The 115,343-nt window shown below is 37.8% G+C and carries 110 protein-coding genes, 1 other RNA gene, 1 riboswitch and 1 other annotated feature (2 of these 113 running past the window's edge); of the genes, 26 read left to right on the top strand and 85 right to left on the bottom strand.

Annotated elements, in window-relative coordinates:
• Together JP39_RS02570 and JP39_RS02565 are read left to right on the top strand one after the other, a co-directional pair.
• On the top strand, positions 1-260 hold the final stretch of the coding sequence (locus tag JP39_RS02570) for an ABC-F family ATP-binding cassette domain-containing protein (protein ID WP_041498761.1). The gene continues 1,651 nt to the left of window position 1, outside the view; 260 of the gene's 1,911 nt are visible here — the last part of the coding sequence; the start codon falls outside the window, past its left edge; the stop codon is at positions 258-260.
• A 612-nt stretch (positions 261-872) separates the two neighbouring features.
• Positions 873-1,724, top strand: a complete 852-nt coding sequence (locus tag JP39_RS02565) for a DUF368 domain-containing protein (protein WP_041498762.1) — start codon at positions 873-875, stop codon at positions 1,722-1,724.
• Positions 1,725-1,751: 27 nt separating this feature from the next.
• Here JP39_RS02565 and JP39_RS02560 read toward each other — a convergent pair whose 3' ends face one another.
• The 36 genes from JP39_RS02560 to JP39_RS02395 form a co-directional block, all read right to left on the bottom strand.
• A complete protein-coding gene (locus tag JP39_RS02560) occupies positions 1,752-2,462 on the bottom strand; it encodes a hypothetical protein (protein ID WP_041498764.1) in 711 nt (236 codons plus the stop codon).
• A 105-nt stretch (positions 2,463-2,567) separates the two neighbouring features.
• On the bottom strand, positions 2,568-3,911 hold the full coding sequence (locus tag JP39_RS02555; RefSeq protein WP_041498766.1) for a PFL family protein: 1,344 nt from the start codon (positions 3,909-3,911) through the stop codon (positions 2,568-2,570).
• 9 nt (positions 3,912-3,920) lie between these two features.
• On the bottom strand, positions 3,921-4,187 hold the full coding sequence (locus tag JP39_RS02550) for an ACT domain-containing protein (protein WP_041498767.1): 267 nt from the start codon (positions 4,185-4,187) through the stop codon (positions 3,921-3,923).
• Positions 4,188-4,645: 458 nt separating this feature from the next.
• Entirely contained in the window at positions 4,646-5,647 is a 1,002-nt protein-coding gene (gene tsaD / locus JP39_RS02545) for a tRNA (adenosine(37)-N6)-threonylcarbamoyltransferase complex transferase subunit TsaD (protein WP_174795706.1), read from the bottom strand.
• Positions 5,648-5,678: 31 nt separating this feature from the next.
• Entirely contained in the window at positions 5,679-6,209 is a 531-nt protein-coding gene (rimI, locus tag JP39_RS02540) for a ribosomal protein S18-alanine N-acetyltransferase (protein WP_245626346.1), read from the bottom strand.
• Positions 6,193-6,915, bottom strand: a complete 723-nt coding sequence (tsaB, locus tag JP39_RS02535; RefSeq protein ID WP_041498772.1) for a tRNA (adenosine(37)-N6)-threonylcarbamoyltransferase complex dimerization subunit type 1 TsaB — start codon at positions 6,913-6,915, stop codon at positions 6,193-6,195. Before tsaB ends, rimI begins: the two co-directional genes overlap by 17 nt.
• A 67-nt stretch (positions 6,916-6,982) precedes the next feature.
• Positions 6,983-7,504: a folate family ECF transporter S component gene (locus tag JP39_RS02530; protein ID WP_041498773.1), complete on the bottom strand. Its 522-nt coding sequence runs from the start codon at positions 7,502-7,504 to the stop codon at positions 6,983-6,985.
• Between the two features lie 57 nt (positions 7,505-7,561).
• Positions 7,562-7,656: riboswitch (THF riboswitch) on the bottom strand.
• A 61-nt stretch (positions 7,657-7,717) separates the two neighbouring features.
• Complete coding sequence (locus JP39_RS02525) at positions 7,718-8,461, bottom strand: acyl-[acyl-carrier-protein] thioesterase (protein ID WP_041498774.1); 744 nt, start codon at positions 8,459-8,461, stop codon at positions 7,718-7,720.
• On the bottom strand, positions 8,461-9,336 hold the full coding sequence (rsmI, locus tag JP39_RS02520; RefSeq protein ID WP_041498776.1) for a 16S rRNA (cytidine(1402)-2'-O)-methyltransferase: 876 nt from the start codon (positions 9,334-9,336) through the stop codon (positions 8,461-8,463). Before rsmI ends, JP39_RS02525 begins: the two co-directional genes overlap by 1 nt.
• Positions 9,337-9,350: 14 nt before the next feature.
• Positions 9,351-9,716: an initiation control protein YabA gene (locus tag JP39_RS02515; protein ID WP_041498778.1), complete on the bottom strand. Its 366-nt coding sequence runs from the start codon at positions 9,714-9,716 to the stop codon at positions 9,351-9,353.
• A gap of 11 nt (positions 9,717-9,727) precedes the next feature.
• Positions 9,728-10,681: a DNA polymerase III subunit delta' gene (locus JP39_RS02510; protein ID WP_041498779.1), complete on the bottom strand. Its 954-nt coding sequence runs from the start codon at positions 10,679-10,681 to the stop codon at positions 9,728-9,730.
• A 2-nt stretch (positions 10,682-10,683) separates the two neighbouring features.
• Positions 10,684-11,010, bottom strand: a complete 327-nt coding sequence (locus JP39_RS02505; RefSeq protein ID WP_041498780.1) for a cyclic-di-AMP receptor — start codon at positions 11,008-11,010, stop codon at positions 10,684-10,686.
• Positions 11,011-11,013: 3 nt separating this feature from the next.
• Positions 11,014-11,664 carry a dTMP kinase gene (gene tmk, locus JP39_RS02500; RefSeq protein WP_041498782.1) on the bottom strand — a complete coding sequence of 217 codons (651 nt, stop codon included), beginning with the start codon at positions 11,662-11,664 and terminating at the stop codon, positions 11,014-11,016.
• A gap of 684 nt (positions 11,665-12,348) precedes the next feature.
• Positions 12,349-12,636, bottom strand: coding sequence for a YaaL family protein (locus JP39_RS02495; protein ID WP_041498783.1), 288 nt, complete (start codon positions 12,634-12,636; stop codon positions 12,349-12,351).
• A gap of 1 nt (position 12,637) precedes the next feature.
• Positions 12,638-13,237: a recombination mediator RecR gene (gene recR / locus JP39_RS02490; RefSeq protein ID WP_041498785.1), complete on the bottom strand. Its 600-nt coding sequence runs from the start codon at positions 13,235-13,237 to the stop codon at positions 12,638-12,640.
• Positions 13,237-13,545 (bottom strand): YbaB/EbfC family nucleoid-associated protein, encoded by a 309-nt coding sequence (locus JP39_RS02485; RefSeq protein ID WP_218022579.1) that lies wholly within the window; start codon positions 13,543-13,545, stop codon positions 13,237-13,239. The genes recR and JP39_RS02485 overlap by 1 nt, the downstream gene beginning before the upstream one ends.
• Before the next feature lie 32 nt (positions 13,546-13,577).
• Entirely contained in the window at positions 13,578-15,287 is a 1,710-nt protein-coding gene (dnaX, locus tag JP39_RS02480; RefSeq protein ID WP_041498788.1) for a DNA polymerase III subunit gamma/tau, read from the bottom strand.
• Positions 15,288-15,373: 86 nt separating this feature from the next.
• Positions 15,374-15,456, bottom strand: an RNA gene (gene ffs, locus JP39_RS12445) — signal recognition particle sRNA small type.
• A 43-nt stretch (positions 15,457-15,499) separates the two neighbouring features.
• On the bottom strand, positions 15,500-15,976 hold the full coding sequence (locus JP39_RS02475) for a nucleoside deaminase (RefSeq protein WP_041498789.1): 477 nt from the start codon (positions 15,974-15,976) through the stop codon (positions 15,500-15,502).
• A gap of 1 nt (position 15,977) precedes the next feature.
• Positions 15,978-16,292, bottom strand: a complete 315-nt coding sequence (locus JP39_RS02470; RefSeq protein ID WP_041498790.1) for a hypothetical protein — start codon at positions 16,290-16,292, stop codon at positions 15,978-15,980.
• Positions 16,293-16,853: 561 nt separating this feature from the next.
• Complete coding sequence (locus JP39_RS02465) at positions 16,854-17,456, bottom strand: class I SAM-dependent methyltransferase (protein ID WP_041498793.1); 603 nt, start codon at positions 17,454-17,456, stop codon at positions 16,854-16,856.
• Between the two features lie 70 nt (positions 17,457-17,526).
• Positions 17,527-17,895, bottom strand: a complete 369-nt coding sequence (gene rplL / locus JP39_RS02460) for a 50S ribosomal protein L7/L12 (protein ID WP_041498794.1) — start codon at positions 17,893-17,895, stop codon at positions 17,527-17,529.
• 41 nt (positions 17,896-17,936) lie between these two features.
• Positions 17,937-18,440 carry a 50S ribosomal protein L10 gene (gene rplJ / locus JP39_RS02455; RefSeq protein WP_041498795.1) on the bottom strand — a complete coding sequence of 168 codons (504 nt, stop codon included), beginning with the start codon at positions 18,438-18,440 and terminating at the stop codon, positions 17,937-17,939.
• 50 nt (positions 18,441-18,490) lie between these two features.
• Positions 18,491-18,610: a sequence feature (ribosomal protein L10 leader region), on the bottom strand.
• A gap of 34 nt (positions 18,611-18,644) precedes the next feature.
• Positions 18,645-19,325, bottom strand: coding sequence for a 50S ribosomal protein L1 (gene rplA, locus JP39_RS02450; protein ID WP_041498797.1), 681 nt, complete (start codon positions 19,323-19,325; stop codon positions 18,645-18,647).
• A gap of 103 nt (positions 19,326-19,428) precedes the next feature.
• Complete coding sequence (gene rplK, locus JP39_RS02445; RefSeq protein WP_041498799.1) at positions 19,429-19,851, bottom strand: 50S ribosomal protein L11; 423 nt, start codon at positions 19,849-19,851, stop codon at positions 19,429-19,431.
• A gap of 671 nt (positions 19,852-20,522) precedes the next feature.
• A complete protein-coding gene (nusG, locus tag JP39_RS02440; RefSeq protein WP_041498801.1) occupies positions 20,523-21,068 on the bottom strand; it encodes a transcription termination/antitermination protein NusG in 546 nt (181 codons plus the stop codon).
• A 95-nt stretch (positions 21,069-21,163) separates the two neighbouring features.
• Positions 21,164-21,349 carry a preprotein translocase subunit SecE gene (gene secE, locus JP39_RS02435; RefSeq protein WP_041498802.1) on the bottom strand — a complete coding sequence of 62 codons (186 nt, stop codon included), beginning with the start codon at positions 21,347-21,349 and terminating at the stop codon, positions 21,164-21,166.
• A gap of 14 nt (positions 21,350-21,363) precedes the next feature.
• Positions 21,364-21,513 (bottom strand): 50S ribosomal protein L33, encoded by a 150-nt coding sequence (gene rpmG, locus JP39_RS12440; RefSeq protein WP_082330626.1) that lies wholly within the window; start codon positions 21,511-21,513, stop codon positions 21,364-21,366.
• A gap of 70 nt (positions 21,514-21,583) precedes the next feature.
• Positions 21,584-22,144 carry a sigma-70 family RNA polymerase sigma factor gene (locus tag JP39_RS02430; RefSeq protein ID WP_082330625.1) on the bottom strand — a complete coding sequence of 187 codons (561 nt, stop codon included), beginning with the start codon at positions 22,142-22,144 and terminating at the stop codon, positions 21,584-21,586.
• 387 nt (positions 22,145-22,531) lie between these two features.
• Positions 22,532-23,305, bottom strand: a complete 774-nt coding sequence (gene rlmB / locus JP39_RS02425) for a 23S rRNA (guanosine(2251)-2'-O)-methyltransferase RlmB (RefSeq protein ID WP_041498804.1) — start codon at positions 23,303-23,305, stop codon at positions 22,532-22,534.
• The gene (locus JP39_RS02420) at positions 23,286-23,699 is read right to left on the bottom strand and encodes a Mini-ribonuclease 3 (RefSeq protein ID WP_041498806.1); all 414 of its coding nucleotides are present in this window, start codon (positions 23,697-23,699) and stop codon (positions 23,286-23,288) included. Before JP39_RS02420 ends, rlmB begins: the two co-directional genes overlap by 20 nt.
• Positions 23,692-25,104 (bottom strand): cysteine--tRNA ligase, encoded by a 1,413-nt coding sequence (cysS, locus tag JP39_RS02415; protein WP_041498807.1) that lies wholly within the window; start codon positions 25,102-25,104, stop codon positions 23,692-23,694. The genes JP39_RS02420 and cysS overlap by 8 nt, the downstream gene beginning before the upstream one ends.
• Positions 25,105-25,190: 86 nt before the next feature.
• Positions 25,191-26,687 (bottom strand): glutamate--tRNA ligase, encoded by a 1,497-nt coding sequence (gene gltX / locus JP39_RS02410; RefSeq protein ID WP_041498808.1) that lies wholly within the window; start codon positions 26,685-26,687, stop codon positions 25,191-25,193.
• Positions 26,668-27,942: a PIN/TRAM domain-containing protein gene (locus JP39_RS02405; protein ID WP_041498809.1), complete on the bottom strand. Its 1,275-nt coding sequence runs from the start codon at positions 27,940-27,942 to the stop codon at positions 26,668-26,670. Before JP39_RS02405 ends, gltX begins: the two co-directional genes overlap by 20 nt.
• A gap of 13 nt (positions 27,943-27,955) precedes the next feature.
• Positions 27,956-29,338, bottom strand: coding sequence for a DNA repair protein RadA (gene radA, locus JP39_RS02400; protein ID WP_041498876.1), 1,383 nt, complete (start codon positions 29,336-29,338; stop codon positions 27,956-27,958).
• A 19-nt stretch (positions 29,339-29,357) separates the two neighbouring features.
• Positions 29,358-29,900: a dCTP deaminase/dUTPase family protein gene (locus JP39_RS02395; protein WP_041498810.1), complete on the bottom strand. Its 543-nt coding sequence runs from the start codon at positions 29,898-29,900 to the stop codon at positions 29,358-29,360.
• A 440-nt stretch (positions 29,901-30,340) separates the two neighbouring features.
• Here JP39_RS02395 and JP39_RS02390 point away from each other — a divergent pair, with 440 nt between their 5' ends.
• The 5 genes from JP39_RS02390 to JP39_RS02370 all read left to right on the top strand — a co-directional run bounded on the left by JP39_RS02390 (position 30,341) and on the right by JP39_RS02370 (position 38,298).
• Positions 30,341-30,643, top strand: a complete 303-nt coding sequence (locus JP39_RS02390) for a GNAT family N-acetyltransferase (RefSeq protein WP_041498811.1) — start codon at positions 30,341-30,343, stop codon at positions 30,641-30,643.
• Entirely contained in the window at positions 30,644-31,333 is a 690-nt protein-coding gene (gene rpiA / locus JP39_RS02385; protein ID WP_041498813.1) for a ribose-5-phosphate isomerase RpiA, read from the top strand.
• 13 nt (positions 31,334-31,346) lie between these two features.
• Positions 31,347-32,690 (top strand): C1 family peptidase, encoded by a 1,344-nt coding sequence (locus JP39_RS02380; protein ID WP_041498815.1) that lies wholly within the window; start codon positions 31,347-31,349, stop codon positions 32,688-32,690.
• Positions 32,691-33,369: 679 nt separating this feature from the next.
• The gene (locus JP39_RS02375) at positions 33,370-35,793 is read left to right on the top strand and encodes a Xaa-Pro dipeptidyl-peptidase (protein ID WP_041498816.1); all 2,424 of its coding nucleotides are present in this window, start codon (positions 33,370-33,372) and stop codon (positions 35,791-35,793) included.
• 420 nt (positions 35,794-36,213) lie between these two features.
• The gene (locus JP39_RS02370; RefSeq protein ID WP_041498817.1) at positions 36,214-38,298 is read left to right on the top strand and encodes a KUP/HAK/KT family potassium transporter; all 2,085 of its coding nucleotides are present in this window, start codon (positions 36,214-36,216) and stop codon (positions 38,296-38,298) included.
• Positions 38,299-38,609: 311 nt separating this feature from the next.
• Here JP39_RS02370 and JP39_RS02365 read toward each other — a convergent pair whose 3' ends face one another.
• The gene (locus JP39_RS02365; RefSeq protein WP_041498819.1) at positions 38,610-39,128 is read right to left on the bottom strand and encodes a hypothetical protein; all 519 of its coding nucleotides are present in this window, start codon (positions 39,126-39,128) and stop codon (positions 38,610-38,612) included.
• A 233-nt stretch (positions 39,129-39,361) separates the two neighbouring features.
• On the opposite strand from JP39_RS02365, the gene JP39_RS02360 reads away from it, so the two are divergent.
• A complete protein-coding gene (locus tag JP39_RS02360; RefSeq protein ID WP_041498821.1) occupies positions 39,362-39,649 on the top strand; it encodes a hypothetical protein in 288 nt (95 codons plus the stop codon).
• A 302-nt stretch (positions 39,650-39,951) separates the two neighbouring features.
• Here JP39_RS02360 and JP39_RS02355 read toward each other — a convergent pair whose 3' ends face one another.
• Positions 39,952-40,770, bottom strand: a complete 819-nt coding sequence (locus JP39_RS02355) for an HAD family hydrolase (RefSeq protein ID WP_048699317.1) — start codon at positions 40,768-40,770, stop codon at positions 39,952-39,954.
• 143 nt (positions 40,771-40,913) lie between these two features.
• Between JP39_RS02355 and JP39_RS02350 the strand changes: the two genes are divergently transcribed.
• Positions 40,914-41,201, top strand: a complete 288-nt coding sequence (locus JP39_RS02350; protein ID WP_048699315.1) for a hypothetical protein — start codon at positions 40,914-40,916, stop codon at positions 41,199-41,201.
• 436 nt (positions 41,202-41,637) lie between these two features.
• Here the strand turns inward: JP39_RS02350 and JP39_RS02345 are convergent, their stop codons facing one another.
• The 4 genes from JP39_RS02345 to JP39_RS02330 all read right to left on the bottom strand — a co-directional run bounded on the left by JP39_RS02345 (position 41,638) and on the right by JP39_RS02330 (position 45,591).
• Positions 41,638-42,495: a GRP family sugar transporter gene (locus JP39_RS02345; protein WP_041498823.1), complete on the bottom strand. Its 858-nt coding sequence runs from the start codon at positions 42,493-42,495 to the stop codon at positions 41,638-41,640.
• A gap of 320 nt (positions 42,496-42,815) precedes the next feature.
• Positions 42,816-43,490 (bottom strand): 2,3-bisphosphoglycerate-dependent phosphoglycerate mutase, encoded by a 675-nt coding sequence (locus tag JP39_RS02340; RefSeq protein ID WP_041498825.1) that lies wholly within the window; start codon positions 43,488-43,490, stop codon positions 42,816-42,818.
• Positions 43,491-43,832: 342 nt separating this feature from the next.
• Complete coding sequence (locus JP39_RS02335) at positions 43,833-44,711, bottom strand: cation diffusion facilitator family transporter (protein ID WP_041498827.1); 879 nt, start codon at positions 44,709-44,711, stop codon at positions 43,833-43,835.
• Positions 44,712-45,378: 667 nt separating this feature from the next.
• Positions 45,379-45,591, bottom strand: coding sequence for a hypothetical protein (locus tag JP39_RS02330; protein WP_223876480.1), 213 nt, complete (start codon positions 45,589-45,591; stop codon positions 45,379-45,381).
• Positions 45,592-45,787: 196 nt separating this feature from the next.
• Between JP39_RS02330 and JP39_RS02325 the strand changes: the two genes are divergently transcribed.
• Positions 45,788-46,525 (top strand): DUF5067 domain-containing protein, encoded by a 738-nt coding sequence (locus JP39_RS02325; protein WP_041498829.1) that lies wholly within the window; start codon positions 45,788-45,790, stop codon positions 46,523-46,525.
• Between the two features lie 34 nt (positions 46,526-46,559).
• Here the strand turns inward: JP39_RS02325 and JP39_RS02320 are convergent, their stop codons facing one another.
• From JP39_RS02320 to nagE, 9 genes are all read right to left on the bottom strand, one after another.
• Positions 46,560-47,303, bottom strand: a complete 744-nt coding sequence (locus JP39_RS02320; protein ID WP_041498831.1) for a CPBP family intramembrane glutamic endopeptidase — start codon at positions 47,301-47,303, stop codon at positions 46,560-46,562.
• Positions 47,304-47,355: 52 nt separating this feature from the next.
• On the bottom strand, positions 47,356-49,278 hold the full coding sequence (locus JP39_RS02315) for a hypothetical protein (RefSeq protein WP_041498832.1): 1,923 nt from the start codon (positions 49,276-49,278) through the stop codon (positions 47,356-47,358).
• A gap of 345 nt (positions 49,279-49,623) precedes the next feature.
• Positions 49,624-50,157, bottom strand: a complete 534-nt coding sequence (locus tag JP39_RS02310) for a hypothetical protein (RefSeq protein ID WP_041498833.1) — start codon at positions 50,155-50,157, stop codon at positions 49,624-49,626.
• 682 nt (positions 50,158-50,839) lie between these two features.
• Entirely contained in the window at positions 50,840-51,232 is a 393-nt protein-coding gene (locus tag JP39_RS02300) for a DUF956 family protein (RefSeq protein WP_041498837.1), read from the bottom strand.
• Between the two features lie 108 nt (positions 51,233-51,340).
• The gene (locus JP39_RS02295; protein ID WP_041498838.1) at positions 51,341-52,252 is read right to left on the bottom strand and encodes a PTS system mannose/fructose/sorbose family transporter subunit IID; all 912 of its coding nucleotides are present in this window, start codon (positions 52,250-52,252) and stop codon (positions 51,341-51,343) included.
• A 19-nt stretch (positions 52,253-52,271) separates the two neighbouring features.
• Positions 52,272-53,087, bottom strand: a complete 816-nt coding sequence (locus JP39_RS02290) for a PTS mannose/fructose/sorbose transporter subunit IIC (RefSeq protein WP_041498840.1) — start codon at positions 53,085-53,087, stop codon at positions 52,272-52,274.
• A 46-nt stretch (positions 53,088-53,133) separates the two neighbouring features.
• Complete coding sequence (locus JP39_RS02285; protein WP_041498841.1) at positions 53,134-54,108, bottom strand: PTS sugar transporter subunit IIB; 975 nt, start codon at positions 54,106-54,108, stop codon at positions 53,134-53,136.
• Between the two features lie 802 nt (positions 54,109-54,910).
• A complete protein-coding gene (locus tag JP39_RS02280; protein WP_041498842.1) occupies positions 54,911-55,591 on the bottom strand; it encodes a DUF4867 family protein in 681 nt (226 codons plus the stop codon).
• Between the two features lie 619 nt (positions 55,592-56,210).
• Positions 56,211-58,190, bottom strand: coding sequence for an N-acetylglucosamine-specific PTS transporter subunit IIBC (nagE, locus tag JP39_RS02275; RefSeq protein ID WP_041498844.1), 1,980 nt, complete (start codon positions 58,188-58,190; stop codon positions 56,211-56,213).
• 651 nt (positions 58,191-58,841) lie between these two features.
• Here nagE and JP39_RS02270 point away from each other — a divergent pair.
• Positions 58,842-61,493, top strand: a complete 2,652-nt coding sequence (locus tag JP39_RS02270) for an HAD-IC family P-type ATPase (RefSeq protein ID WP_041498846.1) — start codon at positions 58,842-58,844, stop codon at positions 61,491-61,493.
• Positions 61,494-61,595: 102 nt separating this feature from the next.
• Here the strand turns inward: JP39_RS02270 and JP39_RS02265 are convergent, their stop codons facing one another.
• The gene (locus JP39_RS02265) at positions 61,596-62,336 is read right to left on the bottom strand and encodes a response regulator transcription factor (protein WP_041498847.1); all 741 of its coding nucleotides are present in this window, start codon (positions 62,334-62,336) and stop codon (positions 61,596-61,598) included.
• Positions 62,337-62,722: 386 nt separating this feature from the next.
• On the opposite strand from JP39_RS02265, the gene JP39_RS02260 reads away from it, so the two are divergent.
• The 4 genes from JP39_RS02260 (at position 62,723) to pstB (ending at position 66,314) form a co-directional block, all read left to right on the top strand.
• A complete protein-coding gene (locus JP39_RS02260) occupies positions 62,723-63,625 on the top strand; it encodes a phosphate ABC transporter substrate-binding protein PstS family protein (protein ID WP_041498848.1) in 903 nt (300 codons plus the stop codon).
• Positions 63,626-63,702: 77 nt separating this feature from the next.
• On the top strand, positions 63,703-64,620 hold the full coding sequence (pstC, locus tag JP39_RS02255) for a phosphate ABC transporter permease subunit PstC (protein WP_041498849.1): 918 nt from the start codon (positions 63,703-63,705) through the stop codon (positions 64,618-64,620).
• Entirely contained in the window at positions 64,621-65,508 is an 888-nt protein-coding gene (pstA, locus tag JP39_RS02250; RefSeq protein WP_041498851.1) for a phosphate ABC transporter permease PstA, read from the top strand.
• Between the two features lie 11 nt (positions 65,509-65,519).
• Positions 65,520-66,314 carry a phosphate ABC transporter ATP-binding protein PstB gene (gene pstB, locus JP39_RS02245; protein ID WP_041498852.1) on the top strand — a complete coding sequence of 265 codons (795 nt, stop codon included), beginning with the start codon at positions 65,520-65,522 and terminating at the stop codon, positions 66,312-66,314.
• 90 nt (positions 66,315-66,404) lie between these two features.
• On the opposite strand, the gene JP39_RS02240 is transcribed toward pstB, so the two are convergent.
• From JP39_RS02240 to JP39_RS02230, 3 genes are all read right to left on the bottom strand, one after another.
• Positions 66,405-66,728 (bottom strand): hypothetical protein, encoded by a 324-nt coding sequence (locus tag JP39_RS02240; protein ID WP_041498853.1) that lies wholly within the window; start codon positions 66,726-66,728, stop codon positions 66,405-66,407.
• Between the two features lie 101 nt (positions 66,729-66,829).
• On the bottom strand, positions 66,830-68,590 hold the full coding sequence (locus JP39_RS02235) for a thiamine pyrophosphate-binding protein (RefSeq protein WP_041498855.1): 1,761 nt from the start codon (positions 68,588-68,590) through the stop codon (positions 66,830-66,832).
• A 236-nt stretch (positions 68,591-68,826) separates the two neighbouring features.
• Entirely contained in the window at positions 68,827-69,072 is a 246-nt protein-coding gene (locus JP39_RS02230; RefSeq protein ID WP_041498856.1) for a hypothetical protein, read from the bottom strand.
• Between the two features lie 191 nt (positions 69,073-69,263).
• On the opposite strand from JP39_RS02230, the gene JP39_RS02225 reads away from it, so the two are divergent.
• A complete protein-coding gene (locus JP39_RS02225) occupies positions 69,264-69,929 on the top strand; it encodes a phosphatase PAP2 family protein (RefSeq protein ID WP_048699311.1) in 666 nt (221 codons plus the stop codon).
• Between the two features lie 43 nt (positions 69,930-69,972).
• Here the strand turns inward: JP39_RS02225 and phnW are convergent, their stop codons facing one another.
• The 6 genes from phnW to JP39_RS02195 are packed head-to-tail and all read right to left on the bottom strand — an operon-like array spanning position 69,973 to position 75,318.
• Positions 69,973-71,064, bottom strand: coding sequence for a 2-aminoethylphosphonate--pyruvate transaminase (phnW, locus tag JP39_RS02220; protein WP_041498857.1), 1,092 nt, complete (start codon positions 71,062-71,064; stop codon positions 69,973-69,975).
• Positions 71,058-71,852, bottom strand: a complete 795-nt coding sequence (phnX, locus tag JP39_RS02215; RefSeq protein ID WP_041498859.1) for a phosphonoacetaldehyde hydrolase — start codon at positions 71,850-71,852, stop codon at positions 71,058-71,060. Before phnX ends, phnW begins: the two co-directional genes overlap by 7 nt.
• An 18-nt stretch (positions 71,853-71,870) precedes the next feature.
• Positions 71,871-72,722 (bottom strand): PhnE/PtxC family ABC transporter permease, encoded by an 852-nt coding sequence (locus JP39_RS02210; protein WP_041498861.1) that lies wholly within the window; start codon positions 72,720-72,722, stop codon positions 71,871-71,873.
• On the bottom strand, positions 72,719-73,510 hold the full coding sequence (locus JP39_RS02205; RefSeq protein ID WP_041498881.1) for a phosphate/phosphonate ABC transporter permease: 792 nt from the start codon (positions 73,508-73,510) through the stop codon (positions 72,719-72,721). Before JP39_RS02205 ends, JP39_RS02210 begins: the two co-directional genes overlap by 4 nt.
• Positions 73,510-74,265, bottom strand: coding sequence for a phosphonate ABC transporter ATP-binding protein (gene phnC / locus JP39_RS02200; protein WP_041498862.1), 756 nt, complete (start codon positions 74,263-74,265; stop codon positions 73,510-73,512). Before phnC ends, JP39_RS02205 begins: the two co-directional genes overlap by 1 nt.
• Before the next feature lie 9 nt (positions 74,266-74,274).
• Complete coding sequence (locus JP39_RS02195) at positions 74,275-75,318, bottom strand: phosphate/phosphite/phosphonate ABC transporter substrate-binding protein (protein WP_041498863.1); 1,044 nt, start codon at positions 75,316-75,318, stop codon at positions 74,275-74,277.
• Between the two features lie 177 nt (positions 75,319-75,495).
• Here JP39_RS02195 and JP39_RS02190 point away from each other — a divergent pair, with 177 nt between their 5' ends.
• Positions 75,496-76,371: an aldo/keto reductase gene (locus JP39_RS02190; RefSeq protein ID WP_041498864.1), complete on the top strand. Its 876-nt coding sequence runs from the start codon at positions 75,496-75,498 to the stop codon at positions 76,369-76,371.
• 343 nt (positions 76,372-76,714) lie between these two features.
• Here JP39_RS02190 and JP39_RS02185 read toward each other — a convergent pair whose 3' ends face one another.
• Both JP39_RS02185 and JP39_RS02180 read right to left on the bottom strand, forming a co-directional pair.
• Entirely contained in the window at positions 76,715-78,043 is a 1,329-nt protein-coding gene (locus JP39_RS02185) for an aspartate kinase (protein WP_041498866.1), read from the bottom strand.
• A complete protein-coding gene (locus tag JP39_RS02180; protein WP_041498868.1) occupies positions 78,043-79,218 on the bottom strand; it encodes a homoserine dehydrogenase in 1,176 nt (391 codons plus the stop codon). The genes JP39_RS02185 and JP39_RS02180 overlap by 1 nt, the downstream gene beginning before the upstream one ends.
• 112 nt (positions 79,219-79,330) lie before the next feature.
• On the opposite strand from JP39_RS02180, the gene thrC reads away from it, so the two are divergent.
• Together thrC and thrB are read left to right on the top strand one after the other, a co-directional pair.
• Positions 79,331-80,821, top strand: a complete 1,491-nt coding sequence (gene thrC, locus JP39_RS02175; RefSeq protein ID WP_041498869.1) for a threonine synthase — start codon at positions 79,331-79,333, stop codon at positions 80,819-80,821.
• Complete coding sequence (gene thrB / locus JP39_RS02170) at positions 80,808-81,680, top strand: homoserine kinase (RefSeq protein WP_041498870.1); 873 nt, start codon at positions 80,808-80,810, stop codon at positions 81,678-81,680. The genes thrC and thrB overlap by 14 nt, the downstream gene beginning before the upstream one ends.
• 381 nt (positions 81,681-82,061) lie before the next feature.
• On the opposite strand, the gene JP39_RS02165 is transcribed toward thrB, so the two are convergent.
• Positions 82,062-82,916, bottom strand: a complete 855-nt coding sequence (locus tag JP39_RS02165; protein ID WP_041498872.1) for an AraC family transcriptional regulator — start codon at positions 82,914-82,916, stop codon at positions 82,062-82,064.
• Positions 82,917-83,065: 149 nt separating this feature from the next.
• Between JP39_RS02165 and JP39_RS02160 the strand changes: the two genes are divergently transcribed.
• The 4 genes from JP39_RS02160 to JP39_RS02145 all read left to right on the top strand — a co-directional run bounded on the left by JP39_RS02160 (position 83,066) and on the right by JP39_RS02145 (position 87,047).
• Positions 83,066-83,869, top strand: coding sequence for an alpha/beta hydrolase (locus JP39_RS02160; protein ID WP_041498874.1), 804 nt, complete (start codon positions 83,066-83,068; stop codon positions 83,867-83,869).
• Between the two features lie 246 nt (positions 83,870-84,115).
• Entirely contained in the window at positions 84,116-85,543 is a 1,428-nt protein-coding gene (locus JP39_RS02155) for a PTS transporter subunit EIIC (RefSeq protein ID WP_041501378.1), read from the top strand.
• 111 nt (positions 85,544-85,654) lie between these two features.
• A complete protein-coding gene (locus tag JP39_RS02150; protein WP_041501377.1) occupies positions 85,655-86,407 on the top strand; it encodes a DeoR/GlpR family DNA-binding transcription regulator in 753 nt (250 codons plus the stop codon).
• Between the two features lie 13 nt (positions 86,408-86,420).
• Entirely contained in the window at positions 86,421-87,047 is a 627-nt protein-coding gene (locus JP39_RS02145) for an HAD family hydrolase (RefSeq protein WP_041501376.1), read from the top strand.
• 315 nt (positions 87,048-87,362) lie between these two features.
• Here the strand turns inward: JP39_RS02145 and JP39_RS02140 are convergent, their stop codons facing one another.
• The 9 genes from JP39_RS02140 to rpsN form a co-directional block, all read right to left on the bottom strand.
• Positions 87,363-88,748 carry a flavocytochrome c gene (locus JP39_RS02140; protein ID WP_041501375.1) on the bottom strand — a complete coding sequence of 462 codons (1,386 nt, stop codon included), beginning with the start codon at positions 88,746-88,748 and terminating at the stop codon, positions 87,363-87,365.
• Position 88,749: 1 nt separating this feature from the next.
• Positions 88,750-90,135 carry a class II fumarate hydratase gene (locus tag JP39_RS02135; RefSeq protein WP_041501374.1) on the bottom strand — a complete coding sequence of 462 codons (1,386 nt, stop codon included), beginning with the start codon at positions 90,133-90,135 and terminating at the stop codon, positions 88,750-88,752.
• Between the two features lie 95 nt (positions 90,136-90,230).
• Entirely contained in the window at positions 90,231-91,088 is an 858-nt protein-coding gene (locus JP39_RS02130; protein WP_041501373.1) for an AraC family transcriptional regulator, read from the bottom strand.
• A gap of 41 nt (positions 91,089-91,129) precedes the next feature.
• On the bottom strand, positions 91,130-93,247 hold the full coding sequence (locus JP39_RS02125; RefSeq protein ID WP_041501372.1) for a glycoside hydrolase family 65 protein: 2,118 nt from the start codon (positions 93,245-93,247) through the stop codon (positions 91,130-91,132).
• Positions 93,248-93,299: 52 nt separating this feature from the next.
• A complete protein-coding gene (locus JP39_RS02120; RefSeq protein WP_048699303.1) occupies positions 93,300-94,736 on the bottom strand; it encodes a PTS transporter subunit EIIC in 1,437 nt (478 codons plus the stop codon).
• Positions 94,729-96,165, bottom strand: a complete 1,437-nt coding sequence (locus tag JP39_RS02115) for a family 1 glycosylhydrolase (RefSeq protein ID WP_041501371.1) — start codon at positions 96,163-96,165, stop codon at positions 94,729-94,731. Before JP39_RS02115 ends, JP39_RS02120 begins: the two co-directional genes overlap by 8 nt.
• A gap of 220 nt (positions 96,166-96,385) precedes the next feature.
• Positions 96,386-97,915 carry a YfcC family protein gene (locus JP39_RS02110; RefSeq protein ID WP_041501370.1) on the bottom strand — a complete coding sequence of 510 codons (1,530 nt, stop codon included), beginning with the start codon at positions 97,913-97,915 and terminating at the stop codon, positions 96,386-96,388.
• 93 nt (positions 97,916-98,008) lie between these two features.
• Entirely contained in the window at positions 98,009-98,113 is a 105-nt protein-coding gene (locus tag JP39_RS12650) for a putative metal homeostasis protein (RefSeq protein WP_169751859.1), read from the bottom strand.
• Between the two features lie 13 nt (positions 98,114-98,126).
• The gene (gene rpsN / locus JP39_RS02105) at positions 98,127-98,396 is read right to left on the bottom strand and encodes a 30S ribosomal protein S14 (protein WP_041501369.1); all 270 of its coding nucleotides are present in this window, start codon (positions 98,394-98,396) and stop codon (positions 98,127-98,129) included.
• A 787-nt stretch (positions 98,397-99,183) separates the two neighbouring features.
• Between rpsN and JP39_RS02100 the strand changes: the two genes are divergently transcribed.
• Positions 99,184-99,861, top strand: a complete 678-nt coding sequence (locus JP39_RS02100) for a MarR family winged helix-turn-helix transcriptional regulator (protein WP_041501368.1) — start codon at positions 99,184-99,186, stop codon at positions 99,859-99,861.
• Between the two features lie 18 nt (positions 99,862-99,879).
• The gene (locus JP39_RS02095) at positions 99,880-101,646 is read left to right on the top strand and encodes an ABC transporter ATP-binding protein (protein ID WP_048699298.1); all 1,767 of its coding nucleotides are present in this window, start codon (positions 99,880-99,882) and stop codon (positions 101,644-101,646) included.
• A 66-nt stretch (positions 101,647-101,712) separates the two neighbouring features.
• Here JP39_RS02095 and JP39_RS02090 read toward each other — a convergent pair whose 3' ends face one another.
• The 7 genes from JP39_RS02090 to JP39_RS02060 form a co-directional block, all read right to left on the bottom strand.
• Entirely contained in the window at positions 101,713-102,507 is a 795-nt protein-coding gene (locus tag JP39_RS02090) for an SDR family NAD(P)-dependent oxidoreductase (RefSeq protein WP_041501367.1), read from the bottom strand.
• A gap of 16 nt (positions 102,508-102,523) precedes the next feature.
• Positions 102,524-103,363 (bottom strand): aldo/keto reductase, encoded by an 840-nt coding sequence (locus JP39_RS02085; RefSeq protein ID WP_041501366.1) that lies wholly within the window; start codon positions 103,361-103,363, stop codon positions 102,524-102,526.
• A 451-nt stretch (positions 103,364-103,814) separates the two neighbouring features.
• Entirely contained in the window at positions 103,815-104,579 is a 765-nt protein-coding gene (trpA, locus tag JP39_RS02080) for a tryptophan synthase subunit alpha (RefSeq protein WP_041501365.1), read from the bottom strand.
• Positions 104,572-105,780, bottom strand: coding sequence for a tryptophan synthase subunit beta (trpB, locus tag JP39_RS02075; RefSeq protein WP_048699295.1), 1,209 nt, complete (start codon positions 105,778-105,780; stop codon positions 104,572-104,574). Before trpB ends, trpA begins: the two co-directional genes overlap by 8 nt.
• Before the next feature lie 584 nt (positions 105,781-106,364).
• A complete protein-coding gene (locus JP39_RS02070; RefSeq protein ID WP_245626344.1) occupies positions 106,365-106,889 on the bottom strand; it encodes a macro domain-containing protein in 525 nt (174 codons plus the stop codon).
• Positions 106,889-107,713 (bottom strand): Cof-type HAD-IIB family hydrolase, encoded by an 825-nt coding sequence (locus tag JP39_RS02065; protein WP_041501363.1) that lies wholly within the window; start codon positions 107,711-107,713, stop codon positions 106,889-106,891. The genes JP39_RS02070 and JP39_RS02065 overlap by 1 nt, the downstream gene beginning before the upstream one ends.
• Before the next feature lie 9 nt (positions 107,714-107,722).
• Positions 107,723-108,457 carry a DeoR/GlpR family DNA-binding transcription regulator gene (locus JP39_RS02060; protein WP_041501362.1) on the bottom strand — a complete coding sequence of 245 codons (735 nt, stop codon included), beginning with the start codon at positions 108,455-108,457 and terminating at the stop codon, positions 107,723-107,725.
• Between the two features lie 176 nt (positions 108,458-108,633).
• On the opposite strand from JP39_RS02060, the gene JP39_RS02055 reads away from it, so the two are divergent.
• Positions 108,634-109,737, top strand: coding sequence for a YdcF family protein (locus tag JP39_RS02055; protein ID WP_041501361.1), 1,104 nt, complete (start codon positions 108,634-108,636; stop codon positions 109,735-109,737).
• 32 nt (positions 109,738-109,769) lie between these two features.
• Here the strand turns inward: JP39_RS02055 and JP39_RS02050 are convergent, their stop codons facing one another.
• The 5 genes from JP39_RS02050 to truA form a co-directional block, all read right to left on the bottom strand.
• Positions 109,770-110,288: a GNAT family N-acetyltransferase gene (locus tag JP39_RS02050; protein WP_041501360.1), complete on the bottom strand. Its 519-nt coding sequence runs from the start codon at positions 110,286-110,288 to the stop codon at positions 109,770-109,772.
• 355 nt (positions 110,289-110,643) lie between these two features.
• Positions 110,644-113,202, bottom strand: coding sequence for a DEAD/DEAH box helicase (locus JP39_RS02045; protein WP_041501359.1), 2,559 nt, complete (start codon positions 113,200-113,202; stop codon positions 110,644-110,646).
• Between the two features lie 938 nt (positions 113,203-114,140).
• Positions 114,141-114,533, bottom strand: a complete 393-nt coding sequence (gene rpsI, locus JP39_RS02040; RefSeq protein ID WP_010018559.1) for a 30S ribosomal protein S9 — start codon at positions 114,531-114,533, stop codon at positions 114,141-114,143.
• A 13-nt stretch (positions 114,534-114,546) separates the two neighbouring features.
• Positions 114,547-114,990, bottom strand: a complete 444-nt coding sequence (rplM, locus tag JP39_RS02035; RefSeq protein ID WP_041501358.1) for a 50S ribosomal protein L13 — start codon at positions 114,988-114,990, stop codon at positions 114,547-114,549.
• A 125-nt stretch (positions 114,991-115,115) separates the two neighbouring features.
• Positions 115,116-115,343, bottom strand: the end of a protein-coding gene (gene truA / locus JP39_RS02030; RefSeq protein ID WP_041501357.1) for a tRNA pseudouridine(38-40) synthase TruA. 519 nt of this gene lie beyond the right edge of the window; the window shows 228 of its 747 coding nt (coding positions 520-747); the start codon falls outside the window, past its right edge; its stop codon occupies positions 115,116-115,118.

The following is a 115,343-nucleotide window of genomic DNA, read 5'->3' as shown; positions in this document are numbered from 1 at the left end:
AGATGGAATATCAACAATCTAAGGAACAACAAAAGCAAGAACGTAAGTTGCGCCGTCAAGTTGAAGAATTAGAAGATCAATTGGCCGAATTGGAAGACAAGAATACTGCCATTCAAAAAGAAATGACTAAGGAAGAAAACCTGACATCATATAGCAAACTGGCTGATATGCAAAAAGAATTGGATGAAAATAAAGCTAAGCAAGATAAAATCGAAGAACAATGGACTGAAAAGTCGATTGAACTGGAAGACTTTAAATAGTACCGCCTCCAGGTGACAGAGGAAAAGATAGTTCTGCTATGAGGACCGGTTCGAAGCCTTGCAAAATCAGCAAGTCTCCAAAGTCGCCCTGTGGTGTAAATGCTAAAGCATTAACGCCACCTCCATTGCAGACTATCTTTTACTCTGTCACCCTCCGGCTATGTATAAATTTGTTTTTGTACTCAAGTAATTAAAATAACAAATCTAGAGACTATATGATCCTCATTACTTTGTGGATTGTACGTTCTCTTTTTATATACAACCACATAATCAAAACTACCAACATCACCCTGATATTCATACGTAATTACGTCCAAAATATTTATACATAGTGAACAAATAATTTCATCACAACAAATACACTAGCCGGAGGTTGTCAGTAATGTAGTTCAGCAGTGCAGGTGGCGTTAGAAAGGTGATTTTCCTTTCTTACCCCACCGACGTATTTTGAAATTCGCGGTTCTTGCGAAGTTCAAAATCGAGGTTCGAGACCGCTCTGTGGCTCGGACCGGTCGCACAGCAGAACTACATTACTGACAACCGGAGGCGACAACTTGCCATAGTATATATTTTCTGATAATGTGAACGAAATAACTTTTACGAAGAGGACCTATGAAAACAAAACGAGATACTATTTATGTGCGTTTCTTCAAAGGCGTAATCATCGCTTTAGGATTCATTCTCCCCGGAGTTTCGGGCGGTGTTTTGGCGGCTATTCTTGGTATTTATGAACGATTACTGAGTTTCATGGCACACGTCAGACAAAATTTTAAGCGTGATTTCGTTTACTTTTTACCAATTGGTATTGGTGGAATTGTTGGTATCGGTGTCCTGTCACAACCTTTGGAATACTTGCTGGCTCACTACCAGATGATTGTTCTCTGGGGATTTGCAGGAACTATTATCGGTACTCTTCCCACTCTGATTCGAGAATCAACTTCACGAACCAAGCGGGACAAATACGACGTCATCTGGTTTTTCACGATGTTGATTGGTGGCGGACTTTTTCTATTCTTCATGAATGAAATTTTGGGAACTATTCCAGCTAACTCTTTCGGATTTTTCATTGCTGGAGTTTTAATTGCCCTGGGTGTCTTAGTTCCTGGACTCAGCCCATCAAATCTACTGATTATTTTGGGACTGTACGCACCGATGTTACAAGGCTTCAAATCGTTTGCCCCCTTGGTTTTCATTCCGATTGCTTTGGGTGGAATAGTTTCCATTCTGACTTTTTCAAAGGCTATGGAAAGTTTAATCAAGCACCATCATTCACGAGTTTATCATTTCATTTTGGGAATCGTTTTAGCCAGTACTATTCTGATTTTGATTCCTAATCCTTACTCAAGCGAGAGCATTTCTTATCAAAATGTCACTGGTTGGGACTGGATTCTAAGTATCGGTTTCTTCCTTCTTGGTTGTATCCTAGCCTTGTGGATGAGCCGATTAGAAGATAAATACAAATAAAAAAACGTTGAGATTAATTTCTCAGCGTTATTTTTTTAGATAATCATTTTTAATTTTATAAGATGTCGTTAGGTTGTCATCGTCAATCGTTTGAATCGAATCCGCATATTGATTTTCAAAAGTTCGGTTATCGCCGGCTTTCAATGTTTCCAATCCTAATAAATCTTGATAGTGGAAAACTTGTTTCATCGTGAACTTGTTGCCTGACAACAAACCTAAGATTGGAAAGTCGTTTGTCTGCTCAGCCACAAAATGCATCACATTATTGAAGGTCAATTTATCGTCACCTTTAGGATTAGCCACATATCCAGTCAACGCACTATTGGTAAATTTGAAATCAACTGGATCAGTTAAGCCACTTTCCCAGGCTAAATTCCAAACTTTGGTATCACTATCATATTTGACCCGATGCCATGACTCGTAATTCATTGATGAGAAGGTATCTTTCATTGATTCAAAAATAACCGCAACGTAATCATAAACACGGATTCCATTTTCAAAAGTTACATTGATGAACGGAATAAAGATATGATTTTCATCCACAAAAGTTTGAAAGTCGATCACTTTTTCTAGAATATAAGTTTTAGCATCGTTAAAGTTAGCGTCCCGTTTTTGAACGTAGTCAAAGGCAGGAATCTCGTAGACATGATTTTCATTATTTGATGTCTTCGTATAAATATTATCGGTTTGATCATCATACTTTAAAATTACGTATGAAATCTTTGTTCTGGTTTTCATGAATACACCTCCCATACTTTGTACCACAATTTGGTCGAATAATTAAGTGATTTTTTCAAAAAAACAGCAAAAAAAATACCGATACGAATATCAGTATTTGTGAAGTTAATTTTTAAAGGAATGGATAGGTGCAGGAATTCTACCGCCACGATGGATAAAGTCCGCGGGACTGTTGGTATTGACCGCCATTACTGGTGCTCGTCCAAAGAGTCCGCCAAACTCAACTTCATCGCCAACTTTTTTACCAGTAGCAGGAATAATTCTGACCGCAGTCGTCTTATTATTGATAACGCCAATTGCAGCTTCGTCCGCAATCATTCCACTGATAGTTTCAGCCGTTGTATCGCCAGGAATCGCAATCATATCAAGGCCAACAGAACAAACAGCTGTCATTGCCTCGAGTTTTTCAATATTCAAATTGCCAGCATTAACAGCACGAATCATTTCAGCATCTTCAGAAACTGGGATAAAGGCACCTGACAAGCCACCAACGTGTTCACAGGCCATGACACCACCCTTTTTAACTGCATCGTTCAACAATGCCAAAGCAGCGGTAGTTCCGGGAGCGCCGACACTTTCCAAACCGATTTCTTCTAAAATTTCAGCCACAGAATCTCCCTCGTTAGGTGTGGGAGCCAATGACAAGTCTACGATACCAAAAGGTACGCCCAAGGCCTTAGAAGCTAAATCTCCAACGAATTGACCCATTCTAGTAACTTTAAACGTCGTCTTCTTAATAGTCTCAGAAACAACATCGATTGGTCGCCCTTTAACATGTTCTAGGGCACTCTTGACCACTCCAGGACCACTGATACCAACGTTGATGACACAATCAGCTTCACCGACACCGTGGAAAGCTCCAGCCATGAATGGATTATCTTCGACCGCATTGGCAAAAATAACTAAACTCATACAATTGACAGGATCAAATTTTGCCAAATCTTTGACCACTTGACCCATTTGACCGACCGCATCCAAGTTGATACCTGAACGAGTTGAACCAACATTGACCGAGCCACAGACACGACTAGTTTCCGTCAAAGCTTGTGGAATCGATTGAATCAATTTGACGTCACCAGATTGATAACCTTTTTGAACTAAAGCCGAAAAACCACCAATCAAATCAACACCTAAATCTTTGGCCGCCTGATCCATTGTTTTAGCATAAGCTACATAATCCTTGTCGCCAGAAGCCGCAGCAATCAAGGAAATCGGTGTAACCGAAATACGCTTATTGACGATAGGAATCCCATATTCTGATTCAATTTGGTCAGCTACTTTAACAAGATTCTTAGCTTTCGTCATCAATTTATTGTAAATTTTTTGACGAGCCTTTTCACCATCACTATCGATACAATCAAACAACGAAATACCCATTGTAATCGTCCGAATGTCGAGTTTTTCTTCCGAAATCATCTGAATCGTTTCTAAAATCGAATTAGTTTCCATGGCAGCCTCCTAAAGTTTCTGAATCGCATCAAAGATTTCTTCACGTTGAATGCGAATGTCCAAACCAGTGGCTTGACCAAGTTCACTCAAGTTATCTTTGATCGTGTCAAATTTAGTGGCATCATCCCATGTCACCATCATCATCATCGTAAAGTTGTCATGCATCAAAGTCTGCGAAATATCAATAATATTGACGTCAAGTTCAGCCAACTTAGTTGAAACCTTAGCCACAATACCAACCTGGTCGTGACCCAAAACTGTCAGAATAGCTTTCATAGTGATTCCTCTTCTTTCATCTTTCGATTGTGTTGAGGCTATCTTATATTATTTGGTTTGTGGGGGCAATAGGAAATATTAAAGGAAAAATATAATTGATATTTCATCTTTAAATTTCAGCCAAAAGAAAACTTATGCACAGCAAAAAAAGACACCACCGATTAAAACTTCGATGGCATCCCTATAAATTTATTCACATTTAAGTATTACAAAGCATTAATAATTTTGAAGACTAATTAAACTGCAATATATCAATAACCTAGAGCCCTCAAACAACTTAGCCGGAGGCTGGCAGTAATATAGCCCGCAGTGCAAGTGGTGTTAGGGCTTTAGCCCTTACTCCACTGACGTATTTTGAGATTTGCGGTTTTTGCAAAGCTCAAAATCGAGGTGAGAGACCTTGGCTCGAACCGGTCACACCGCAGGCTATATTACTGCCAGCCTCCGGCGGCAAAACCCTATTCCATATCAAAATCCAAACTAGGATCAGCATTCAAATCCAATTCTGCAAAGTCACCCTTGTCATATTGAATCTGAGCCATAGCACCAATCATAGCTGCATTATCGCCACACAAACGCAATGGAGGGAATACCAATTCCATATCCATATCACGTTTTTCAATCTCTTCAGCCAAGCGTTTACGCAAACCTTGGTTAGCTGAAACTCCACCACCAACAATCAATTGCTTAACTGGATGCAATTTCAAAGCTTTGAATGTCTTATTTGTCAAAATATCTAACACGGCGCCTTGGAAACTGGCAGCCAAATCATCCTTGTTCAACTCTTCATGAACTTGATCAGCGTGATGAACAGTATTGATAAACGCACTCTTCAAGCCACTGAAACTGAAGTCCAAGTTATCTTCTTGAACCATGGCTCTAGGGAAATTGAAAGTATCTTTTCCAACAGCAGCCATCTCATCGACTTTTTTACCAGCTGGATAGTTGATACCCAGCACACGACCAATTTTGTCATAAGCTTCCCCAACGGCATCATCACGGGTATCGCCCAAGGTGTGGAAAACTCCGGGAGCTGTGACCAAAACTAGTTCAGTGTGTCCACCAGAAACTAACAATGACATGAATGGATATTGTAATTCAGTCACAAAGTTAGCTGAATAAATGTGTCCGGCCAAGTGATTAACTTTAATCAATGGTAAATTGTGGGCAAATGCTACTGTCTTCGCTGCCATGATTCCAATCAACAATGAACCAACTAGGCCTGGTCCATAAGTAACAGCAACGGCATCGAGATCTTCGTAGCCAACTTTAGCTTTATCCAGCGCCAAATCGATACACTTAGTAACCTCTTCAACGTGGTGTCTACTGGCAACTTCGGGCACAACTCCACCGAAACGTTGGTGGCTCTTTATTTGTGTTGCAATAATATTCGATAAAATTTCCTTACCATTCTTAATAATAGCAACTGATGTCTCATCACAGCTACTTTCAAACGACATTATTAATGTATCTTTTTCCACAGTAATCTCCTCATAGATCAACGATCATTTCCCATGCATCGTGATGATTTCTAAAATAATACTTCTTATGCACAGTTCGAACTTTAAACCCAAACGCATCGTACAAAGCTAACGCTGAATCATTAGTTACGTCCACTTCTAATGACATCTTCTGATACTCACGTGCGCGACAGTAATTAAAAACTTCATTCAATAGTAAATGACCAATCCCCATATTCTGGTAATCAGCATCCACAGCTAAATTAGTAATATGCGACTCAGCTTTATCTCCCAACGAAACTCCGATAAAGGCAATCACTCGCTCATTTTCAACTAACGACAAATAAAGTGCATTCCTATTATCAATTTCCATCCGCACGATATCAATTGGCCATGGAACTGGAATTGGATAAATTGTTTCCTGAATCTTCATAAATTGAATAGCATCTTTGGGACTAGCTTTTCTTAAAGTAAACTTTCGATCTTCAATTGAAACTATTTGTTCTTCAAAATCAAATTTCATGGTTTTATTAGAAAATAACTTTTTAAACTTCTTCAACATAAGAAACATTGCCGTCATCCTTATGTCCTTTGGCATACCAGTCATGCTCAGCTTGTGTCAAACGTAAATATGTTGGCACAAAATCATCAATATCAGTAACTGGTTTCTTTGACTCAGCTAATTTGGCAAGCTTAGCTGCATCTGGCAATGAATCTTCAGCGGCAATAATTTTGGCATTTGGAAATTGATTTTGAATTAATTCTTGTAATCTTGGTGTAGCGTTGATAAATTCCAGTTGATCTTCATCATATTCCTTCAAAGCAGCGAATAATTTCTCCATTGAAGTGTGATGATCCCCAATGATACTGACAAACTTATCACGTGAGTTTTGATAAACTCCAGCAAATGCATTGTCATTTCTAGCATCCATTAATGGCACTAGAATATGAGCTTTGTCCCCGTTAGCAGCTAATAATTCTAGGCTAGAAACTCCGACTAAATTCTTGTGCAAAGTATCTGCTAAAGTCTTAGCAACTGTAACCGCGATTCTGACTCCAGTGTAAGAACCGGGTCCTTTAGCAACCGCAATTAAGTCGATATCGTCAATAGTTAAGTTAGATTCGGCTAAAGCTTTTTTAATATCTGGCAAAATAGTAATACTGTGAGTCTTCTTTTCAGTCGACTCCAAATGAGCTAAAACTTTGCCATCAACTACAACGGCAACGGATAGCGGCTTATTAGATGAATCAAATGCTAAAATTTTCATATTTATCCCTCATTCTTAATAAAACTATTTTAACACAGAATTTTTGTACAAAAAAAAATCGGCCCTATTAGCCGATTTTATTGAATTTCGAATTATCAATCCATTTAAGGACGATATATAAAAGACCCGTCTGATAAACCAGACTGAACGCCTCTTTCACAAGTCTTGGAACCAATAAAGTTACATAAGGCACGTTAGTCATCATGTGAATCCACAAAGTATTCAAACCTATATTTACGATTACTGTAATCAGCAATACAGTGAGAAAACTTCTCCAAATTGTTACTTTGTGGTTATAAAGCATGAAACCATAAATTGCACCTGCTACCAACGCTGAAAAAGTGAATCCAAGGAAGAATGCACTTCCTGCTGATAAGACTGAATGACCAATCACATCAGCTAACACATTAGCTATTGCAGCTTTAAAAGGTCCGAAATAATAACCTAATAACCCAATTGCAATAAAACTGAATCCAACTTTCAAGGTATTGCTACCGAATGATAATTTTGATAGCACCATTTGTAATGCTATCAATAACGCCATCCAAGTAACTTCTTGAACGCTTATTACTGAACTTCTACTGTTCATAATCGACATCTCCCGAAAGGAGCTGCCACCAGATATAGGCAAAAGAGACGTATATAAAGTGGCGAATGCGGATCCAAGATCGCGAGAAAACTCTTTGTTCGATGTTCACATTCCGTTCCATCGACACTTGACGCCTTGAACCCTACCCCAAATTTTTAAGTACTCGTCAATAATAACACTATATTTTCTGTAAGCAAGTATTTTGTTTGTAAATTACTTATCTTTCCATTCAAATTGAGCAATAACGTTCAGTACGTCACCATTCTTTATCCAATGAATTGATTTATTATTCGTATTATCGAGTTTCGCATATGAAACTGGTTCACTCTCAATATTCAACTCTTTGTCATATTTAATATCCATACTCTTGAGTGTGTGACTGCCGATAAAGTCCATATCTAATGTATCGACCATCCAGTCGAAATAATATGAATTATTAACATGTTTATTAACATCGATATTATAGTAACCAATATGTTGTGGTTGCTTGAAGTCGTAATCATCCGGCACTTTTAAACGATTAAAACGCTTGAGCTTAGTAGTTTCTTCAGCCCCAAACTTATCATCTAAACGATCATTGGCTCCGACAATCTTACGTTCTTTAATATCAATCAAAACAAAGGCACTTTCAGCTTTAACGATTGTGTCGCCATTTTCATCTTCAATCCAGAAATTACGATAGAAGAAATACTTATTATAACTAGTTGCTTGGGTGATAACTTTCAACTTTTGACCGAGTTTAGGCATCTGCTTAATATCCATATGATATTGAACAACGACCCAACCGAGTCCTTCGTTCTGAACCATTTCCGCACTATCTAAGTCTGACTGATGGAGCTGCTTTTCTGAAGTTAATAGCATTATATCAATCAAAGCTGACAGGCGCATTTCTCCTGAAAAGTTGACGAAATAATACGGTACTTCCATTTCAATTGCAAAAGTTCTTTTCTCTGTCACTATTGTTCCTCTCCGATTCCGTGATAAAGATTGTAAACATCCTGTTTCTTCAATCCATTACGAGCCGCAACCTCTTTGATTGCTTTGTTTGGCTTTTCACCTTGTTTAATTAAACTATCCACTGCTACGACCAAGTCATCATCAGATTCCTCTTGAGTAGCGGCCTCAACTGGCTTTCCAGCAATAATCAAAACATATTCACCCTTAGGATCATTGTCTTGATAATACTCAGCAACTTGTTCCAAACTGCCACGTAAGAAAGCTTCGTGAATCTTCGTTAATTCCCGTGCTAAAGTAATTTGACGGTCAGCTCCAAAGTTATCGATCAAATCTTGAATCGTCTTCTTAACACGATATGGAGATTCATAAACAATCGTTGTTTCCTCACGTTGAGACAGATTGTTCAAAGCTTCAGTTCTTTCCTTACCTTTACGAGGTAAAAATCCATAGAAATAAAACGGCTGTGGTGCAATCCCTGAAGCAATCAAGGCTGTAACTGAAGCAGTAGCTCCGGGTAGTGGAACCACTGGAATATCAGCCTTAATGGCAGCTTTAACTAGTTCTTTACCAGGATCACTGATTGATGGTGCACCAGCATCACTGACTTGAGCAATTTTGACACCGGCATTCATTTTTTCTATTAATTCTGGAATACGTTGAGCAGTATTATGATCATGAAAACTTATTAATTCTGTTGGTATTTCAAAATGATTTAATAAATTTTTAGTATTACGTGTATCCTCAGCTGCAACTAAATCGACGTCTTTTAACGTGTTGACAGCTCGAAAAGTCATATCTTCTAAATTACCAATTGGTGTTGGCACTAAAAAAAGGCAGCCCTTCGAATTATCAACAAAACTCCTTTGTTCTTTCATTCAAATAGCTCCCCTTATCTAATATTAACTTTCTTTTTCTTACCTTTGTCGTTACTGCCATAAAGGACGTTGGTACAGAAGATACATTCTTCCTTGTCCTTACGGTGAGTTCCGTAGAATTGTTGGCAAACATGAAATCCTTTACGATATAAACTCTCAAGATTCAATCGTGAGTAAGATAATTCATTGCCTTTAATATCCTTGTCCTCATAACCCATTTTTTCCAAATGTTTACGAAGATTTTGATTCTCTATCTTTAACTCTTCTTTTTCTTCAAGAGCCTTGGATAGTTCCTCTTTCAGCAAAGAAACCTTTTTAGTTATATCATTCAATTGATTTGTGATTGTCTCAAATTCATCATATAAATCTTTCTCTGCCATGATTTCACCTACTAATCCACAAATTTTAATGATAAATCTTCTAAAATAGCCTGAAACGATACATTACTTTTCCACATTTGTTCAGCTGTAAATAAATCATCCGACATACTAACAATTTTCTTGATACCCTTTTGATCCAAGATATCCACCGACGTTAATGTTGATTTTTCTAAATTGTACCTAATTGATAATATATCACTAAAAATTTGATTCAACATGTCGAAAACCAAATGTTGTTGATCTTTATTCTCAACTAAAGGCATGATATCAGTCTGTATGTCGACAAAACTATTTATTTTTTGTTTGTTAACTTCTTTTAACCAACTCGCGAGTGCTGTACTCAAAGCTTGGTATTTATCGCCCGTAATACTTTCCAAATATTTAATATCGGTAACTTTTAAAGCTCGTTCTGCTTGGTCACTCTTAAATCCCACTGCAACCAAACTAGCAATTTCATCATCGTTACTCTGGTTCGACAGATGAAAAATCTGCACACGTGATTGGATAGTCGGTAAAAGTTGCTTAGCCGAATCGGCCAACAAGATAATCATCAGATTACCTTCTGGTTCTTCAATAGTTTTCAACAGATTATTCGCAGCTTGAACGGTCATCTTCTCAGCTTCGTCGATAATCAAAATTCTTCGTTTACCTTGCGTAGCAGCCATATTGGCTTCCTTTTTGAAAAATTTGATGTCGTCAACACCGATACTTTGCTTTTCGGTCTGAATCTCTAACACATCAGGATTATCGCCCAAAGCAATTGTCTGACACTTTTGACACGTTTGGTCAGGAGCACCATCTTGTAAATTTTCACAAAACTGACTCTGTGCTAACCAAATAGCCATCTGCTGCCTAATTTTGGATGAAGCATTGTCGATCAAATATGCGTGTGACAACATATTGGTCGAAATAATTTTTTTAAATTCATTAACAACTCGCGGTTGTTCTGTTAGTAAACTTTCCATTATTAGAATCTCACGAATTTATCAACTGGCAAAATAAAGCATGTTGCACCGCCAACTTGGACTTCAACTGGTTCGCTCAAACTGGAAGCAGCTTCGGGCATGAGAAATGTTGGAGTCACATATTGAACTCTGGTATGACAAGTTTTCTTGATTACAGCTAAAGCATCGTCGATTTTTTCCTCTTCGACACCAATCAAGAATGTACAGTTACCGGCTTTTAAGAAACCACCAGTCGATGACAACTGTGTAGCTCTAAAACCACCTTTAACAAGACTAGCTTGCAATTGTTGACTATCTTTTGATTGAATTATGGCTACAATGAGTTTCATGATTTATTCTCCTTTGTTAAAAATATTCGGAAATCTCTTAATTATGGCATCCAAAGCATCGGCAACAACTTTTTCCGGTGCTTGTTCAGCGTTAATTGTTTTTATTCTATCAGGATTAGCTTTAACAATCTTCATATATGAATCGTAAACCCGATTGTGGAAGTCGATAGCTTCACGTTCTAAGCGATCCATCGCACCCTCATGGTCTTTTCTAATACGTGACAAACCAACTTCAGGCGATACGTCAAAGTAAATTGTTAAGTCTGGCAAATGTCCATCAATGGCAAAATCGTTAATATCAGCGACTTCTTTCATCCCAATTTCACGGCCACCGCCTTGATAAGCAATGGAACTGTCGACAAAACGGTCGCTCAACATGATTTTGTTAGCTTGCAACGTTGGCAAAATAACATCAATCAAATGTTGACGTCTTGCAGCAGCGTACAATAAAGCTTCAGTTCTGGGGTCCATTTCTTCATCATGAATGTCTAAAATAATTTTTCTGATTTTTTCAGAAATGGAACTGCCACCGGGCTCACGAGAAAGCACAATCTCTTGGTCGGTCTTAGCCTGCAAAAGTGGCATTAGTGTTTTAAGAGCGGTCGTTTTACCTGCTCCATCTGGTCCTTCAAACGATATAAATATTCCTGACATAGATTAATCTCTCCTAGATGATTACTACTATTTTACTTGAAATTGGCTTGAAATGAAACTTTAGCTCTTGTTTTAGAAAAAACATATCTTGGGAATGCCGCCTTCGGGTGCGAGTGATGGAGTCCGCTGTGGGACCGGCTCGAGCCGAAGTGCGGTCTCGACCCTCGATTTTGAGCCGAAGTTCGCGTCTCAAAATCGTCCTGTGGCGTAAGGGCTGAAGCCCTAACGCCACTGTCACTGCTTGACTCCATCACTCGCACCCGAAGGCTAAGATATTCGTTGTTCTAAAATAATCCTGAGTTTAATTTATGCAATTTTATAAAATAATATAAATCATTTGTCTTCCTATCAAATAGGATAACGAATTTTTCCCTGATTCGAAAGTAAATAAAAAACCAAGCAATTCCCAAAATATCAGGAATAACTTGATTTCATTTATAATCATCTAAATTTTTAAATAACCGAACAACCAAAAGTTACACTAGCTTCCGGACACGAGAAGATTGTGCCCGCAGTGAAAGTGGTGTTAGGTCGGTGATTTTCCAGCCTTACGGCACAGGACGTATTTTGAAATTCGCGTACTTTGCGAAGTTCAAAATCGAGGGTCGAGACCGCACTTCGGCTCGAGCCGGTCCCACAGCAGGCACAAATCTTCTCGTGTCCGGAGGCGGCAGCCCTAACATTTTACCAGTGCTTTTCAGCGCGACTTGGTTGCTTCAAAAATGTATCTTCATCACCAAAGATAATGTTGGTTGTGGCTTTCGCAGTAGCTTTTCGTCTTCTTGCTTCTAAATACAAGAATTGATATTTCAACTGATCCAGTTTCAAATGAACTCTGGTCTCGTCGTCGACATCCACTGAATTATTGATCATTCGTTGGGTATTACCGATTCGTTGTTGAATCTGGTGAATATTGTCTAAAAGGCGATCATCTTCCATTTTTTGGACAGTTGCTTTTCTTCTACCAAACATGTTAAATCTCCCTGCGTCCTAAAACGGCACTCTTCAAGGTCATCTCATCTGCATATTCAATATCAGATCCGACTGCTAGTCCGTGTGCTAGTCTAGTTACTTTTATTCCTGCTGGCTTAACTAATTTGGCTAAATATTGAGCAGTTGCTTCTCCTTCTGGAGTTGCGTTTGTTGCGATAATCAATTCTCTGACGTTTTGATTTTCCTTCAAACGGTTTAACAACAACTTAATATTTAAATCTTCGGGGCCAACGCCATCAATTGGTGAAAGAACCCCTCCTAGCACGTGATACAAACCATTATAACCATTCATATCATCTAGCGACATGATATCTTTGGCCTGCTCAACTACCAAGATTGTCGATTGATCACGGTTCTTATCACTACAGATTGAACAAATTTCTTCAGTCGTAATGTTTCCACAAATTCGACATGATTTTAAATCAGTCTTAGCAGAAATCAGATTTTCGGCAAACTCATTAACTTGGTCTTTGTCCATTCCAAGGGTAAAGAATGCCATTCTAGTAGCAGTCTTGCGACCGATACCTGGTAACATCATATAACTATCAATTAATTTAGATATTGGTTCTGGATATTTCATTACATCAACCCGTTCGTATATTTACCTAATTTAGCTTGTTTATCATCGTCAACAGCTTTAAAAGCATTGTTTAAAGCGTCAATTAACATATCTTGTAATGTATCGGGATCATCTGGATCAATAATCTTTTCACTGATTGTTAGATCAGCAATCTTCTTTTCGCCAGTAACTTTAACTTTTACAAAATCGTCAACTGAACTACCGCTATACTCTGTCTTGTTCAATTCTTCTGTGGCTGATTGAACTTCTTTTTGCATCTTTTGAGCTTGGCGCATAATGTTGGCCATGTTGCCGCCCATTCCGCCCATATTTGGCATTCCTTTACTCATTGTAATTCCTCCTAGTCATCTTTTACATCAACTATATCGTCACCAAACAATTTTACAGCTTCGTCAACGGTGGGATTAGTTTTTTTAGTTTCTTCTTTAGATTTTACATTCTTTGGCTTATTAGAATCAATATTATTATCAATATATTCTTTACGAATATTAGGCCAATCTTTCTTCGGTACTAAGACGATCTGGCAGTCCTTTTTCAACAAACGACCAGCGTTATCAGTCAATTGTTGTAAGAACTCGCTATCCTCTTGAACTTGCTCGAACCATAACGCATAGTCAAAGGCAACGACAATGCCTTCTGGTGAAGCTGCGACTGGATCTGAGACTTTCATCATAGCACGTTGTGAGATAGAAAGCATACTCATTAAATCGGGCCAGATCTCCTTAGCCGAGTTCAAATCATCCTTAGTTGCGCTACCCAAGACTTTGTAAATCGCCGTCTTATTTAAACGTGTATTATTGTTAGCTCGACGATGTGTCTTTGGCTTAGCAGGCTCAGTCTTAACAACACCATTTGATAAATCTTTCATCTCATTTTGTAAGTGTGAAATCTCATCACGTAGTTTATCAATTTGTGTATTGTCAACTGGCTCTTCAGTCACTTCCGGTTGAGCAACTTCTTGGGCAACCTTAGGCTCACTGATTTTAACCGTTAAAATTTCCATATAAATATCAGTCTGGTTTGAATTCTTGATATTCTTTTGTGTGGCACTGACTTGGTCAACGATATAAAATAAGCGACTATTGTCAAACTTATCCGCAATTGCCAACAGTTCATCGGTCATAACGGACTTGTCCATTTGACTTGATAAATCAGAATTAGAATTGTAAAGAATCAAATTACGACAAACTCGAATAATCATTTCGGTAAATCTCAAGGCTGAACGACCACTGGCTAAAATTTGATACAAGCTAGTCAAGGCCTCAGCTGGTTTTCCATCCGCAATGGCAGTCATATATGAAACAATCTGCTCATTACTCAAAGCACCGGTAACTTCTTGGGCATTCTTAAGCGTCAATTCCTCGTCGCCATATGACAAAGCTTGATCCAAGATACTCAAGGCATCACGCATTCCACCTTCAGCAGAGGCAGCGATAATATTCAAAGCTTCTTCGTCATAATTAATTTTCTTATCATCCAAGATAAAAGTCATACGTTTCAAAATATCTTGACGTGAAATCCGACGGAAATTGAAACTTTGAGTTCTAGAAATAATAGTTGCAGGAATCTTTTGTGGTTCTGTAGTAGCCAAAATAAACATCACATTGGCTGGTGGTTCTTCCAACGTCTTCAATAAAGCATTGAAAGCACCTTGAGAAAGCATATGAACTTCATCAATGATATAGACTTTAAACTTAGCTTCAGTTGGTGCGTATTTAACTTTGTCACGAATATCACGAATCTCCTCGACACCATTGTTAGAAGCAGCATCGATTTCGATCACGTCGTTAAGACGATTTTCATTAGCAGCTTTACAAATCTCACATTCATTGCAAGGTTCACCGTCATGTGGATTCAAACAGTTAACTGCTTTGGCTAAAATTTTGGCACAAGATGTCTTACCAGTACCTCTGGGACCACTGAACAAATACGCATGACTGGTCATCTTACTAGCCACGGCATTGCGCAAGGTTTGAGTGATAACATCTTGACCGATTACATCAGAAAAAGTTTGGGGACGCCAAACTCGATAAAGTGCTTGATATGCCATTTTGACTCCTTCTAAGAAAAAACTGATACATAAATTTTAACACAAAAAAACTCCTAATCCTGAACAGATTAGGAGGCTAATATACATAACAAAAGGCACATGGCACACCTTACTTAGTGCTGCTTTCTTCCGAACCTGACACGATTCACAAGAGCACCATTGCCCTAAGGCCTTACGGCAATAACTATAATACTATAAATTACCGAAATATGCTACTTTTTGCGTCTAATTTCTCGAAAGAAATTCCGTAACAATGCTGCTGATTCGTCCGCTTTGACCTCGCTCAACACTGCTGGTTGGTGATTGTAGCGCGTCTCAGCCAAGAGATTATTAATAGAACCAACTGACCCAGCTTTAGGATCTTTGGCACCATAAATAACTTCTTCAATACGACTGTTAATAATCGCACCAGCACACATTGGACATGGTTCCAACGTCACAAATAAACTTGTATGCTCTAAACGCCAACTACCAACTTTGGCACAAGCAGCTTCAATTGCAATAATTTCCGCATGTTTGATGGCATTTTGAGTCTCTTCACGTTCATTTGAACCGCTAGCAATCACGTCCCCCGTTTGGTTGTCGACAATTACACAGCCAATCGGAACTTCACGTCTAGTTTCAGCTTTTTTAGCCTCTTCTAGGGCTAGATCCATATATTCATTTATTTTATCTTCTGTAAATATCATTTTAACCGATTAAATTAGTAACTTTCTTTTCTAAGTATTTTGGAAAAATTGGTGATTTGAGTTTGAGTTGGTCTTGTTCCTTTTGAATTTTCATAAGAATATCAAGCAATTCTTTCACTTGATCATCTGATAAAGTTCCAATAAATTGCATTATTTTTTCATTGCCGTGAAGATACTTCTCGACATAATCTTCCAACTTTTTGCGTTCATCATTGATTTTTTTATTCTTCAAGAACTTAACTAATGAATAAAATACCAAGAATAATCCTGCTGAAACAAAAGATAAAATAGCTACAATTAACATTTTCTTTTTCATTTGCAAACGCCTCCAACATGAATATAACACAATCAAGTGTGCCGTTTCCAGAGATGAGCGTATTCATCTGCTGCGCGGTACGGTCCGAGCCAAAGAACGGTCTCGAACCTCGGTTGAAGCCTTTTCAAAGAACGAAAAGTCTCCAACACGCCCGGTGGTGTAATGGCTAAAACCATAACGCCACTTTCGCGGCATATGAATACGCTCATCTCTTCCAACTAATTTATTTCTAAATTGAATTAGCAATTGAACGAAAATTTCAGATCATTCTAAAACAGGCTTGAAAATTAAATCAATTCAATTATATTTAAAATTTATTCTCAAGGCTCCGACTACTATTTATTGAATTCTCAAGAAATAACAAAAAATCAACCAAAGAGTCGGAAGGACTGAGAATATTTACCCGCTGTGGGTGTGGCGTTAGAGCTTTAGCTCTTACACCACCGGGCGAGTTTGGAGACTTACCGCACTTTGGTAAGGCTTCAAACCGAGGGCTGAGACCTTGGCTCAGGCCGGTCCGCATAGCGGGTAAATATTCTCAGTCCTGGAGACGGAAACCCACTAAACCATCTTGCTTCTTAAAATATAATATCCCTTATCCCGAGTCACAACTTCAACGTTGCCAAATGTTTTATCCATCAACTTCTTAGCTGAAGGAGCACCCTGTTTCTTTTGTAAGACAATCCAGAGTTCTCCATTAGCAGCCAAATAGTCCTTAGAATCGGCCAAAATTGACGTTACAACACTCTTACCTGCACGTACTGGTGGATTAGAGACGATCAACGCATACTTGCCTTCAACGCTCTTATAAGTATCTGATTCAAAAATCTCAACGTTTTTAACTTGGTTGCCACTGGCATTTTTCTTAGCCAAATCTAAAGCACGCAAGTTGACGTCAACCATTGTAACTTGGCGACTTGGTTGATCTTTAGCCAAAGCTAAACCGATTGGGCCATAGCCACAACCAACATCCAAAATATTACCACTCGGAATGTTTTGAAAATCGATTGCATCAATCAACACACGTGAGCCATAATCGACTGTCTGACGAGAGAATACTCCGCTATCAGACATAAAGTCGAAATTATGATTGCGCAAGGTAAAATTAAAATTCTTGATTTCATGTTCCAGACTTGGATCATTTTCAAAATATTGATTAGCCATACGTTTCACCTTTCCTTTTAAGGGTAAAAAAAAATCCTCTTACGAGGATTAATTTTATCATTAAAGTGTATTACTTCAATGTAACTGTAGCACCAACGGCTTCAAGTTTTGACTTCATTTCGTCAGCGTCAGCTTTAGCAACGCCTTCCTTGATAACCTTAGGAGCGCCATCAACTAGGTCTTTTGAGTCTTTCAAGCCAAGTCCTGTGATACCACGAACTTCCTTGATAACCTTAACCTTTTCTTGTCCAGCTTCTGTAAGTTCAACATCGAATGAATCCTTTTCAGCAGCAGCGTCTGCACCAGCAGCACCAGCAGCTGCAACAGGAGCAGCAGCCTTAACGTCAAATTCTTCTTCAATAGCCTTAACAAGGTCGTTAAGTTCTAGGATTGATGCATCTTTTAAATCATCGATAATCTTTTGTGTATCTAAAGCCATTATAGTATCCTCCAAATATTATGAGTTATAGTTTAATTTAATTAAGCGGCAGGTTCGTCGTCTTTGTCTGCAATGGCCTTAACAACCATAGCAAAGTCGCGAACTGGAGCTTGTAATACAGATACCAACATAGATAGCAAGCCATCTCTGTCTGGTAATGTTGCAAGTTCTTGAATTTGTTCAAGAGTTGCTGCTTTACCTTCGATGATTCCACCCTTAATTTCAACGGCGTCAACATCTTTGGCAAACTTAGCTGCTACTTTAGCAGGTCCAACAGGATCTGTTTCTGAGTAAGCAATGGCTGTTGGTCCAACGAAGTATTCTTCGAGACCTTCAACGCCGGCTTGTTCAGCTGCACGTCTTAAGATTGTATTCTTAATAACTTGCATTGTAGCGCCTTGTTCACGTAATTCTGCACGCATTTCTGTAGCTTGTTCAACTGTTAGACCTAAGTAATCAACAACGATTACTGATTTTGCGCCTGTTAGTTGTTTAGCAATTTCATCAACTTGTGCTTGTTTTGCTGCTAATACATCTTGCTTCATTATTACGTTTCACCTCCACAATTTTTTAGTTAATTATCTACAAATTTCGGCTTAAAAAAATAAAATCTCTGTGCCCAAGGGACACAGAGATTAAGTGAAATAATCTTCTGGCCTCGGCAGGATATTAAGACTTTCATCACCTGAGTCTTCGGTAGAAATCAACTATATTAATCTATCATTATTTTGGTAGTTAGTCAACACTAATTAAGCGTTGATCTTTAGACCAGGTCCAAATGTAGATGTCATGTTAACACTAACTACATAGCTACCCTTCAATGATGCAGGGCGTGCCTTCAAGATAGCATTATAGAAAGTATTGAAGTTTTCTGTAATTTTATCTGTATCAAATGAAATCTTACCGATTGGTGCGTGGATAAGACCGTTTGAATCAACACGGTATGTAACTTGTCCGGCTTTAATATCATTAACAGCCTTTGTAACATTCATTGTAACAGTACCTGTCTTAGGGTTAGGCATCAAACCTTTAGGTCCAAGAACACGACCTAAACGACCTACTTTAGCCATCATTGGTGGTGTTGCAACAGCAACGTCAAAGTCTAGCCAGCCGTCTTGGATTTTTTCAACAAGGTCATCAGAACCAACAATATCTGCTCCGGCTGCTTCAGCATCCTTAGCTTGTTGTCCTTCAGCGAAGACGATAACCTTTTGTGTCTTACCAGTACCATTAGGTAGTACGATAGCTCCACGAATTTGTTGATCAGCTTGTTTTGGATCTACATCCAAGTTAACAGCAACTTCAACAGTTGCGTCGAATTTAGCGAAGTCAACCTTCTTTAATAATTCAACAGCCTCTTCAGCAGTATAGCTTTTGTTTTTATCTACTTGTTTTAATGCTTCTGTATATTTCTTTCCATGCTTAGCCATGCTAAGTTCCTCCTTGCTTTGTGGTCTTTCGGAGAATTATATTTTCCCCTCCCACTTGTTAAGAATGCTTTCACATTCCTGTAAACTGCTTAAATCTAGTCTTTTACTTTACTTCAAAGCCCATACTTCTTGCAGTACCAGCAACCATACGCATTGCAGCTTCAACACTAGCAGCGTTTAGGTCTTTCATCTTGGTTTCAGCAATTTCGCGAACTTGGTCTTCAGTAACTGTGGCAACCTTATTTGTGTTAGGTTCGCCAGAGCCCTTTTCAACGCCAGCAGCTTTCTTCAATAGAACTGCAGCTGGTGGTGTCTTAGTAACGAAATCGAATGAACGGTCTTCATATACTGAGATAACAACAGGGATAATCATACCCTTTTGATCTTGTGTACGTGCATTGAAGTCCTTTGTAAAGGCAACAATGTTAATACCAGCTTGTCCTAAAGCAGGACCAACTGGAGGAGCTGGAGTAGCCTGTCCAGCAGGGATTTGTAATTTTACTACGTTAGCAACTTTTTTAGCCACGGTGCATACCTCCTTGTTCCGTGATGTGGTCATGATGAGAATCAAAATTTTCTCTCCCACATGTATGTCTCAAAAACATACGGTTTATATGGTAGCACGGTCTACCGTTGTTTACAATATTTATTTTTGGTTCCGTCTCCGGGGGCAAATAAATTTAACCTGCAGTGGGGACCGGTCCGAGCCATAGTGCGGTCTCGAACCTCGATTTTGAACCTTGCACAGTTCGCAAGTTTCAAAACTCGTCCCGTGGTGTAAGGGCTAAAGCCCTAACGCCACCTTCACTGCTGGTTAATTTACTTGCCCCCTCCGACTCTTGGGTTGCTTGATGTTTACTGTTTAATTCCTTACATACAATCAAACGACATATGAATTAATATTTATAACTAACTACTCAAGGTATTAATCCCAAAATATCGGTAACTCATCATCTATCATATTGCTTAATTATATATATGAACAAACTTCGTCACAGACCAACTAGCTGGAGGTTTGAGTGATGAAGACTGCTGTGGTAGTGGCGTTAGAAATGCGATTTTCCTTTCTTACACCACTGACGTATTTTGAGATTCGCGTACTTTGCGAAGCTCAAAATCGAGGCGCGAGACCGTACTTTGGCTCGCACCGGTCACATAGCAGACTTCGTCACTCAAAACCGGAAGCGGCAAACTTAATTAGCCTTGTTTCTCAACTGATGTAAAGTCAACTTCGGCTGATGTCATACGTCCAAACATATCAACATCAACTTTAAGTTTTCTGTGTTCGTCATCAATTTCAGTAATCTTACCTGTTGTGTCTGTGAAGGCACCGTCAGTGATCTTAACTGTTTCGCCAACTTCAAAGTCAGATGGTTTTTGTGAATCCATACCAAATTGGCTAAGAATGTTATCAATTTCTTCAGGTAATAGAGGTGCAGGTTTACTACCAGAACCGTGACTGCCGACAAATCCGGTAACACCTGGAGTATTACGAACGATAAACCATGATTCATCGGACATAACCATTTCTACTAGAACATATCCAGGGAAAGTCTTTTCCATTTCTTTCTTTTCTTTACCGTTTTTAACTTTTGTTTCTTCTTCTTCAGGAACAACTGCACGGAAAATGAAATCTTCCATACCCATTGATTGGGCACGTGATTCTAGATTTTCCTTAACTTTGTTTTCATATCCTGAATAGGTATGTAGTACATACCATTGTTTTTCGCCAGCTTCAGCCATAATTTCCTCCAAAAATTCAAAATAAAAAAACTCCGAACCATGTCGAAGTTTTTCTCGTTACAAACATAATAGCAAATTTTTGACACTCTTACAATCTATTTACCCATTACGAAGTGTTGTAACAATGCAATCAAGCCCCAGTCAACTAGAGCAAAGAAGACTGCGTACATTAGTGATGTAGCGATAACAGTCCAAGTATCACGCTTGTTTTCTTTAAATGTAGGCCAAACAACTAATTTCATTTCTTTGTTGACACTACCAAAAAATTTAAATAGTTTCATTTGTTCCTCCAGAGTTATCTTGTTTCTTTATGCAATGTATGTTTGCCACAGTGCTTGCAAAACTTTTTAACTTCTAGTCTTTCAGTACGACTAGGGTTTTCAGTGATTGTGTAATTTCTTGATCCACAAACTGTACAAGCTAAGGCAACTTTTCTTAATCCCATGTTTTTCTCCAAAATCTAAACTTAATCTTATTAATTGTAAACTCTGGAACTGGGTTTGTCCATTGCAATATCATGACAAATGATTATCTTGTTGTTCTTTAATTTTTCTTTTACATCTTTGAGCTGCCGCTTTAAGAGCTTTAACATCACAGTCAGCTTGGAGACATGCATCATCTAATCGTGTGCGACCATAGACATATCTTAGGGCAATTAACTCTCTAAGATTCATCGCTGTTGTCGCAATTCGAATATTATCAAAATCCTCGACCGCATTCTTATGACTTGGGGTAGTCATTTTAGATTGGTCGATTTCATCAAGTGATTCTGTTAAACCATTGACCTTCCTTTTATTTGCATTTTCATATCTGATCAAATCAATAATACAATGTGTAAATTTCATTTTGAAAAAACTACCAAATTTGGATCCAGTAGAACCATCAAACAATTGACATGATTGAAAGCAACTAAAATAGGCTTCTTGATACCAGTCATCACGTTCGTAACTAGTTATGAAATACTGCTTTGCCAAGTTATCAATCATCGGACGGTACTTATTAACCAATAAAACTAGAGCGGGTGAATTACGGTCATTTCTTACTTGTTCGATCAATAATGATTCTTCACTAAGCATTAGATAAATTTATTACGGACAATAATTTTACACTTATAAGATTACAGGAGTTATTTTTGTTATTCTAGCGAACGTTTGTTTACAAAAAAAACGAATGATATTTAATTATTTAGGTTATATAGTGCCTGCCGCCACGGGTTGTCAGTAATGCAGTCTGCTATGGGGACCGGTCCGAGCCAAAGTGCGGTCTCGAACCTCGATTTTGAACCTTGCACAGTTCGCAAGTTTCAAAACTCGCCCCGTGGTGTAATGGCTGAAGCCATAACGCCACCTCCATTGCAGCTGTATTACTGACAACCCGTGGCTAATTTATTTTGAGGAACAAAAAAAGATATATCCGTCTACTTTGGATATATCTAATATTAAAAATTTAAATACTTAAAACTGTTAAGCGTTTCTTGATGCAAAAGCTTGATACAACAAGATACCTGTAGCAACACTTGCGTTCAAACTTTGTACATGTCCTACCATTGGAATGTTCAATGTTTGGTCTGCTTGCTTCAATACTAATGGAGAGATTCCCTTACCTTCGTTTCCGATGATTAGAGCTACTGCTCCTTTGGCATTCCAGTTACGGTAGTTGTCGCCTTCCATAGCTGTTCCAAAGACCCAGACGTTTCTCTCTTTTAGTTCTTTAATTGTATTAACTAAGTTTGTTACACGGACTACTGGTACGTGTTCGATGGCACCTGTTGATGTCTTCGCTACGGTTGATGTTAAACCAGTCGATCTGTGCTTTGGAACGATAATTCCATGAACGCCAACGGCATCGGCTGTACGCATGATTGAGCCTAAGTTATGGGGATCTTCAATTTTATCTAGGATCAGGATGAATGGATCTTCGTTCTTCTCTTCGGCTCTCTTGAAAATATCTTCTAACTCGGCGTATTGATATGGGGCGATATATGCGGCCATACCTTGGTGATTTCCACCGTCACTGATGTCATCTAGTTTGTTCTTAGGTACTTCTTGAACAATTAAACGGTCTCTCTTAGCTAACTTGATAGCTTCGGCGATATGTTCACTTGAAAGTCCTTTTTGAACTAAAACTTTGTTAACTCGTTGATTTGCGGTTGCTGACTTCAATAATTCGATTACTGAATGGACACCGTAAATTAATTCTTTTGCTTCACTGTTACTATTATTTGAACTGTCTGTCATCTGCTTCACCTGTCTCTACTTCATTTATGCACCATTGTGCTAGTTCTTTCACACGTTCTTTGTTGCCAGTAATATCTAAATAGCCAAAAACTGCTTCAAAACCAGTGGACATATGATATGTGACGACACTTGTATTCTTTGCTTTGGTTTGCTTTTTCGCATTACGACCGTTCTTGTAAATACGAATCTCTTGTTCAGATAAAACGTCATTATCAAGCATCAATGTGATTAAAGATGCTTGTGCTTTTGCGGAAACGTAATGTTTCGCTTGGTGCTGTAATTCGTTAACTTTAACAATATTTTTGGAAAGCAAGTGTTCACGAATAAATACTTCATAAACTGCATCCCCTAAATATGCCAAAGTTACGCCATTAAATTTCTTAACATCAGTCATTAATATGCCACCGTGTTCCTTGTGGTGTATCCTCTAAGATCACACCCATATCCTTTAGTTGGTCACGTAATTTATCGCTGGTAGCAAAATCTTTATTTGCTCTAGCTTCATCACGTGCATCGACCATTTGTTGAATTTCTTCGGATAAATCTTGTTGGTCTTCATCCAAGTTGACACCCAAAATACTAGTCAATTTAACCATAGCTTCTAGGATAACATTTGCAGCATTTTTAGCAACCGTCTCTTGAGCAGCAGTGTTGTTAGCGAGGCTGACCAAATTAAAGATTTCTGTCAAGCCATTTTGAACGTTAAAATCATCATTCATAGCAGCTGTAAAGTCAGCAACAATCTTGTCAACTTGTGCTTGTGTATCCTTGATATCAGTGGCATCTTCAGCTCCATCAAGACGGAACTTCAAGTTGTTGTAAGCAGTCTTAATCTTATCCAAATTATCGGCAGCTTTTTGCAAATTAGCTTGAGAATATTCAAGTGGACGACGGTAATGTGTTGACGACAAGAAGAATCTCAAAACTTGCGGATTCGTTGATTTAACTAAATCGTGAACAGTTACAAAGTTTCCCAGTGACTTGCTCATCTTTTCGTTATTTTCAACTGTAACAAATCCGTTGTGCATCCAATAATTGACAAATTTCTTACCAGTCTTAGCTTCACTCTGGGCAATTTCATTTTCGTGGTGAGGGAATTCCAAATCTTGACCACCACCATGGATATCAAAAGTATCGCCTAAGTATTTAGTTGACATCACTGAACATTCAATATGCCAGCCCGGACGGCCTTCACCCCAAGGAGAATCCCATTTGATTTCATTTGGCTTAGCTTTCTTCCAAAGTGCAAAGTCGATTGGATCTTGCTTCTTGTCGAATTCAGAATCGCCAACATGTTCACTGGCGCCTTCAACTAATTGGTCGATATTTTGATCAGACAATTCGCCATAGTGTTCAAACTTACGAGCACGATAGAAAACATCCCCTTGCGATTCATAGGCATAACCCTTATCAATTAAATCTTTAATAAAATCAATGATTTCTTGAATGTTATCCGTTGCGCGAGGGTTGATAGTTGCACGTTGGACGTTAATTGCATCAATATCTTCATAGAAAGCTTTGATAAAACGGTCAGCTACTTCGGGAACAGTAATGCCCTCGCGGTTAGCTTCTTTAATCATCTTATCGTCAACATCGGTGAAGTTAGAAACAAATTTAACGTTGTAACCTAGAAACTCTAAATAACGACGAACAGTATCGAAAGCAACGATTGAACGCGCATTACCAATATGAATGTAGTTATACACAGTTGGTCCACAGACATACATATTAACTTGTTTAGGTGTTATCGATTTAAATTCTTCTTTTTCACGCGTTAAGGTATTAAAAATTTTCAACATAATCTTCACCTATATATAAAAAAGGGGTTGAGGCAAACTAAGTTTTCCTTCAACCTCTTTTTCTGTTTTATTTTATTTGAAACGAATTATTTCATTTCATTCAAAGTCTTGTCGATATTAGCAAGAGCTTTTTCTTTACCAAACAATTCGATAGTTTCAGCAATAGCTGGACCATGCATTGTTCTTGTTGCAGCAATTCTAGCTGGCATGTAAAGTTTTCTACCTTTGACACCAGTATCAGCTCTAACTGATTGAATAGCAGCCATGATTTGTGTTGCTGTGAAGCGGTCAAGTTTTTCTAACTTACCCTTCAAATCTTCAATAGCTGTCTTTGAATCGTCGTCAACAAGTTCTTTTTGTTCGTCATCTGTTAGGTGTTCTGGTTGGTTGAAGAAGACATCTGACAATTCAACGATTTGTTGTGTGTAACTCATTTGTGGCATGTAAAGTTCTGTTAAATGTCTAACCCATTGAATTTCATCTGTGCTTGGATCAGCAGGAATACGTTTTGCTTCAATCAAGTTTGAAAGTACTAAGTCAGTAATTTCAGAAACGTCAGCACCCTTAACGTATTGGTTGTTTACCCATTCAAGTTTCTTTTGATCAAACTTAGCAGGTGATCTGCTCAAACGGTGTTCATCAAAAATCTTGATAAATTGCTTTCTTGTGAATAACTCATCTTCACCAACTGGTGACCAGCCAAGCAAAGTAATGAAGTTAAACATAGCTTCTGGTAAGTATCCTAAATCACGATATTGTTCGATGAATTGGAGAATTGATTCATCACGTTTACTCAATTTCTTACCAGTTTCAGTATTGATGATAAGTGTCATGTGACCGAACTTAGGAGCTTCCCAGCCAAGTGCATCGTAAATCATCAATTGTTTAGGTGTGTTAGCAACGTGATCATCACCACGAAGAACATGAGAGATTTCCATCAAGTGGTCATCAACAACAACGGCAAAGTTGTATGTAGGCATACCGTCACGCTTTTGGATAACCCAATCGCCACCGATAGTATCTGATCCGATTGAAACTTTACCTTTAACGATATCGTCCCATTCGTAGTTCTTAGCATGTGGTACGTGGAATCTGACAACTGGTTGTAATCCAGCATCTTCAGCTTCTTTGATCTTAGCAGCCTTTTCGTCTTCAGTCATACCTTCGAATTCGTATTCGTAGTGTGGCATTTGACCATTAGCTTCTTGCTCTTCACGCATCTTTGTTAGTTGTTCTTCAGTCAGATATGATTTGTAAGCCAAGCCCTTTTCAAGTAATTCATCGATATACTTTTGATAAATTGCTTTTCTTTCTGATTGACGGTAAGGACCATAATCTCCACCGACATCTGGACCCTCATCCCAATCAACACCAAGCCATTTAAGGTTTTCTAGTTGACTCTTAGTACCGCCTTCAACGTTACGCTTTGTATCTGTATCTTCAATACGGATTACGAAAGTTCCCTTGTGACTACGTGCGAATAAGTAGTTAAAGATAGCTGTTCTAGCGTTCCCAATGTGCAAGTGACCTGTTGGACTTGGTGCATATCTTACACGAATTTTGTTATCTGACTTTTTTGCCATTTCTGTGTTCTCCCCTTTTATTTCTCGAGTTGTTTCGATTTGAATTCCGGTTGCCATTACTGTTGTTATTGGAGCTATTGGAACTGCTGTTACGGTTATTGGAATTCTCCTTGGCGCTACTCTTTTCTTGGATACCATGCATTGAATGTTTAGGCTTTGCAAAAATCATTTTACCAGCATCAGTTTGCAATGCACTAGTTACAACGACATCGACGTCCTTGTTAATGAAGTATTTACCTTCTTCAACAACGACCATCGTACCATCTTCTAGGTATGCAACACCTTGCTCTCTTTCAGTACCCTCTTTAATAACTTTAACAGTCATTGTTTCTCCTGGCAAAACCATAGGTTTCAAAACTTTGGCTAATTCGTTAATGTTAAGTACTTGAACATTTTGAAATTCACTTACCTTACTTAAATTATAATCATTTGTGATGACAGCACCACCGATTTCTTTAGCTAATTTAAGCAATTTCATATCCACTTCTGGAATATTATCATAATCTCGTGTTGTTGTTTCATAATTAATCGTTTGATCCATCTTGATTTCGTTCAAAATATCCAAACCACGACGACCACGTTCACGTTTTTGATTATCGCTGGAATCAGAAATCAATTGTAATTCATGGACAACGAAGTCCGGAATCATCAACTTACCTTCCAAAAATCCAGTTTGTGCTAATTGATGAATACGACCATCAATAACGACAGAAGTATCCAAAATCTTATATGGATAATAGTCCTTTTTAGCTGAACGACGAGTTACCTCACCCTCAGAAGCAATCCCATTATTCTTTTCTGCTGTTTTATTATTGTTAGTATTACGTTTTGAAATCGAGAAATTACTCCAGTCATTACGACGACTAGTTCCCATTCTAAAACCAATCCATCCAAAGACAATCATTAAAATGACTGGGATGACGTTTGAGAACATATTGTGCATCATATAGAACGGAATCGAAATGATGTTGGCCAAAATTAAGCCACCGATTAAGAATCCTGATCCGTAAATGATCCAACCAGGGGATCTCGAATTGAGATATTTCTCAATCTGTTGGTTTAAATCTAAAATTGGTTTAACAAACAAGAACGACAAAAAATAAAATATAATACATCCAATAAGTCCATCAAAATAGCCGTTGTTGATAAAAGCAATTCCTGCTAAACCTGATACTTCCCACAAACTAGGTAAAACAGTTATCCCGACTGCGATACCTAATAGTGCAAAAATTATATTTACTACAATCTTTCGCATAGAAACCTCCTCATTAAAAAATTTTCTTCATTGCATCTGATACTGTACTGACACCGATTATTTGAATTTTACTGTCTTTTGACCAGTCACCTTGGTTATTCTTGGGAACAAAAATTCGTTTGAAGCCTAATTTTTCAGCTTCACTGACACGTTGATCAATTCGATTGACACGACGTACTTCACCGGTCAAACCAACTTCACCAACAAAACAATCTGTTCCAGAAATCCCGATATTCTTGTAACTTGATGCAATCGACATTGCTAAAGCCAAATCAATCGCAGGTTCATCTAATTTTACGCCACCGGTTGACTTCAAGTAAGCATCCTGATTTTGAAGCATCAAGTTGCCACGTTTTTCCAACACGGCCATGATCACTGAAACGCGGTTGTGATCTAAGCCAGTGGCGGTTCTCTTAGCATTTCCAAAGACTGTTGGCGTTATTAGCGACTGAATTTCAACTAAAATTGGTCTCGTACCTTCCATTGAAACAACAACCGCAGAACCATTGGCATCGGCTAAACGTTCTTCCAAGAAAATCTCTGATGGATTAGCCACTTCGACCAATCCTTTAGTACGCATTTCAAAAATACCGATTTCATTCGTTGAACCAAAACGGTTCTTAACCGAACGCAAAATACGGTAACTATGATGGGTGTCCCCTTCAAAGTATAAAACAGTATCAACCATATGTTCCAAAATTTTTGGACCAGCAATGGCACCACCTTTAGTCACATGTCCAACGACAAAAACGGTGATATTTTGTTGCTTAGCAATGTTCATCAATTCCGCTGTAACTTCACGAATTTGTGAAACACTACCAACAGCTGACGTTATCTCCGGTTCATCCATTGTTTGAACAGAATCAATAATCAAATAGTCAGGGTGCATTTCATCGATATTTTCACGGATATAACTCATATCTGTCTGTGGATAAAGATACAAATTATCGCCCGTAACGCCGATTCGGTCAGCACGCATCTTAATTTGAGAAGCACTCTCTTCACCAGAAACGTACAAAACTTTACTGCCATCCCTAGCTAATTGACCTGATACCTGCGTCAAAAGCGTTGATTTACCAATACCAGGGTCACCACCAATTAAGATTAATGATCCCGGCACGATACCACCACCAAGCACACGATTCAACTCGCCAAGTTCAGTCTTAACACGAGGTTCCTTTTCAAACGAAACTTCACCTAACTTAACCGGCTTAGATTCGACATCACTGACACGACGACTAGGTGATGCATTAGCTTTACTTATCTTAGCAATATCTGGTTGGTCAATTTCTTCAACCATTTGATTCCAAACGCCACAGTTAGGGCAGCGTCCGAGATACTTTGGGGAAACATACCCACAATTTTGACATACGAATTTTGTTTTAGCTTTTGCCAATAAAATAGTTCCTTTCTTATTATATTCCTGAAGAACCAAATCCTCCATGACGTTTTGTTAATCCACCCTCGTCGTCATCGGTTGTAAGGTATTTGATGAATATTCCTTGGGCTAAACGTTCACCTTTTTTAACAGTGTAATCAACTGGGAAAAAGTTGATCAATTGAACAAACAACTCACCCTCGTTACTGTCATTATTATAATAATCTGCATCGACAACGCCAATACCATTAGGAATTGATAAACCACGTTTCAATGGATTGCTGGAACGACTAGCAATAATCAAAACTTCATCATCTTGCATATAAGCTTTGACACCGGTTGGTACCAATACTGGCTTGATTGATTTTTGAACTTCAGCAATTTTGTCGTCATCCATTTTGCCCTTATTTAGCAAAAATTTCAAAACATTCAAAACACCAAATTTCCAAATTGAGGGAACAACAAAATCTTCGGAACTCTCAATATCGTAACCTGCAGCATTTTTAGTTTGACGAACTGGTAAATTGATTCCTTTACCTTCGTATTTTTTAACAATTTCAAATCCACGTTTTTTTGTCAAATTGAAAACTCCTTAAGTATTGTATGAAGCCGTCTCCAGAGATGAGAAATATTCACGGGCTGTGCGGACTGGTCTCAAAATACGTCCGGTACTAAGCACGATACCACAGCATCCCCAACGATTTAGAATATATCAAATCAAAAAAATCGGAAGAGCTGAGAGTATTAACCAGCTGTGAAAGTGGCGTTATGGCTTTAGCCATTACACCACCGGGCGAGTTTGGATACTTGCGGTCTGTGCAAGTATTCAAACCGAGGGTCGAGACCGCACTTTGGCTCGGGCCGTTCCGCATAGCAGGTTAATACTCTCAGCTCTGGAGAAACAAACCTTCAGTAACTAAAATAATAGCATTTTAACCACTATAAAACTATTCATTACACTGACTTTCTTCTTATAATAGAGTAGTATAATATTAAATTAATCTAGCAGGAGGTAATTTTATGGAATTTAAACATGAGGATGGTCGTTTCTTTTTACAGGACGGCGATAAAATGGCCGGTGAAATCACATATTCAACTGTTAAAGACGGAGTGATTTCAATCGATCATACTTTTGTCGATGATGACTATCGTGGTCAAGGATTGGCTGGAAAACTTCTCAATGCAGTTTTGGATTACGCAGATTTGAAGAGTCTTAAGATCGTTCCCGTTTGCGAATATGCTAAAGCTTCTTTCAAGAAGAAACCAGAGATCAGATTTTTGTTAGCAGAAAATTACCAAGAGCTTTTAAAGGGGGAAAAATAGTTGGATCAAAATGAATTAAAGCAGGCCGTTGGTATTAAGTCCGTTGACTTTATCCAAAGTAATAGTGTTGTAGGACTTGGTACTGGCTCCACGGTTTATTACATGATTGAGGAACTCGGCAAGAGATATCAAGCTGGCGATATCAAAAATATCGTTGCTGTAACCACTTCTTCTCGCTCTGAAAAACAAGCTAAGTCGCTTGGCATCCCAACCAAAGATTTAAATGATGTCGACCACATCGATTTAACCATTGATGGTGCCGATCAAATCGACAAGAATTACCAAGGTATCAAAGGTGGCGGTGCTGCCCACTTGCTTGAAAAGATGGTCGCAACTAATTCCACCAAAAATATTTGGATCGTTGACCAATCAAAATTGGCTAACACCCTAGGCAGTTTCCCATTGCCACTAGAAGTAATTCCTTTCGGTTGTGAAAAGACCTTTGCAGACCTTCAAAAAGAAGACCTACATCCCGAATTTCGTTTAAATGACGATGGCAAACGCGTTTTGACACATAATAAAAATTACGTAATTGATTTAAAAATGGGCGAAATTACTCACCCTCACCTATTAGCCGAATGGTTAGATCATCAAGTTGGAATAGTTGCACATGGACTATTTCTTGATATAGTTAATACCATTATCGTCGGTTATGCCGATGGACCAAAAGTAATCGATAATATCAGATAGAGGAGAGAATTGTATGACTAAAGAAATCACATCATCAGAATTAGATAATTTTAAAAACGCTTTTGAAAACACACCAGGTTCTTCAGCAATTAAAAACGCTGTTGCTAACAATGGTTTGTTCAAATCAAGTGAAACAATTGCATCTAAAGTTGCTATGGACCCTACTTTCTCAGTTGAAATTGATACTGGTAAAGTTGCCGACCAAAAACAATCTGGATTATGCTGGGTTTTCGCAGCATTGAATACTATGAGACACCCTCTTCAAGATAACTTTAAGATCAAGGGCTTTGAACTTTCACAAGGTTACATGCTTTTCTGGGACAAACTAGAAAAATCTAACTACTTCTTCGAAAATGTTATCAACACAGCTGCTTTACCAACTGGCGACCGTAAAGTCGACTTCCTAATGGCAACACCTCAACAAGATGGTGGTCAATGGGATATGGTTATGGCACTTGTTCAAAAATATGGTGTCGTTCCTAAGGCCGTAATGCCAGATACATTCAGTCGTACAAACTCATCTGAACTAAATAACGTTCTTAACAAGAAATTACGTAAAGACGCTATCATCTTGCGTAACCTTGTTAACGACAACAAGTCTGAAGAAGACATCGAACGTAAGAAGAACGAATTACTAAGTGAAATCTACAAGATTTTGGTTTACACAGTCGGCGTTCCTCCTACAAAATTTGACTGGGCTTACCGTGATGACGATAAGAACTATCACAAAGAAACAGGCATCACACCTCAAGAATTCTTCAAGAAGTATGTTGGCTGGGACTTAGACAGTTACATTTCAACAATCAACGCTCCAACAGCTGACAAGCCATACAACCACGTTTACACAGTTGAAATGCTTGGTAACGTAATCGGCGGACGTCAAGTACGTCACTTGAACCTTGAAATCAATGACTTCAAGAAACTAGCCGTTAAACAACTCCAAGCTGGCGAAACAGTTTGGTTTGGTAGTGATGTTGGCCAAAGTTCAGATCGTAAGATTGGTATCATGGATACAAACATCTATGACCTTGAGGGCCTACTAAACACTGACTTGAAGATGACAAAGGCAGAACGCCTTGACTACATCGAAAGCATGATGACACATGCCATGGTTATCACCGGCGTTGATTTAGACGAAAACGGCAACCCATTGAAGTGGAAAGTTGAAAACTCATGGGGTGAAAAAGTCGGAACAAAAGGTTACTTCGTAATGAGCGACTCATGGTTCGACGAATTCGTTTACCAACTAGTTATCAACAAGAAGTACTTACCAGAAGACCTCAAGAATACCTTTGAAACAGAATCAAAAGAACCAAAAGTATTAGCACCATGGGATCCAATGGGAGCATTAGCATAGAGAGCGGAGACAGGGCGGTCAGCTCCCGAGCATTTTCGTAATTAAGTGAATTGCACGCCGAACTTAGCGGGCGATTTGCTTAATTATGAAAAGCGGAAGGAGTTGCCCTGTCGTAGCTCGTTTCAATTAGAGAGCGGAGCAGGCCTGGGAATTTCCGAGCATTTGCTTAACTTCACGAATTGTCCACGTACTTTGCGGATGATTTGGGAAGTTAGGCAAAGCGGAAGAAATTGGCCTGCGCAGCTCGTTTCAGAGCCACCGCCTATTTAAAAATACAATTATCAAAAGTCACAAATTACATCGTCTTTCATTGACCAATGTAATTTGTGGCTTTTTCTATAATCTATATGAATATCTGCGAATACCTGCAACAAGTTATCAACTAGCACTACATGTTAAAGAATGTTTTCCCCTTTTCAACCAACTAGCCTCCGGTCACCAGAAATTTCACCCGCAATGAAGGTGGTGTTAGGAGTTTACTCCTTACTCCACGGACGTCTTTTGAGACCGCACTTTGGCTCAAAAGCGAGGGGCGAGACCTTGGCTCGACCCGGTCCCATTGCAGGCGAAAATTTCTGGTGGCCGGAGGCGGCATTATATCTAATAAACTAGAGTATTAAGGCAAAATAATCCCCACTGCTCTATAATGAGAATAATATCTAAAAAAGGAGTTGTTCATATGAAAAATAACCAATTTGCAATCCGTCCAACAGACTTTAAAGATCAATTAACAGAGCTCACCGAAATCGGTTTTCTAGATAAAGATAACGAGTCAGAAACCAATCCCCTGCAACTTTGGATCAGTTTTTTAAGCAAGAGTTTTTTAGAAGATAAAACTTCTTCTACTTTTGAAGAAACGCTCAAAACATATATGGCAACTGACGACCAAAATTTGAGTGAATATATCGATTCAGCCACTCACGTCTCAGTCGTAGCTTTCTATAACGTTGCCCTACAACTTCTCAAATTCAATCCTGACGTGGACTTCTCATTTACCGATCCACTAGCTGCCATGGAAAAAATTCAATTGATGGTTGCTGACCATAACGGCGCTTCGTTCACCATTGACGAGTTAAAGTCCGCTTGGTATTGGTTATTAGCAACTCACAACAAGATGGGACAAACATATATTGACTCCCTCGCATCCAAAGGTTACTTCACTAAGTTCTATGGGCAAATCACTAAGCCAATGCTATTCAATGGTAAGACTTTGCCTGTATTCAACCCACATAAGTTAATTCGTGAAGTCGTTTACGTAGAATCACCTCAAGACAGTGACCATGACGGCAAACGTGATTTACTAAAAGCTGAAATTTTACGTCCTAGTGAAACTGAAAACGGCTTGAAAGTACCTGTTCTCTACACTGCTAGTCCGTACAACCAAGGTACTAACGATGAGACCGGTGAAAAGCTAACTCACAACGTCAACGTACCTTTAACACACAAACAACCAAATAATTTAAAATATTCAGATATCGAATATAAAAATGACAATCAAGAAATACCTGCCCCTAGAAAAATCGATGGCGAAACTAAAAAAGCCGAACAGGATTTTTCTAGAGAAAGTTCTTACACTTTAAATGACTACTTCCTAGCTCGTGGTTTTGCGGTCGTTTATATGGCCGGTATCGGTACAAAAGACTCCGACGGTTTCAGAACTACTGGTGATCCTGACGAAACTATTTCAACCGTTGCAATCATCAAGTGGTTGACTGGTCAATTGCCTGCTTTCACCAACCGAACTGACAACATTAAAATTAAGGCATGGTGGTCAAATCAAAAAGTTGCCATGACTGGTCGTTCATACTTAGGAACATTAGCTACTGCCGCTGCAACTACTGGTGTTTCAGGATTAAAGACTGTTATTAGTGAAGCTGCCATTTCTAATTGGTACGACTACTACCGTGACGGCGGACTAGTTATCGCTCCCGGTGGCTTCCCTGGCGAAGACGCTGACGTTTTGGCAGAAGAAACATTCAGTCGTCGTTTACAGCCTGGTGATTTTCACAATATAAAATCACAATGGGACGACCAAATTAAAGCAATCCAAGCTGGCGAAGATCGAACAACTGGCGATTACAATACTTTCTGGGATGCTCGTAATTACCACAAGAATTTCAAGAATATCAAAGCTGACGTCTTCATGGTCCACGGCTTAAATGACTGGAATGTTAAACCTAGAAACGTTGAACGACTTTGGAATGGTATCAAGCATAACGGCGTTACACAAAAGATCATTTTGCACCAAGGACAACACATTTACATTAATGCCTTTCGTTCTATCGACTATAACGATATCATCAACCTTTGGCTGACTCATGAATTACTCGGAATTGACAATCAAGCCAAGGAAATCATCCCTAATGTTATCATCCAAGATAATACGAAGACTGAGAACTGGACAGCTTACAAAGACTGGGATAACGCCGAAAATCAACAAGTTAAATATAATTTATCAAGTGATAAATTGTCAACTGATACAGTTACTCCATCAACTCAATCATTCCAAGACAACTTGGATCAACCAACCTTCGATAATTATGCTAAGCATAACGATACTTGGGAACATGATTTGATTGCTGCCGATAAGAAATTGACTGACAATCAACTAATTTACAAGACTGATGCTTTATCTGACAACTTAACAATTGACGGTAAAGTTCATGTTCAACTAAAAGTTAGTTCCAGTGAAGATATCGGACTCTTGAGTTTCCAATTAATTGATTACGGTGAGGCCAAACGTTTGACCGTTTCACCAACGTTATTATCGAAAAATAGTTTAGCTGAAACATACGATTGGCGTGAAGATGATTTACGTGAATTTACCTATGCACAACCAACACCGTTCAAGATGATCACTAAGGGTCACATTAATTTACAGAATCGTGAAAACAACTATAAAGTTGATGAACTAAAACCAAATGTTTTCTATAATATTGATGTTGAGCTTCAACCAACATTTTACAAATTACTCAAAGGCCATCAATTAGGTTTGATCGTCTATGCAACAGATTTTGGTATGACAGTTCGTGGTAATCAAAATATCAAATATACAGTTCAGGCCAATGATTCTTCATTAGTCGTTCCAATACATAAAAACTAAAGGTTGAAAGTTTAGTTAAGTATGCCGTTTCCAGAGCTGAGAGTATTCATCTGCTGCGTGGTACGGTCCGAGCCAAAGAGCGGTCTCGAACCTCGGTTGAAGCCTTGCAGAACCGGCAAGTCTCCAACACGCCCGGTGCTGTAATGGCTAAAGCCATAACACCACTTTCGCTGCAGGTAAATACTCTCAGCTCTTCCAACTAATCTATTTTTTGTGATATGAATGAGCAGATAAATTACAACTTAGATGGTTGCGACAACGGTTATCTGAAACTTCAACTTTCAGATATGAATTAATACCAACTACGATTGATTGCTGTGATATATAGCGAAACCCACTAGACCAAAATTAAGTGGTTTCATACTAGCAATTCTAATGTTATAATCGCCGTTGAACTGTTTATTTTTGGAGATTATTTATATGGAAAAAACACAACTAAATTCATTGAAGAATAACCCCCATTCAAAAAAGAGTGTTGCAGGGTTCCTAATTGCTTTAGGAATCGTTTATGGAGATATTGGTACCTCACCTCTATATGTTATGCACTCTTTAATGGTTGGGAATGGTGGACTTGATAAGATGTCCACTAATTTTATTCTAGGCAGTGTTTCATTAATATTTTGGACACTGACTTTAGTCACGACAATTAAGTATGTTTTAATTGCTTTGCGTGCTGATAACCGTGGTGAAGGTGGTATTTTCGCCCTCTACACTTTGGTTAGAAAGCGTGCTAAGTGGCTAATTATTCCGGCTATGGTTGGTGGGGCAACCTTCCTAGCCGACGGTATGATGACACCTGCTGTTACTGTCACTGCCGCAATCGAAGGTCTGAAAGGCATTGCCATTCACAATACCGTTTTGATTAGTACTCAAAACCAAGTAATTATTGTCACGCTGATTATTTTGTCGACCCTCTTCTTTATACAAAGATTTGGGACACAATTGATTGGTCGAGCTTTCGGTCCTATCATGCTAGTTTGGTTTGCTTTCCTTGGTCTTATGGGAATCCTAAATCTTTCATCCGACTGGACTATGTTACGAGCTTTGAACCCATACTACGCGATTGAACTATTAAGAAGTCCAATCAATATCCGCGGTGTCTTCATCCTTGGTAGTATTTTCCTTGCTACTACTGGTGCTGAAGCCCTCTATTCAGATATGGGACACGTTGGTCGACCTAACATTTACACTAGTTGGCCATTCGTCAAGATTTGCTTGTTACTAAGTTACTTAGGTCAAGCAACATGGATTTTAAGTGTTAAAGATAATCACACGCTTCAAAACATGGGTTCCGCAATGAATCCGTTCTATCAATCTATTCCAGCTGATTTCAGACTCTTCGGAATCTTCCTTTCAGCTATGGCCGCAATCATTGCTTCTCAAGCCTTGATTTCAGGCTCATACACACTAGTATCTGAAGCTACCAAATTGAAGATTTTCCCAAGATTGAAAACTTATTACCCTACTAATTTCAAAGGTCAACTTTATATTCCAACAGTTAACTCAATTATCTGGGTCGTTTGTTTGTTCATCGTCTTCTATTTCAAAACTTCCGAAAACATGTCAAATGCCTACGGTCTAGAAATTACAATCACAATGTTAATGACAACAATCTTGCTCCATCAATGGTTGTTAATGAAACGTGCTAATCGCTTCTTTACAACGATTATTATCAGTTTCTTCTTTATTATTGAAAGTATTTTCTTCGTAACTAACAGTAGCAAGTTCATTCACGGTGCTTACATTACTATGTTTATCGCCGCCCTACTTATCGCTGTTATGTTCATCTGGAGATACGGTGAAAGACTTAAAGATGACAACACATATCGGAGTCACTTCGTTTCACTATTAGCTTTCAAGCATCAATTGAATGATTTGAGAAAAGACCCTAGTTACCCACTTTATACAACTAATTTGGTTTACTTAACTAAGATTCACGATGGCTACCGTATCAAGAAGAATATTCTTTATTCAATCCTTGATAAGCGTCCAAAGCGCGCTCAAGTCTACTGGTTCGTAACAGTTAACGTTACCGATGAACCATATACAGCTGCATATAGCGTTGAAACTTTCGATACCGACTACATGGTCAGCGTTCAACTTTACTTAGGATTCAGAGTTGATCAGAAAGTTAACGTCTACTTGCGTCAAGTTGTGAATGATATGATGTCAAACGGTGAAATCAAGCAGCAACCACAGAAATATACAACTATTCCTGACCGTGATGTTGGTGACTTCTCATTCGTTATTATCAGAGAAATTTTATCACCAGATACAAAGATCAGCAGTTTGAAGAAGAGTGTAATTCACATGCGCTTCTTCCTACAAGAGTTCATCTCACCAGCAAACTGGTTCGGACTTTCCTACAGTGATGTAGTCGAAGAACGAGTACCATTAGTACTTGGAAAAGTTTCACTCAATCGTTTACGTTTAGTCAGAAAAGATCGTTCAGCTTTGAAAGATATTAAAGTTGACGATGAAATTGATGACGATGATGAAGATTAGAGAGAGTGGAGACAGGGCGGTCAGCTCCCGAGCATTTGCGTAGCTTCACGAATTATCCGCGCACTTTGCGGATGATTTGGGAAGGTATGCAAAGCGGAAGGAGTTGCCCTGTCGGAACTCGTTTTAGAGCCACTGCCTATATAAACAAAAATAAGAGCAAGTAATCAGAATTTCTTCTTTTGATTACTTGCTCTTTTATTTACCTTTTTATTAAAACTTAAAAGAAAAACTCATACTAATAACAATAAAAAGAATACATCAATCGGAAAGTCTGAGAATATTTATCAAATGTTTTCAGACCTAGATCCAATTCAAACCTGCAAAATCTGCACCGTCTTCTGATTCAATTTAGAAGTAATGAAATCAACCACCCATTCAACATCCTTTTCAGGTGCACCCGACTTCAACAAATTCCAAGACAAATCCAAAGCAACATCATGCCCATTATCCAATTTCAAAATAATATAATGTGGCAACACTTTATCATCTTTTTTATTAACAACTAAAGAGTAGGACATAATATCTTCAAATGAAACTGACTCCTGCTTTTTGCCAATTGGTAAAAAGATAGCCTTGATTCGTTTCATCCACGTATTGTAATCGTAGTATGATACTGCCCCATCGTTGATCTTCCAACGTCCATAAAGACTTGGTAAATAACGCGGATAAATAATCGTACTCTGAATTAGGAAAGCTATCGTACCCAGTACAACACCAGCGGCTATATCTTTATCAGCCAAGATATACGTAAAACTTCCAATCGCTGCACCAAGAATCAAACTGTTAAACAATGGTTTCCCATTTAACTTTCTTGCAAAGCTCTTTTCCATCTTCATCGCCTACTTTTTCAGTTGCCAATTTTTAATATTAGCGACCTAATAAAATTTAAATTAAAAATAGCTTCTATTCGTATTTTTATCAACGATATAGCTCAATAGTAGACGTCTTGTCAGTCTCAAGGCCCTTCGTTTCTTTCTGTATAAATCAGCGCTTATAATCCGCATCAATCAATAATATTAATTTTTTATTGATTAAATATTTGTGGAAAGAAGGTGTAGTTATTATGTACACCTACATTCAAATTATCGACAAGGACTCCAAAATATTTAAAGGCTACGTTTTCTACAATATTGAAGACGGACATCTATCAATGACAATCGTCAGAGGTATGAAAGCTCTACATCGCATCGATATTCCATTCTCCAAAATTGTTGATTTACAAATTGATAAATTCTATGGTGAAGATCGCATCAACTTCATATATCAAGGTAAAAAGTATTCCTTCCTTTACACTGGTTACGGTGAGGAACAATACCTCGAACAACACTTACTCAAAGCTATGAAGGCATAGAGAGTGTGACAAAACATGGTCAACTTTCGAGCATTAAGGCAATTATGGACTGTAATCCGATTTTAGATTACAGTCCATATTTGTTTTAAGCGGAAAAAGTTATGTTTTGTTGCACGTTTATGCCGCATATTTAAGACAAAAATAGTTATGTCACAGCCACTTTTCTTTAAAATAAAATTTGATATTGGCCCAACCCACTTGAGATTCTCAAAATTTGAGCTGTCTGTTTATTTTATCTACTCAACAGTCAACTTTAGCTCATCGAATAATTCTGCCTGACAAGTGAATTTTTAACCATTTATCTATATTGATGACTTAGAACTTAAATATTTTTGAATCCCAAAGGCAACACCATCGTGATCATTGTCTTTAGTAATAAACTTCGCATAGTCTTTTACACCGGGCAAAGCATTGTCCATAACAATCGGAGTCCCCACTTGTTTGAGCATCACTAAGTCATTATAGCCATCTCCAAAAGCCGCCATATCATCCTTTTCCAAGTTTTCCAAATCTTGAATATACTTGATACCACGGGACTTTTGAGCCAGTCTATGCGTGATTTCAAGATAATTCTCGGCTGACTGCGTTACGGTCACATCACCGGAGTTTAAGTATGCAAGTTTTTCATTCATCGCTTTCATTTCCTGTAAGTCGAACGAAATTAACATAATCTTGAAGATTTTTAGGTCATCTTGTTTCAGTAAAGAAACAAAATCAGTCACAATTGGCTCAAAATCACAGGCTGAGGCTTCATATTCGATACCTTTATCAATTTTTTCCACATACCAGTTGTCCAAATCATACAATGAACAGCTAACATCCGGAAATTCTTGCTTTAAAATGGTCAACACTTGCTTGATACCGTCCGCAGCAATTGGTTCTGATTGCAGAATTTTCTTACCTTGAGCAGTTTGTTGAAAAATCAATCCACCGTTGAAAGCAATTTGTGGCTCCTGTAAGTCAAGTTTATCAATGGTTTCAACCATCTCTCTTGGTGAACGCGCCGAGACTAATGTAAACGGAATCTGACTATCCTTAATTACCTGAACGTTGTTTTCACTAATCTTACAATTGCTCTGTAATAGAGTTCCATCCATATCGGAAAAAATGTGTTTGATCAAAATAGTCGCTCCTCCGTGTCATTTATAGTTAAAATTTATCGAACTGGTTCCATACGAATTGACTTTTCTTGACCAATATCCTTGCTATGAAACGCGTTCTATAACCTACTCTAAAGGTGAATTAAGAAAGGAACGTGAAAATCATGTTTGCATACATTCAAATTATTGATCAAAAATCAGGCATCAGTTATGGATACGTCAGTTTTAAATTCTCCAACCATAATCTCTACATCTCATCTCTCAAAGGTGTCGTAAATATCGACAAGATCACAGTGCCCATTTCAGAAATTAAAGATGTCGCTGAAGATACCTATTACGGTTGGAATAGAATCAAATTTAATTATAATGGAAAGCGCTTTATTTTTCTATACAGTGGCTATGGTGAATTCGATTATTTAAAGGAGAATATGTTTGAAGCTATTGCTGAATAGGGCCGCCTACGGTCGTCAGTAATATATAGTCTGCTGTGAGGACCGGTGCGAGCCAAAGTTCGGTCTCGCGCCTCGCTTTTGAGCCGAAACCCACGTCTCAAAAGTCGTCCGTGGTGTAATTGCTAAAGCAATAACGCCACCTTCACTGCTGACTATATATTACTGACGACCTCCGGCTAATTATCTTGTTGGATGTGTTATCGGTATAGATATACTCCCAAACATTAATTTATAAAAAAAGCTGCAGTAATCCTTTGGACTGGATTACTGCAGCTTTTTCTCTCTATTTAATTAACTAACTAATAACGATTAATTAGTCGGAAGAGCTGGGAAATATTTGTGTGCCATGGTTCGAGACCGCACCTCGGCTCAGACCGTTCCGCACAGCTTGTGAATATTTCCCAGCTCTGGAGACGGCATACTTAACTAATACTTTTTATGCGAACGATGTAGCTACACTACCGACTACAATTAACAAGATTCCCAAAATAGTAAACTTCAATTCACGGCTGCTCTTTTGTTCATGTAGAACGAAGATTCCACCGAATGTTCCGATTACTACGTTTAATTGTGTCCAAATAAATGCTGATGTATTACCGTTTGCTTTGGCTGAGAAGATGTACGCAAATGCGGCAATTCCCCAAGCAACTCCGGCAATCATATTTTGATATTGTTGCTTTTGTTTAAATGAATTTTTGTCTGTGAATAAGGCATAAATGATTGAACCTAGTAAGATTCCTAACATTTCTGGTAGAAAGATACCTGTTGGACTTTCAGCCTTAACGATTGGCATATTTGGAAATGAAGAGTAGATCCAAAATCCAACGGTTGTACATAATAGGAAGAGTGCATCTTTCGTCTGCATCTTTTGACCGTCGCTGCTGTCTGAAACTGATGTCAATAAAGCACCAACAACAACGATTGCTAAAGCGATGATACCAATAATTTTGGCATGTGCACCCGCCCAGTCACCGAAAATCAACATTCCGATAATTGAGTTACCAACTAATTGAAAAACAGTTGATAGTGGAACTGTTCCTGAAACGCCGATACGCTTGAAAGAAATGAACTGACCGATTTGACCGATAGTCCATAAGGCACCACAGAGAACTGAGAACCAAAAGGCTTGAGCACTAACGCTCGGTTGTGTAACTAAATAAGAGACCAAACCAACGACTGTTGCACCAGCACCAATTCCGAACATTTGGTTAACTGGAGATCCCCCAACTTTACCAGTGATGATTGGCATGAAGCCCCAACCAAGCGCTGGAATCAAAGCAATTAAAATATTCATTATGAAACTCCTTCTTGTTTTAAACTGAATATTAGTAATAATTATTTTTTTAATGTGGTATATCTGATCTGCATAAGGAACTACTTGTTTCTCATAATTCAATCTGTACTACTCATGATTAAACGAACATTATTACAATTAAATTGTCCAAATAGGCACTTTTGGCACTAAAAAATGTCATGGCTTATCTAGACCATTTAAATAGTTTAACTCATTATTTTTAAAAAGAAAGCATTTTCTTTTAAAAAAGCAAAAAAAATGAAAGTGCATTCATGGCCTTTCTCAACCATGGTGCATCTTTCATTTATTTTCAAAAATAATTATTTTTCTGTTCGGTTACTGCTAATGATATTAAGTTTTTCATCAAAATCGTAAATCAATGGCTTCCCATTTGCGACTTCAACTCCATCAATATCTTTATCGCTAATTCCCTCAATATATTTGATCAAAGCCCTGATAGTACTACCGTGAGCAACAATCAACTGATTCTTATTGTCCAACAATTTGGGTGCAACATTATCGACGTAATAAGGAATAATTCGTTGATAAGCTTCATACAAACTTTCAGCAACTGGCATGATACTAGACTCATAATATTTGTAAGGTCCAACATTAGGGTCTGGCTGTGGCAGTTCTGGAGGCACTGAATAGAAGCTTCTGCGCCATTGATGCACTTGTTCAACTCCAAATTCACGTCTCGTAGCATCCTTATTTTGACCTCGTAAAGCGCCATAGTGACGTTCGTTTAAGCGCCAAGACTTTGTGATTGGCACATAATTAAGATTCAAATCATCTTGAATAATATAAGCTGTGATAATAGCTCTTTGCAAAACAGATGTGTGTACATGATCGAAATAAAAGCCTTGTAACTTTTTAGCGGCCACGTGTGCTTGGACGATGCCCTCTTGAGTTAAACCAACATTATTCCACCCCGTATATTGATTTAAAGCATTAGCAATACTCTCTCCATGCCTTACCATGACAAGTTTTACCATATTACGACATTCCCAACTTTCATATAGAATTACCCTCTAATATTAGCACAATTCTGATTTCTTATTTATCTCAAACGAGGCGGTACGCCTCCAGTTGAAAGAAAAATATAGTCTGCTGTGAGGACCGGCCCGAGCCAAAGTACGGTCTCGAGCCTCGATTTTGAGCCGAAAACCACGTCTCAAAAGTCGTCCGTGGTGTAATTGCTAAAGCAATAACGCCACCTTCACTACTGACTATATTTTTCTTTCAACTTCCAGCTATTGTGTTCTTCATAAATAGCTTGTTGAGATTACTTTTTCATAATAATAAAAAAATTTATTTTTTAACAAATTCTATAACAACTAATCTATCAGCGAATTATCTAATCCTCTTGAACACTCAGCCTGTAAAGTTACATGCTTGATATTAAATTTATCTTTCAACAACTTATCAACTTGATCGTAAAGGCCGTCAAGCTCAGCCATATTACAATTTCTCTTAACATTAATATGGGCATCCAACATGATGTGATTTTCGTCAATCATCCATAAATGCACGTGATGAACTTTAACAATTTCAGGGATTGTCAAAATTGCAGCCTGAACAGCGTCCAAATCAATTTTCGGACTGGCCTCCATCAGGATATTAATTGTTTCCGAAACAACCGTATAGGCTTCTTTTAAGAGCCAAATGGCAATTACAATTGTTATGATTGGGTCGACCCAATTCCAATTGAATAAAATAACAAAGATTGAAGCTATAAAAACGCCAACCGAAGACAATGTGTCTGTCAGCATATGTAGAAACGTCGCTTTAATATTTAAATTATGCTTTGAGCCGCTCAACAACATCAACATTGAAATAAAATTAGCTGCTAAGCCGATCAAAGAAACAATCATCATCAATTTACCATTGATATGTTGCGGTTGTGATAGCCGCCGAAATGATTCAACAACCATCATCAGAGTTATCACGACTAGGACAATCGAATTAACGAACGCCGCTAAAATTTCCGCCCGCTTGTATCCAAAAGTCTTCTTAGTATTATTTTTGCGCTTGCCAATAACGTTAGCTGCGTATGAAATTACAATTGACAGCGAATCTTCCAAATTGTGGAATGCATCAGAGATCAATCCTAGGCTTCCGGAAAAGAAACCTCCGACAAATTCAGTAATAGTAATCAACACATTCAGCACAGTTACGTAAAAGAAACGTTTACCCGTTACTTTTTCATGATCCATAACATCGCCACCTCGTGTCTATCATACCAATATTTCACTGATTTTGTCGTCTCCAGGTATGAGAATATTAACCTGCTATGCGGACCAGCCCGAGCCAAAAATCGGTCTCGAACCTCGGTTTGAAGCCTTGCACAGTTCGCAAGTCTCCAAACACGCCCGGTGGCGTAAGAGCTGAAGCTCTAACGCCACACCCACAGCGGGTTAATATTCTCATACCTTCCGCCTAATTTACTACCTGCAGTTTCTATACTCCTAATTAAATACATTGGATAAATCGTAACAGGCGTTATTACAACAAATTCCATGCCCTTTTTAATTTCTTAATAGCGACTCAAGTCACATATGGATTAATACTACATTTCAAAATCACTCTAACATTGAAAATTAAACTTTCATTCAAAAATACACTAGCCGAAGGGTTCGAGGGAGAGAGGTAGACCGCAGTGGTAGTGGTGTTAGGCCGGCGTACTTTCCGGTCTTACACCACAGGACGTATTTTGAGACGCGGTCTTCGGCTCAAAATCGAGGGTCGAGACCGCACTTCGGCTCGAGCCGGTCCCACAGCTGGCTGCCTCTCTCCCTCGAACCCGTAGGTGGCATACTTAAAAGCAAAAAAAATAGAGCCTTATCCAGGTTCCACCTTTTCCAACAATATATTTTTATCCTTTTATTTAGCTGTTAGCTTAGCAACAACTTTAATGGGATGAGCTACATCAATGATATCAGAGAATCTATTTGTAACATAATCTCTCATACCGTCACGGGCTTCTTTCTTAGAAACGTTGTGACAAATGCGCTTCTTAGCAATTGTTTGGCCTTCTTTGCTAAAGAAATTACAAGTAACTTCATAATCGCCATGATTACCAAAAAACAACATCATTGTGACCCCCTTCTACACAAAATAACTATCTCATTAACTTCGACCAGATATTTATACCACTTTTTCAAAGTCAGTTCAATAACATAATTTGAAATTTCTTTTTTTAAGAAAAACTAAGCATTTTTTAGTTAATTAATTCCGACTAACTAATTATGATATTATGGTCTTAACGAATTATTTGCAGGGGAGTAACATTATGAAAAGGCAAAACGGCAATAGTAGATCTCGCATGACTCGTGAAGCACTTCGTCGTAAAAGATCGCCATTTTATAAGAAAAAGTCTTTTATCATTCCACTTATTTTGGTCATCATTTTGGTAATTGGTCTATTTACTTTTTGGAAGATAAATAGTTCCAACAATACGAATTCCACGCAACCGTCTCACAAAGTTGAAAAGGTTGCGTCTAAGAAACCCGCCAAGAAAAAGACCACCAAAAAAGCTAAAAAGAATGAACCTAAAAAGGTTACTAAAGATCAGCCTGCTCAAAAGGTTGAGAAGCAACCTGAACAAAAACAAACAGCTCCACAAATTAAAAATCCTGGCACTTACGACAATCTGACTTATGACACCGATTGGTATACGTTTAAAATCTCAAATGAAGTTAAGTTAATTAAGGATGCTAACGGCGATGCTGCTTTGATGGTCAAATATAATTACACAAATAAAACTAACAATAATGAAGTACCTCAGCAAGTTCAAAATAATGCAATTATGCTCAAGCAAGATGGCAAACAATTATCTGCCACAACTGCTACTGGTGACAATGCGGCTATTATTAATAGTAGTAACAATGGTCAAGTTCAACCGGGTAAGAGTTTTGACGGAGCCCTCTTGGTTAAAGTCAATAGCACGACCTCTGAGGTAACGATGTATTTCAAGAATATCCAAACGAATGCTTGGCTTGATAGTACACAACCTTTGAAACTAGACTAAAATATTTTGAAAAAATAAAAAGAAGATGCGGATTTTATTCTGCATCTTCTTTTATTGTATAATCTCGTAATTGCACGCTGGCAATAAATAACGCAATCACTAAAAAGACAACTGTGACATATAGTGATGCCATCGAAAACGTTGTGTGACTCATTTGAGCTACCAATTTATTAGAAAACATTGGGAACATATCACGTAAAGCATGTAATGCAATCACAATTCCCAGATTATGAGTTTTGATATAAATCGTACCAAAAAGAATTCCAATAGCTGCCGCAAAAATAACTTGAGCTGAAACGTAACCGATTGGCAATGCACCCAAATTCATTGTGTGGATCAAGCCAAACATGATACTTGAACCAATGACAGCTCCAAATGCGTTGTTGTGCGCTACTTTCAGAAATAGTCCAATCAATACGCCACGGAATATATACTCCTCGGCTAAACCAACTAATAAGCAAATAATAATAATTCTAAATTTAACTTTGAAATCTGGTACAGCTAACATCGGTGAATCTAACAAGGCCACAATAATTATTGCTGGCATGGAAGTTGCCAACTGGGCGCTCACTTTATGACTGTTGAACCAGTGAATCTTTTGGCGAAAATATTTAGCATTTAACAGATAAGCTACCAAAAATACAGCTAGATCACCAACTAATTGTAAGATACTAGTGGATGACTTTTTTGTTACTAAAAGTCCGATGATAGTCATAACAAACGGAAATATTAAACTGGCAACGATAATTTTTGTAATATTATTCTTTAATAATTTCATAAAAGCTCCTTTTCATATTTAAACAATACCGTTTCTTAGCACTTATGTCGATTCAAGGAGCATTCTCAATATTCCAAACCAAGGTAGCACTATAATTCCCTGGTGGCCTTGCCTTTGTGTTATCAACGTGAAGTATCAGGCCATGGCTCTCATCCCATGTAATCGACTGCAGTGGCTGCTCACGGTCAGTTTGAGCGACAGTCACCTTCTCGTTTAATGAAACTGGCTGAGCATTTTGACTAACAAAGAGTAAATTGGCATCTAAAATATTCTTGCCATTAATAAAATTGGTTGTTTGCTTAACTGTTACTTTCACAGGTACACGGTTCCGACGAGAATCACGAATTGAAACAACTGGATTTGGAGCCACAGTCTCACTAGTCCGAAATTTATATTTTTCACGTTCAAAAAGTGCCACCGGTTGAAAATGAATCTTCTTAAATTCCGCAGCGATACGATCATCTGTATAATGCAACGTCAACAAGTCGCCATCACTTTCATATTTGTGAGTCATATCGTCATAAAAGCCCGACAGAATCGGCTTAAATGAATAGCTGTGTTCATCATTAATACCTTTTGTCTTGGTTTCTATCTCAACTTTATGCTCGTGATCCTGCTCCAAATCGTCAATCGGAACTTCCAAACTTTTTTCAACAGTATTGAAACTGTGCTTATTATTTTCAACCCCATCCAATTTAATCGACGCAACCTCAGTGTGCTGATTTAAAGGCAACTTCAAAGTAGATTTCTTCAAATTCTTAATTCCACCATTTTTCAACGTCATTGTATATTTGACTACATCATCATTGGTTACATGATGCAATGTTTTATTATCACTATTTCCTTTGGGGAAACTGACATTCTCCATTTTACTGTCTAAATGAACCATTGGGTCAATTGGCGGTAAAACCTTCAAATGAGCATTATTGGTTCTTAACTGTGAATTTCCGGCTGTAATAATCGCGTAGTACTCATTATGACTATCTGATTCATCCAACACATCAGTAGTCATAGATAATTGATTATTCTTATTTCCAGCAACGATTGTATCTTTTTTATCCTTTACACGATGCCATTTAATATCAATCTGTGCTGTTTCATTATCTCTAGCAATTGACTTACCCGTTTCAATATTAAACGTTGCCTTTTGCTTAACATGACCAGTCTGATCTTCCAGTCCACCGCCAATTCGAAGCTTCTTCGTATCTGAAACACTTGTGCCATCCTCGTTGACGATATAACCAGTTACATTCAAAACTCCTACAGCACCATTTTTAGCCGTTATTAAGCCTGATGTATTTACAGTTGCCAACTTATTCTCAGTCTCCGGAACAGTGTCTTTTCCTTTGAATTCTCCCAAAGTCCATTGCAATTTACCAGTTGAATCCTGAGGTTTTGTCTCATCATTAACGTACGTCCAATTATCAAATAACTTGTTGTCTTTGGTGCTATATAAATAGTTTTTATTCGGCTCAATCGTTACAGACTCCGCTTTGATTTCATTAGAAAGTACGTGAACATGCGCCATCTCTGAATAATAAGTATCATTTCTAAAAGTATTGATTGCTTGATAATAAATATCATGGACTTTCGAATCCTTATTAGTTTGAACCTTCATACTCGCTGAATCTCTGTTTAATCTTTGCCAACCTTTTCCATCAATATTTTCGTACCAATCATATTTAGACGTCCCCCACCATGAAAACCAACCGATATATCGTACAAAGTTACTGTTAATAGATACAGACTCCCCTCGTTTAATATAATAATTTGCCTCAGGTTGAGTATTAAAACCGCTAGTACCCCAAAAGATTCCATGTTCAGCGCCCTTAGACGGAGGATGAAATGGCTCAATAACCGGATCATCATTAGTCTGTGCACTAACTTTACTAACACTAGAAAAAATTAAAAAACTAGTTGCAAGCAGGGAAATGAGCAAGTACATAAAATATTTGCTATTTTTACGATGCTTCATAAATTAAATTCCTTTTACTATCTTGATTACTTAAAGTATATCTAATGATATGTTTTCAACAAAGCCTATATAGCCATTTATCTTTTTATGAAAACAGATTTTTTTGATTTAACACTCTAAAAAAATTTATTAAAAATATTCTTGACATGAAACGCGTTCGATAAAGTATTCTTTAACCGTTGAGATACGAATTCAGTAAAAATAACACGATGATTCTCTTTTACTGAGTTCACCCTTCAAATTGTATTTCACATAATTTATTTGTTTATTAAAAGCCCATATGGTGGGCTTTTTTGCTGCAATAAAAAAGAACAAACCCAAAATGAGTTTGTCCTAAATTATGATTCATATTTTTGAATTAATTAATTCAACAACATTTTTAATATCGGTAGCCGTTGTTGGAGTGCCTGCAGAACTCCAAGCACAGCTTAATTTAACTTCCCGTTCATGAGTCTGGACAATCAGATACTGAACTTTTCGTGTCAGGGGCCTGTTGAACGCGCCTCCACGTGTATTCTGAGTATTCATGATAGTTTGCCCATCGACAATCACAAACGTCTTAATAGCCGAATATGGCACATCAATAGTCTTTCTAGATAATGGTGAAAAAATTGCCTGAACCTTTTTATTCCAGGTCCCGTAATCATAGTAGTGAATTCCAGAGTCATCGGCTTTCCAATAGCCATAGTAATTGGAGAGATATTTCGGATATACCAGCAAACTTTCAACCGCGAATGCCAAGATGCCCACCGCAATCCAAACTAATGGATAATTTGGAAATATCGCATAAGAAATGGTCGCTACGACTATTCCAAAAAAGATACTGATCAGTAATGGTTCAAAATTGATTTTTCTTGCAAAACTCAATCCTTTTTCCATTTCAATCACCTTATTTTTGCTCTATGAGTACCCTTAAAATAATACATAACGGCCACTATTATCAAAAATAAAGTCTTTAAATATCCCAGATGTCTTCCTTTGGCATTAAAATATGCCGTTTCCAGAGCTGGGAGTATTCATCTGCTGCGCGGTACGGTCCGAGCCAAAGAACGGTCTCGAACCTCGGTTGAAGCCTTTCCAAAAACCGGAAAGTCTCCAACACGCCCGGTGGTGTAATTGCTAAAGCAATAACGCCACTTTCGCGGCTGATGAATACTCCCAGCTCTTCCAACTAATCTATTTTACGAATAAAGTTCATCCTCCAATATTCAAATAATGTTACTATTTGAACTTCTGTAACATTATTTGAGCACACTTTTAAATTAATTTAACTTTATTAAATAAAAATCATAAACAACCAACTAAATTCTAAACAAACCCAAGCCGGAGCTTGCCAGTGAATTGCACCCGCAATGAAGGTGGCGTTATGGCTTTAGCCATTACACCACGGGACGAGTTTGGATACTTGCCGCACTTTGGCAAGGATTCAAATCTAGGTTCGAGACCGCACTCCGGCTCGGACCGGTCCCCATAGCGGAGTGCAATTCACTGGCAAGTTCCGGCGGCATATTTAAATGCAAAAAAAGCCAGCAAAATAAAATTTGCTGACTCTTTTGAATATTTACTTTTTCGACTTTTTAGATTTCTTGTTAGGATTTCTAGTAAACGCACGTTTAACAACTTGGAAGAAACTGAGTGAACGTACGATATGGTCCGGTTTGATATAAACTCGGATTGCTCGCAAAGCTTTCTTAGGGTCTCGAGCTGAGAATGAGAAAGTACCGTTCTTCTTTGTTTCAATAGCAAATCTTGGAATCCATCTGCCACCAAAAATAATTGATACGATCACCAAACGAACTTCAGTCCAAGGAATCTGGATATAGTTATTAGCGTCACGATCATCATAAAATTCGAAGCCCTTGTCTCCGACCATGATCTTACCGTAATCTGTCATTCCTAAGTGAGAAGTTGCATTCATGACCAAATCCGACTTCGTATTTAATGATTGAACCATTTAAACTAACCCCTTTATCTCTTTATAAAAAGTATTATACGTCTTTACTAACTATCAAAAAAGAGGCGGAACTCTTTTGAGTCCACCCCATGTGAAAGTTTCAAATAATTACATAATGTGAAGTACGTGTAGGACAACACCGACAACGAACAATCCAAGAATGATAACGATTGGAGAAACTTTCTTCTTTAGTAACCACATACAGAACAATGTTAGTAGCAAAGCTGCTAAACCAGGGATCAATTGATCCAAGTTATCTTGCAATGTTGTTACTTTGTGAGCAGTCAATGATAGGCCTGCTTGTTGTTGAATCAAGGCTTCCTTGATTCCTTGTGCACCGGCTGGCAAATGTGACCAGTCAATGAAAGCACCCTTATCTTGTTTAATTGTTGAAACAACTGGGGTGAACTTAACAACAACCCAACGGTTGATCAATGAACCAAGAATGAACATACCCAAAATTGAAGCACCCTTTGTGATATCTTGTAGAATACCACCAGATAGGTCATCTGTAATCTTTGAACCGGCTTTGTAGCCAAGTTCTTGTGTGTACCACATGAAGGCCATACGAATAGCGTTCCATGCTACGAAGTAAATGATAGGTCCCATAATGTTACCTGTCATAGCTAGTGAAGCAGCTAAAGCACCAATAATTGGCTTAACAGTGAACCAGAACACAGGATCACCAATACCAGCCAAAGGACCCATCATACCAACTTTAACACCTTGAATAGTTACATCATCAATAGGTGCACCATTAGCACGTTCTTCTTCCAAAGCCATAGTAACACCAAGGATAGGTGAAGCTAAGTATGGGTGACAGTTGAAGAATTCCATGTGACGCTTTAGAGCTGCGGCACGGTCTTCCTTTGTCTTATATAATCTTTTTAGTACTGGAATTAATGAATAAGTCCAGCCACCATTTTGCATACGTTCGTAATTCCATGAACCTTGAAGGAATGTTGAACGCCACCAAACGGAAATTCTATCTTTTTTAGAAATCTTTACTTGATCTGCCATGTTTGTGTGTTCCTCCCTCTTAGTAGTTATCTATTATATCGCCGACTGGGTCACCAGTGTTAGAGTTTCCTCCATCACCGTTGCCACCATTACCACCTGATTTAGATAATTTCAAGTAGATTAAGGCGATTGAAATACCGATAGCACCAAGACCGATAAGTGTTAATTGTGTAACTGTAGCAAGTACGAAACCAATTGCGAAGAATGGCCATACTTCTCTTGTAGCCATCATATTGATAACCATAGCGTAACCAACAGCAACAACCATACCACCACCAAGTGACAAACCATCTGACAACCAAGCGGGCATAGCGTTCAATAATTCCTTAACGGGACCAGCACCGATAGCTAAGATCAATGCAGCAGGAACAGCAATACGGATACCTTGCATAGCAATAGCGATATATTGCCACATTTCAATCTTTCTAAAACTACCTTCTTCGGCAGCTTTATCCATGATGTGGACAATACCAGTTGCCAATGTACGTGCCAAAATTGTTAGTAGTAGTCCGGCAACAGCCAAAGGAACAGCAATAGCAATAGCTGAACCAACGCCGGCCTTACCTTTACCACCAAGAACAAGAATAATAGCTGAAGCAACAGCTGCCAAAGCAGCATCAGGTGCTACGGCAGCACCGATATTTGACCAACCTAAGGCGATCATTTGTAATGAACCACCTAAGATAAGACAAGGTAATAATTGACCTGTAACTAAGCCGATTAAAGTACAAGCGATAACTGGTTGGTGAAAGTGGAATTCATCCAAGATACCTTCCATACCAGCTAAGAAAGATACTATAACGACTAAAATCATTTGAATAGCATTCAATTGCATGATTATAATCCTCCGTGTTATTTCTTACATATATGTATGAATAAAATTAATTTTCTTTGTTCAATTCATCTTGAGCTTTTTTCATGATGTTATCGAGGTTATCTTCTGAGTCTGTAGGAACTTTACGAACATCAAACTTGATGCCTTCTTTTTCCATAGCCTTATAAGTATCGATATCATTTTGATCAAAAGCCAAAACTTTGTTCGGTTGAACTTTACCAACTGAATGAGCCATTGAACCAACATTAACTGTCTTCAATGGAACTCCCCCATCAATTGCTCTCTTAACATCTTGTGGTGTTTCGAAAAGTAATAGAGCACGTTCAGCACCAAAGTGCTTGTCGTCTTTTGCAATCTTGATCATTTGATCGATTGGGACAACGTGAGCATGAACACCAACTGGTGCAGCTTGCATAATCAATTGCTTACGCAAATCATCCTTAGCAACGTTATCTGAAACAACAATGATACGAGTAGGATTTGTTGTCTTACTCCATGCAGTAGCAACTTGACCATGCAATAGACGTGAATCAACACGAGCCAATACATATTTCATTGGTCCTGGTTGACCACCTGTAGGTCCTTGTTTTGGTGCAGCAGCCTTAGGAGCTTCCTTTGGTTGTAGTGATTCTGGACGAACCTTAACACCATCTTTTGCTGTTTCAATAATGTGAGCAGCAATTTCATGTGCTGAGTTCATTGATAAACGTGAAGCATATGCCTCAATCAACATAGGTAAGTTAAGGCCAGCAACGATAGCCCACTTATCTTTATGTGCTTCGAACAAACCATTTACTTGGTTGAATGGTGTTCCACCCCATAAATCAACAAGGAACAATACTTGTTCTTGATCTTCTAGAGAAGAAACAGCTTCTTCCAATTTTGCTTTAAGGTCATCAGGACCCATGCTAGGTTGTAATGTAACGGATTGAACGTCTTTTTGTTCACCGAAAATCATTGAACCTGACATCTTGATGCCATCAGCAAAGTCACCATGGCTTGCAATAACAATTCCAACCATGTTTAATCCTCCTTTATTTTTATGTCATTAAAGCGCTTACTTTGACCACCCATTTCAGGTCAATACTGACAATAAAAATAGAATAATTTCTAAATAAACCGCTTTAATAGAGCTCACCCTTCATGTGAACCCTTACATAATATCATTTTTTCAGAAAAAAAACAGCTTTTTTAACAAAAAGAACCAAATAAAAACAAAACTAAACTTTTAAGATAAATTAAATAATTCATTTTTCAATTTTCTGGTTCCTCTATAGTAGCTTTCATATCAGGATGTTTAAAAAATAGGTATTATTTAGTCAAAGAGATCTGGACTGATTCCACCCTAATTATTGCTACTTTGTGATGGTTGAAAGTTCTCACTGCTTTTCATAATTTTCAATCAAAAGTCGGTCTAGTCCCCACTCTATCAGCATTTTCAATTTAATTAAAAAAGATAAGATATTTTATCTAAATTTATTTCACATGTTACATATATGTAACAGCTTGTTACTTATGTTTATATCGGTTTTAGTTTGAGAAATATACTGTCGAACTTATCTCAATTTGCTGAAACTGGTAGTTACCAATTTGTATAGCCCATTTTTAGTTAAAATATTTTTTTAAGAATTTATTAAGACAGAAAAAGGCTGCTAAATTTGAGACGTTACTCAGATTTAACAGCCTTATATATTTATTTTCTAACACCCTAAATTATAAATAAATGGAAAATTATTACTTAAGCTATTATATTTAAAACTTCCACTTGGATTCATTAACTATAAAAAAAGAAGATCCTCATTAGCGAGAATCTTCCATACTAATTATTTAGCTAGTGGCTTCATTTCAATCATCTTACCAGTCAAACCAACTTGAACTCCGATAGCAATCTTATCTTTACGACTAGGATCAACTAATTGGAACTTGTTTTGCTTAACGATACGTTTGTTTGTACTCTTGAAACCTGCAGGCAACTCTTCGTTTGAACCCTTAATCAACATAACGATGATTGAGAATCCTGAATCATGAACCTTGATTGGTGCATAGTGCAAAGTTGAACTGTAGAATTCAACAACTGTACCGGCTGGGACGAAAAATGTTTGACCATCATCAGCAGGACTGTATGAACCTTTAGTATCAAGTGTTGAACGTTGACCCAAGACCATGATGACATCAGTCAACATAATATTAGTTTCGCTACCTTGGTGATATTCGATAGCTGAAAAGTTAGTTGATTGACCAGTACATTCGCCAGCTTCAATTGGCATATTAGCATAGATATCCTTACCCATTTCTTGGATAACTGGAATTGCTTCGAGACCCTTGTTAGTTGGTGTGTAGAAATTAGCAGGACTAGAAATCTTAACGTTCTTATCCATATAATCAGTTACTTCACTGATGTCGTAGTTTGTATAAACTTTACCGTACTTTTTAAAATCTGGATCATCAATTGAGAGGATCTTATATTCTGGATTTAATTTTTGAAATTCTTCTAATGAACTCATGCTGTTCCCCCATGTTTGCTAATGTTTATTTCAAACACAATCTAACAGTTGTAAACGTTTTAGTCAATAGTTATTACGGAGGCTTTAGCTAGATTGTTACAGTTACAAATGCCTTTATACTAGGATTAGTGGGACATTTATACTCTCAAATTATCCAATATAATTATTTTATTTACCAAACAAAAATAAGGTGCACCGGAAAAACTTCCAGTACACCTTATCTATATTATATTTAACTCATGATGTTAGTTAATAATCTATTTTAAATATTCGTCCCAATTATATTTCAATATTCAAAATGAACTGGATACAAAATGAATAAAAAGGTCATTTGAACATTCAATTAATAATGATTAACTAGTCGGAAGAGCTGGGAAATATTTGTGTGCCGTGGTAGTGGTATAAGTACGGGAGGAATCTCCCGTACTTATACCACCGGACGTGTTTGGAGACTTGACGAACTGTGTCAAGGCTTCAAACCGAGGCCCGAGACCGCACTTTGGCTCGGGTCGTTCCGCACAGCTTGAGAATATTTTCCAGCTCTGTAGACGGCATATTTAACTAGCACCATATACTATCTATATTTTTAATTAACTTATGAAGGGTGATACAAATAATTTTACTTAGTAGTTACTTTAACAACTTCGGTATCCAACTTAGAATCCCTATCCAAAACATTGTATTTCATATAGGAAACACTTGGCATATTGGTGATAATAACCATCATGTCAGTTTTCTTACCAGCTTGTTTGATTTTATCCAAATCAACTTGAGCTAATTGGTCACCATGTTTAACCTCTTGGCCTTCTTTAACCTTGAGATCAAATGGTTCGCCTTTTAATTGAACGGTATCGATACCCATATGTACCAAGACTTCCAAACCATTGGCAGTCTTAATACCTAAAGCATGTTTGGTTGGGAAAATTGTTGAAATAGTTCCATCAACCGGTGCAGTAATCTTGCCATCTGTTGGCACAACTGCATATCCGTCACCTAACATCTTTTGAGCAAAGGTTGGATCTGATACTTTTTCAATATCTTCAACTAACCCATTTGCAATACTATAGAAGGTATCTGTTTCGCCAGACTTAACGTCAATGACTGGTTCAGCCTTCTTTGGCTGTTCAACCGGAGCGTCAGAAGCTGTTATTGCCACGTTTTCATCGAAAAGTTTCTTCAAGGCATCAGCCACAAATTGCACTTCCGTTCCGACAACAATGTGAATATTAACTTTATCCAAAACATTAACACCGGCAACACCAGCGCTCATGATTTGAGACTTGTTAATTTTACCAGTATCCTTCAATTGCAAACGCAAACGAGTTGTACAATTATCGATCACACTAATATTATCGTGACCACCGATTCCAGCATAAACTTTTTTAGCCATAACCATATATTTGTCATCAGTCTTAGATGTTGAAACTTCTTCAACTGGTACCGCATTTGCTTCAACAGGTTCACGACCAGGTGTCATTAAATTGAATTTCTTAATGGCAAAGTCGAAACCAAAGTAATAAATAACTGCCATTACTAAGCCTTGAACTAATAACATGTAAGGTTTATTAGCAATTGGCATGTGGAAACTCAAAATATAATCAACCAATCCAGCACTAAATGTGAATCCAGCTGTCCAGTGCATGAATGCTGCAAAAGCCATCGACAATCCAGTGAAAATTGCGTGGATAACATAAAGTGGCCAGGCAACGAACATGAATGAGAATTCCAATGGTTCCGTAACTCCGGTAAAGAATGAAGCAAAGGCTCCAGCCATCATCAAACCGGCAGTAGTCTTCTTGTGTTCTGGCAAAGCATTTTTGTAAATTGCCAAGGCTCCAGCAGGAAGTCCGAACATCATGACAGGGAAATAACCAGCTAAGTACATTCCAGTTACACCCTTAGTACCTTTGTTAGCCCAGAAATTACCAATATCGTTGATACCAGCAATATTAAACTCAAAGACTTGGTTCAAAGCTTGATGCAATCCAGTTGGAATCAAAAGACGGTTGAAGAATCCGAAGAGTCCAGCACCGACCCAACCTAGATTTACGATAAATTTACCAAAAGTAATTAAAGCTCCGTATAATACGGGCCAGATAAATAACAAAATAACTGAAACTAGTAGCATTGCGAGTGTAGCCATAATTGGTACGAGTCGTTTACCACTAAAGAATGATAAAGCCATTGGTAGTTTGGTCTCATGGAAACGGTCGAATAAAGCAGCCGCAATTAAGCCAGCAACGATACCAATAAAAACATTTCCGGCAATTGCATTAAAGGCAGGATCAACTTGTCCCACTTTGATACCTTTTAACAACGCCACTTGATTAGGTGCTAAAACATAAGTTGGTACGATATATGCTACAACACCAGCCATAGCAGCCGCTCCATCTTTCACCTTTGTCATCCCAATTGACAAGCCCACGGCGAATAATAAAGCTAACTGACTGAGGATAGCACTTCCTCCGACTTGCAAGAACTGTGAAAAGCCCCAGTTTTGCGGTAGCCAGTGTCCAATACCCTCTAATAGCGCAGCAGCTGGTAAAACGGCAACTGGCAATTGAAGAGATCGGCCCATTCTTTGAAGATAGGTTTTCATTTTCCTATTTTCCTCCCCAAAATTAAAATATTTTTCTAACGAACCCAATCATACTGGTATACATTATACATGGCAATAGTTTTATTATGATTTATGTATCATGTAAAGTGGTTAAACGTTTTCAATACCTAATTGGACTAGATTACTTTAATATTGGTATATTCCACACAGCTACTATTATTAGAAGAAACTAATCATTTCTCTAACATTGACATAATGTATACAATCTGATATATTTATATCTACACAGAACCTAAGGAGTAAAATTTTAACTGAAAACGAAACTTATATATTTCTTACATCGAATTAGACATTAGACGGCGGCACATTACTTCAATTAGCAATGCGCTTTTTTTAAATCTAAAAATCTATGGTTGAGGTAGTTATTGTTACGCTAGTTAAAAGCAATAATAACTTTAGTAATACAGCAGCCGGAGGTTTCGAGGAGATAAAGTCAGCAGTAGCAGTGGCGTTAGGACGACGAAGTCGTTCTTACACCACAGGACGTATTTTGAGATTTGCGGTCTTTGCAAAGCTCAAAATCGAGGGTCGAGACCGCACTCTGGCTCGAGCCGGTCCCACAGCAGACTTTATCTCCTCGAAACCGGAGCCACCCAGACCATCTAATTTAAACGAATGAGGAGATACCAATTGAAACCTAAACCCTATCAGATAGGATTTAAGAAATTAAAAGAAACATATAATACAAATGATTTTAAAGAAGGACTTTCTACTAAAGAAGCTCAAAAACGTTTGAGTGAAAATGGTCCTAACAAATTAGAGGCTCATAAGACGCCGAAATGGAAAATCTTTTTCCGCCAATTCAACAATATGGTTATCTACGTCTTAATCGCCGCTACATTGATCACTTTATTGATGGGTCACTATTCCGACTCAATCATTATTTTCTTAGTGGTTATTATCAACGCCATCATTGGTTACTATCAAGAATCGAACGCCTCTGATGCGCTGGATAAAATTAAGCAGATGCTCTCGATTGAGGCAACCGTCTATCGTGATGGTAAGCGGACTGACATCCCTGCCGAAGATTTAGTTGTCGGTGATACGGTCTTCTTAGAAGCTGGGGACAACGTGCCTGCCGACTTGAGAATTATTGACTCCGATAACTTACGTATCCAAGAGTCAGCTTTGACTGGTGAATCCAACTCAGTTGCTAAAATTTCGGACGCTTTGGAAAACGATGTGCCTTTAGCTGAACAAAAGAATATGGCTTTCGCATCAACTGCTGTAACAAATGGTAGTGGTAGCGGATTGGTCGTTGCGACTGCTAAAGATACCGAAATTGGTAAAATTTCCGACGAAGTGAGCTCCGTTAAACAACGTAAAACACCTTTAATGCAAATTATCGATAGCCTAGGTACTAACGTTTCCTACTTTATCGTGGCCGCATCGGTCGTTATCTTCATTATTGGTTTAATCTTTGACACTTATTCATTACCAGTGCTTTCCCTAGCCGTCGTTGCGATGATGGTTGGTGCTATCCCTGAAGGTATGCCTGCGACAACTTCAGTTATTTTAGCCAAAGGTGTTAGTGATATGGCTAAACGTCAGCACACAATTGTTAAAACCTTACCCGCTGTTGAAACATTGGGCTCGGTTGACGTTGTGGCGACTGACAAAACTGGTACCTTAACTAAGAACGAAATGACCGTTACCGATATTTTGATTGATGATCAAGAGTATCAAGTTACTGGAACTGGTTATGAACCAACTGGTGAAATCGTTCAAAATAGTCAGCCAATTGAAGTATCTGAACGTTTGAAACTATTTTTAGAAGCTGGTTATCAAGCTAACGATACTACCCTAGTCCATGAAAATAATCAGTGGGAAATAAATGGTGAGCCAACTGACGGTGCCTTTTTAACCCTCTATCACAAGGTTTTCCCTTACGAACAAGATAATCCTTATCAAGAAGTCGACATCTTGCCTTTCGATTCTGACTATCGTTATATGGGTAAAATCGTCCAAGGCTCTGACAAGAAACGTTTTCTATTTGTGAAGGGTTCACCTGATAAATTATTGGAAATGGCTCAGAAACAAGACGCCAACTTTAATTACGATTATTGGTTGCAAAAAGTTTTACAATTCTCAGCCGAGGGTAAACGTGTTATCGCGGTCGGTTATGAAGAAGCTCCGAGTGATGCCGACGAAGTAACACACGAAATGATTGTCGACGGCTTAAACTTCTTAGGCTTAGTTGCCATCATCGACCCACCTCGTGAAGAAGTCATCGAATCATTGAAAGTCATGCGTGGCGCTGGTGTTGAAGTTAAAATGATCACTGGTGATAACGCAGTTACCGCTAAATCTATCGGTGAAAAATTGGGCTTAGCCGCTGAAATTCACGCCATTACTGGTCCTGAATGGGACAAACTTTCTGACGACGAACGAATCGAAGCTGCTGACAAGAACCAAGTTTTCGCCCGTACTACTCCAAGCAACAAGTTAGAAATCATCAAAGCTTTACAAGAGAATAACAAAGTTACAGCCATGACTGGTGATGGTGTCAATGATGCCCCAGCCTTAAAACGTGCCGATATTGGTGTTGCCATGGGTATCAAGGGTACTGACGTTGCGAAGGATTCAGCCGACATGATTCTGACTGATGACAACTTTGCGACAATGTCATCTGCTATTCGTGAAGGTCGAAGAATTTTCGATAACATTAAGAAAAGTATTCTCTACCTCTTACCTATCTCGTTTTCTGAAGGTTTGATCGTAGCGTATGCGATTTTGACTAAACAAGAAATCCCACTACAACCGACTCAATTGCTTTGGATCAACATGGTTTCCGCCATTACGATTCAATTCGCCTTGATTTTCGAGCCAGCCGAAGACGGTATCATGAACCGAGCTCCTCGAAAGACTGGTAGCAAGCTAATGAACCTCCACGATGTTTTCCAAATGACCTATGTGGCAATTCTGATTGCGGCTGTCAGTCTGATTATCGACATCTATTTAAATAATCAAGGTGTCGGTGAAGTTATCTCTAGTACAACCATGGTCAATACGCTGATTATTGGTAAGATTTTCTACTTATTCAATATCAGAACACCGAAGTTAGCCCTTTCCAAAGAACTGTTCTCCAATCCGAAAGCATTCGTATTCGTTGGCTTGATGATCCTGTTACAATTATTCCTAACTTACGTTCCATTTATGCAAGGAATCTTCTCAACTGGTTCAATTGGCTGGACTGAATGGGGTATGGCCGTCGCTGCTGGTGCCATTGTCTTAGTTGTTATTGAATTTGATAAATTAATTCGTCTTAAATTTAAAAGATAATAAAAATGAATTTGAGTCAAATATGTAGCGTAAATGTACAACAATTTTCTACTTAACCCAAAAAGGGACTGTAAATCCAGAGTCGGATTTACAGTCCCTTTTTTACTTTTCAGAAACTAACGGATAATCATTATCTAAAACATATCCAAAGCCACGCACTGTTTTAATACAGTCAGTTGACTTAGACTTTTCTGCTAATTTGTCACGTAAATGACTGATGTGGATGTCAATCGTTCTACTGGAACCCGCTGAATCGTAGCCCCAGACACCTTCTAATAGTTGATCTCGACTGAGGACTTTGCCCCGATGCTGGACTAAATACCAGAACAAACTAAATTCCTTAGGTGTCAGCCCTAAATCATAGCCATTATGGGTCACGCGATAATGCTTAAAATCAATTACGATATCATTGAATTTCACGGTATCATTTTTAAATTCTTTACGCGAATTTTTCGGTACATCTTTGGTGATGGAAAACCGGTCATAAACCCAGAATAACTGTTTAACTTTTGCGACTAGTTCTGGATATTCAAAAGGTTTCGTGATGAAGCTGTCAATGTTGATGTTATAAAATAATGATCTTCGCTTTTTTTCTTTAGCCGGTGCCAAGACAATTATCGGACCGGATATTTTACTACGGACGTTTTTGAGAATCTTTAGCGACTGTTGTAAATCAGTAGTCGAAAAGTCCCATAATAAGCCGGCGATATCTTCTTTTTCAACTAATTTCTCGACTTCATTTGGATCAGTGATATTACGAATGAACCAACCTTGATTATTAAAATAACCATTGATTTCAATAAAGAGTGGTAGCTTATTGCTGAGCAATACTAGCGGTTGCATGTACACTACTTCCTTCCTGTCATTTAATATTGCAAGGGCTGAAACTATTACAATATTAAAATTCAAGGCATCCTTGCTTATAGATTTCTTGAAATAAAACTAACTACAGCCACATCACAATTTGATTATAGCAATGTAAATAAGGTGGGTCATTTATATTGACTAAATCACCTATTGTCTTTGAATATATACAAATACAAATCTTATAATAATTGGCTGTCCCTTAATTCCCCTGCGTTTCTCAGTCTACAAACCAAATGTATATTTTTTTCACAACTTTACAAAAACTTTACATTAAATAAACATTATTTATACACGACCTCGCTATCTTTATAAGTGTTCAGTAAATGATTTTATTAATTCGAATTTGAATAGGGGTTTTAGAAATGAAAAAGAAAACTATTATTTCATTAGTGCTGGGTTTTGCCGCATTGATGTTGGTTCTAACTGGCTGTGGAAATAACAGTAGCAAGAGCTCTACTTCATCAAAGAGTTCAAGTAGTGAAGCTTCAGGAAAGATCACTGCCGTTGGTTCAACTGCTTTACAACCACTAGTTGAAAAAGCAGCTGCTAACTTCCAAAAGAAGAACAGCAAGGTTAACATTACTGTTCAAGGTGGCGGTTCAGGTACAGGTTTGAGCCAAGTCCAAGACAAATCAGTTACAATTGGTAACTCAGATATTTTTGCTGAAGAAAAGCAAGGTATTGATTCAAAGAAATTAGTTGACCACAAGGTTGCCGTTGTTGGTATGGCACCAGTTGTTAACAAAGATGCTAACGTTAAGAGCCTTAAGATGGAGCAAGTAAAACAAATCTTTACAGGTAAGATTACAAACTGGAAAGAAGTTGGCGGCAAGGATGAAAAGATCACTGTCGTAAACCGTGCTAAGGGTAGTGGTACCCGTGCAACTTTCGAAGCCGCTGTTCTTAAAGGTGAAGAAGCCGTTAAATCTCAAGAACAAGACTCAAATGGTACTGTTCAAAAGATTGTTGAAAGTACACCAGGTGCTATAAGTTACCTAGCATTCTCATACATTAATGACAAGATTCAACCAATCTCAATTGATAACGTAAAACCAACTGACGAAAATGTTGAATCAGACAAGTGGAAGATTTGGTCATATGAACACATGTACACTAACGGTAAACCCGACAGTGCTACAACTAAGTTCCTAGACTACATGAACTCAAAAGATGTTCAAGACTCATTAGTTAAAGACATGGGTTACATCAGTATCCACAATATGAAGGTTCAAAAAGATTCTAAAGGAACAGTTAGTTCAAAATAATCAATTATAAAAAGAACTTCAACCTTGCCTAATCCTGGTCGAGGTTCTTTTTTTTAATATACAGGAGTGTGATTCCCATGGATGATATTCAAAAAAAATTACAAGCGAAATCCAAAGCCACTTTTCAAGACTACTTTGGCAAGGGAATTTGTTATTTTTGTATAGGTTTAATCATTTTACTAGTTACTTGTATCCTCTATTTTATTGCTTCTAAAGGATTAGCAACTTTCACTAAAGATCATGTTAGAGTGCTCGACTTTCTAACTAAATCTAACTGGAACCCCGGAGCAACTGATGCTCAAGGACATCCCGATGTTGGTGCATTGCCAATGATCGTAACTTCCTTCAGCGTTACCCTCTTAGCAGCCTTGTTGGCCACTCCATTTGCCTTAGGTGTCGCTATCTTCATGGCTGAATTCTCAAGTAAAAACGGTAGTAAGATTTTACAACCCGTTATTGAGTTACTAGTTGGTATTCCTTCAGTTGTTTATGGATTTATTGGATTATCCGTTATCGTACCTTTTATCAGACATCTTTTTGGCGGTACGGGATTCGGTATCCTATCAGGTACATTGGTTCTATTCGTAATGATTTTACCTACAATTACTTCACTGTCAGTCGATAGTTTGAAGTCAGTACCCCTCTATTATCGTCAAGCATCATTAGCGCTAGGTGCCACTAGATGGCAAACGATTTACAAAGTCATCTTACGTGCCGCCGTACCAGGTATTTTAACTGCCATTATTTTCGGTATGGCTCGAGCTTTCGGTGAAGCTTTGGCTGTACAAATGGTTATTGGTAACGCCGCTTTGATGCCTAAAAACTTAATTTCTCCCGCATCAACTTTGACAAGTAAATTAACTACCGATATTGGTAACACGGTCATGGGTACTTTACCTAACAATGCCCTCTGGTCATTAGCCCTGATTCTGTTGTTAATGTCTCTAGTTCTCAATATGCTTGTTAAATTCATTGGAAAGCGAGGTCGTTTCTAGATGAATGCAAAAAAATGGGACCGTGTTGCTTCAGGCGTTATTTATGTGTTAGTAGCAGCGGTCATCTTAATATTGGTAGCAATTCTAGGTTATATTCTCTTTAACGGGGTGCCTGATATTTCTTGGCATTTCCTAACGTCTCCCGCTCAGTCATTCAGTGCTGGTGGTGGGATTCGTGATCAACTATTCAATTCTCTTTATTTACTAGTTTTAACAATTATCGTTTCATTACCAATTGGTTTAGGTGCCGGAATTTACTTATCTGAATACGCTGCCGATAATTGGTTCACTGGCTTAATCAGAACCAGTGTCGAAGTATTGAGTTCCCTACCTTCAGTGGTTGTCGGCTTATTCGGCTACTTACTATTTGTTATTAAATTAAATCTTGGTTTCTCAATTCTCTCTGGTGCCATTGCTTTGACTTTCTTCAACTTACCGCTATTAACAAGAAATATTGAAGAATCGCTCCGCAGTGTGCCTAACTTGCAAAGAGAAGCTGGAATGTCACTTGGTCTTTCGAACTGGAAGACTACTACAAAAATCATCTTACCAGCCGCTCTACCTGGTATCTTGACTGGTTTAATCCTCAGTGCCGGAAGAATTTTCGGTGAAGCTGCTGCTTTAATCTACACAGCTGGTCAAAGTGCTCCAACAGTTGATTACACTAATTGGAATATTTTCTCAGCTACTAGTTTCTTGAATCCAATGCGTCCCGCTGAAACACTAGCCGTACACATTTGGAAAGTTAATACTGAGAGTGTTACTCCCGATGCCAACTTAATTTCAAGTGCATCATCTGCCGTCTTGATCATCGTTATTTTGCTTTTCAACCTAGGAGCACGTTTCTTGGGTAATAAACTGTACAAAAAAATTACTGCAACGAAATGAGGTCCTAGCTTTTGAAAGAATATAACTTAAATGAATCATATATAACTGATATCCCGGAAAAGAAGGCACTCTCAACTAAAGATTTACAAGTCTACTATGGTGACAATCACGCCATCTTCGACGCTAATATGGATTTTCCACGTTACAAAATCACTGCCCTAATCGGTGCCTCTGGTTGTGGTAAGTCAACATTTCTTCGTTGCTTAAATCGAATGAACGATAAAGTTGCCCGTGTGGATGGCAATATCATGTATCGAAATGTGGACATCAATAGTAAAAAGATCAACGTTTATGAAGTCCGTCAGCACATTGGAATGGTTTTTCAAAGACCAAATCCATTTGCTAAATCTATTCGTGAAAATATCACTTTTCCATTAAAGAATGTTGGTATTAAAGGAAAAGACGAACTGGAAGAACGCTTGGAACAAAGTTTACGTGGCGCTGCCTTGTGGGATGAAGTCAAAGATGACTTGAATAAAAGTGCTCTAGCATTATCAGGTGGTCAACAACAACGACTATGCATTGCCAGATCAATTGCCATGCACCCCGATATTTTGTTACTAGACGAACCTGCCAGTGCGCTAGATCCAATCTCAACATCGAAGATCGAAGAAACATTGCAAGAATTGAAGAAAGACTACTCAATCATCATCGTGACACATAATCTCCAACAAGCATCACGTATCAGTGACTACACAGCGTTCTTACACTTAGGTCACATCATTGAATATAATTCGACAGTTAATGTCTTCACTAATCCAAAGATGCAAGCAACCGATGATTACGTTTCTGGAAACTTTGGATAATAAAAAGAGATAATTCAATTAAGAATTATCTCTTTTTTGTTGTCCTGTACTTCAAGCTGATTTGTTACATAAATCTTCCTTAGAAAACAATCAATCAACTTGAGCTCTTAAAACTAGTTCATATTTATTCTGATCATCCGTCTTCTTAATAATGTAGTGACGGAAAATCACATGTTTCAAATCCGCTAAATCTTTCTTTTTCTGACTCATAAATGCACGATGAACCTTGTGATTAAATAGCGTAATTATCGCCATCCAACCATGCGTTACAGCAATCGACCAGTCATTAGCACTACCAACAACTTGTTGCATATGAATTTCATAACACAAATCATACGCAGCACCGGAAACCTCAAAAGCTGATTCATTATTGCTTGTTGCTTTTTTCAAATCTTCAATACTATCAATTGACATAGACAAACCCCTCATTTGTAAATAAAAAGACGAGTCATCCTCTTGACCCGTCTCTTATTTTACTTGTTTATCAAATAATCTAAAGGTTGAAAATTAATCAATTAAAGATTATCGCCTTGAGCACGCAATAATTCACCTAGAGCTGGTTGAGTCTTAGGGTCAATTTCGTACTTTTTAGCAAACTCATCTACTGCATCTTGACCATACAATTTAGCATCCATTGGCATGAAAGCAGTCGCAATTGGATCAACTTGTCTAATAACTGCATTGACTACGATTGGCTTCTTGTTGCCATTAGCTTGCAATTCCTTGATTTTGCCAAAGACTTCGTCAGCTTCCTTGATTGAACTAACGGTAAAGCCAATGCCGCCAAGTCCTTCAGCAACTTTAGCCCAGTCAGCTCCAGTCAAATCGACACCATACAAGTGTTGTTTAGAGGCAACCTGCTCGTAATAGATGAAACCTAATCTTTCATTTGAAAGAATCACATTGATAACTGGCAATTCATATCTAGCTTCCGTAATTAAATCAGGAGCAACCATTGAAAAGCCACCATCACCTGACAACGTCCAAGCTTGAGCGTCAGGCACACTTAAAGCACCAGCCAATCCAGCAGGTAGACCAAAGCCCATTGTGGCAAATAATCCTGACAAAGCAAAACGCTGGTTGTGATTCATTGGCAATCCACGAACACCAAATTCTGTGACATTACCCGTATCAACACCATATGTATCATTAGGACCAGCCATTTCAGCCATTTTCTTAGTAATTGTTTCAGGATTCAAGCCTTGACTGTCATCGGTAGCACGACTATCAAGCCACTTATCCCAGTTAGTTTTATTTTCTTGGTTAGCTTTCAACCAAACACCAGCTGGTAAAGTCTCCTTCGTATCAATCAAACCTTGCAAATAACTCTTAGCATCAGCAATCACTGCATAGTCAACATCAACTGTTTTACCGATATCATAAGGATTATTATTTACATCGATAATTTTGACACCTTCTGGCCAGAATCTAGCAAATGGAAATTCTGAACCAATGAACAGAATTAAATCAGTGTGTTGTAAAGCTTCAAATCCAGACTTAGTACCTAAACGACCAAATGTTCCAATAAAGTTAGGGTGGTCACTACTGATAACACCAGTTGCGGGAACCGTTGTCATAACTGGGACATTGAATTGCTCAGAAAACTTAGTCAAAACATTTTTGGCACCTAGCAAACCACGTCCAGCATAAACTAGCGGATGCTTAGCTTCCTTTAACATCTTCAAGGTATTTTGAATATCTTCTGGATTGATTGTTTGTGTATAAGTTTGTTCAACCGTCTTTGGCGTCTTGCTTGGGACGTAGTCAATCTCAGCACTAGTCAAATTCTCAGGCAAGATAACTACCGCAACACCCTTTTGACGATAAGCTTCACGAATAGCTTGATTGATAACATAAGGAATCTGTTCAGCAGTTGTTACAGTCCGATTGAAAACTGCCACATCCGCAAACATTGGACCCTCATCCATTTCTTGGAAATAGTTGGTATTCATATTCTCCTGTGGAACTTGACCAACCAAAGCCAAAACGGGTACGTGATCCATCTTGGCATCATACAAACCATTGAACAAATGCGTAGCACCAGGACCAGCAGAACCAAAAGTTACTCCGATTTTACCAGTAAATTTAGCGTCAGCCGAAGCGGCAATCGCACCAACCTCTTCATGACGTACTTGAATATATTTAATTTTATCCTTCTCTAAATAAAGACCTTCAACTGTATGGTTAATTGAACCACCGGGAACACCATAAATGTGATCAACATCCCAGTCCTCAAGAACTTTAACTAAAGCTTGTCCAGCAATCATTTTTGTCATTTTTTCCACTTTCCCTCTGCAAAGTTTCGATAAAAAATTGTATTACTTTATATACTGCTTGCAAACGTTATCATCGAACAATTTTAAGGAAAAATCAAATATTTAATCTTGTTCATAATTTAATTTGTTATCAAATAATGTGACACGATTAATCTTTATTCTGGTTCCGCCTCCAGGTCTGAGAACATTCACCTACGAAAACAAAAAAACAAGGCTTTCGCCTTGTCCCATTTTCATTAATTATTAAAGAATCGTGATACAAATAAGAAAACTATTCCACCTACAATTACCCCGATACCAATGATCAGATAATTCCATAATCCTAAAACTCCTAGTAAAATCAGAATTATTCCGATGAGTGGATGATGTAATAAAGCAATCCCCGTTTTGATAAATAACCAAATAATCACGAGAATAGCCGCTCCAATAGCGATTAACAGTGGTGCTGAACTACTGGAACTGGCTGCCATTAATGTGAGCATTTTCAGCCTCCTTTTTAGTAACCCAAATTATAACATTTAATTATTCTGCAGGTATATTTATTTGTACGATTAAATATATTTTAAAATTTTATGTAAATACCTGTATTTCTTATGAAAATAATATTACAATCAAAGCTTAAGAATAGATAAGGGGGAGTTCTTATCATTCTGGTTTCAAAGGAGTTCATATTTTGATATTCAAAGAAAATAGTCGCAGAAAATGGCTCACCATAATTTACGTAGTCGCATTTTTTCTGTTAGAAATACTGATTGTTACCAACAGTCCTTTCATTGGTGGTATCGATCACGCTGCCCAAGATATCTTTAGTGCTATAACTTCACCGTTCGACACAAAGATTTTTTCGTTTATTACCTTTCTCGGTAGTCCACTCATGGATGTAATTTATTTAATCATCATGATGCTTTTGCTCTATCGAATGGGTAAAAAAGATTCAAGTTTCTGGATTGGCTTTGTTTTAATCGGTGGGAATATTATTTCCTATCTAATTAAAATAACCGTAAAAAGATCCAGACCGACTGGTAAAATCATCCCTGCTTCAGGTTTCAGTTTTCCCAGTGGACATGTTTTTGGGACTATGTTAGTTATCATGACTTTAATATTTTTAGTACTACCAATGTTCAAGTCACTGTCAAATCGACATACTATCAACGTACTGTTAATTATCTGGTTGATAGTCGTTGCGATTTCTCGAGTATATTTACGTGGACACTTTCTCAGTGATACTGTCGGCAGTATGTTATTAGCTGGCGCTTGGTGGGAATGTTCTGTAATGCTTTATCTAAAATACTATGATTCAGTTGGTAATATTTTAAAACTGAATAACTCAGACCAATAAAAAAAACGACAATCGAATTAAGGATTGTCGTTTTTTCTTTTGCTTATTTACTAATGATATCTTTAATCGCTACAAGTAACTCAGTAATATCCTCATCGTAAACTTCCCCAATATTACCAATTCTAAAAGTTGGTACTTGAGAAATCTTACCAGGATAAATCACAAAGCCATCTTGTTTCAATTGATGATAAAAATCGTGAAAATCAAAGTCGTCATTTGGATAAATGAATGAAGTGATGATTGGTGATTGATACTTTTCATCAATCAAAACTTTAAATCCGAGTTCTTCCATCCCAGTAGCTAAATGCTTCTGGTTGCTTTCATAACGTTTGTGTCGAGCAACTACACCGCCCTCTTCTTTTAGCTCTTGTAGAGCTTCATAAAAGGCGTGAACTACATGTGTAGGTGAAGTGAATCTCCACTTACCATGATTACGTTCCATTTCAGCATATTGATCAAATAAATCAAGTGATAATGTTCTTGATAAACCTCGTGTTGCCTCAAGAACTTGCTTTCTGGCAATTACGAATGAAAATCCAGGAACACCTTGGATACATTTGTTTGAACTACTTATTAAATAGTCGATTTTTTCTTCTTTAACATTGATGGGAACACCACCAAAGCTACTCATTGCATCAACGATAGTAACAATTCCGTGAGCATTGACGTAAGGAATAATATCTTCAACAGGATTTAAAATACCAGTAGTCGTCTCACAGTGGATCATGGCGAAATGTGAAATATCAGGATATTTATCAAGATATTCTGTTACCTTTTCCAATGTGATTGGTTCTCTTTCATCAACTACCAAATCAACGTGGTCAATACCATAAATGTCAGCCATTTCACTGATTCGTTTACCGTAAGCACCATTGATGGCAATCATCAACTTATCATCATCAGAGATTGTTGAACTAATAACTGATTCCACTCCATAAGTACCACTACCTTGGATTGGAACGGCTGTATATTCATCAGCACTAACTTGTGCTACATCCAACAATGATTGACGAAATGATTGAGTAATTTCTTTATAATCATCATCCCAAGTACAATAGTCAAAATCCATTGCTGCTTTCACAGATTCACTAGTTGTTAAGGGACCTGGAGTTAAGAGTAAGTATTTTTCTACCATTTTTTATCCATCGATTCATTTAAGTATTCAATAATTTGAACTAAGTCATAGATGCTGTCAATCACAAAATCAGTATTAACTGATTCAAAACTACGTTTAACTTCATTACGTTTAGTTATTTGTTCTTCAGTATTCAATTCATCAAATTCAACCTGTGTTAATCCCATCAAACTGCTACCTTCAACTATCCCAACGGTTTTAACATTAGCATTTTGACCTTCTTCAATATCAACCAAAGTATCCCCTACCTTGATGATTTTAGTAGGATCATCAATATCAAATTTCTTCATAATGAATTGAATCATTGCTGGTGCTGGACGACCTAATCCATTTACATCTTCTGATGTAATGACCAAGTCCGGAGTATAGCCCGCTTCTGCAGCCTTATCCTGAACAATTTTCATCATCTCTGCAGTATAGCCAGTAGTTGTCGCAACTTTTATTCCGTATTCTTTAAGGTAGTTAAAAGTCTTTAATACCCCGGACTTTAATTCAGTAGATTCTTTCAAATAACGAAGTAACGCTTCTTGAAAATCTGCATAGATTTTCTCACGGTCATCATTATTAGGTTCTTTTGAATACTTTTGTTCCCATTGTTGTTTAACATCATCAAGTTCCAAGATCTTACCAATATGGTCCCATTTAGCCATGCCCATATCTTGGCGAATATCTTCATCACTCAACTCAATACCGGCATCTTTGAACGCCTTTTTAAATGCGATAACTGGAGCCAAACTACCGTAATCAACAGTTGTCCCGGCCCAATCAAAAATTACTGCTTCAATCATAAAATTCTCTCCCTACACTTAACGGTTCAGATAGAACTGTCTAATCTTAACCGCAATAAACTCAAGTACAAATGTTACAAAAATAACTAGATAAACGATGAAACCTGTCTCGTGAAAATCAAAACTCATTCCACTAGCAACGAATAATTGATAACCAATTCCACCTGCACCTGCGGCAGCACCGACGGCAATCGCATTAGCAAAATTAATTTCTAGACGGATGAATGTCCAGGAAACAAAGGATGCCACGATTGTTGGCCAAATTGCTTGAAATACGATAACCCAGAATTTTGCCCCGGTAACCTTTAAGGATTCAATTGTTGATTTATCAATTCCTTCAATACTTTCAGAATAGGCTTTTGTTAAATAAGCAATACTGTGAAAACTCAACCCCAAGATAGCAGCAGTACTTCCTAAACCGCAGACAATTGAGAAGATCAAAGCCCAAATAATTGTGGGGATTGCTCGAACAATTGCCATAACGACACGAATTCCTGCACCTAAGTATGCATTTGTTAGATTCTTCGATGCTAAAACAGCAAACAAGAATCCAAAAACTGCACCGATAATAGTAGTTAATATTGAAAGCATTACACTACTTGCCAAAGCTTGAAGTAGCAATGGCACCCCGTCAGTACCTGCATTAGGTTGTAAGAACATCTGATCCAAAGTCATGGCTAATTCTTTAAAGGCAACATTGACTTTGACACCTGCGGTATCCAAATGAGTCAATGTGTAACCTGTAATCAAAATTAATCCAATGAAAACTGTAAAAATCATTGTTCTTGAAAGAGACCATTCATGCAATTTAATCTGAGGAGACCTTGGTGTTTTAGGCTTTTGAACAATGTTCTCTTCACTATTTATCACAAGATCACCCTCCTAATTTGATTGGAAATAGTCTCTAAAGCAATTACTACGATAATAATTGCCAATACTGTCATACCAGCGGCAGCAAAGCGGAAACTCTTATAGTAAATGTCGAAAATAAATCCAATACCGGTACCAGTCAAAATACCAACCAGCGTAGCATCACGAACGTTATTTTCAATCATATAAAGAATCCAACTAAGAATACTTGGTAGAATCTGTGGTAGAACAGCTTGGAAAATAACTTGGAAGTAACTAGCTCCAGTGGCCTTTAGAGCCAACATAGTTTCACTAGCCTCGTCCTCAATAATTTCCATAAAAGCACGGATCAAGTAACCCACTGACATTAATAGCAATGCTAGAAATCCGGTAAAGTCACTCTGTTTGAATGAAAAGAGTAAAATCATTGACCATGCAACTAAAGGAATATTTCGGAAGAAAGAAGCAATTCCACGAACAATTGTCTGGACAAAACCATTAACTCCAGTCACTTTTGAGCCCAATAATGCTACGAATATTGCAATAATGGCGGCTACTACGGTTGATGAAATAGCCAATAATACTGTTTGAAGTAGTTTTTGCCAAATCTTTGGCAAATACGTCATTGAATCTGCTGTCGGTCTGAAGTTAACTCCCAACCAGGCAAAAGCCTTAGGTACAGCTAGAAATCCGTTTAAACTATTAAAATCTAGTGCCCAACTACCGAATACATAGATACCACCAATAATGGCGATAACTGCTGTCTGATGCCAACCTTTGTGTGCTAAATACTTTTTAGGAGATTGCATCATTCAAGCTCCTCTGTAATGTCTTGATCATAAAGTGTCCGTAAAATATCTTCTGACAATAAATCTGCACTCTCATCGAAAACCAATTTACCTTTTCTAATTCCGATGATTTGGTCAGCATATTTTTTGGCCATGTTGATTTGGTGAAGATTGGCAATACAGATTAGGTTGTATTCTTCGGTTAAGTCTTTTAATAATTCCATGACGTTTTGTGCAGAAGCTGGATCCAACGACGCAATTGGTTCATCACACAAGATGACCTTAGGGTGTTGAATCAAAGAGCGGGCAATTCCGACACGTTGCTTTTGACCACCACTCAATTCTGAACATCTCTTTAAAGCAAAGTTTTCCAAGCCAACTTTCTTTAGAAGTGACATTGCTTCTTCTTTTTCTTCTTGAGTATATCGTCCAAAAACACCGGCTAGAGTCGATTTATAACCTAGTCGACCGTGCAAAACATTTTCAATTACAGTCAATCGTTCTACCAAATTGTAGTTTTGGAAAACCATTCCAATTTGGCGACGGAATTTACGTAATTGTGTCTTGTTAGCGGTACGGATGTCATTTCCATCTAATAGAATCTGACCATCGTCATCTTTGATCAACTGGTTCAAACTTCTTAAAATAGTTGTTTTCCCAGCGCCAGAAGGTCCAATAATAGCTACGAATGTACCTGGCTTGATATTAAATGAAATGTCAGTCAAAGCGGGTCTATCTTTCTCGTAACTCTTCTGTAATTTTTTTACCTCTAACATAGCTACCTCTTATTTACCAATTAGTTCGTGAGTTGGTTTGTACCAATCATCAGTAACTTTTAGAAGAGTCATCTTGTCGCTCTTCTTTTGCCATAATGTTGGTGTCTTACCTTTACCATCTGAGAATAGGTCTTTGTTGTTTGTGATATCTTTTGATGTAAAGTGCTTTGCAATTGCGTCTGTATCTTTCTTGCTTAGAGCTTTTGTATTAACTACGAAAGGTCCGTTTTGAACTGGTAGAACTGAGATGTTAACTAATTCCTTACCCTTGAATTCTGAGAATGGAGCATCAGCATCATCTTTAACTTTGAATGTTGAGCCAACCTTGTCATAACTACCTTCTGAAACTTTTAGGAATGGTGTCAAATCAATATCATCAAAGGCAGCAACGTCAACGTCACCCTTCAATAAGTTGATTGCTGAACCTGGGTGAGTACTACCATAAAGAACTTTATCGAAGAATTTGCCACCTTCTGAAAGGTCATCCTTGTTCTTCAACTTGAAGTGCTTTTGAATCTCATCTGTTGGAACGGCGAAACCTGATGTTGAACTTGTTGAAACGAATGAAGCTTTTTGACCCTTAATCTTGTCGATATTGTACTTGCCGTCTTTCTTGTATTGATTGGCTTTATCTTTGTTAACCATTAGGTATGAACGGTAACTAGCACCCTTTGTAGTACCATCTGGACCTGATTGAAGAAGTAATGGTTCAACCTTGCTGTTTTGTGCATGAGCTTGGATATAACCATCAGCACCCATGAAGGCCAATTGTGCCTTACCTGATGAAATAGCTTCGATAGCTACGTTGTAATCAGTTGTTGTTTGGATGTTGATTTTCTTACCTGTTGCCTTGTGTAGTTCTTCTTGCAACGCTTTACGTGAAGCAGTAAAGTTCTTTGCTGATTCATTTGGATAGAAAACCATAGTAATTTCTTTACTATCTGCACTTCCTGCTTTTCCTGCAGCTGAACTCTTTGATGAACAACCTGCTAGAACCCCAGTAAGTAGCAAGAATACCCCTAGAAAAGCGGTTAATAATCGCCCTTTTTTCATAAATAACTCCCAACTTTCTATATCAATTTTTTTTGAACAATTTAAGGTTAACAAAGCTATGTAAAGTATCAGTTAACTTTCTGTAAAATAATTAACTGAATTCTTTACATGATTTATACACTTTATATACATTTAAGTAGGCTATAATGGAATTGAAAATAAATAGGAGGTAGGTTTATGGCTACAAATATTCCTTATATCGAATTAGCAAATGGCGTCATGATTCCCCAAGTTGGTTTGGGAGTATTCAGAATGGATGACGAACAAGTTTTGAACAGTGTTAAATGGGCTATCGAGAGTGGTTACAGACACATTGATACTGCTAGCTTTTATGACAATGAAGAGGCTGTCGGCAAGGCTATTAAAGCATCCGGCATTGATCGTAAATATCTTTTCATCACAACTAAAGTTTGGAACAACATTCGTGGTTATGATGAAACTATTGCTCAATTCAATAATTCACTACAAAAATTAGGTTTAGATTATTTAGACCTTTACTTAATTCACTGGCCTGCTGCTGGCTTTGAAGAAAACTGGCGTGCAATGGAAGATCTTTACAAAGCTGGAAAAATTCGTGCAATCGGTGTTTCAAACTTTAAAGCTCACCATATCGAACAATTGATGAAAACTGCTACGATTGCACCAATGGTCGATCAAATTGAAACGCATCCTTATCTACAAGAAACTGACCTTCACGAATATCTTCAAGAAAAGCACATCGCTCACGAATCATGGAGTCCACTCGGTGCCGGTTTGAACAAGGTTGTGGATAATCCTGTTATTAAAGAATTCGCTGAGAAATACAGTAAATCACCTGCTCAAATCATCTTACGTTGGCACATTCAACGTGGTGAAATTGTCATCCCTAAGTCAACTCACGAAAGTCGTATCAAAGAAAATATCGATTTGTTCGATTATCACTTTGACTTAACAGCTGATGAAATGGCTAAAATCGCTACATTGGACAGTGACAAACGTGTTGGTGCTGATCCCGATGACAAAGAATTTTTGGAAAAATCAACTACTTACACAAATCAAAATAATGCCAAATAAAAAATTCCAAGTTAGGATATTAATCCTAGCTTGGAATTTTTTTGTATAAATCTAAACGTTGAACGATGAAAATTGATGTCGCAATTCTAGTAACAATTTATTTAAATGGTAAAAGAATCATCACTCACAAAAAATAACTGAGTTGGAAGAGCTGAGAGTATTCATTGGCCGCGAAAGTGGCGTTATTGCTTTAGCAATTACACCACCGGACGTGTTGGAGACTTTCCGGTTTTTGGAAAGTCTTCAACTGAGGTTCGAGACCGTACTTTGGATCGGACCGTGCCGCGTAGCAGATGAATACTCTCAGCTCTGGAAACGGCATACTTCAATAAACTTTCAAATTCTATGCTGAAATCCTTTTTAAATGTTGTTCCATCGATTCACGATAAATTCGTTTAATAGTTTTTTCATAATCGTCATTATTGACGCCAAAGACAATCTTCAAATCACTGCCTTCTTGGAAAACAAACCGAACATGAATCAAACTATTATCCAAATAATTCATAATTTTTCCTGCAATAGCTGGTCGTCTACTTAGCTGCAAAGAAACCGCTGCTACCAAAGCAATATTTTGATTAACTTCAACGGAATCAATCCCGCAAGTGTGCTTCAATTTTGCAATCAAGGCTGGTAAATGTGTAGCCACTTCGCCATGCTGACACAAGAAACTGAAGCCATCATTTCCCGATGGAACTGAACTAATTGTCAAATTGAACTTTTGGAAGACTGACAAAACATTTTGTAAAACTTCCAAATGTTTATTCAACTGATATTTTCTAATAGTGATAACTGTGCAATCTTTACGACCGGCAATACCAGTCACGATATGATCATTATTCTTATCCTCATCAGCGCTGACGACCATTGTTCCCCCAGCTTCAGGATGATTTGTATTCAAAACGGCTGTCGGAATTTTTTTCTCACGTACTGGACGAACGGCCTCTTCTTGAAAGACACCAATACCCATATATGATAATTCTTGTAATTCATCATAAGTTAGACTGTCAATTTTTTCTGAATGAGCAACTATCCTTGGGTCGGCCATCAAAATGCCTGAGACATCTGTCCAATTTTCATACAATTCAGCATCGACTAAATTAGCCAAAATTGAACCGGAAATATCACTGCCGCCACGAGGCATTAAATGAACTGAGCCATCAACATTAGCACCGTAAAATCCAGGTATTACTAATTGCGAGTGCTTTGACAAAACCTTTAACAATCGTTGTTGCGACTGGACATAATCAATGCCATCGTTTGCAAAAGCCAAAATATCTTTGGCATCAACAAAATAATAACCTAAGTATGCAGCCATCAATTTAGCAGTTAAATATTCACCTCGAGAAATTAAATAATCGTGTGAACAATTAACTAAGTTATCAGCAATAATATCCAAATCGGCTTCAATATTAACATTCAGATTGAGGTCATCGCGAATACCAATAATTCGTGAACTGATAGCTTGAAATATCGGTTCTGGATCCTCATCAGCGACTAATTTTTGCTCTAAATCCAGCAACATGTCAGTCACCTTGATTGGCTCCGCAACGCTCTTACCAGCTGCACTAACAACGATGATTTGACGTTTAGCATCACTTTCAACAATCTGTTTCACTTTTTTAAACTGTCCAGCATCTGCTACCGAACTACCACCAAATTTTGCGACTTTCATTATGCGACAGCCCCCTGACTAGGCAGACTGACCATAAAGGCAGCTGCATCCTTTTGTAAAACTTTTCTCATTAAACGGTGCATTTCACCAACTGGAATTTGATGAACAGCTAGATAGGCACCCTCCATTGTTGGCTGGAAGTCTCCAAACAATTCACTGACATCCGCGTTGCTACGAACTAAATAATCGCCTTTAGTTAATTCAGGGCAATATTCCATCTTTTTATTGAAATCACGTTTCAAATGGCTCTTAGATTCTTTAATATCCAAAACATCTTGGACAACGGCATTAGCTGTCGGAAACATCCCGGCTCCTTGTCCAAAGAAATCAAGTTTACCAATAGTGTCACCATTTAACGAAATCAAATTGTAGTTATCAGGTGTATTAGCTTCCAAAGTCCGATCAAGGAATAAAGCTGGTTCCACGACATAATCGAATTTATTGCCTTTTTGATGTGTGCGGCCAATCAACTTGACTGCCAATCCTTTGGCTTGGAAATACTTCACATCGGCACAAGTAATGTTGCGGATTCCAAAAATCGGTAAATCTTTGTGATCATGAATATCAATGTCGTAAGCAATATCAGCACTGATACAAAGCTTATTTGCTACGTCAATACCATCGATATCAGCGCTTGGATCAGCTTCGGCATAACCAAGTTGTTGAGCCTTTTTCAAAACATCAATAAATGATTCACCATTGCGACTCATTTGGTCGAGGATAAAATTGCTTGTTCCATTAAAGATACCGGAAATGGAATTAACATTATCGATACGTAAGGCCTTTTCCAACCCTTGAATCCAAGGAATACCGCCACCAACGGATGCTTCAAAATAAAATTTAACATTATGTTTATCAGCCGCTTCAGTAAATTCTTTGAGATATTTGGCAATCACAGCTTTGTTAGCTGTAATCACATGCTTGCCATGGTTCAAAGCTGCCAAAATATATTCGTGCGCTGGTTCAATTCCACCAATTGCTTCTACTATAACGTCTGTTTGAGAATCATTTAAAATTTCATTCATATCGTCAGTCATTTCTGGCATCAGACGAGCTTTATTTTTTCTAATTAAGATGTGACTCACAGAGAGGTCTTGCGTTTGTACATTGGCCTTCTTAATTATTTTGTACACGCCTTTTCCTACTGTTCCAAATCCTAAGATTGCAATTTTCATAGGTTTAACCTCCTGCTTCTTCGTTTTATTGTGTTCATTAATAATAAACACTTGTTTTTAATTTATAGACAGTTTACTATATAGATAATTTAAAAGCAAGGAGTTATTACTCATGAATAAAAACTATACAAGCACTCGTAACAAGCAAATCCAGCTCTCAGCTAAGGAAGCAATCAAAAAGGGCTTTGCCGATGATGGTGGGCTTTTCGTCTACCCCGAATTATCCCAACTCAAAGTTGATCTCAGTTCTATGGAAGAAATGAGTTATCAACAAGTTGCCAATGTCGTTCTCGAAAAGTTATTGCCAGACTTTTCCACAGCTGAAATAAAGGACAGCATTGCCAACGCTTATGGCCATAGTTTTGACGCCGCCGAAATAACTCCACTTGTTAAAGTTAATAATTTCCACGTACTCGAACTATTCCACGGTCCAACTAGTGCCTTCAAGGATATTGGCCTACAGATGTTGCCTCAATTAATGAAACGTGTCTTAAAAAAAGATAACAAAGTCATGATTCTGACTGCCACAAGTGGTGACACTGGTAAAGCCGCCCTAGAAGGATTCAAGAATCTTGACCAAACTGCCATCACCGTCTTTTATCCACACAATGGTGTCAGCAAGGTCCAACAACTTCAAATGGAAACAACTGACGGCAATAATACCGAAATTACTGCTATTAAAGGAAACTTTGACGATGCTCAAACTAACGTCAAAAAAATCTTCAATGACCAAAGTTTGAAGCAAAAGCTTGGGGATAACATTAGCTTATCCAGTGCTAACTCAATCAATATCGGCCGTCTGATTCCTCAAGTTGTCTACTACTTCGATGCCTACTTACAATTAGCCAAGCAACAAGAAATCAACCTTGGCGAAAAAGTTAACTTCACTGTTCCAACTGGTAACTTTGGCGACGTTCTAGCTGGCTTTTACGCTAAACAAATGGGCTTGCCAGTAAACAAATTTATCGTTGCCAGCAATGCCAATAACGTTTTGACAAAATTCTTCAACACAGGTATTTACAATCGCAATATTCCCTTCTTGCAAACCGATGCACCAAGTATGGATATTCAGATTTCTAGCAATTTCGAACGCTTGCTTTACTACAAGAGTAATGAAGATACCGATTACGTTAAGAGTTTAATGGATGAACTAGAATCAAACGGTTCCTACCAAGTTTCAGAAGAAATTTTAAAGAGTATTCATGAAGATTTTTATTGTGGATTTGCAACTGATAAAGAAATTGAAACTACTATTAAAGATGTTTACCAAAAAGATAATTATCTGATGGACCCACACACAGCAGTCGGTTACAAAGTTATGCGTGACTATCAGATAAATGACCCTGATACACCTTCAATTCTTTTGAGTACCGCCAGTCCATATAAATTTGTCCATGTGGTAACTAAATCACTCCTAGATGAATCTTTTGACGATGACCATGAAGCTATGCAACAGCTACAAGCATTCACTCATCAACCAATTCCTGCCAATTTGGCTAAAGTTTGGGACTTGCCAATTCTTCACCAAGATGTAATCGCCCAAGACGAAATGGAAAAATACGTTTTAGAGAAAGTTGAGGACAATTTCAATGATAAAAATTAGTGTCCCCGCAACCAGTGCCAATTTAGGCGTCGGTTTCGACTGCTTAGGATTGGCTGTGTCCCTCTATTCAGCAGCTTCTTTCGAGCCCTACGATGTCAAATTAACTATCAGTGGCTGTGCTCCAAAATATCAATCAGAAGATAATCTCATCTATCGAGCTTTTGTCAAAGGATGCCAATTTCTTCAAAAGGATGTCCCTAACGTCAAAATCACGATCGATAATCACATTCCGATTTCACGCGGACTAGGCAGTTCAGCATTTTGTATCGTCGCCGGCTTGATGGGTGCAGATGCTTGGTTTGATGGTGGTTTGTCGAAAGAACAACTACTAGATTTAGCTACTGAAATTGAAGGTCATCCTGACAATGTTTCCCCCGCAATCTATGGAAACTTAGGTGCTTCATTTATCGATGAAAATGAGGTTCAAACAGTCCACTTCGAAGTAGCTGCTGATTTACATTTCGTAGCTTTGATTCCTGATTATCAAGTCAGCACTGAAAAAGCTCGCCAAATTTTGCCTAAAGAAATGTCATACCAAACAGCTATTTATCAAATCGGTCATGCAGTTGCCTTGTCCAAGGCTTTTGAAATTGGTGACTTGAAGTTGATCAAATCAGCTATCGTTGACAAAATGCATGAACCTTACCGTTCTCAACTGATTCCCGATTATCAAGCAGCCAAAGAGATTTGCCAAGATAATGCAGGTGTCATGTACATTAGCGGCAGTGGCTCAACTATGATGGCCATCACTACTGATGGTGACGCTGCTGACAAGATTATTTCAAATATCAAAAAAAGCTTCCCTAATTGGGAAACTCATCATTTAAGTGTTGATACTAAAGGCGCTACTGCAATTTAACTGTTGACTCCTCCCCGATTCTAAACAGTCAAAAACGTTCTAAGATTGATTAATTAAAATCAATTTTAGAACGTTTTTTTCTTTTAACGCGTAATGTCAGTTGATAATTTATTACAAATACTTGCATCAATTCTGCTTAGTATTAAAAAACGACTAAGTATAAGAACATTTGAATATTATTACATTAAACTAATAACGATTAATTAGTCGGAAGAGCTGGGAAATATTTGTGTGCCGTGGTAGTGGTATTGTTTGGAGACTTGACGAACTGTGTCAAGGCTTCAAACCGAGGTTCGAGACCGCTCTTTGGCTCGGACCGTTCCGCACAGCTAGTGAATATTTCTCAGCTCTGTAGACGGGATATTCAAATAACACTGCATGCTATCCCTTAGGAACCAATTGTAATTTTCGACGATACTCCAAAGGTGTCTGATGATAACGTTCTTTAAATGCGGCGTAGAAACTCTTTTCATCTGGAAAGCCAGTATCTGCCACTATTTCTGTGAATTTATTATCCGTTCTCTCAATCAACTCAGCAGCTTTTTGAATCCGTAAATGCGTCAAATATTTCTTTGGAGATATGCCCAGATATTTTTTGAATAATTTTGAAAAATAAGCATAACTGTAATTATATTTTTTTGCCATATCTGATAATTGAATTTCATCCTGATATTGTTCATGAAATTCCGCAATTATTTGTGAAATCACTTCCGGAATATCATGTTTCAATTCTTTATCAAGCGTAAAATTCTTCACCAAAATACTGATCAATTCAACTGACGTGGTCAATTGATGTAAATGATTATCTTCTGACAAATCTTGAGTTTGAAGATCCTTTGTCTCATTAATCAAATTAACCAATTCACCGAATGCTGGAATTTGACTATCCCGCACTGGACCTTTGATTAAATCAAAACTCTTTTCCCGTACGGTCTGTGGCAAGCAGTGTCTCAACCAGTTGTAATCAATCAACAATGTGATAATTCTCTGATCATCAGTAATATACGTATTAAAACTGTGAATCATACGCGAATTAATTACGTAAACATCCCCAGCCTCTAGTTGATATTTCTGATCTTCAATAAATATAGTTCCTGGGTTTCCTTTAGCAACGTAACAAACTTCAATCGCCTCATGCCAATGTGGGACAATAAATTTCTTTCCAATTGGACGATGATAAATACACTTAATGGGATTTATATAATCGAATTCTAACAGTTCCATTGGTGTCGCCATAATTAAACACTCCTTTTGCTTCAAGACAACAAATGGTAGTTGTTTGAACATATTTAAGGTTATTACCATAATTGTAAGCGTATACAATAGAGCTTGTCAATGAGATATTACTAATATCTACAATTTATATAATTACTAAGGAGCAAAAAATGGCACATATTCAAGTTAATTACTTTTCAAATGTTCTAGTAAAGGATTGTCAAATGGATGTCTTGCTTCCCCAAAGGACAGCTGACAATCCCGAATGGACTAAAGATACACTAACTGATTTGCCAGTAATTTATTTACTGCACGGTATGAGTGATGACAACACTTCTTGGTTACGCAAGACTCGTCTGGAACGATTGGTCAAACATTTGCCAATTGCAATAATTTTGCCAAACGCCGACCTTAGTTGGTATTCCAACACGACCTACGGCATGGACTACTATGATGAAATTGCGATTGAATTACCAAAAATCGTCCGTGAACTATTCCCTCAGATCTCAGCAAAACGTGAGAAGAACTTCATTGCTGGAGCTTCCATGGGTGGTTATGGTGCTTACAAAATTGCCTTATCCACTAATCATTTCAGTCACGCGGCTGCTTTATCCGGTGCCTTCAATCCCAGCGGTTCTAGTGAAACTCTCGAAAGTTTCCGTAGTAAGGAATACTGGAATGGCGTTATCAACCAACGTGACGATTTCGACAATTCACCCGAAAATCTTATCCATTTGGCTAAGCAAAAACTAGCTCTGAATGAACCAATGCCAAAACTTTACGCTTGGTGCGGTCGACAGGATTTTCTCTATCAAGATAATCAAGCATTTATCAAAAATTTAGGGGCTTTAAATATCTCAGTTGACACTGAATTTACTAATGGCAAACACGATTGGTATTACTGGGACAAGTTTATTGAGAACATTTTGGAATGGTTACCAATCGGCTATATTCCAGAAGAAAGATTGTGCTAACTATCTCCAGAGCTGAGAGTATTCATCTGCTGCGCGGTACGGCTCGAGCCACAGTACGGTCTCGAACCTCGGTTGAAGCCTTTCCACAAACCGGAAAGTCTCCAACACGCCCGGTGGTGTAATGGCTAAAGCCATAACGCCACTTTCGCTGCTGATGAATACTCTCAGCTCTTCCGACTAATTTATTTCTATTGAATTAGTAATGAATAAAACATAAAAACAGAAACTATCTAAGGAGAATCTATCATGGACTACTCAAATGATGCGAAACAAATCATTGCCGATGTCGGTGGTGATAAAAACATCAACACACTAATTCACTGTATGACTCGACTTCGTTTTACTCTCAAGGATGAAAGTAAAGCCGACGGGGCTGCGCTTGAAAAAATGGGTGTTGTTATCAAAGTTATGCAAGCTCAAGGTCAATATCAAATCGTTATTGGTAATAAAGTTACGGATGTCTTCGATGCCATTTTGAAACAATTGCCTCGTTTGGCGACTGAAGATGGTCAAGCGGCTGCCGAAACAGTGACGACTGAAAAAGTTGTTCCTCAAGGTTTTGGAGCTAAATTTAAACACGGTTATGACGAGTTTATTGGTGTCCTGACGGCCTCAATGATGCCAATTATCGGTGTTCTTGCTGGTTCTGGTATTACCAAAGGTATTCTCGCCGGTCTAGTCAGTGCCAATGTCTTGAGTGACAAATCTGGTATTTTTATGCTCATCAACACCATGGCTGACACAATTTTCTACTTTCTACCTGTTATTCTTGGCTTCACTGCAGCCAAGAAACTAGGTTCTGATCCAATTGCCCTAGCTATTATCGGTGCGTTTCTGATCCACCCAAATATTATTGGTATTGCTTCAGCCAAAGTACCTGAAATCGGCTTATGGAGTGGCTTTGCGGTCAAAGTTATGAACTACTCCGGATCAGTTTTTCCAATCATCGTTGCTGCCTGGTTAGGTAAATACGTTGAAAAATATCTTAAGAAAGCTATCCCTGAAATGGTCCAAGGAATCTTCGTTCCAATTCTCGAAATTATTATTTTATCATTTGTTCTATTACTATTAGTCGCTCCAGTTATCACCGTTCTAAGTAAAGGTTTAGCTAACGGCATTTCAGCTCTACTTTCATTCAACGGAATTATCGGTGGCGCTATCTATGGTGCTTTCTATCCTATCTTGGTAGTCTTCGGCTTACACTGGCCACTCATCCCTATCGTTATCAATGATTTAGCCGTTACTGGTCAAAGTGTTATCTGTGCTTTAACATCAATTACAGCCGTTGGTATCGCTGGTGGTGTACTTGCTGTAGCTATCAAAACTAAGAAGAAGAGCCTTGAAGCATTAGGTTATTCGGCTGGCGTTTCAGCTTTCTGTGGAATCGCCGAACCTTCACTATACGGAATTCTTTTGAAATACAAACGTGTCTTCTATATGGTCATGATTGGTAATGCTGTCGGTGGTGCTGTAGCTGGTGGTATGCACTTAGTTATCTACGGATTTACCGGAAGTTTGATTGGTTTCCCATCCTTTATTAATCCTAAAACTGGTATTGACGGCAACTTTACTGCTTATGTCATCTCACACCTGATTGCCTTTGGAGTCGCCTTCGTTTTAACATTCCTCTTCGGATTCAATGACAAGATGGAATCATCTGATCAAGAAGCATAATAAATTATGAAAAAGGCCTTCGGGTCTTTTTTTATTGTTAATTGTATTTTAAGCGAAAATAAGTTACTATCAAGTTAAATACTTATTATAGCTTAAAAGTGGTGATTGCTTATGCAAAAAGAGCGCTTAGATTTAATTTTAAAAACTTTACAGGAAAAACAAACTTTAACCCTCAAGGAAATCATTGATTTAACTAATTCTTCACGTGACACTGCCCGTCGCGACATTGTCAAATTAACTGACAGCAACCTGGTTGAACGCAGTTACGGTGGCATCAGTATGCCCAATACTTTCAAAAAACTAGATGGTTATTTAGAACGTAGCGATGATTACGTCAATACCAAGCGTGAGTTAGCCAAAAAGGCTGCCGTTTATGCTAATCAGGCAACTCAGATTTACTTGGACATTTCGACAACGGTTGAATTCATGCCCCAATATCTAACCAAGCAAAACCTCTTCGCCGTCACTAATTCGCTCGATATTGCCGACCAACTGATCCGCCACTCACCTTGTCAGGCACGAATTCTCGGTGGCAATCTGGATGCCGAAAAACGCTGTGTTACCGGAACTAGACCATGTCTGGGTTTGGAAAACTATACTTTCGACTACGCTTTTCTAAGCAGCGTGGGTATTGACGAGGACGGTATTTATTACGCTTATGACGACGATATCGATTACAAAGCCAAGATTCGTAAACAAGCAAAAAAATTAGTTTTACTCTTGGATAGCAGCAAGGTTAATGTTAAACACAACTTTAAAGTCCTCAACCTCGATCAGATTGATTACATCATCACCAACAGCCACTTGCCACAAAAGTTGGAGAATCGTTTATTAAAATCGAAAACGCAAATGATTTACATCTAAGGAGAAATTATTTATGTCGAAAACAATTTTATTTGACGTCGATGGAACACTTATTGATACTGAGAAAACTATTATAAAATCATGGCAAAAGACTTTAAAAGATACACTAAATATTGAGCCAGCAGCTGAAGAACTCTTCTACGTCTTGGGAATCCCTGGAACTAAAGCCGTTCAAAAATATTCCAATGGACCTCAACAAAGCCAAGAATTACTAACATTGTGGGAACAAAACGATCACAAGATGTTTCACTATTCGGAACTCTTTGACGGCATCACGACCATGTTGCAACAATTGAAAGACAAGAATATCAAATTAGGCGTAGTCACTTCAAGAACTAATAAAGAACTTCAATTAGTATTGGATAATTTTGACATTGAAAAATACTTTTCCACTTTCATCACCGCTTCAAAAACAAAACTCCATAAACCAAATCCTGAGCCAATCCTCAAAGCAATTGAAACATTACAAATTGACCCAGCCGAAACGTTATATATCGGAGATTCAATTTATGACTTCCAATGCGCACGCAACGCTAATGTCGAATTTGCTTTAGCTAGTTGGGGATCTAAAGATAATCCCGAGTTTTCAAAAGTTGATTATTTATTAAAGCAACCGACCGATTTAGTTAAATTGGTTTAACAATTGAAATTTATACAAAAAAACTAGTAATCATAATCGATTGCTAGTTTTTTCGTATTTATAAAATTAATTGAAGCATGAACATACTAGAAGAGACAACGATGCTGCCTCAAACCAACACAATAGCCGAAGGTTGCGAGGATGGAGACTGCTGTGAAGGTAGAGTTAGGACGGTGGTTTTCCGTTCTTACTCTACGGGACGACTTTGGAGACTTGCCGAACTTTGGCAAGGCTTCAAAGCGAGGTGTGAGACACAAGGCTTTCGCCGGCCCCCATAGCTGACTCCGTCCTCGCGGCCTTCGGCGGCTCCACCAACTAACTTAAATATTTGAATACTTGTTGTCCAGCCTGTCGACCAAAAACAACTGTCTCAGCAATTGAATTTCCACCGATACGATTGTTTCCGTGTAATCCACCAACAACCTCACCTGCTGCAAACAATCCTGCGATAGCTTTTCCGGCTTCATTAAGCACTTGGGTCTGATGGTTAATTGCCACGCCACCCATTGTGTAGTGAACCGCTGGTGCAATATGGATTGCATAAAATGGTCCATCAGAAATATCTCTTTCCATACCAGTTGTACGACCGAAATCTGTATCATTATGATTCTTAACCGCTTGGTTCCACTTAGATATGGTCTGTTCTAATTTATCAGCATTGACATTAATTTCCGCTGCCAATTCAGCAATTGTCTGTCCAGTTGTAACTAAACCAACGTGATCATAAAATTCAATGGCTTTAACACGGTTTCTAATATCACGATCAAGAATCAAGTAAGCGCCAGTGCCACCTAAATCATCGATTGCTTTCGTAACATTTTTTCTAGTGTCCAATTCATTGACGAAACGCTGTCCAGCATTGTTAACCAGAATGGCACCTTCACCACGAACTGCTTCACCAATCAAGAATGCGTGTGGTGTATCTTGTTGAACCGTTGGATGAACCTGGACTTGGTCCATATCCACCAATTTGGCACCAACTTTTTCAGCTAATTTCAAACCATCACCAGTTGCTCCGGGTTGATTGGTTGTTCGCAAATTCAACAAATCAGAACGATATTTTGCCAACAAATCTTTACCCGCACCAAAACCACCCGTAGCCAAAATTACCGATGGAGCTTTGATTTGAACTTCATTTGCAGCATCGGCTTTAACACCAGCAATATGACCATCTTCAAGCAACAAGTCAGTCACTTTGATATTGTCAAACAATGGAATCTCATCCTTGGCAATCCACTTCAACAATTCAGTTACTAAGTAACCACCAATTGGTGCTAAAGTGCTGGGACGGTGCGTTCTCATCGTTTTCATCCCACCAGTAATTGTGATGTCATCCAACTTGATATCATGTTGAGCCAACCAATCAATTGCTAAAGCGCCGTGTTCTGTGAAAAATTTCAATAGTTCAGTATTATTTTGTTTGCCACCGCCGACATAAGTTTCGTTATAAAATTCCTCAAAACTATCGACAATTTTATGGTCAAGTTGAACTGAAGTTTCAGCCGCGTTCATACCTGATGAGGCTCTAGTAGTATTGCCACCTAATTTATCCATCTTTTCCAAAATAACTGGTGAAAGCCCTAATTCGTGTGCTTGAATGGCAGCCGTCAAACCAGCTCCACCGGAACCAATAATGATAACGTCATAATGATCCTTTAATTGTTCAATCTTAGTTGGTTCAAAGACAAATTTTTCTGCCATGCTATTTCTCCTCAATGTTAGTCATATCAATCGGTACAACCCATTTATCAAATTGTTCCTCAGTTACCAAGCCAGATTTAAGTGCCGCAACCTTCAATGTCGTGCCATCATGCAGTGCTTGTTGAGCAATCTCGGCACTTTCGTGATAACCAATGTGTGGCGACAAGGCGGTAACGGTCATCAGTGAACGGTCGACCAATTCTTCCATACGCTCTTCATTGACTGTCAAGCCGGAAATCATCTTATCAGCGAAGCCATACATCGTACCAGTTAATAAATCAGCTGATTCCAAAAATGTATAAATTAATACAGGTTTATAAACATTCATTTCAAAGTTACCTTGACTGGCAGCCACATTGATAGTTACATCATTTCCCATGACACGAACCGCAGCCATCGTAATTGCTTCAGCCTGTGTAGGATTAACTTTACCGGGCATAATTGAAGAACCAGGTTCATTGGCTGGAATATTCAATTCGCCATAACCAGATCTGGGACCACTACCAAGAAAACGAACATCATTGGCGATCTTCAACAAATCGCTAGCCAAAGTTTTAATAGCACCATGAACAACATTTAAACCAGAATGAGCCGCTAGTCCAAAGAATTTATTGGTATCAGCTGTAAATTCATGCTCATAAACGACACTCATTTGTTCAGCAATCTTATCAGCGAAGTGTGGTGCAGCGTTCAAACCAGTTCCGACAGCTGTTCCCCCCATTGCCAATTCGCCAAGAGTTTTATTCAACATCTTCAAGTAAGACAAGTCATGTTCAAGCATGCTGACCCAACCACTGACTTCTTGTCCAAAAGTTAAAGGTGTGGCATCTTGCAAATGTGTCCGACCAATTTTGACAGTTTTCCAATACTTAGCTTGTTTTTGCTTCAATTCATCAATCAAATGTTGAATTGAAACCTCAAGTTTATCAACCGCTATGGCAGCTGTTATGTTCATTGCTGTTGGAAAAATATCGTTAGAACTCTGACCGTGATTGACATCGTCATTAGGCAAAATTTGGATTTCAGAATTGATTCTCTGGGCAACGTGCGCCACAACTTCATTAACGTTCATATTAGTTTGCGTACCAGAACCCGTTTGATAAACAACCAAAGGAAAATCCTTTCGCAAGTCAGCATCATCAAGGCTCAAGAGTTGATCAATTGCCTCAACAATTAAATCAGCTTTCTTAGCATCAATTGCTTGAACCTCTTTGTTGGCAATTGCAGCCGCTTTTTTTATCTGTAACAACGCCTTGATAATTTCCAATGGCATCTTAGCACCAGTTGAAAAATTATTACGACTACGTTCAGTTTGCGCACCCCAGAGTGCTTCAGCTGGAATTTTGACAGCACCTAACGTATCTTCTTCAATTCTATAATCAGACATATTTTTCCTCCAAAACAAAAAGAATTAACTCAATTATAACGGAGTTGTAAGTCGCAACAAAACAAAAAGAAGTTGTTTTTCAACAACTTCTAATTTTACTTGCTAATATTATATTTCATGCGATATTGCTTTGGTGTCATTCCCACTTGACTCTTAAAAACTCTATAGAAAGTTTTATTACTGGAGAACCCTGATTGATTCAAAATACTACTTATGGAAACATCAGTGTTTATAATTTCCCATTTGGCTTTATCAATACGATAGTTATTTAAAAACTCGACAAACGTCTGTCCAACATTCTTTTTAAAAAAGCGTGTGAAATAATATGGACTAAATCCAGCTTTCATTGAAACGTCTTCTAGAGTGATTTTCTCTTGGTAATTCACTTCAACAAATTTAAATACTTTATTCAAAGTCTCCAAAATGGTTTTACTTTTAATATTTATTTTGGGTTGTTGAATCTCATTATCTTTTGGTAATTTTCGTATCATCAAGGTTACCAAAGTATACATCAAACCTTCGACCGCAAAGTCTCGGTCAATTCTATCTGAATCTTCTTCATTAACTATCGTTAATAAAATGTCTCTCATTTTATCATTGATTTTTTTATCCCAAAACAAACTAACCTGTGAAAGTTCGTTCAACTTATCGACTAAATGTAATTTTTCAACAATTGTCTCGTTGAAAAGTGACATATCAAATTGGTATACGTAACGATTAGTTTCTGGTGTCGCAACAATATAGTGAACATCACCACTTTTAAAAAATGCCATATCACCTGTTCTTAACTGATACTGATTATCATTAATGCCTAGATTAATTTTGCCATTAGTTATTAAAATCAACTCATATTCTCGATGCCAATGTGGGGTAGTTAAAATATCGCCTTTATTTTTAAGAAACTTAAATCCTAGGTCTGGATTCAAACGTGGCATTTCCAAATAAATGGTCATCTTATCCCCCCTATCAAGTCAATCTTATCAAAAATAATCGTCTATTTGATATTTTTCTTAATTCCATCAACGATTACATTTAATGGTTCACCATCCAGAATATCAATTACAGTTTTAGCATGAAGGTACGTTATCTTTATTAATCTTCCTTGAAACTTGATGCGAATGGATAACTTTTTCCATTTATTAGGTAAATTATTATTAATTACTAATAGTGAGTCCTTTATCTCAATACAACCAAATCCCATCACAATGGTAAGCCAACTACCACCAAGATTTGCTACATGCAATCCATCAGCAGTATTTTTTTGCAAATCAATCAAATCAGTCTTAACTGTATCCATAAAATAATCATAGGATTTTTCCTTTAAACCTATTCTAGCTGCCAAAGCACTAAATATAGATCTCGAAAGTGAAGAGTCATGTGTCGTTATTTTCTCATAGTAATCATATTCACGTTTTAATTGATTTTGAGAAATATCATCAAATAAAAAGTCAGCTAATAAAGTATCTGCCTGTTTATTTACTTGATAACGGTAAATTTTCAGCGGATGGTAATGTAATAACAATGGATAGTTCGATTTAGGTGTATCTTCAAATGGCCAAATCGGTTTATCAAAAGCACTATCATCTTGTTGATTAATCTGTTCTGCCTCCGAATAAGGAAGATAAACTTTCTCAGCAGCATCCTTTAAACTATCGTATTCTTCTTCTGTCACACCTAGTCTTTTAGACTGTTCTGGAAATTCATCAATCAGTTTGACAGCAAACTCCATATTAAACTTGGCCATTCGATTAGTGTAATAATTATTATTCACTATCGCTGTGTACTCATCTGGACCAGTGACATCAAAAAAGCAAAAGCCTTTATTATTGAAACTTCCAAACGAGCGCCAGAATCTAGCTGTTTCCAGAACAATTTCCAAACCATATTTCTTCATAAAATCTTTATCCAACGTGACCTTATAATAACGATCAATTGCATATGAAATATCCGCATCAATATGATACTGTGCTGTTCCTGCTGGATAATATGCGCTGGCTTCCTCACCATTAATAGTGCGCCAAGCAAAGAGTGCGCCATTATCAACGCCTAACTCCCTAGCCCGCTTCTTAGACTCATTTAGAATACTGTATCGGTAAAGAATCAGTTCACGGGCAATTTGGGGATTCGTATATGCAAAGAATGGCGACATATACATTTCTGTATCCCAGAAATAATGTCCTTCATATCCCGTTCCAGAAAGACCCTTAGCAGGAATGTTAGTCTTTCCATCTCGACCGGTCGATGACGTCAATTGGAACAAATTATAGTGTATGGCTTGATTCAAACTTTCATCACCATCAATACCAACTTCGCTATTTTGCCAGAACTCATGCCAGAAGGACTTTGAATCGGCTAGAATCTCCGAAAAACTTGGTTTAATCATTTGTAATTTAGTATTTATATCACCTACTAAGGCAATGATATCAAAATCAACAGGCTGATTTAACTCTAGATTTTCTTCTAATGCATGCTGTGAACAAATTGCCAAGTCAATAACCAGTTGACTTTTTTTAGTCTTGACTTCCAATACCTCACAAGAATCGTCAATCTTATTTCTATCATAAGTTAACGTGTGTAGTGAACGAGACTTTCTAGGATCATCCGTTTCGGCTGTATCATTATTAATTCCAAAATGCTTAGTAATTTTAATTCTACCAGTATAATCAATTGATTTAATCGTATAACGCAATCCCAAAACATGGTTATCCGTCTGTTGCAAAACTGATTGTAACTTCAATTCAATTGCTTGATTATTTGGATTTAATAGTTTATAAACTGACGTTAATAATCCCGTATTCATATCCAAGGTTTCAGATTTCAATTCTGATTGAGAGAATTCATTACTTTCACTATCAAAGATTTTGATAGCACGCACATCTGGTAAATTAACGATTGTTTGATTATTCTCAGCATATCCATATGCTTTTTCACCGTAATTTATCTCAGACATTTCATAAAATCCATTAACTATTGTTCCTGCAGATTCTGAACTTACTATTGGATTACTAGCTCGAATTCCAAAATGACCATTGGCAATTGAAAAAATAGTTTCTAAATAACTAGGATCGTCTGATATTAAATCACTTGTAGTAATAACTTTTTCATTATTCATAAATTTTTCTCCAAAGAAAATGGAACAGTATCATCTACCGTTCCATCATTAATTAGTTAACCGTTGAAATATTTAAATTGGTTTCTTTCTTTGTAGCTGGTTGTTTCTTAGTTTTATCATCTGACAAGATTAAACTGGCAACAAACGATACGGTTAATGAAAGAATCATCATGATTACACCATTGATAACATTTGGTAATCCTTTAGCCCCGTTTAATCCTAAAATAGCCATGAAACTATTCTGAGGTACATACAATGTAACTCCCATTAAACCGGCGTACAATCCAGAAACACTGGCACCAATTACCGCACCAATAAGTGGTTTCTTATATTTCAAATTAATACCATACATTGCTGGTTCTGTAATACCCATAATTGCTGAAATACCTGAGGATGTAGCTAAAGATTTCAAATTAGTCTTCTTAGTTTTTAGTCCAAATGCCAAGGCAGCAGCGCCTTGAGCCAAATTAGAACAAACTTGAGCAACAAGAATCAATGATTCGTGCCCTGTTGCTGCAAAGGTTGAAAGAAAAATAGGTGTTAAAGCATGATGCATACCAGTCATAACGATGAATGGCATCCCTGCGGCCAATAATGTAACCATAATAAATCCTAAACGACCTTGAAGAATGTTGATTACCCAAGCTAATCCAGCACCAGCATAAGTTCCTAATGGTCCAACAACTATTAAAGCTATTGGTGCACTAATTAAAAGCACTAGAGTTGGATTAAGAATAATTTTTAAAGAACTAGGCGTAACTCTATCAACACCTCTTTCAATGTAACTCATTATCCAGACCATCAATAAAGCTGGAATAACGGTTGCTGCATAAGTATCTGGTGCAATAGGTACACTTAAAAATGAAATTGGTTTTCCTGATGCAACCCAAGAAGTGAAACCAGGATGTAAGAAAATTCCTGCAACAATTACTGCCAATGACGTATTTACTTTAAATCGTTTTGCCGCATTAATAGCTAGAAGAATGGGCATAAAGTAAAATGCTGAATCGCCCATAATATTTAAAACACGATACGTTGGTGCCGCCGTACTCATCCATTTAAAAGTTGTCGCAAGTGAAAGAATAACTTTAATCATACCAGCAGCAGTAAGTGCCGGAATCATTGGAGTCATACAAGCTGTGATTGCATCAATAATCTTTCCAAAAATACTTTGATTATTTTCTTTTTTGTCAGGAGTATCAGTTGTAGTTGTTGAAGTTGCGTCAAAATCCCCATTGGTTACACCTAATTTTATAATTGCGTTAAAAACATGTTCAACTTCATTTCCAATAACTACTTGATATTGCGTTGGAGTTTCAACAACAGTGACAACTCCAGCCAAATTTTCAATTGCATCTTGATTAGCTTTTTTATCATCTTTCAAATCAAAACGTAATCTCGTAGCACAATGTACTAGTGAATTAATATTATCTTGTCCACCGACGCCAGCTACAATATCTCTTGCTAATTTCGAATAATCTTTAGCCATTTTCTCTTCCCCCTACTAATTGTTGCTGAATATAATCGTGATACCAATAAAAACTATCTTTTTTATATCGCTTATTAGAACCTTGTTCCTTATCATCTAAATCAACATATACAACACCGTAACGCTTTGACATTTTACCTTCACTGACACTAACAAGATCAATTACGCCCCACATTAGATATCCAATCACTGGAATTCCATCTTCTTTTCGAGCTTTGTTTAACTCTTCAAAATGATTTCGTAAATATTCAATTCGATACGAATCGTGTACTTGTCCAGAAACCAATTCATCTTTTGTTGTTCCAATACCATTTTCAACAATAAATACCGGTTTCTCGTATCGTTCATATAATTGATTTAATGTGATTCGTAAACCAATCGGATCGTTTTGCCAAACGCTAGTCTCATTAGATAAATACGGATTTTTCAACGTTTGATATCCATTAGTTGCTATCCGTTCTAAGCCATCTGATTCAGCTGCAGAACAGGCACTAGAATAATAACTAAATGATACAAAATCAACGGTATTGTCATTCAAGACTTTCAAATCATCATTCGTTATATCCAATTGGAATTTATTTGTCTTGCATAAATATTCAAAATAAGTTGGATAGTTTCCTCGTACTTGAACATCTGAGAATAATAAGGCGTTACGATCATTTAAGTTTGCCGCCCAAACATCTTCAGGCTTGGGAGTATATGGATAGGTTCTACCCGCCGCCAGCATGCACCCAAATTGAAACTTGGGATTTATCTTCTTTCCGATTTCCACTGTTAGGGCATTAGCAACCAATTGGTAATGTGCCGCTTGATACTCTCTTTGAAGAATATTTTCATTTCTGTCAAAGATTAATCCACCACCAATAAACGGAATATGTAAAATCATATTCATTTCATTAAAAGGTATCCAATATTTTACGCTTGATGCAAATTCTTTCATAACAGCTGTAGCATATCGAATATATAAATTTATTACCTTTCGATTAGACCAACCACCATATTTTTTTATTAAGTTAATTGGAATTTCAAAATGACTTAATGTTACGACTGGCTCCATTCCATAATTTCTTAGTCTTTTAACAATTTCTTGATAAAATTTCATACCTTCTTTATCAGGACTCTCTTCCTCTCCAGTTGGAAAAAGTCGGGTCCAAGAAATTGAAAACCGGAAAGAGTTGATGCCTAATTCGTGCATCAAATCAATATCATCTTCATAAGTATTATAAAAATCAATTCCATGTTCACTTGGATGATGATCTTTATTATATGTATTAAAAATATTATTAGAATCATCTTTATAAACCAATTGGAGTCGTCGTGAATCCATTGGAAGAATGTCAAAATTTGACAATTGCTTTTTCACTTTATCTTTATTACCTTCAGTTTGAGCGGCAGATATCGCACCACCCCACAAAAAATCATTTGTCATATAAGTACCTCTATTCCGTATCTTGTTGAGATGTCTTCTTAATCAACACAGTTATAGTATCTTGAAAAGCGCTTACATACATCGCTAAATCTTGCTGATTTATTCTCATATATTGCTCTTAATAGTTTTTGATACAAAAAAAATCCCTATATGCCTAATCTGATGAACCTAACAATTCATCAAAAAAACATAGTAGGGATTATTTTTATATTAATATTTTTTAAATTAATACTCCGACACTCAAGAAGATAAGTATCAAAACAACTATCATAATTAAAAGTTTCGTGACAAATTTCATCCACTTATCGAAACCAACGTTAACCATTGCCAAGGAAACTAAAATCAAACCTGTTGGTGCAACTAGTCCGATTAATCCTTGTCCCCAGTTATAAGCGTTGATAATCATGGATCTGTCAATTCCAACTACATCGGCCAATGGCGCCATGATTGGCATTGATAGTACGGCCAAACCTGATGATGATTGGATGAAGAATCCAAGGATAATGTAAACGAAGAATAGTACACAGATGAACAAGACACTGTTCATACCTTTAATTTGGTTACTGAAGTAGTTCATTATGGTATCGCTGACGTAACTATTTTCCATTACGATACCAACTGATCTAGCCAAACCAACTGTCAAAGCAACTCCAAGTAAATCTCCAGCCCCGGAAACAAAACTGTCGACAAATTGAGTTTCTTTCAAACCAGCGGTAAAAATCAAAACATATGTTACAGCTAAGAAGACTACAGCAATTTCAGTGAAGTACCAGCCTAATTGCTGCACACCATAAATCATAACTACGAAGCCTAATGCAAAGACGATTAGTGATAACTTCTGGCGCATCGTAAAGTCACCTTTACTGTCTAAATCTAAATCGCCCAAGAACTTTTCTTTATCAGACTCTGCTTGATCAGCAACGAATGATTTCGAAGGATCTTTTCTAACTTTTTCAGCATAGTGAATCGTGTAAATAATTGAAATACCAATAGATGCGACCCACATCAAAACTCTCATAGTCATCCCATCAGTAAAGTTGATACCAGCAGCGTTTGAAGCGATAACTGTTGAGAACGGATTAATGGTCGAACTCATCGAACCAATCGCGGTACCTAAATATACCGCCGCAACCACGGTCAACGTATCATACCCCGCCAGTAGAAAGATTGGAATCAGGATTGGATAAAAGGCAATTGTTTCTTCAGCTAATCCAAAAGTAGTCCCACCTAAACCAATCAGCGCTGTAACGATAACAATCAACCATTTCTGCTTACCTTTTAGTTTTTCAGACAGTCGCATCATCCCAGAGTTCATCGCTCCAGTTTTATTAACGACCCCGATAACTCCACCAAGAATCAGCACGAAAACAATGATATCGACACTATCAACAATACCTTGAACTTGTGACGTCAAAAATTGATTGATAGTCCCTAAGACACCACGTTTTGGTTTCTTGATTTCGTGATACGTGTTGGGAATTGCTGCCGGACGATAAATTGTACCATCCTTAAATTTGGAAACTTTAATCTTAATCTTGTACTTATCGAGCGTCTTTTGTGTAGCACTCTCTTTAAGAGTCTTACCAGAAGCCTCGGTAATAACAAATTTATCCAAGCCTGAATTGTATTCCAAGGTACTATATTTACCCGACGGAATAAAGAATGTCAGAACTTGAACCATAAGTAAAACAATAATAATAACAGTATACGCGGAAGGAAAGCTGTGTTTCTTCTTTTTAGCATTAGCCATAATTGTCCCCTCTTTTCCCATATAATTAAATCCTTCACAAATTAATTATAACAGGAAAAGAAAGCGTTTCCATCACATTATTAGAATATTAATTTATTTACGTTTACTGTCCTTAATGGCACGTAAAGCGCGTTTGCGAGTCTTTTTATTAGGACTCTTCAACATACGATAAGCCGTTGCAGTGTTCATTTTTTCCATAATAATTTTCTCCTTACCAACTAGCTTTTTTAACGCCAGGAATCTGACCAGCATGAGCTAATTGTCTAAAATTCAAACGAGACATCCCAAACTTGCGCATGTATGCATGTGGACGTCCATCTAATGAATCGCGGTTCTTTAAGCGAACGGGACTTGAATCTCTTGGTAGTTTAGAAAGAGCAATGTAATCGCCTTTAGCCTTTAATTCTTTACGAATTTCAGCATAGCGAGCTACCAATTCCATTTGTTTTTTGTTTCTAGCAATTTTTGATTTTTTTGCCATTATAATAACCTCTTTATTTTATAGACTGCCGCCTCCGGTTGTCAGTAATGTAGATTGCCATGTGGCCGGTTCAAGCCTTGCGTCTCGAACCTCGATTTTGAGCTTCGCAAAGTACGCGAATCTCAAAATACGTCAGTGGAGTAAAGGCTAAAGCCTCAACACCACTTGCACGGCGGTTTACATTACTGACAACCGGAGGCTAATGCATTTTTTATTTGATAATTCTTTAAAATAGTTATTGATCTGATCATCGATAACTAAAGAATTTTATCTTTTCTATTTTTAAACCATGATAAAAATCCAATAATCTAACCCAATGTTCAGATATTAGGTTAAATTCACTATCGCGCTGATTCCAACAATCTAGATATCAACAATACTAATCAAAATATCCAACACCAAAAATAAGCACAAACACCCTAGCCGAAGGTGGGCAACAATTCACCAGCCGTGAAGGTGATGTAAGGACGCAAGTCCTTATATCACGGGACGACTTTTGAGACGTGGGTTTCGGCTCAAAAGCAAGGTTCGAGACCGCACTTTGGCTCGAACCGGTCCCACAGCAAGTGAGATTGTTGCCCACCTTCGGCGGCATCCCCAGATAAAACTAAATAGTAATTTTTACCATCTGTACATATTATTCATTTTATTAATCAATGTCAAATAATTAGTTTCACTTCCCCAGAAATAAAAAGCTTGCAATTAATTCGGTACCGAACTATAATTCGTTTTGCAATAAAGTTTGGTACCGAATTAATTTAATATAAACGAAATGAGGATTTTAAATATGAGTAAACTTACAGAAGACTTAATGAAGCAGCTTCGCTTTATCAGTGAGGCTGGTAATTTCTATATGGGCCAAAAGAAACAGAAACTCACTGGCCAACAACGAGTTCTAGCCATTCTCACCCTTGAAGATGGCTTAACTCAAAATTATCTAGCTGAGGTTCTGGATCTTCGCCCTAGTTCAATCGCTGAACTATTGAAGAAAATGGAAAATAATGGCGACATCACTCGGACTGAGGATGAAAAGGACAAGCGTACAAAACATGTTCACTTAACTGACGCTGGCCGTAAAAAGGCTGAGGAAAATGCTTCACTCAAGAATGAAGATTATAGTGAAAACTTCTTTGCTGGGTTAAATGATGACGAGAAGGCTCAATTCAGTGAATATCTTCAAAAGATTTCTGACGGTTGGGATGAAGATTTTAAAAATAATTCAGCTAAATTCGTTGATCCAACTGATAAATTTAAGGCCATGTTAAATATGCGTGATCAGATGATGCACATGCGTGATGACATGACTGATGAAGAAATCCAGAATTTGCGTCATGAAATGCACAAGAATATGCGAAATATGCCATTTGATGGTCGCTGTCGTCCTGATTTTAATGGTCACGAAAACTTTGGACACGGACACCGCCCAGACTTTCACAATAACTTTTGGAATGGTTATAAATTTTAATTTAGTGAGGATAATACAATGCACGATGGAGCAATGATGCGAGCTGAATTACCAAAGCGTAATGGTACATTCAAGTTTCGAGATTTTATGCATTTAATCAGTAGTGTTAACCCTAAGAAAGGCTTATTTATTCTAGGGATGCTACTAAGTTTAGTTACTAGTGGTGCCAGTTTGATTGTGCCACAGCTTACGAAAGGCCTAGTTGACACGAGTGGGCTTTCTAAAATTGACGGTAAAATGTTGGCTGTTTTGATTCTAGCTTTCTTGATCCAATTGGGATTTGGGACAGTCGGAGGCTACATTCTGCGTTATGTCGGCGAAAGCTCTGTTAAAACATTACGTGAAAAACTCTGGTCTCACCTCTTGAATTTACCAGTCGATTATTTCGATAATCACAAATCCGGTGAAACTAGTTCACGTTTAGTCAATGATACGAGTGTTATCAAGGATTTAATTACGTCACAATTTCCCAACTTTATCACCGGTGCTATTCAATTAGTCGGTTCAATGATTATTCTTTTCTTCATGGACTGGCGCATGGCATCATTGATGTTTGGTATTATCCCAATTTTCGTACTAATTCTCTTGCCAATTGGTCGAATAATGTCAAAATTGGGACGGAAATTACAAGCTGCTACAGCTGACTTCAATGCTGATGCCAGTGAAAAATTATCTGAAGTTCGTTTGATCAAATCTAGTAATGGTGAATCTTTTGAAAAAACTACTGGTGGCAATTTAATTGATAAAATTTTTAAAGTTGGAATTAAAGATGCCCGTGTTGAGGCTGTTTTACAACCAATCATGACAACTGCTATGTTGGGTATCTTCGTCGGAATCCTAGGATACGGTGCTGTTAGAATTCAACAAGGTACTTTATCAAGTGGTTCTCTAGTCGCATTCCTTCTATATTTATTCAATATCATTACACCTGTGGCCAGTTTTGCTACATTCTTCTCCCAAGTTCAAAAAGCTATGGGTTCAACTGAACGAATTCAAGAAATTTTGAATACTGAACCAGAAGTTGCCACAACTGGAAAATCCGTTGATGTTGAAGGTCAAACTATTACCGCTGCACACTTGGACTTCAGTTATGATACTGATAAGCAAATTTTACACGACGTTTCATTCGAAGCTACACCTAACACTGTTATTGCCTTTGCTGGACCTTCTGGTGGTGGTAAATCAACAATTTTCTCACTACTAGAAAGATTTTATCAACCAGATGATGGAACAATTTTAATTGGCAAACAGGATATTAAAGATATTGATCTTGCTAGTTGGCGTTCACAAATTGGTTACGTTTCTCAGAATAGTGCTGTCTTTGCCGGTAGTATTCGCGATAATTTGCAATACGGTTTGGACAAGCAACTAACTGATGACCAATTATGGCACGGACTAGAACTGGCTTACGCAGACGAATTTGTCCACAACTTCCCTGACCAACTCGATACTCAAATCGGTGAACGTGGCGTTAAACTCTCCGGTGGTCAAAAGCAACGAATTGCTATTGCTAGAGCATTTCTCCGTGATCCCAAGATTTTGATGTTGGATGAAGCTACTGCTAGTCTGGATTCAGAATCGGAAGAAAAAGTTCAACGTGCCTTGGATCAATTGATGGTTGGCAGAACCACTTTAGTTATCGCACATAGATTGTCAACAATCGTTGATGCAGATCAAATCTATTTCATTGAAAATGGGTCCGTTACTGGACATGGTACACATCAAGAACTATTGAAAGACCATGCATTATATGCAGAATATGTTAAAGAACAAGTCGTTAACTAATTCAATCTAAATAACAAAGCAGGCAACTGAGACTTTTCTCAGCACCTGCTTTTTTGATGTTCTTATTTAAAAAATAGTTGGAACTAAGCCACCATCGACACGTAATGCTTCACCTGAAAATGAGGATGAATCGGGACTGGCAACGAATGCCACAAACCGACCAACTTCTTCTGGACGAATCAAACGTTGAATTTGCGAGCGTGAACGGTGATGTTTCATGAAATCTTTTTCCCACATGTCTTTAGGCAAATCGCTGTCTTGATACATATCATCGAGCATCTTCTGGACACCCTCAGTTAAAGTTGAGCCGGGCATGATGGTATTAACCGTTACATGAGTAGCAACAGTCAGCTTAGATAAACTCTTTGCCAATGAAAGATTCATCGACTTTGTCATACTATATTGAGGCATTTCTCCAGATGGCATAATGGCCTCTTCACTTGCAATAAAGATGATGCGACCGAAATCTTGGGAAAGCATTTTTGGTAAATAAAATTTAGCTAGAGAATTCCCGGCTAACACATTGACGCGAAAGAACTTCTCCCAAGTTTCATCGTCAATATCGTAATAATCCATAGGCTGAAAAATTCCCATATTGTTAATCAAAATATCGACTTTCGATACTTGATCAAATAACTTCTGACGGTCAGTCTCGTTTGCCAAATCTGCTGCAACTCCTAATGGCTTTGTATCAGGAAAATCACGCTTAATTTCAGCTACAACTTTATCAACTTCTGGCTGTTTTCTTCCATTAATAATGACATTAGTTCCCTCGCGGGCCATTTCAATCGCAATCGCCTTACCGATACCCTTAGTTGAGCCGGTAATTAAAGCTACTTTATCTTTTAAATGAAGATCCATTAAAAATACCTCCTAATTAGAAATCAAATTCGTCTGGGTTGGGCCCAACACGCAGGTTTTCATTCATGGCGTTAATTTTATCCATATCAGCTTGGTCCAAAGTGAAGTCAAAAACATCGGCATTGCTTTGCATACGTGCTGGGTGAACTGACTTAACAACCAGTAGAACATCCCTTTGAATATCCCAACGTAAAATTACTTGAGCAACTGACTTACCATACTTGTCAGCAATAGCTTGCAACGTTGCATCCTTCAAAATCTTACCCTGCATCAATGGTGACCAAGCTTGAATTTTAATATCATGCTTGGCTGCATAGTCACGAAGCTCGCTTTGAATCAATTTAGGATGTGATTCCACTTGGTTCAAAACTGGTGTGACTGTGGCAAATTTAGCCAATTCCTCTAAATGGTGAGTTCGGAAATTGCTGACACCAATCGCCTTGATTTTACCTTCTTTATACAATTGTTCCAATGCCAAATATGAATCTTTGAAAGAATCATCGCCAGGCCAATGAATCAGATATAAATCTAGATAATCGAGCCCTAATTTTTGAAGACTGTCATTTGCAGCAGCAATCGTTTCGTCATAGGTTAAATGATTGTTCCAAACTTTAGAAGTGATAAATAAATCTTCACGTTGTAAATTATTTTCTTTTAGACCACGACGAATACCTTCGCCAGTACCCTCTTCGTTGCCATAAACTTGTGCAGTATCAATCAGACGATAGCCTTGTTTGATGCCGTTAGCTACAACATCTGCTGTTTTCTCGTTAGGGATTTGGAAGACACCTAAACCCAATCCGGGAATGGCAGTGCCGTTGTTCAATTTAATGCGATCATTTAATGAAGTAATCATGTTAATCTCCTTGTTGTTGAATTCGTATTACTAATATAAACCGAATTGGATAACTTGGATAGTATGCACTTTTTTGTGATATAGGTACTTTTAGGTGCCTATTATGTAACATTTTAATTAAATATGCCGTCTACAGAGCTGGGAAATATCCTCAAGCTGTGCGGAACGGTCCGAGCCAAAGTGCGGTCTCGAACCTCGGTTTGAAGCCTTGACACAGTTCGTCAAGTCTCCAAACACGCCCGGTGGTATAAGGACGGGATAATATCCCGTCCTTATACCACTACCACTGCACACAATTATTTCCCAGCTCTTCCGACTAATTAATCGTTATTAATTGAACTTAAGAGTATTCAATTGCTTTTATTATATCCAACTCAATTTATACGCTGAAATACAATCCATGAGAATATCTACATCAAAAAAGGATGCTAATCATCTAGCACCCTTTTTATTACGCTTTTATAGCGAGATTATTCTTAATATTAACAGCATATTCCTTCAAATTCTTCTGAACATCCCCACCGGCAGCAATAATTTTAACCACTGCATTCTCGATAAGAATTCCATCAACTAAACCGGCAGCTTTTTCGACTTCCTCCGTAGCGGTAACAATTGGCACGTCACTTACCGATCTAATTTGTTGAACTGTTGCTTGTAACTGTTGTGTAGCCAATTCATCGCTCACTCCAGCTGCACCAAAAATTGAAATTACGTAGATAAAGCCCTCAGCAGCTTGAGCTAGTTTTTCAATTCGACCAGCTGATGTTGGTGCAACTGTTGGAATTAAATCAATTCCATATTTATCCGCGAATGGTTTCAACTCAGCTTGTTCTTCAATTGGAGCGTCAGGAATAACCAATCCGGCAACATTTAACTCCTGACATTTCTGACAAAACTTATCGTAACCATACTTGAATGGAATATTTAAATACGTATCAAAAATTATTGGTACATCACTTATTTCACGAACTTTTTCAACAATTTCAAAAATAACATTTCTATTAACTCCAGCCGCAAACGCACGTAAGTCAGCCTTTTGAATCACTGGTCCATCGGCTACTGGATCTGAGAATGGTACTCCTAATTCGATGATGTCAGCTCCATTTTCAGCTAAGGTCAAAATACTTTGAACAGTAGTCTCAACGTCTGGATCATCAGCAACTACGAACGGAATGAACACCTTTTTATCTGCAAATACTTCTTTTAAATTAGTCATCGATATCTACCCCTCTATACTTAGCAATTGATGCAACGTCCTTATCACCACGACCAGACACTGTACAAATAATGATTTGGTCTTTGCGCATCGTTGGAGCTAATTTCATCACATAGGCAATGGCGTGACAACTTTCAATTGCTGCGATAATGCCTTCAGTTTTAGCGATATATTCAAAAGCATCGACCGCTTCATCGTCAGTAATACCAACGTATTTGGCACGTTTTAATTCAGCTAATCTGGCATGTTCTGGCCCAACACCTGGATAATCTAGACCGGCGGAAATTGAATAAACTTGATCGATTTGACCATCGGAATTTTGTAAGAATAATGACTTCATACCATGGAAAATTCCTACAGTACCACGTTCCATTGTTGCGGCAGTTTGGTCAGTATCAACACCTTTACCACCAGCCTCAACGCCAATTAATTCAACGTCTTTATCGTCAATATACTTGGCAAAGCTACCGATTGCATTACTACCGCCACCAACACAGGCAACAACAGTATCCGGCAAGCGACCCTCAGCTTTCAAAATTTGAGCTTTGGACTCTTTACTGATAACACTTTGGAAATCATGAACCATCTCAGGAAATGGATATGGACCAACGGCTGACCCTAACACGTAAAAAGTATTATCAATTCTTGAAGCCCAGTTTTGTAAAGCAGCGTTAACAGCATCTTTTAAAACCATTGAACCACTAGTTACGGGATGAACTTTGGCACCAAGCAGTTCCATCCGATAAACGTTTAACTTTTGACGATCAGTATCAATTTTTCCCATGAAAATTTCACATTCCATTCCGAAAAGTGCAGCAATCGTAGCTGTAGCAACACCGTGTTGACCAGCCCCTGTTTCAGCAATCAAACGTGTTTTTCCCATTCGCTTAGCAATCAATGCTTGACCGATAACGTTATTGATTTTGTGAGCACCGGTATGATTCAAATCTTCACGTTTAAGATAAATCTTAGCTCCACCGAGATCTTTCGTCATCTTGTCTGCGTAATATAAAAGTGATGGACGATTAGCGTAATTATTTAACAAATCATGAAGTTCCTTGAGAAAATCAGGATCATCTTTATATTTGTTATAAGCATCCGCAACATTATTTAGTTCATTCATCAAACCTTCGGGAATATATTGACCGCCAAATTCACCGTAATGACTGGCATCTTGAGTATCTTTTTGCATTTCTTTCATGAGTAATTCCTCCAAATTAATTTAATATTATGTTCTAATCAATTTGAAGTTTGCCATCGTTCATTTTTCATTGTGCTACCTCCTGAGAATAAAAAAAATCCGCCCATAAACTTATACAGTTTAAAGGACGGATTTTCCGCGGTGCCACCTTGTTTTAACGGATCGATAGTCTGAGAGTATCGCAAAAACACTCACAACCTGTCACCCATTACTCTTAGCGAGGGACTAACATCCCTCCGACAACTTACGTATGCCTAACGTTCTCCCGTACTCAAAGTTTTTCGGAGAGACCCTCGATGGTCCATTTAACTATCTGCGTTCGATTGCCATTCTCAGCACCGGCAACTCTCTGGGCGTGCACGATAATCTTGACTTCCATCTCATCGGTTTATGGACGAATTGATTTGTTGTTAAGAGATTAAAGCTTAACTGAATATTTGTCAATAGGTTTATTTGAATTGTTTTAATTTAATTAGAAGTTTCTCCGTAGGCTAGTGTATTTTTTGTAACCAAACATAAGTAAAACATCTAGTTGATATATCGGTATCCTGACAAAAAGTATATAAACAAAAATGTCTAATGCACTAGTTCTTACTCTTCAAATATTTCTTAGCCAATTCTTCCGTTGTATCATCAAACGCCACAAAATAAACTTTAGCATCTAAATTGAATTTCATAACAGTATCTATCGCCACCATGATTGCTTCTTCCAATGGATAACTGTATATGCCAGTACTTAGAAATGGTAGTGCGACTGAATTAGCTTCTAACTTTTGAGCAATCTTCATCGATGCTGCATATGCATCGATCAATTGCTGCTTTTCACCATGTTCACCATCGTTATAACGGGGACCAACTGCGTGAATTACATAGTCAGCGTTCAAATCATAGGCTTTCGTATAAACTGCTGTACCAGTTGGTGTACCGCCAAATTTCAACATATCACGGCCCAAATTGGGACCAGCTTTACGATTCAATGCCCCATCAACTCCACCGCCAGGCACTAAAGCAGAGTTAGCTGCATTGACGATTGCGTCTACGTGAAATGGTAAGTATGAAATATCTCCTCTAATAATTGAAACTTTCTCCATAACGATTACTTCTTTCATTACAAAACATATTTTTCAATGGCTTTGGAAACGCCATTTTTATTATTAGACTCTGTTACCACGTTAGCACACTTTTTAACTTCAGCTGGTGCATTTTGCATTGCCACGCCTAACCCAGCCAACTTTAACATTGGCACGTCATTGAAGTTATCACCCAATGTCATTGTTTTATCAAGTGATAATCCATAAACTTTGGCCAACTCTCGCAAGGCCTTCTCTTTGGAAACATGACTATTAGTAATCTCCAGATAGTTTGGCTTCGAAAGATAGAATGAACTGTCAGCAAATTCACCGTTACGCAGGTGTTGTAAAACTTGACTAATTTCATCAGGCTCACCAATCAATAAAAGCTTATGTACCGGTACTTTATGTGCTGAAATTAACCGTTCTAGATCCGTTACAACAGGAGTCATTTTAGTAATATCTGCTTCAATCTTGACCCATTTGTCGATACTGCCAACATACCAATCTGAACCCGAATATAGATTTACCGAAACGGTGGGATATTGTTTCTGGATAATATCATTAATATTTTTAACATCATTGGTCTCAAGTTCATGACTCAAAATAGTTGTAAAGTCCTTCTTATCAAGGTCTTTTACCACCAAAGCGCCGTTATAACATGCAATTGGATTGTCTAAAACATCGAGTTCTTTAGCAATTGGCAACATCCCTTCAGGCGAACGGGCAGATGCTAGCACAAATGGCACATTCTTTTGACCAAGTCTCTTTACAGCTTGCTTTAAGTCCGTATCGATTACATTATCATCATTTAAAATCGTGCCATCAATATCGCTCAAGATTAATTTAATTTCCATCATCATCGTGCCTCCTCAGTATTTAACAGTCGTTGCAGCCATCACTTCTGCGCTTGGTTTAACATCGGTAATCAGATAATCGAAATCAGATAAATCACCGATTGAATAAGTTGCTTCCTTAGAGAATTTAGTGTTTTCAGCCAATAAAATCTTAGTCTTGGCATTTTTCATAATCAATTGTTTAACGTAGGCGTCTTCTTGATCTTCGAAACTAACTTGACCATCCTTCAACCCGGCGGCTCCAATAAATACCACATCAAAATTGATGCGTTTCAAAATTTCAGCTTCATTCAATGAATGAAAGAAACGGTTCTTCGTGGAAAATTGCCCTCCTAATACATGCAAATCAATATTCGGATTCCCACTTAGCATAATGGCGTTATCCAATGAATGTGTATAAATCGTTGCCTTAGTATCGACTATTTGCGCCAGTTTTAAGACCGTCGTCGAAACGTCAAAGAAATATGTACCTTGAGCCTGAATAAACGCTTGAGCTAACACGGCAATATGCTTCTTGGCATCACTGAACTCATTCAATCGATCATTAAATGAAATTATCTCGTTATTAGCTGGTAACTGCATGATTCCGCCGTGAACTCGTTTGACCTTACCCGCTTGCGATAACTTGGCAAAATCACGTCTGACCGTATCCCGAGAAACCTGAAAATGTTCAATCATCTGCTCAGTCGTCAAAACATTATCCACACGCAATAACTTTAAAATTTCTTCTAAACGCTGTTCTTGATACATATTTTCACCTCTTATAAGTATTTTAACATCTTTATATGTATTTGTAAGTATTACTAAGTATTCATAAGTTGTGATACTTAAAACAATAGGTTTTCACTCGGACTAAATACTTCCTTATGATAAAATTAATATGATTATTTCAGGGGGAAACATATTTTTTATAGTGAGGTGATTTTATGAACGAAATTTCTCCGTATATCAATGAATTGCAGCAAATCTCTCTGTACCTGGGACTAGCCACATTCGTTATATTCGGACTATTCTTATATTTCTGGCTTAAGGAACCACGCAGACTGATTCATGGGATAACTTTTACCATCTTCTTCATTACCTTCTTAGCAGAGCTGGCAGTACTTATCTTCAGTACCGGCAATCAGGAATTCATTGTCGTCATGGGAGTTCTATTTGTTTTAATACTGCTTGGAATTGGTTTAGTAATGCTGTTCATGTGGGCGTTGCTGTTGTGGAATGCCATCGTCGTTTGGAAACGCGAAAGCCATACAGTTTCAAATATGCTGACATTATTTTTAGCAATTTTTCTAATCGCATTGTGGTTTGCCAATAGTGTCATAGCAAGTCATTCGAGATTCCTACCAGGCTGGTTCAACACTTTGATCTCAGGCTTACCTATCATAGGTTTATATATAATGCTCTGTTCATATAACTATCTAGCCAGTGCATTCTTATATCAATTCTTACCACGGCGTTATAAAGCCAACTATCTAATTGTCCTAGGAGCCGGTTTAATCAACGGTGACACTGTTTCGAAGCTATTAGGTAACCGGATAGACGCAGCCATTAAATTTGCTAACAAGCAGATTAAAAAGGGTCGTCCAGCTCCAAAGATTGTTTTCTCTGGCGGACAAGGACCTGACGAAAAATTATCTGAAGCTAGAGCGATGGCTGATTACGCAATTGCCCATGGTTGGCACGAGGAATTAGTTATCTTAGAGGACAAATCTCGTAATACTTTACAGAACATGCAATTTTCAAACGCTATTATTCAAAAGGATTACGGTGCTGACAATGCTTATATCAAATTCTTCAGTAATAATTATCACATCTTCCGAGCTGGACTCTATGCTAAAATGGCAGGACTTGCAGCCAACGGTGTCGGAGCTCCAACCAGACTTTATTTCTTACCTAACGCTTTGATCCGTGAATTCGTCGCTATTTTCTTGATGAACAAGAAACGTCATATGATAGTCATTGGCTTAATCGGTATTGGTATTCTAATAATGATGGGAATTACAATTTATACAGATATCGTGGCCAAATAAAAAAATCGTAGAAAATTAATTCTACGATTTTTTTATTTATTATCCTTGTGGAAAACTTTTTCCATAATCACCATTGTATAACCAGGTACCGGAACTTCTCGATTCATCGACTGAAATTTATTCTTCAAAAGAAATTTTTGACTCTGTTCATTCCCTTTAGGAAAAGCTAATTCAATTCTTACCAAACCACTCTTCTCCAAAGCAGCCTCTAAATCAGCAATAATTTTAGAGCCGATTCCTTGTTTTTGATATTCAGAATCAACCATGAAAAAGCCGATCCAAGCGTCTTTCGGAGCTGGATAGTCAGTTATTAAATCCAAAATGGCAACCAATTTATCGTCATCAAAATAGCCTAAATAATATTTATCATCCAAAGTTTTGTCAGCTGGAACAACCTTCATATCTTCCAAAATACTGTGACGAGTTGGAGCTGGTGGACAGAAATTAAAGAAATTTTGATTACTCTGAACCAATTTCAACGCATGATCAGCATCACGTGGAGTTAGTTTCTTAACTTGATAACTTGTGGATAACTTATCAATCTCTAGCATTTATAAATCTCCCTTTTAAAATACCTATTCATATCACCATCAATATTACTCTATTCAAAATATTATAAATACTCTCAAGTATAAAAAAATAGCCGAAGACTGCAAGTAACGTAAACCGTAGTACAAGTGGTGTTAGACTTTAGTCCTTACTCCACTGACGTATTTTGAGATTCGTATTCTTTGCAAGCTAAAAACAAGGCACTAGACCTTGGCTCACACTAGTCACACAGCAGTATAAATTACTTATCTAGCCTTCGGATCCATAAAAGTCCCCACATTTATTCAAAATCAAAAATTTATAACCGTATTTATATGGAATCCATATTCCCCCATTTAAAAAATAAAAATAATCTTCTTAGCTCCGTCTTTTCACCTTTTCGGTATACTTTAAAATAAATTGTTTTTCGGTTAATGAATTGTCAGACAACATGTTTTGAAGTTCTTTTACTGTCCATTCGGTTGGATTCTTTGAACTCAATCGAGTTAAAACATTTCTTAATGCTGCTGATAATGTTTTTAATTTTTCTTTAGTCAAGACATAAATGACACCATCTACAAATGCCTGTTTATCCATTAAATTTACTGGATGCAATGAAATCATAATTCCACTTCTTCTTGGATATGTATGCTTATACCAAGAAAATGAACTTGCTAGCTGTTCAGCGTATACTTTAGAAATAAAATCAGACGTGGCTTTGTTTTTACTTTCAAGGATAAAATCAATATTTTCGCCAATCCATAGATTATCCGGTCCTACATCAATTTCCTGTTCAGGTTGACTAGAGTCAAATCCCAACATTGTTCCAAGAAACTCTATACCTTTACGAAAATCAGATTCATCTGCGGATTCATCATATATTAGTTTGTCAAATTGCGACTTAAAGGATATCGCTAAATCATTACCATTTTCAGCATTAAACGAATCGATTAATCTTTTGAATCCCAATCCTGCTTCCATCGTTTTTCGGGTACGTTTAGAATACTGATAAAATGATGGGGTAAACAAAAATTTGTTTAGATTTTTTGCCCTTAATTGCGTATCCAATGCTTTATTTTTGTCAAAATGATATTGATATGTTGCAATTTGTTCCAGCATAATATCCTCATCTTTAAGTGAACCTTCATCTTTTTCAGTTATTTGTCTTAATGAACTAACCGCTTCTACGTAATTTCCTTGTATTGCATATATCCATGCCTTTCTAATGCTCTCAGCATGTGCATATGATATATGTTTCGTTTCTTTAAAAAGAACTTCATAGTTTTGGTTGACATTATCATGGTATGTTTTCTGCCATTGCATATTCCGATTAAGCGAATACTGCATTATTTCTAACATTTTATTTTCAACTTCATCTTCGTTAGAATTACTCTCACCTATTACATTTAAAATTTTTTCCGAAAATTGTAACTGTGCTTGTGTTCTGTCAGTAAATAAATGCTTGTTATTAGGCAATGCGACAAATTCTTGTAAAGAAGTTCCCAACAAGAATATCAAAGAACTATCTGCTCCCGATCTTACAGAACGACCTATTCCTTGCTCAATCTCTCGTGCTGTTTGTCCCAATACTTCTTCAGATCCCGGTTCACGTTGAGAGATTGCTTTTTCTCTATTTGTAGATTGAGTAGGAAGTCCATCCAGAACCAAACAATGACACAAGTCTCCAGCAAGATCAATTCCATCATACCGGTTAACAACTACAGCAACCTTATTATTTGACACCTTTAACATATCAATCAGTTCATAAATATCAGCGCCATCGAATACTTTAGCACCTAATCTTTCCCATGGATTTGCTGCATATCTTGAAGGAACTAATACAACCACGTTTGTATTAATAACTTCATCACCAACCCATTTAATAATTTTCTCCCTCATCCTTTGGTCAGTAAATTGAGGATGAATGCGTTGAGGAGCAATAATCAATTTTTCACCATTATCATCTGCCCCATCAACAACCAATTGTTTCTTTAACGTTTCTTCCGACACATTCAACTCAGTGATAAAGTCTGCACCATTTGTAAATGTTGCAGAAAGAAATAACCTATGATCAGCATTTGAAAAAGAAGGAATCATTTCGATAGGAGTGTGCATCGGACTAATATCAATTTCATCACTAGCAACTGTAATTTGAAGATTATTAATATTATTTAAAACAAAGGGCAAATTAAACTTATTTTGATCATCAGTATCGTTTAGAATTTTTTCGATTTGTTCTTTATAATCAATAACTAACCAGTATGGTACACACATAACTGCTTTGGAATATGCACCAGACTTTATTAGTGTATATTTTGCATTATTTTGTTTCTTTAAATCATCTTCGAATAAATTTAAAAGACGGTTGTACAAACTTCCTTTATTATCATCCCGAATAATACTTACTGTAGCCGCTTGGCGACTTAACGAAATAGCAGTATGCGCATCATCAATAACAATAGATCCAACTTGTACATAATCAGCTCCATCGACTCCAAAACGCGAATATCCATTAACCATTGTCGAAAATGTTATGACTAATATTGCCTTCCCACTTGTAAACTCGAATGGAAAAGCTTCTCTCCCATTTCTACCTGCAATTAAAGTGACCACTTTAATTCCGTGGTGCTTTGCTTCAGCAATTACTTGATCTACTAATTGATTATTAGGACATAAATAAATACATGGTCCTTCACCTTTGTTAAGCCGAGCCTGTAGCGTAAGTAAGCCAATAAGTGTTTTTCCAGTTCCTGTACTCAACACTCCCAATAAGTCCTTTTCATCTCGTCTTGATTCCCATCGCTGTAGAAAGTCTTTTTGTACACTTCGTAAATATTCATATCCAAAATCATGAATTAAAGTATCAAAGATTTTCCATGAAACTGTCTCAACCCTATTGTTATCAGGATTAATTTGTAAATTATCTAATAGACTCATGCATATATTCCTCCATATCTTATGGTATATCAAATTATACAACATACTATTCATTATAATTTATAATATATACCTAATTGAACTCATAATTGTATACTATTTAGACTAATTCAAATACTTAATGGAATTCTGTGCCACGTTTTATGGCGTCATGGACATTCCCGTTAGGTCTAAAATCAAAACTATTATCTAAAAAAGACTCTTTCAAATACAGGTGTTGTTGCCTGCACAATTCCCTGTTGTATCAGACGGTCGACGACTGTTGGTAGACTTAGATTTTATACGTAAAGTCGGCTAATGATCCAACCAGCTAAAATTCTCTAATGTAGTCAAATGGTTCATAGACGTTCATGCTATCTATCTATTTCAGCGTCACCTTTATTCCCATAAATTATGTGGTAAGCTTGGTTAAGGTTATCTCTATTTTATATTAATCTTTTGAATGAAACTCTTAATCGTGCTTTCACCAGAGGCGGTACTTCGAGCCTCTGATTGCCTTTGGCCTTCCAGATATATATTCTTCAGATGGTTAGATTTTTGCACTATTTTCTACAATTGTCACACTGCTCCCACTCAAATATCAGTTTTCTTGCCAAACATTTGACACAGTTCTCCCCAGGTAGGAGCTCCACTTTCATACCGTGTTAGTTTTTATCTTTACTAAAACTATTTTCGAGTAGTTTTGGACTTTGGATTGTGTTTCACCTTTATCCAATAAGTACAGACTCAGATTCCGACTACTACAACTCACATTGAACTTTCACCACTAAATCAGTTTCCATGCCGGGGTCACGGAAAAAATGTGAGTGGTCAGAAAAGCACCTCAATTAAGAGATGCTTTAGGCTCAAAATCATTCATCAATACGATTTGACAAAGAACAAAAAAACATCCCTCACACTGAGGGATGTTTTTGTATCCAAAACTGAAAATAGAAATATTAACGTTTTGAGAATTGTGAAGCCTTACGGGCTTTCTTAAGACCTGGTTTCTTACGTTCCTTCATACGAGGGTCACGTGTTAAGAAGCCGGCTGACTTGAGTGATGGTCTGAAATCAGGATCAACGTCAAGTAGTGCTCTAGCGATACCATGTCTAATTGCTCCAGCTTGTCCTGAGAAGCCTCCACCGTTAACGTTAGCAATAACGTCATAGCTGTCTGCTGTTTCAGTAACATCTAAAGGTTGTTTCATATCAGCAATCAAATTGTCAAAAGGAATGTAATCTTTGACATCACGTTTGTTGATAGTAATCTTTCCGTTTCCGGGTACTAGGCGTACACGAGCAACTGAGTCCTTGCGACGACCTGTTCCGGCGTATGATACTTGTGCCAAATTCTTTTCCTCCTTAAATTAGTTTGTTGATATCCAACATCTCTGGATTTTGTGCTTGGTGGCTGTGATCTGAACCTGCATATACATGCAACTTCTTGATTTCCATACGACCAAGTGTGTTCTTAGGCAACATGCCACGAATTGAATCTTCAACAAAGCGTTCTGGCTTTGTAGCTCTCTTTTCGCCGGCACTAATACTCTTCAACCCACCTGGGTGATCTGAGTGAGAATAATAAATCTTATTCTTAGCCTTTTTACCTGTTAATCTAACTTTATCTGCATTGATGATAATAACATTATCACCTGTATCAACGTTAGGTGTGTAAGTTGGTTTGTTCTTACCTCTAAGAATAGAAGCAACAACTGATGAAAGTCTACCTAAGACAACATCTTCACCGTCGATTACATACCATTTACGTTCAACTTCACTTGCTTTTGCTAATGGTGTTGTACGCACTTTAATTTCCTCCAGTTTCTACGTCTGTTTGACACTCAATAAGTTTCCGGGGCCTATCGTGGGGCAAACAATACCAGTTACAATAATACTGTGATTTCGACCCTAAGTCAATATTTATCCACAGATTATTCGTAAAAAACTTCTTTTAAATATAGACCACTTGCCGGAGCTGTGCCACGTGCCTCTTGGCGGTTCTTCACTTGGAACAACCTCAAGAAGTCATGAACATCCCTACGCCCATTACCAATCTCTAACAGAGTAGCAACTAAGATTCTAACCATATTATATAGGAAGCCATTGCCTGTAAATTCGAAAACTAATTCGTCATTGTTCTTATTATACACACATGTAGC

Source organism: Companilactobacillus heilongjiangensis (assembly GCF_000831645.3).
Taxonomy (GTDB): Bacteria; Bacillota; Bacilli; order Lactobacillales; family Lactobacillaceae; genus Companilactobacillus; species Companilactobacillus heilongjiangensis.
This window is presented reverse-complemented; position numbering and strand designations above follow the sequence as displayed.

Bases quoted from the DNA above. Each gene is read 5' to 3' on its own strand.
- JP39_RS02565 (WP_041498762.1), top strand. From the start codon at position 873: ATGAAAACAAAACGAGATACTATTTATGTGCGTTTCTTCAAAGGCGTA.
- JP39_RS02560 (WP_041498764.1), bottom strand. From the start codon at position 2,462: ATGAAAACCAGAACAAAGATTTCATACGTAATTTTAAAGTATGATGAT.
- JP39_RS02555 (WP_041498766.1), bottom strand. From the start codon at position 3,911: ATGGAAACTAATTCGATTTTAGAAACGATTCAGATGATTTCGGAAGAA.
- JP39_RS02550 (WP_041498767.1), bottom strand. From the start codon at position 4,187: ATGAAAGCTATTCTGACAGTTTTGGGTCACGACCAGGTTGGTATTGTG.
- tsaD (WP_174795706.1), bottom strand. From the start codon at position 5,647: ATGTCGTTTGAAAGTAGCTGTGATGAGACATCAGTTGCTATTATTAAG.
- rimI (WP_245626346.1), bottom strand. From the start codon at position 6,209: ATGTTGAAGAAGTTTAAAAAGTTATTTTCTAATAAAACCATGAAATTT.
- tsaB (WP_041498772.1), bottom strand. From the start codon at position 6,915: ATGAAAATTTTAGCATTTGATTCATCTAATAAGCCGCTATCCGTTGCC.
- JP39_RS02530 (WP_041498773.1), bottom strand. From the start codon at position 7,504: ATGAACAGTAGAAGTTCAGTAATAAGCGTTCAAGAAGTTACTTGGATG.
- rsmI (WP_041498776.1), bottom strand. From the start codon at position 9,336: ATGAAAGAACAAAGGAGTTTTGTTGATAATTCGAAGGGCTGCCTTTTT.
- JP39_RS02515 (WP_041498778.1), bottom strand. From the start codon at position 9,716: ATGGCAGAGAAAGATTTATATGATGAATTTGAGACAATCACAAATCAA.
- JP39_RS02510 (WP_041498779.1), bottom strand. From the start codon at position 10,681: ATGGAAAGTTTACTAACAGAACAACCGCGAGTTGTTAATGAATTTAAA.
- JP39_RS02505 (WP_041498780.1), bottom strand. From the start codon at position 11,010: ATGAAACTCATTGTAGCCATAATTCAATCAAAAGATAGTCAACAATTG.
- tmk (WP_041498782.1), bottom strand. From the start codon at position 11,664: ATGTCAGGAATATTTATATCGTTTGAAGGACCAGATGGAGCAGGTAAA.
- JP39_RS02495 (WP_041498783.1), bottom strand. From the start codon at position 12,636: ATGTTTGGTAGAAGAAAAGCAACTGTCCAAAAAATGGAAGATGATCGC.
- recR (WP_041498785.1), bottom strand. From the start codon at position 13,237: ATGAAATATCCAGAACCAATATCTAAATTAATTGATAGTTATATGATG.
- JP39_RS02485 (WP_218022579.1), bottom strand. From the start codon at position 13,545: ATGGGCGGAATGGGCGGCAACATGGCCAACATTATGCGCCAAGCTCAA.
- dnaX (WP_041498788.1), bottom strand. From the start codon at position 15,287: ATGGCATATCAAGCACTTTATCGAGTTTGGCGTCCCCAAACTTTTTCT.
- JP39_RS02475 (WP_041498789.1), bottom strand. From the start codon at position 15,976: ATGATATTTACAGAAGATAAAATAAATGAATATATGGATCTAGCCCTA.
- JP39_RS02470 (WP_041498790.1), bottom strand. From the start codon at position 16,292: ATGAAAAAGAAAATGTTAATTGTAGCTATTTTATCTTTTGTTTCAGCA.
- JP39_RS02465 (WP_041498793.1), bottom strand. From the start codon at position 17,456: ATGGCTAATCAATATTTTGAAAATGATCCAAGTCTGGAACATGAAATC.
- rplL (WP_041498794.1), bottom strand. From the start codon at position 17,895: ATGGCTTTAGATACACAAAAGATTATCGATGATTTAAAAGATGCATCA.
- rplJ (WP_041498795.1), bottom strand. From the start codon at position 18,440: ATGAAGCAAGATGTATTAGCAGCAAAACAAGCACAAGTTGATGAAATT.
- rplA (WP_041498797.1), bottom strand. From the start codon at position 19,325: ATGGCTAAGCATGGAAAGAAATATACAGAAGCATTAAAACAAGTAGAT.
- nusG (WP_041498801.1), bottom strand. From the start codon at position 21,068: ATGGCTGAAGCTGGCGAAAAACAATGGTATGTACTACATACCTATTCA.
- secE (WP_041498802.1), bottom strand. From the start codon at position 21,349: ATGAAACTATTTAAATTTTTTGGTAGTGTCAACAAAGAAATGAAATTA.
- rpmG (WP_082330626.1), bottom strand. From the start codon at position 21,513: ATGGGATTAAGAAAAGTTGCCTTAGCTTGTACAGTTTGTGGATCAAGA.
- JP39_RS02430 (WP_082330625.1), bottom strand. From the start codon at position 22,144: ATGCTTAGTGAAGAATCATTATTGATCGAACAAGTAAGAAATGACCGT.
- rlmB (WP_041498804.1), bottom strand. From the start codon at position 23,305: ATGACAGACAGTTCAAATAATAGTAACAGTGAAGCAAAAGAATTAATT.
- JP39_RS02420 (WP_041498806.1), bottom strand. From the start codon at position 23,699: ATGACTGATGTTAAGAAATTTAATGGCGTAACTTTGGCATATTTAGGG.
- cysS (WP_041498807.1), bottom strand. From the start codon at position 25,104: ATGTTGAAAATTTTTAATACCTTAACGCGTGAAAAAGAAGAATTTAAA.
- gltX (WP_041498808.1), bottom strand. From the start codon at position 26,687: ATGGCAAAAAAGTCAGATAACAAAATTCGTGTAAGATATGCACCAAGT.
- JP39_RS02405 (WP_041498809.1), bottom strand. From the start codon at position 27,942: ATGCGAAAGATTGTAGTAAATATAATTTTTGCACTATTAGGTATCGCA.
- JP39_RS02390 (WP_041498811.1), top strand. From the start codon at position 30,341: ATGGAATTTAAACATGAGGATGGTCGTTTCTTTTTACAGGACGGCGAT.
- JP39_RS02380 (WP_041498815.1), top strand. From the start codon at position 31,347: ATGACTAAAGAAATCACATCATCAGAATTAGATAATTTTAAAAACGCT.
- JP39_RS02375 (WP_041498816.1), top strand. From the start codon at position 33,370: ATGAAAAATAACCAATTTGCAATCCGTCCAACAGACTTTAAAGATCAA.
- JP39_RS02370 (WP_041498817.1), top strand. From the start codon at position 36,214: ATGGAAAAAACACAACTAAATTCATTGAAGAATAACCCCCATTCAAAA.
- JP39_RS02365 (WP_041498819.1), bottom strand. From the start codon at position 39,128: ATGGAAAAGAGCTTTGCAAGAAAGTTAAATGGGAAACCATTGTTTAAC.
- JP39_RS02360 (WP_041498821.1), top strand. From the start codon at position 39,362: ATGTACACCTACATTCAAATTATCGACAAGGACTCCAAAATATTTAAA.
- JP39_RS02350 (WP_048699315.1), top strand. From the start codon at position 40,914: ATGTTTGCATACATTCAAATTATTGATCAAAAATCAGGCATCAGTTAT.
- JP39_RS02345 (WP_041498823.1), bottom strand. From the start codon at position 42,495: ATGAATATTTTAATTGCTTTGATTCCAGCGCTTGGTTGGGGCTTCATG.
- JP39_RS02340 (WP_041498825.1), bottom strand. From the start codon at position 43,490: ATGGTAAAACTTGTCATGGTAAGGCATGGAGAGAGTATTGCTAATGCT.
- JP39_RS02335 (WP_041498827.1), bottom strand. From the start codon at position 44,711: ATGGATCATGAAAAAGTAACGGGTAAACGTTTCTTTTACGTAACTGTG.
- JP39_RS02330 (WP_223876480.1), bottom strand. From the start codon at position 45,591: ATGATGTTGTTTTTTGGTAATCATGGCGATTATGAAGTTACTTGTAAT.
- JP39_RS02325 (WP_041498829.1), top strand. From the start codon at position 45,788: ATGAAAAGGCAAAACGGCAATAGTAGATCTCGCATGACTCGTGAAGCA.
- JP39_RS02320 (WP_041498831.1), bottom strand. From the start codon at position 47,303: ATGAAATTATTAAAGAATAATATTACAAAAATTATCGTTGCCAGTTTA.
- JP39_RS02315 (WP_041498832.1), bottom strand. From the start codon at position 49,278: ATGAAGCATCGTAAAAATAGCAAATATTTTATGTACTTGCTCATTTCC.
- JP39_RS02310 (WP_041498833.1), bottom strand. From the start codon at position 50,157: ATGGAAAAAGGATTGAGTTTTGCAAGAAAAATCAATTTTGAACCATTA.
- JP39_RS02300 (WP_041498837.1), bottom strand. From the start codon at position 51,232: ATGGTTCAATCATTAAATACGAAGTCGGATTTGGTCATGAATGCAACT.
- JP39_RS02295 (WP_041498838.1), bottom strand. From the start codon at position 52,252: ATGGCAGATCAAGTAAAGATTTCTAAAAAAGATAGAATTTCCGTTTGG.
- JP39_RS02290 (WP_041498840.1), bottom strand. From the start codon at position 53,087: ATGCAATTGAATGCTATTCAAATGATTTTAGTCGTTATAGTATCTTTC.
- JP39_RS02285 (WP_041498841.1), bottom strand. From the start codon at position 54,108: ATGGTTGGAATTGTTATTGCAAGCCATGGTGACTTTGCTGATGGCATC.
- JP39_RS02280 (WP_041498842.1), bottom strand. From the start codon at position 55,591: ATGAGTTCATTAGAAGAATTTCAAAAATTAAATCCAGAATATAAGATC.
- nagE (WP_041498844.1), bottom strand. From the start codon at position 58,190: ATGAAAACCTATCTTCAAAGAATGGGCCGATCTCTTCAATTGCCAGTT.
- JP39_RS02265 (WP_041498847.1), bottom strand. From the start codon at position 62,336: ATGCAACCGCTAGTATTGCTCAGCAATAAGCTACCACTCTTTATTGAA.
- JP39_RS02260 (WP_041498848.1), top strand. From the start codon at position 62,723: ATGAAAAAGAAAACTATTATTTCATTAGTGCTGGGTTTTGCCGCATTG.
- pstC (WP_041498849.1), top strand. From the start codon at position 63,703: ATGGATGATATTCAAAAAAAATTACAAGCGAAATCCAAAGCCACTTTT.
- pstA (WP_041498851.1), top strand. From the start codon at position 64,621: ATGAATGCAAAAAAATGGGACCGTGTTGCTTCAGGCGTTATTTATGTG.
- JP39_RS02240 (WP_041498853.1), bottom strand. From the start codon at position 66,728: ATGTCAATTGATAGTATTGAAGATTTGAAAAAAGCAACAAGCAATAAT.
- JP39_RS02235 (WP_041498855.1), bottom strand. From the start codon at position 68,590: ATGACAAAAATGATTGCTGGACAAGCTTTAGTTAAAGTTCTTGAGGAC.
- JP39_RS02230 (WP_041498856.1), bottom strand. From the start codon at position 69,072: ATGCTCACATTAATGGCAGCCAGTTCCAGTAGTTCAGCACCACTGTTA.
- phnW (WP_041498857.1), bottom strand. From the start codon at position 71,064: ATGGTAGAAAAATACTTACTCTTAACTCCAGGTCCCTTAACAACTAGT.
- phnX (WP_041498859.1), bottom strand. From the start codon at position 71,852: ATGATTGAAGCAGTAATTTTTGATTGGGCCGGGACAACTGTTGATTAC.
- JP39_RS02205 (WP_041498881.1), bottom strand. From the start codon at position 73,510: ATGCAATCTCCTAAAAAGTATTTAGCACACAAAGGTTGGCATCAGACA.
- phnC (WP_041498862.1), bottom strand. From the start codon at position 74,265: ATGTTAGAGGTAAAAAAATTACAGAAGAGTTACGAGAAAGATAGACCC.
- JP39_RS02195 (WP_041498863.1), bottom strand. From the start codon at position 75,318: ATGAAAAAAGGGCGATTATTAACCGCTTTTCTAGGGGTATTCTTGCTA.
- JP39_RS02190 (WP_041498864.1), top strand. From the start codon at position 75,496: ATGGCTACAAATATTCCTTATATCGAATTAGCAAATGGCGTCATGATT.
- JP39_RS02185 (WP_041498866.1), bottom strand. From the start codon at position 78,043: ATGAAAGTCGCAAAATTTGGTGGTAGTTCGGTAGCAGATGCTGGACAG.
- JP39_RS02180 (WP_041498868.1), bottom strand. From the start codon at position 79,218: ATGAAAATTGCAATCTTAGGATTTGGAACAGTAGGAAAAGGCGTGTAC.
- thrC (WP_041498869.1), top strand. From the start codon at position 79,331: ATGAATAAAAACTATACAAGCACTCGTAACAAGCAAATCCAGCTCTCA.
- thrB (WP_041498870.1), top strand. From the start codon at position 80,808: ATGATAAAAATTAGTGTCCCCGCAACCAGTGCCAATTTAGGCGTCGGT.
- JP39_RS02165 (WP_041498872.1), bottom strand. From the start codon at position 82,916: ATGGCGACACCAATGGAACTGTTAGAATTCGATTATATAAATCCCATT.
- JP39_RS02160 (WP_041498874.1), top strand. From the start codon at position 83,066: ATGGCACATATTCAAGTTAATTACTTTTCAAATGTTCTAGTAAAGGAT.
- JP39_RS02155 (WP_041501378.1), top strand. From the start codon at position 84,116: ATGGACTACTCAAATGATGCGAAACAAATCATTGCCGATGTCGGTGGT.
- JP39_RS02150 (WP_041501377.1), top strand. From the start codon at position 85,655: ATGCAAAAAGAGCGCTTAGATTTAATTTTAAAAACTTTACAGGAAAAA.
- JP39_RS02145 (WP_041501376.1), top strand. From the start codon at position 86,421: ATGTCGAAAACAATTTTATTTGACGTCGATGGAACACTTATTGATACT.
- JP39_RS02140 (WP_041501375.1), bottom strand. From the start codon at position 88,748: ATGGCAGAAAAATTTGTCTTTGAACCAACTAAGATTGAACAATTAAAG.
- JP39_RS02135 (WP_041501374.1), bottom strand. From the start codon at position 90,135: ATGTCTGATTATAGAATTGAAGAAGATACGTTAGGTGCTGTCAAAATT.
- JP39_RS02130 (WP_041501373.1), bottom strand. From the start codon at position 91,088: ATGACCATTTATTTGGAAATGCCACGTTTGAATCCAGACCTAGGATTT.
- JP39_RS02125 (WP_041501372.1), bottom strand. From the start codon at position 93,247: ATGAATAATGAAAAAGTTATTACTACAAGTGATTTAATATCAGACGAT.
- JP39_RS02120 (WP_048699303.1), bottom strand. From the start codon at position 94,736: ATGGCTAAAGATTATTCGAAATTAGCAAGAGATATTGTAGCTGGCGTC.
- JP39_RS02115 (WP_041501371.1), bottom strand. From the start codon at position 96,165: ATGACAAATGATTTTTTGTGGGGTGGTGCGATATCTGCCGCTCAAACT.
- JP39_RS02110 (WP_041501370.1), bottom strand. From the start codon at position 97,915: ATGGCTAATGCTAAAAAGAAGAAACACAGCTTTCCTTCCGCGTATACT.
- JP39_RS12650 (WP_169751859.1), bottom strand. From the start codon at position 98,113: ATGGAAAAAATGAACACTGCAACGGCTTATCGTATGTTGAAGAGTCCT.
- rpsN (WP_041501369.1), bottom strand. From the start codon at position 98,396: ATGGCAAAAAAATCAAAAATTGCTAGAAACAAAAAACAAATGGAATTG.
- JP39_RS02100 (WP_041501368.1), top strand. From the start codon at position 99,184: ATGAGTAAACTTACAGAAGACTTAATGAAGCAGCTTCGCTTTATCAGT.
- JP39_RS02095 (WP_048699298.1), top strand. From the start codon at position 99,880: ATGCACGATGGAGCAATGATGCGAGCTGAATTACCAAAGCGTAATGGT.
- JP39_RS02090 (WP_041501367.1), bottom strand. From the start codon at position 102,507: ATGGATCTTCATTTAAAAGATAAAGTAGCTTTAATTACCGGCTCAACT.
- JP39_RS02085 (WP_041501366.1), bottom strand. From the start codon at position 103,363: ATGATTACTTCATTAAATGATCGCATTAAATTGAACAACGGCACTGCC.
- trpA (WP_041501365.1), bottom strand. From the start codon at position 104,579: ATGACTAATTTAAAAGAAGTATTTGCAGATAAAAAGGTGTTCATTCCG.
- trpB (WP_048699295.1), bottom strand. From the start codon at position 105,780: ATGAAAGAAATGCAAAAAGATACTCAAGATGCCAGTCATTACGGTGAA.
- JP39_RS02070 (WP_245626344.1), bottom strand. From the start codon at position 106,889: ATGAAAGAAGTAATCGTTATGGAGAAAGTTTCAATTATTAGAGGAGAT.
- JP39_RS02065 (WP_041501363.1), bottom strand. From the start codon at position 107,713: ATGATGATGGAAATTAAATTAATCTTGAGCGATATTGATGGCACGATT.
- JP39_RS02060 (WP_041501362.1), bottom strand. From the start codon at position 108,457: ATGTATCAAGAACAGCGTTTAGAAGAAATTTTAAAGTTATTGCGTGTG.
- JP39_RS02055 (WP_041501361.1), top strand. From the start codon at position 108,634: ATGAACGAAATTTCTCCGTATATCAATGAATTGCAGCAAATCTCTCTG.
- JP39_RS02050 (WP_041501360.1), bottom strand. From the start codon at position 110,288: ATGCTAGAGATTGATAAGTTATCCACAAGTTATCAAGTTAAGAAACTA.
- JP39_RS02045 (WP_041501359.1), bottom strand. From the start codon at position 113,202: ATGAGTCTATTAGATAATTTACAAATTAATCCTGATAACAATAGGGTT.